This is a genomic window from Kangiella taiwanensis, from assembly GCF_020005165.1.
Taxonomy (GTDB): domain Bacteria; phylum Pseudomonadota; class Gammaproteobacteria; order Enterobacterales; family Kangiellaceae; genus Kangiella; species Kangiella taiwanensis.
This window is the reverse complement of the sequence record NZ_JAHCLT010000002.1, coordinates 346028-459790: the sequence shown is the minus strand read 5'-3', so window position 1 is coordinate 459790 and position 113763 is coordinate 346028. Positions and strand designations below refer to the sequence as shown.

Sequence of the window (113763 nt, the reverse complement as noted above, 5' to 3'; positions counted from 1 at the left end):
CAATCAAGTGGCGCAAATGCGCCTGCAGAGACTTGCCAAGTTCCATTCAAAACTTGGCAACAGCTCCTTTATACGAGGTATCCATTTTGCTTCTGGTTTTTTAGATACAGACCATGAGTTAGCAGCTTTGAAAGACGTAGAGTTACTACCAGACTTTGACTTTCAATATTTAGAGCAGTGGAAAGCGATCGCAACGTTCTGCTTAACTAAGTCTGGCACCTTTAAGAAACAGCTGAACAAGAAAGTTGGTTTATTAGCTGACGGTGATCTTGAAGGTGAAGATAAGAAAATCGGTAAAGCGATTAAAGCTGAGTTGAAAGAATTATTTGCAGATTGGTCGGAAGAAGAAGGTTTTGCTGAAGTTTTATCGGATATCGCTTCACTGCCAAAAGCTGTGTACAGCAGTGAGCAACAAGAGATATTGTATTCGCTCCTGCATTTACTGCGTTTGGTTTCTGTCGAGCTAACGGTTGACTTTCAGTCCAGCGCGGAAGCAGACTTTATCGAGATTGCTTTGGCTGCTGATAGGGCTTTGGGTTACTTTGATGAACCCTCTGAATTAGCGCTTAAATTAGATTATCAAATTTCGCACCTGTTGGTTGATGAGTTTCAGGACACCTCGTTTACGCAGTACCAGTTATTGAGTAAGCTGATTGCGGGTTGGCAAGCTGATGATGGCCGGACCCTGTTTTTGGTGGGTGACCCAATGCAGTCCATTTATCGCTTCCGCGAGGCTAACGTTGGATTGTTTATTAAAACTCAGCAAGAAGGTATTAATGGCTTTCCAGTGACGCCATTGCAATTAACAGCGAACTTCCGTTCCTCACCTTCGATCATCGACTGGGTAAACCGGCGGTTCAGCAAGATATTTCCTTCAGAGGATGACTCCTTACTCGGTGCTGTAAGTTATAGTCCTGCTCAGGCGATGAAGCCTGATTCCGACGATCATTTTGTTGACTTCAAAGTTAACTTTGACTTAGCTGAGAATAATGAAGCGGAAACCCTTGCCAAATCTCTCAAAGATATCGTTAGCAAGTATCCGGGTGAAACGGCTGCTGTGCTCGTCCGAGGCAGAAATCATGCCCAAGATCTTATGGCGCACTTGAGGCAGAGAGGGGTTAGCTATTATGCAAAAGACATGGAGTATCTGTCGCATAAACCTTGCGTGAGCGACCTAATGTTACTATGTCGGCTGTTGCTTCATCCTCAAGACTCAATAGCTTGGGTTGGGTTTCTAAAGTCGCCATTAGCAGGATTAACTCTGTCGGATCTGACTCAGTTGCATCATGCTTACGAGCACAACTTTTGGCAGTGGCTTGAAGAGCCTGAGGCGGTTTCAGCATTAACGTCTGAGGGCATCGCTCGATTAAAAACCTTGTCTTCAGTATTACAGCCTGTGATTGCAGAAGCTGGTCGTAAAAGCTTAAGTCAGTTAGTTGAGTCTGCATGGCTTGGGCTTGGTGGTCCTGATACGCTCCTTGACAGCTCAGAGCTTAAAGATGTTTATGCCGTTTTTAAGTTACTCATGGAGCTCGAAGTCAAAGAGTGGCCTTTATCTGCTGAAAGAATTAATACAGCTGTTGGCGAGCTTTTTGCTGATCAACAGGCAGACTCTGCGCAGGTTGAAATCATGACTATGCATAAGTCTAAGGGCTTGGAGTTTGATACGGTTGTGTTGCCGTCATTGCAACGAAAAAAGCGTGCAGATGGACATCAATTACTGCTATGGGAAGAGTTTACTGTTGAAGATAGAGCAGGGTATCTTTTGGCACCAATTCAGGCGGCTGAACAAAAAGAGCCTATCTATCAATTGGCGAGGGATATCCAAAGCAAGAAGGGAGCCTATGAGGATGCACGCCTACTGTATGTGGCTACAACTCGTGCAAAGAAACGGCTAATCTTGAGCTGTGAGCTTTGCCTTCGCTTTGATGAAGAAAAAAATGAGTGGTTGCATAGTACTATCGATAAAAATTCCTTACTGCACTATTTAATGCCTCATTATGAAAATGTCATTGAGCGCAAGTTTAATGAAGTCAGTAGCACGGTAGATGTATCGGATGACTCGGAAGATGCAACATCATTTGATAAAGGTTGGTACCGACTAAAAGCAGAGTATCAGAGACCACTCATAAGCAACCAACTTCAATTGAGTGAGAGAGTAGCGGTTGATCAAGAAGAGCTCGATTTTGATTGGGCGAGTGATGTGGCTCGGGTAGTGGGTTTAGTTGTACATAAGCAGTTAGAGTTGATTGCACAGAAAAAACAAACCTTCGAGTTGCTTAAGGCTTCTAATTTTGAACCATTAAAAGCACCCTTAAAAGAACTTTTGCATTCACCACCAGATGTCGCACAAGCATTTAGTAAGGCCAAAGATGCTTTACTCAATGTTAGCGATGATCCAAAAGGTCAATGGTTACTTGATCATCATTTGGAGGCTCGTTGTGAGTGGGAACTGACAGGAGCCGTCACTGACACCAGCGGCCAAAAGGTGATTCGTAACCTAATCATCGATAGAACCTTTGTCGATAAAGAGGGTATTCGTTGGATTATTGATTACAAAACAGGTGATCACAGAGGCTCTGATGTTGATGCTTTTATACACTCCGAAGTTGAACGCTATCGCCCACAGTTACTCCAGTATCGAGAAATTATTGAGAAAGTTGATAAACGTCCTAGTAAGATGGCGCTGTACTTCCCGCTGTTAAAGCGGTTTATTGAGATTAGAGACTGATTCTTGGCAAAGAAAAATAACTTATGAAAAACAGTGTTGAAACAAAACGGTTACTACTCAGGCCACTCAAAGAAAGCGATTTTGAGGATTACTGCGAATATGCGATGGATCCCAACGTGATGAAATACATCATGCCCGTGGCAAATAAAAAAGATTCGCACGAACTTTTTCTCCGTCATTTTGGTGATTGGACTGGTGAGGAGGGACGCTGGATGGGGGCTGCGGTTGTTCTCAAATCTGAGGGTAAGCTCATTGGAGATATCGGTTTCCGTTATCGAGATAAGTACCACGGACACATTGAAATTGGCTATAAATTTAACCGCCATTATCATGGCTATGGATATGGTACGGAAGCGGTTAAAGAACTCTTAAAAATTATTGCTCGAGATTGGCCATGTCACAAAATTATCGCCTATTGTGAACCTAGAAATATTGCTTCATGGAAGCTGATGGAGCACTTTGGAATGAGAAGAGAAGGGTATTTTAAAGAACACTTTAAGTACGAAGACCGTTGGCAGGATGAAGTGGCATACGGCTGTTTGCTTAAAGAGTTGAAGCTGGATTAAATATACACGCCGTAATATAAAATAGCGAATTGCAAAGAAAAGGAGCCAAACGGCTCCTTTATTTTGAAATGTTAGTTCCAAAAATCTTAACTATGTTGCTTTGACTTTATCCACTCGCGGACTTTAGTTTTCAAGACCGGGATTGGCATAGCTCCATCAATCAAAATTTGAGTGTGGAATTCGCGGATATCAAACTTGTCACCGAGCTTTTCTTCTGCCTCTGCTCTCAAGCGACTGATTTCACGCTGACCGACTTTATAAGAAACCGCTTGGCCAGGCCATGCAATGTAGCGCTCAACTTCTGAAATGACATCGGTATCCGCCATGGATGAGTTTTCCATCATATAGTCAATCGCTTTCTGACGTGACCAACCTTTTGCGTGCAAACCCGTATCAACAACGAGACGCATAGCGCGCAACATTTCGTCGCTTAGACGGCCGTAATATTGCATTGGATCAGTAAACATGCCCATTTCTTTGCCGATAGACTCTGCGTACAGCGCCCAACCCTCAGAGAACACGCTTAAGCCACCAAAGCGACGGAACATCGGCAAGCCTTCGACTTCTTGCTGCAGCGAGATTTGGAAGTGATGGCCTGGGGCAGCTTCATGGATGGAAAGCGTTTCCATGCCAAATTTAGGCTGGCCTTTTAGGTTAAAGGTATTGACGTAGAAAATACCTGGACGAGAGCCGTCAGGGCTACCCGGCATATAAGAAGCGCCCGCCGCCGACTCTGCACGGAAGGCTTCAACGGCGCGAACCTCGTAGTCACTTTTCGGCTGAATATTGAACATTGTAGGGAGAAGCTTATTCACCTTCTCTTGTAAATCACGATAACCTTGTAGCAGGTCTTCTTCGTTGTCGTAGTAGAACTCAGGATTTGACTGGACATAAGCGAACCATTCATCAAGCGTACCCTCGAAACCTTCTTGCTTCATGACCTCACGCATTTCTCCGTGAATACGAGCAACTTCATTAAGCCCAAACTGATGAATTTCGTCTGCGGTCAAGTCCGTTGTGGTGTAGGTTTTAAGCTGGTAGTTATACCAGTCTTCACCATTAGGCTGCTCGCTCAAGCCGAAACTATCGCGTGCATGTTCCATATAATCATCTTTGATGTAATCATGGAGACGTTGATAGCTCGGTACCAGCTTTTCAACAATGGCTTTGGTATAAGCTTCAGTCAGACGCTTTTTATCTTCTTCAGAAAAACTGTCTGGCATAGACTCGATAGGTTTGTAGAAGATACTTTTCGTTGGGTCCTCAACAACGTGCGCTTTTATTTGTGGGAGCACTTTTTTCATCAGTGCTTTCGGTTGTACCACGTTTTGCTCAATGCCTTGATTTAAGTTGATGATAATTTGATCGAGCAGGACCACACCATCATCAACGCGGCCAAGCCAATTGTCGTAATCTTCAACGGTTTCAAATGGTTGTACGCTTTGTCCAGAGCCGAGCTGAGCGAAAAAACCTGCTAAATTGTTCGATTGATTGAGAGGAATTAAGTGACCGGGATATTTTTCACCCTCCAACGCCATTTCAGACTGATAGATGAAGACGTCGTAACTGAGACGGTCTTGTCCTTTCAGCAAATCACGATCGATTTGTTTAATTTTATCCAGCCACTTCACCGTAAAATCATGACTTTTTTGACGGAATTCTTCCGATAAAAAATTAGGCAATTGATCGTTATAGCGTCTATCGCCGATCATGGTCGCTTGAATAGGATTGAACTTGAGGCTTTCCTGGAAGTTTTCGGCAAACAACTGATTAAGCTTTTCAGAAGCTTCTTCAGCAGTCATGGCGTTACTTGTTTCCGCAGGGGCTTCAACTTGCTGAGATTGTTGCTTAGCTTCTGCTTTAGATGCAGATTTATCATCGGAGCAGGCCGTTAATGCTAAAGCCACGCTCAGAGAAATTAAGGTTATTTTATTCATTGTGAGTCCTAATATTGTTGTGATGTAAAAACATTACCACAAAAATTTACCTTAATACTGCTTTGAAATATCTTTTTACACATAATTCGGTTTATGCCATGATTGTCTGGTCGAACCAGTTTTGTGGTTTAAATATTACTGATAAACACTGCCGAGGTCATGACATGAGTAAGGATAATCGCCTAGCCCGCTTAGTTAACAAAATTGAAAGTTATCCGACTTTTCTCAGAAAGCCATTGTTAAATTTTGCGTTGAGGAAAACTGTGAAGCTCGTGGGCACCGCGAAGGTAGAGGTAATCCAACTAACCAAAACACACTCAGAGTTCCGCCTCCAGAATCGAAAAAAAGTTCAAAACCATATCGGCACCATTCATGCAGCTGGCATGGCTTTAATCGCTGAAACAGCCACCGGTATGGTAGTTGGCATGAATGTTCCAGACGATAAAGTGCCAGTGATTAAGACGCTTAAGGTCGACTTTCTAAAGCGTGCTAAAGGCGATTTAGTGGCAAAGGCGCACCTTACTGAAGCACAGATACAGGACATACTCACCTTAGAGAAAGGAGAGGTTGAAGTGGCCGTGTCGGTAATTGATGAAGAGGGGAAGGAGCCTATAGGATGTCAAATGCTGTGGGCTTGGACCCCGAAGCGTCACTAAAATCCATATTCGTCGTTTAGCCGGTGTTAAATCAAAAAGTCTTTCTAGTCATTTACTAAAATAAACTCCTTTCAAGAATTTTTGATTTGCCTAGCCTAAGTCATAGTCTATGAATTTTAAGTACAGTTTACATTTATATCGCAAAAACTAGATTGCTGCCTAAGGACTGAGCTAATGAGCTGTTTGGTACGCTCTTTCGCTTATGGGACTATGTGTAAGGCAACGCACTCGCTAGCTTTGCTAACTTTTTACCTACCTCTAAAAAAGCCTACATCACACCGACAAATGGTCATTTCCTATAATTTTATCCATATGCAGTAGTTTATGGCTATGCAGCCGTCTTGCGATTGGTTAAAATATGCCCCTTTTGCGTAGAAAAGAGCGGGGAAATCCGCTGAAAATGCATTTTGGGGCAGCATGTTAGAAGTTAATCCAATAAGAGAACATTTGAAAGGTATGTCTGAGCGTGTGGAAACGCTTAGGGGGTATCTTTGACTTTGATGCCAAACAAGAGCGTCTAGAAGAAGTCACTAAAGAATTAGAGCAACCTGATGTGTGGAACGATCAGGAGCGAGCCCAAGCGTTGGGTCAAGAGCGCGCAAAATTAGAAGCCGTTGTAAATACCATTCTAGAATTGGAACAAGGTGTTACCGACCATTCTGATTTGTTAGAAATTGCGGTTGAAGAAAACGATGCCGATAGCGCAGAGATGATCGAAGCGGAAGTCCAAGGCTTGGAGAAAATGTTAGCCAAACTTGAGTTTAGGCGCATGTTCTCCGGCGAGATGGACGAAAATAATGCCTATCTTGATATTCAGGCAGGCTCTGGCGGTACGGAAGCGCAAGATTGGGCGAGTATGCTACTTCGTATGTATTTGCGCTGGGCTGAGAGTCGTGGATTTAAGGTTGAAGTCACCGAAGAGTCCGACGGCGATGTTGCAGGTATTAAAAGCGCAACCATCAAAGTGGATGGCGAATATGCTTACGGTTGGCTTCGAACCGAGACCGGTGTACACCGTTTAGTACGTAAATCGCCGTTTGACTCTGGCAATCGTCGCCATACGTCTTTCGCATCAGTGTTCGCTTATCCTGAGGTTGATGACGATTTAGATATTGAAGTAAACCCAGCTGACTTACGTGTGGACACGTATCGAGCGAGCGGTGCTGGAGGCCAGCACGTTAATAAAACTGACTCGGCGATACGATTGACGCATATTCCGACAGGTATTGTAGTTCAATGTCAAAACGATCGTTCACAGCATAAAAACCGTGCTGAAGCGATGAAGATGATGAAAGCCAAGCTGTATGAACTGGAAATGCAGAAGCAGCGTGAAGAGCAACAGGCGCTTGAAGACTCCAAGTCCGATATCGGTTGGGGCAGCCAAATTCGATCGTATGTCTTGGATCAGTCCAGAATTAAAGATTTAAGAACTGGGCATGAGTCGAGTAGTACGCAGGCTGTATTGGACGGGGATCTAGATAGCTTTATAGAAGCCTCCCTTAAAGCTGGCGTCTAACCTCAAAGGATTGTGCGTTGTCATTGCATTGTTAAATGATTTTGTAGCGATAGTCACTTACTGGAGTAAGCTCCTATAGACTAAAAAATCATTTGCCGCGCACTGACTTAGCAAATCCCTTGAGGAGAATGGTTTTTAGGTGTGCGTGTGTACTCTAAATAGAGTAAAAAGATTTATATATTCACAGAAAAATGATGTGTTGTTTTGTACCGTAATTCGGTACTTGTTTTAATGAAGAAAGTAATTAACTTGAGGTGAAGAGAAAAAATGAGCAATCAAGAAACCCCAGTCGTCGACGTCAACGAACAAATTACCTTGCGTAAAGAGAAGTTGGCTGAGAAACGAAAACAGGGGGTTGCCTTTCCGAACGACTTTCGTCGTGACTCCCTAGCAGCGAATATTGCCGAAGAATTCGGTGATAAGGAAAAACCTGAGCTAGAGGAAATCGGTAAGAAGGTAAAGGTTGCTGGTCGTATCATGTTGTTCCGCAATATGGGTAAAGCGAGCTTTATCACCATTCAAGACATGTCAGGCCGTATTCAATCATACGTGCGTAAAGACCAGGTTGGAGACGACGTTTATAACGACTTTAAAACCTGGGATATCGGGGATATCGTGGGTATTGAAGGTACTGTCTTTAAAACCAATAAAGGTGAGTTATCGGTCAAAGCCTCTGATATTAAATTGCTGACTAAGTCGCTACGCCCGTTGCCTGATAAATGGGGCGGATTATCAGATCAAGAGACTCGCTATCGTCAGCGATATGTCGATCTGATCGTCAACGAAGATTCTCGTGCGACGTTTATCGCGCGCTCAAAAGTGGTTAAAGCGATTCGTGACTTCTTAGAAGCTCGTGAGTTCTTGGAAGTTGAAACGCCAATGATGCACGTGATTCCTGGCGGCGCTACGGCAAAGCCATTTGAAACACACCACAATGCGCTAGACATGCCGTTATTCTTGCGTGTTGCGCCAGAGTTGTACTTGAAGCGTTTAGTGGTCGGAGGCTTGGAAAAAGTCTTCGAAATTAACCGTAATTTCCGTAATGAAGGCCTATCAACTCGCCATAATCCAGAGTTCACTATGTTGGAGTTCTACTGGGGCTATGCGGACTACAATGACCTAATGGACCTAACTGAAGAAATGCTGCGTTACACGGTTGAGTCTGTCTTAGGTAAAACAGTGTTTGAAAGTAGCGGTGAAACCTACGATTTCGGCAAGCCATTTGCTCGTATGACGGTATTAGAAGCTATTGTTAAATACCTACCAGAAGTGTCAATTGAGCAGTTGAATGATTTGGAATCGGCTAAAAAGATAGCTAAAGCCTGTAACGTCAAGATTGAAGACTCGTGGGGTTTAGGAAAAATTCAGATCGAAATCTTTGAAGAGGTTGCTGAGCATAAATTAATTCAGCCGACGTTTATTACTGCTTATCCAGCAGAGGTGTCACCACTCGCGCGTCGAAACGATGACAACCCATTTGTCACTGATCGCTTTGAGTTCTTCGCCGGTGGTCGTGAGCTAGCGAACGGCTTCTCGGAGCTGAATGATGCAGAAGACCAAGCGGAACGCTTTAAGGCACAAGTTGAAGCTAAAGATGCTGGTGATGATGAAGCAATGCATTATGATGCGGATTATATCCGTGCTCTAGAGTACGGCTTACCGCCAACAGCGGGTGAGGGTATAGGTATTGATAGATTGGTGATGTTGTTAACCGATAGTCCTTCGATTCGAGATGTGTTGTTATTCCCACATATGCGCCCTGAATAAAAATCTTAGTTTCTGGTCTTCTTTAGTAAAGAAAGTTTAAAGCCCGCGTTTCTGGCGGGCTTTTTTGTATCTATCGCTGTTACTTTTCGTTAGGATGATAAAAAATAATTTTTGGAGTTAATATGTCTTCTGAAATTGATATTCGTATGGCGTTGCGCGCCTACCAGAAAATTGTTGAGTTAGGCGAGAAGCGCGGTAATAAGCATTACTTCAAGGGTATTAGTGCTTACTCGGATCTGGATGGTTATAACGTTGATTTGACTGACGACAAGGTCACATTAAGTATTAACTTTCATAGCAAGTACAACTTGGAATATAAAAGTGTTTTGGATAAAGATGAGTTTGTAGAGAAGTTGAAAAAAATAGATAGTATTAAGACTAAATCATAAAAAAAAGCCCGCAGTGCGGGCTTTTTTATAGGTGTGGTTCTAATTGACTATTCTATACCTTCTCGAAAAGTAACGAACAGTTAGTTCCACCGAAACCAAAGCTGTTGGATAAGAAGCTTTTGATTTCGGTATTATCCATACGCTGCCTAACGATAGGTAAACCTTCTGCTTTTTCATCCAGCTCAGTGATATTAGCTGAAGCCGCAATAAAATTGCTTTCCATCATAATTAATGAGTAGATAGCTTCATGCACACCAGTAGCACCTAACGAGTGACCAGCTAAAGATTTGGTAGAGCCAATATGAGGCACTGACTCTGGGAACACCTGTTTAATCGCCTCTAATTCAGCAGTGTCTCCGACTGGCGTGCTGGTGCCGTGAGTATTGATATAGTTAACCGCATTTTTTGTGTTGGCAAGTGCTTGCTGCATGCAGCGTACAGCGCCTTCACCAGACGGCGCCACCATATCGTAACCATCAGAAGTTGCACCATAACCGGTAATTTCAGCGTAAATTTTGGCGCCACGAGCTTTAGCATGTTCATACTCTTCAAGCACTAAGCACCCTCCGCCTGAGGAAATAACAAAGCCATCACGACTCGCGTCATAAGGGCGTGATGCCGTTTCAGGCGAATCATTGTACTTGCTTGATAAGGCGCCCATAGCGTCAAACAGCACTGTTAAACGCCAGTCTTCTTCTTCACCACCGCCTGCAAACATAATGTCTTGTTTGCCTAGTGCGATTTGCTCATAAGCGTTACCAATACAGTGAGCGCTTGTGGCGCAGGCAGAGGTGATCGAATAATTGATGCCTTTAATTTTGAATGGCGTCGCTAAACAAGCAGAAGTGGTGCTACCCATGGTTTTAGGAACTGCGTAAGGTCCAATACGTTTAGCACCACGCTCTTTTGCTATATCAATCGACTCGACCTGAACACTTTGTGAGCCGCCACCTGACCCCATGATGATGCCGGTACGAATGTTAGACACCAAGTCTTCAGAAAGTCCTGCATCATCAATTGCTTGTTGCATCGAGATGTAGGAATAGGCTGCGCCATCGCCCATAAAACGTAATTTCTTACGGTCTATGTGCTCTGCTACATCAATATCTGGCTTTCCGGCTAAGTGGCTACGTAAGCCATGCTCCTCATAAGCATCGATCTTTTTGATCCCCGACTTACCATCAATCAGAGATTGCTTTACGTCTTCAACATTGTTTCCGAGGCACGATACGATGCCCATACCTGTTACTACGACTCTTTTCACAATAACACTCGCTTAAATTCTTTCTAATTGTCTAAGGCTATTCTATCGCGTTTTACTAGAAGTTGTCTGTGGATTCAAACAAACCAACGCGTAAATCTTTAGTTGTGTAGATTACTTTGTTATCGACTAACATTCTACCGTCAGCAATGACCATCTTTAACTTTCTGGTAATAACTCTTTTAATATCAATAATATAAGTTACTAGCTTGGCAGTAGGTAATACTTGGCCAGTAAATTTTATTTCACCAGATCCAAGCGCTCGACCTTTGCCTGGTAAGCCTTTCCAGGGTAGGAAAAAACCTGTGAGCTGCCAAAGAGCATCTACGCCGAGACAACCCGGCATAACTGGGTCGGATTCAAAGTGACAATCGAAAAACCACATATCAGGCTTGATATCGAGCTCTGCGATGATTTGTCCTTTATTAAACTCACCACCAGTCTCACTGATATGAGTGATTCGGTCCATCATTAACATGTTGGGTAGAGGTAAACGAGCGTTTCCTTCGCCGAATAATTTGCCATGACCACAATCCAGTAGGTCTTGCTTGGTGTAGGAAGATTTCTGCATGTAATGAAACTCGAAGTGTTAGAACTAACACGGACTTTAATTGAGTGGCTATTATGCCTTATTTGGCCTTGGCATCTGGTTTGGACAGTTGCCATATGGGCATTCAAGGCTATTGATTTTGGATATTGGCTTTCGTTGACTCTTCAAGTATTTGTATGGATTTAGTTAGGTTAATCACCCCATTGTCCTGGCTAGCTCCGGCTAATAGTGCTTGGATTATCTCAAGGTTTGTATTGTCCGGGAATGTATAAATCAATACGGCTAAGGCTGTGGCAACGTAAGCCACTGAAAAAGAGGTCCCAGAAACTTGTTGATAGCTGTTAGCTTGAAAGGGACTAGCAATTGTTAGATGGCTGCCCGGGGCTGAAACTGTCGGCACTTCAACACTATCATCGCATTGCTGGCTCGCATGTGAGGATTCCGGGAGGTGGCGGCCTTCGGTATCCGTTGCGCCGACGGTGATAAGCGGAATGCTCTTAAACAGCCTAAAGTTGGCAGGATCACGTGTGGTGATTGCTTCCTGCCCAAAGTTGCCCGCCGAGAAGATGGGAATACTATTGGCAAGCCAGAGTAAGCGAAGAGAATACAGTAACTCATCATTACAGGTCATGCTGGGCTGAAGCCAAGAGTTAACTACAATGTCGACATCGGGCTGTTGCAACAGCCAATCATAACAGCTTATTACCCAAAGATAGTTGTAGCTTCCTGAAGGTAAACCATTGCATGAAATATAGTTGGCTTGCGGCAACGCTCCAATACGTAAGTTATGCTGGTTAGAGCCAGCCATCAAACTGAGTACCCCAGTTCCATGGCCAAACCCAGTGTCCTTAACCTCAAAACTATTATCTTTTGGATTATATTGTAGAAGCTGATTTAAGTGGGATAACTCTTGGTGGTGAGTAGATACGCCAGAATCTATGAGAGCAATGGTAACTGATTTGGCATCTTTTTCTCTTTCTTGAAAAATTCCTATGCTATTGAGCGCCTTATCATTGTCGGCAGCGACTGATATCGCTTGGTTTTTGCTTTGGATTAAAGTGTCAGCAGAATCAGTATTTAGTTCGTGAGGTTTGTGGTAGGCAGAGTGTATTGTAGTTTGTGATTTGGGCTTACTTTGAGTAAAAAAATTGGCGATATCAACCTTTCGCTTCGGACGAAAATGAATGAGTAATCCGTTAGATATGGTTAAGGGCTGCTGAGACACTATTGCTCCAGATTTTTCCAGTTCAGTTAAGTGTTCAGCATGGTGTTGAATAGAGGTTTGGTTGAGGTTGTGTGTGAGTTTTTGGATCAGTTGTCTTTGATCTGACTTATTGAGGTTTGAAGCTTTGAGTTGAGTATTTAATTGATCCACATCCAGTCTTAAGCCAAATTCAAGTAAAGCGACATTATCTTCTATAAAACGAATTGATTTTTGGTGGGTTACTGAGAATGTTTCAAAATTAGTACACTTAATGATGGAAGTTTGGCAGTGGTTAACAATACCTTTCTGCATTAATTCTTGGGCAACTACTCTCGTATTTGCATTGACCAAAATCACAAAAAAAATCGTAAAGGTGAGAAGTCTCACAAACCTACATTGTAGTTGTATTTTAAATTGATCTATCCAATGGTTTGTGGCGAATATGGGCGTCGCATCCATAGTTTAAATTGCAGGAATAATTAAATCTAAAACATGGAGCATCATGACATAATTGTTTTAAAAAAAGCAATTATCAATCTCACTGGGTAATACTACATTAGTATAATATGGAGGTCAGGAATGACTAAGCTTTTCCCCACACTATTAGTGTCATCTATAGCTCTTGTCGGTGTTGGTTGTGGATATTCTGATTACACGGGACATCCCGCACACAAAACGCAAAAAGAAGCTCATCTCAATAATATCAGTACGGTCGTTACTGGATACGGTGCAGAATATGATGGCACTTACGTCTACACGGCTCGTTACAATAACCTAAAATGGCAAAAGCCAAACTTTGCATTCAAAAATGTGATCAAAAGTTATCGCAATATTGTGAATAACTCGTACCCAACTCGACCTGGCGTGTTTGTCGATGGCGATAAATTTAATAATGCACGCGGTTTTGCTGGCGGTACCTTTAAAAAGTACTGGGTAGCGACAGATACTGACCCAGATGTTGTGGGTGGTATCGATAACTTTGATCAGTCGCATCCACTTGACGACGATGGTAACTGGATTGAGCCGGGCCTGATTTTATCTATAGAAGGTGGTGAAACTGAAATTGATGCATTCAATGTTGATTTGCAATCGAACGTCAGAAACTCGTCAGACTTATTGTCGAAGTTAGTGGCTAATGGCGGTAGCTTGGATCAAATAAAGATGTCGATTACAAAGATTGAGTTTGATGGACGTCCTGTCACCGTTGAGCCATACAGTATTGATATGAATGTTGCAGGATTTAGTAATGTTGAACTGCACATTAAAAATCAGAAGAACTCGAAAGCCCTTCTGAAGACCATTATTAATAATACTGAACACCTCAAGCCTGTTGATATTTCATTGCAGTTTAGCAATGGCATGGAATTTGATTTGCCAAAAAAATTCCAGCTAATGTTTAACCATAATGTCCTGTCAAAGTTGGCTAAACAGTCGTAATTAATATTCAAGCAAAGAGGTGATTATTATGTATCAAGGATTTACTAAAAAATTAACTGCCAGCTTGATTGTTGCTGCACTAGGTGGCGTTGCATACAGTGCTCATGCTGAGCAAGAGTTTGATGTTATCGTTAAGATGAAAAATAAAAGCTCGCCATTCAGCATCAGTGCTGCTCAACAACAAAACATGAAAGCCAGCTTATCGAACCCAGTGGCATATCATAAAGCACAAGCAAGTATTCGTAAGAATCAAGTGAATAAGTTCGTCAACCAAGCAGGTATTCAACCTAAGTTTATTTACAGCAACACTTACTATGGGTTTGCTGCTAAGGTCGATCAATCGCAAATGGAAGCGTTGCAACGCAATCCTAACGTTGAAGCGGTCTACCGTGATAAAGAATACCAATTACTTGATTCACAAAAGACGGGCTTTAATAGCAATTATGGTGTTTATAAAAGAAACCGTAAATTAGTCGAGTGGCCACAGTCGATTCCACAAGGGCCAGCTGACTCGGGTTCGGTGAACTCAAGTTATAAAGGTGCCGGACAGCACGTCTACGTGCTCGATAGCGGTATTGATGCGAACCACAAAGACATCGCTGGTAATTTAGGCTTATCTTATGCGCCTGAGTTCTGTTTCCGTCCAGGGGATAGTGAATTATGCCCATATCCATTTTCTGATGATAACGGTCACGGTACGCACGTTGCCGGAACTATTGGTGCGATGGATAACGAGATAGATTCTTTGGGTGTTGCTCCTGAAGCAACCATCCATGCAGTCAAAGTCTGTTCAGCAGCGGGCTCTTGCCCAGGCTCAGCGATTCTTGCCGGTTTGAACTGGTCGGTATTCGATATGTTAGGTCATGGCCAGGCTGCCGTGGCTAACTTAAGTCTTGGCGGTGGTGATGATGAAGATGCTGGAACCTGTACAGAAACCGGTTACGAAGGCGATCACTTTGTCGCTGAAGCCTACTGTAACGCAGCTCACCAAGGTATGGTGATTGTGGTCGCTGCGGGTAATTCATCAGCTGATGCCGCGGATTTCAGTCCAGCAAAGTTCAACTCGACAATTGCCGTAAGCTCCTACGTCAGCTATGACGAAGTTACAGGTGAAGCTGCGTTCAATGACTTCAGTAACTGGGGCGAAGGTGCAAATGATTGGAGCTCACTTCCGTCTGGAGTGATTACCATCGCCGCGCCAGGTAATAACATTGAGTCATTGAACCGGACTCACGCCAATACACGATTAAGCGGTACATCAATGGCTTCTCCGGCTGTTGCTGGAGGCGCTGCGCTAGTATTGGAGAAGTTTCCTCAGTCGATGGACTTCACGGCGTTACAAAACGTGCGCCAAATACTGGTCGACAATGCGACCATTCCGTCGTCGGTCATTATTGATAATGGTACTGACACCGACGATGTTTATAACCAAGAATTCCCTCACGCAGAAGGGTTACTGAACCTAGAGTTCCTCGATGAGTAATCATCAGTAGTTATAGCCCCTTTCGAGGGGCTTTTTTTGGCCAACCAATCCGCAGTATATGCAATACTTTGTTACGACTTCCCTTTGTTTTGCATACTGCTAAGCAGTATAGTGAGTGACTTAGTATTGGCGATAATAATTCAATACAAGCCAACCTTTTGATATTAAACAAATTATTTGAATGAACATTAGTGAGGAATCCCCATGAAGTCATTGAAGTTTCAACTTTCAGCAGTCGCTTTAGCTGTGATGCTGACGGCTTGCAGTAATGATGAAGCTCAGGATACATCATCAGCTGCTGAGTCTACCAAGGTCGAGCAGGCCGCAACAGATGCCAACTCAAGCAAAGATGTTGCTGATGTTTCTGAGGCAGAAAAAGCCGATGAAATTTATAAAGAATACTGGGAAGAAAGCTTGAAAATGAACCCCATCTCGGCAACGTTTATGGGGGATGACCGTTACAATGATCAGCTTGGGGATTTCGGTAGTGAGAAGGGGCGAGCTGAAGCATTAGCATTTAGTAAAAAATACCTGAAAAAAATTAAGCAAATCGATGAATCGAAATTAGATGGTCAAGACTTATTGAGTTATCAAATCTTTAAAAACGAGCGGCAGGCAGAAATCGAGGGGAATGAATACCCAGATTACATGCAACCCATCCAGCAATTCTATAACCCGTTTAACTTTATCGCTATGCTAGGTTCCGGACAGAGCGCGCAACCTTTTAAGACGGTCAAAGATTATGAAAATTGGTTAAGCCGTTTAAACCAAGCGTATGACAGCGTGGATGTTGTTATTAATAACATGAAAACGGGTATTGAGAATGATGTTGTTCAACCGAAAGCCTTGATGGTCAAGGTTTTGCCACAATTGAAAGCGCATATGGTTGATGATGTTGAGCAAAGCCTTTTCTATAAGCCTATCGAGAACATGCCTGAGAGTTTTTCGCCTGATGAGAAACAGCGTCTAACAAAAGAGTATGTGAACACGATTAAGACAATGGTTGTACCGATGTATACCCGCATGCATGACTTCATTAAAGACGAGTATATTCCTGCTGCTCGCGATACCGCAGGTATGGTCGCTTTGCCAAATGGCAAAGAGTGGTATGCATTTAAAGTTAAGCAAACCACAAGTACTGATTTAACGCCTGATCAGATTCATCAGATTGGTCTTGACGAAGTCGCACGAATCCACAGTGAAATGCAAGGTGTTATGGATGAGGTTGGCTTCGAAGGAAGCTTACAAGAATTCTTTGAGTTCACTAAAAATGATCCTCAGTTCATTTTTGAGACTAAAGAAGACATGTTGCAAGCTTATGAAGATTTGCGTGAAACTTTGGACAAAACAGCACCGGATCTATTCAAAGTTATTCCTGAGGCTGAGTTTGAAATTCGTCCAGTGGAAGCCTTCCGCGAACAATCGTCATCATCAGCATCATACCAACGAGCTGCCCCAGATGGCTCTCGCCCCGGCATTTTCTATGTCAATACGTATGACTTAAGCGCTCGTCCGACATGGACAGTAGAGTCGTTGTATTTGCACGAAGCGGTTCCAGGCCATCACTTCCAAATCTCGACTCAACAAGAGTTGAAAGATATTCCAGCATTCCGTCGTTTTGGTGGTACTACAGCCTTTATCGAAGGTTGGGGCCTGTATTCTGAGTCACTTGGGAAAGAGATGGGCGTTTATACTGACCCGTATCAATATTATGGAGCTTTAAGTGCCGAGTTGTGGCGAGCTATCCGCTTGGTGGTCGATACTGGTTTGCATGCAAAAGGGTGGACACGAGAAGAAGTGCTGGAATACATGGAGAAGAATTCAGCAACGGCTGAAGCACGCCGTGTATCGGAAGCGGAACGCTTTATGGCGATACCAAGCCAAGCCTTAGCTTACAAAATTGGACAGTTAAAAATTCGTGAGCTTCGAACCTTAGCTGAAAATGAGCTGGGTGATGACTTCGATGTTCGTGAATTTCATTACCAAGTCTTAAAAGACGGAGCTCTGCCATTGAATATTTTGGAACGAAAAATCAAACGTTGGATCGAGTCTCAAAAGTCTTAATTGAGAACTCAATCAAAAAAGGCGACCTATGGGTCGCTTTTTTTGTGATTAACTGTAACAAAGTAGAGCGAACACTCTCTAATGAGTCATTACTAATGGCAATATTTAATAGAAGGTACTTATGAAACGACTGCTACAGCTGACTTTAATAGCGCTAATGATGACGGTGTCGGTTTCGGCACTGGCTTTAGACCGGACGAAAGTTGTTGATGACCCAAATAATGTGTCACCTTTAATGATTGGTCAGAGTGCACCAGACATTATTCTTTTCTCAAGTGACGGTACACCGTTTAACTTGCGCGAAAAAATCGCACAAAAGCCAACGGTGCTATTGTTTTATCGAGGTGGTTGGTGTCCTTTTTGTAATGCGCAGCTGAGCCAGATTCAAGAAATAGAAGATGAGTTGTCGGAGATGGGGTATCAATTGTTGGCGATTAGTCCTGACACTCCAAGCGCCTTGCAAAAAACCAGTAAAGACAAAGAGTTAAGTTATGAGCTAATCTCAGATTACCAACTCAAAGCAACAACTCAGTTTGGCTTGGCTTTCCACATTTCTGAAGACTACAACAGCAAAGTAAAGTCTATCGGTGGTAAGACGGCTCGCTTAGCGGGTGATGATAAAAGCACCTTGCCAGTTCCAGCGGTGTATATTTTTGATACTGATGGCATGATTCAGTTTCAATACGCTAACCCCAACTACAAGGTTCGCATTAAGCCTGAGTTATTGTTAACAGCTGCTCGCCTAGCGCTTGAAGAATAATCAAGGCTGGTAATAAAAAAGGCGCTCAATGGCGCCTTTTTTGTGAGTGATAGAAAGGACTAACCTCAGTTAAGTAGCTTTGTGTTGACTTTATCGTCACCAATCGATAGCTCTTCTTCGAGCGCGCTATCATTCAGGCTGATTAAGCAATAGGTTTTGTGATCAAAAATAGTGGTACGAACCAGCTCGCCGACCTTTTTATCGTCCTGATTATAGACCTTGTCCAGTTCATTTAGCTCAATTTCTGAGTCTACCACTGAAAGGACGGAGTGCGTTTTGAGCTTTCCTCGATAGTGCATTCGAGCCACAATTTCTTGTCCGGTATAGCAACCTTTATCAAAGCTGACGCCGCCTACTTGGTGAAGGCCAATGCTGTGAGGTAAGTGCTTTTCGATAGACGCTTCGCCAAACATCGGGATATGAGCCTGAAGCTCAATGTAGTCCCAAGCATTTTTATCAGCCAATGTTGTTCCAGCAAGCATATTGACCAGTTCACTGGCACGCTCTTTTCGGCTAATCAGAATCGAAGCATTAAACAAGCTGTTTAAATGCAAGTCATAAATGCCACCGTGGTCAGTCACTGAGAGTACTTCGAGTTCTGCCGAGTGGTTGCCTGGAGCTTTTTGCGTATGGCCCCAAAGTTCGTAATCTTTACTCGCGTCTTTTAGTTCGGTTTGGAAGAATGCCGCGTATTTCGACAAAGTCTCTTGAACATGATGTAAATTACCTTTAGGCATAAGCAAGAGGTAGTTTTGCTGAAACTGCATCACATAAAACACGCTATGGAGGCGTCCTTTTACGCTACACAGGCCACCAATGCTGGCTTGGTTATCCTTGACGTGCTCCATGTCGCAGGTCAGTTGGCCTTGCAGTAATTTAAGACTGTCATCGCCAGAAACTTCTAATACACCAAAGCTGCCGAGCTCGCAGGCGATGTTCTGTAATTGGGGGATGTGCTGAATCGCATCTTGATTGGTAAAGTTCATAATACCCTTATTGTCCAACGTTGTGCTCACTGGCACGGGGTCTGAATGTCTTTGTGCAATAATTTTACTCCTAATCAATAACTTTTGCAGTGCTATTTCCAAATTGATTGCCTAAAGCGTTATAATTAACAAAAATTCCACCGAGCTTAAAGGGTCAAGCCGTGACCGAACAAGAATTGAAAAAACTACAATGGGCCAGCCGACGTGGCATGCTAGAACTTGATGTTGTGTTATTGCCTTATTTAGAACAGCATGGCCACGAATTCTCTTCAGAAGATGTTCGTCGTTACGAGCAGTTTTTAGAAGAAACCGACCCCGACCTCTACGCTTGGATTATGGGCTTTGAAACTCCAAAAGACCAGTTTTCGGAGTTAGTGGGGCAGATTAAGCAGTTCGTCGATCAGCAAATCAAGTAACATGAATTTTCGTATTGAGCTTAAAACGCCCAAAACCAGCCGGCAGGTGTTTGCCTTGGTATGGCTAGCTTTTGTGGCGCTTTTTGTGGTTGCTGGCTGGATTCAGGAGCAGTGGACCTTCGCGCTTATTGGTATGCCCGTGACTTTATTACTGGGGGCTTGGCAAATAAAGCAGCTGAATCACCTGTACGATGACGTGACCGAAGTGATTTTTTTTGAAGGTCAGTGGTTTATTGTCGAGAAAGATCTTAAAGTCGCTATAGAAATCAAAAAAGACAGCGTGAATTGGCCTTTGTGGGTTACGTTGAAATTCCGCGAGCTGGACCCGTCTCAGCCCAAAGCAGTGCGTCAGCTGATACTGTTTCGCGATGCAATGAAAGATTCAGACTTTAGACATTTGTCGAGAACTCTCAAGTTTTACAAAGCAAACTAGCTTGGCTTCAGTACGGAGTCTTTTATCTCGGTAGAGAGCTCTGGATAGTCGAGTGTGAAGTGCAGACCGCGGCTTTCTTTACGCTGCATGGCGCATTTAACAATCAATTCAGCCACAAGCACTAAGTTTCTTAATTCAACCAAGTCATTGCTTACTTTAAAGTTCGAGTAATACTCGTGGATTTCCTGCTGTAGCAACTCGATACGACGCATGGCGCGTTGTAATCGTTTATCCGTTCGGACAATGCCGACATAGTCCCACATCAACTGACGCAGCTCATGCCAGTTATGGCTGAGCACAATCTCTTCATCTGAGTCTGTAACCTGGCTCTCGTCCCAGGCAGGTATGTCTGCAGGTTCGGCAATCGTCTCCCAAGCGGATTCGATGCTTTGAGCGGCCGATTGTGCGTAAACAAGGCACTCGAGTAGTGAGTTACTCGCCATACGATTCGCACCATGCAAACCAGTAAAAGCAACTTCCCCTACAGCATAGAGCCCCTCAATATCGGTTCGACTGTCTGTATCGACTCGCACACCGCCACAAGTATAGTGTGCAGCTGGGACCACAGGAATGGCATCGATGGTGATATCAATTCCATAGCCTAAACACTGCTTATAAATCGTCGGGAAGTGACTTTTTATAAACTCGGGGTCTTTATGCGAAATATCGAGATAGACACAATCAAAACCGTACTTCTTAACCTCATGGTCAATGGTTCGGGCGACAATATCCCGAGGTGCTAATTCTGCACGCTCATCATATTCTGGCATGAAGCGCTCACCATTCGGGCGACGTAATAAAGCACCCTCACCACGTAGTGCTTCGGTAATTAGGAAACTGCGTGCTTCAGGATGATACAGGCAAGTAGGGTGGAACTGATTAAACTCTAAATTGGCGACACTGCAGCCGGCACGCCATGCCATGGCAATACCGTCGCCGCTGGCAACATCAGGATTTGAGGTGTAGAGGTAAACTTTGCTCGCGCCCCCAGTGGCTAGAACCACAAACCGCGCACGGACTGTCTCAACACGATCCTCTTTGAGATTGAGGACATAGGCGCCTTGGCAGCGACTATGGTCTAATCCCAGTTTATCGCCTGTGATGAGATCCACGGCAATATAGTTTTCTAGGATCTCGATATTCTGCTCTGCTTGTACGGCCGCTACCAACGTCGTCGATACGGCACGCCCGGTTGCATCATCAGAGTGAATAATGCGTCTTTGGCTATGACCACCTTCCCGAGTTAAGTGGTAATGTTCATCTTCTTTGCTGAAGGCGACGCCACGCTCAATCAACCACTCAATGGCTTCACGCGAGTGCTCGACGGTAAACCGCACGGCGTCTTCATGGCACAAGCCTGCACCCGCTATCAATGTGTCTTCCACGTGTGAGTCGACGGTATCGTTTTCGTCTAACACTGCTGCGATGCCACCCTGAGCATAGAACGTCGATCCTTCGGTCACTTCAGCTTTGCTGAGCACGGTAATCTTGCCTTTGTGCGCTAAACGTAATGCCACGGAAAGCCCAGCAGCGCCGCTGCCGATGACTAAAACGTCGGTGGAATGGGTAAGGTTTTGCGGATCGTGAGCCATTGAAATTTTTACCGTGATGGAACTTTTCTTATGTTAACTGGGTCTGTGTTCTTTACGAACCAGTGGAAACGAAACGGTTTTCCTAGCAAAATAAGCAATAAAGTAATGGCGACTTTACCACAGTCACTTGTTTTCAGTTAGTTTTTTCTATAAAACGGCTGATAACGACAAGTCATTACACGATGATATAAATACGATGTTTGCCCTGCAAATAAAACAACAACAGGTGCAATTGATGAGAAGCGGACAATTAAGAAGAGGGCTGTATGTCTGAGGCCGATATAGATTCGGAATTAGTAAAGCGTGTCCAAGATGGTGACAAAAAAGCCTTCGATATGTTGGTGACTAAGTACCAACAGCGCATCATGAATTTAATTTCTCGATTTGTTCGTGACCAAGATGAGGTCATGGACATTTCACAAGAAGCATTTATCAAGGCCTATCGCGCTTTGCCTAATTTTCGTGGTGATAGTGCCTTTTATACATGGCTCTATCGAATTGCCATTAACACGGCGAAAAACTTTTTAGTGTCACAAGGGCGTAGACCGCCGGGCAGTGATATTGATTCCTCGGATGCCGAGCAATATGAGGGCGGGGATGCTTTGCGTGATTCAGGTAGCCCTGAGCGGTTGATGTTTCGCGATGAAATTAAAACACTCATCTTTAAGACGATTGATGAGTTGCCGGAAGACCTGCGTACAGCGATTATGCTGCGTGAGATCGATGGCTTGAGCTATGAAGAAATCGCTGAGTCGATGGATTGCCCCGTCGGCACAGTGCGATCACGAATATTTAGGGCGCGGGATGCGATTGACCAGAAAATTGCGCCTTTGCTAGAGCAAGGCTGGCGTTCTTAGTGGTGTTGTGAGAATTAGCGAGGCTGAAAGAAAACTGAATACACAAACTTTTTTACAAAAACTGTGAACTTTTTACAGTCAGCCCAGTCAATTGGTATAAGTAATGAAAAGCAAGTTTGTGGCATTGGTGTTTGAAAAGTAACTAAATACTTAATAATTCAATGGTTTGCGATGCTTTGAATAGTTAGTTTCGGTTTCTAAACCTTATGAAATCGCTAAAAGTTCGAAAGCAGAGATAAAGTTAAAGGTAAGGTAATGAGTAACAGAAAGCATTTTGATAAAGAGATTGTATCTGCCTGGGTTGACGGCAGGGCTGATCTTCAAGATCAAGAGCCAAGCTTGGAGCAAGGCAGTGAATCTATGGCTGTATGGGCTCGTTACCATATGATCGGGCAGGTCATGCGCGAAGAAGCGCAGCACCTGGATTTAGACATCTCGTCTAGCGTCAGCCGTGCTATTGCTAATGAAGAGACTCATAGCGTGTCTCCAAGAGAGGCTGCACCACAAGACAATGTGATTCCTTTCCCAAGTCGAGTTTGGAAACAGGCGGGTGGTTTTGCTATCGCAGCCTCGGTCGCGATTGTTGCTTTATTCAGTGTGTCTAATACCCAACTCGGTGACGTTAATGCTGTGCCAGCAAACTTTGCAGCAACGACTACTTCTGCTGAAAACGCTTCTGAAGCAGGCGTTGATTTAAGTCATCAAGTGGCTGCTTCAACTGCGGATCGTCAAGAGTTACAGACTATGCATAACATGTTTTTAAAACATGAAGCTTTGACTCGCCAAATTACGGGAACGAGCAGTTTACCTACCGTCAGAGTGGTGAGTAACCAGAAAGTGATTCCGGTACAAGTGCCTATGCGTGCTAAAGATGATGCACAACAGGACAAATCTGAGCAAGAGTAGCTCTGGAGGCACAGTTCGATAAGTGTTCTTGCTGTGGGAACAAGCTACTAAAAGATTTGCCCTCTCAAAAGTAGGTGTTTCTAAAGCATTAAGCTAAAATAAACCCATCTCCGGATGGGTTTTTTTATGATTACCCAATAATTTTGAAGAAATACGAGAAGCGATGTTTACAGAAGTAGGACAGGTCATTGCAGAAGAAGGTGACATGGTTTGGGTGCAAACGCAATCCAAGACAGGCTGTTCCAGCTGTAAGGTCAGTTCTACCTGCGGTAGTGGTATTGTTAATAAGGCTTTTTCACATAAAGTCTTTGTGACACCTTTAAAAAATACCATTAATGCCCATATTAATGATGAGGTTGAAGTGGGTATTCCCGAAGATTTGGTGCTAAAGGCGTCTTTGGTAGTGTATTTACTTCCGTTAATCTGCCTGATCCTCGCCTTAACTATATCTTCTTATGCACTGCCCAACCTGACAGAGCTCGGCTCGATAATGAGTGCCACAATAGGGCTTATCGTGGGTTTTCTCGGGGTTGCTTGGTTTTCCCGCCGTAAGTCTGCACGACAGGAGTTGCAGCCAGTTTTGTTGAAAATTGTAAAGAGACCTATTGCCGTGACACAGGTCGTAACATCTGCTGACTAGATGTTGTGGAAGCTGCTGGAACCGATTCGGTGCTACGGTCTCTAATTGTTATGGATTTTCAAAGGGTTTTCATTTAATTCTTTGAATTAACAGTTAAAAACAATAGTTGCGGAGAAGGCAAAACATGTTAAAGCGTTTATTATCAGTAACTGTAGTGGCATGGCTTATCGTCTTATCAGGCTGCGCCCAAGCAGATTCATTCCCTGATTTCACTAAGCTGGTTGATAAAGTTCAGCCGAGCGTTGTGAGCGTTAAAATTGAAGTAAAGCGTTGGGGGCGAGTTGTTGGTCGAGGCGGAGGCTCCGGTTTTATCGTTGACGAGAGCGGTTATATTCTCACTAACCACCATGTTATCGATGGTGCTGAAACTCCTGTGGTCAAGCTTTACAATGGTCGTGAATTTGATGCAAAAGTAGTTGGTAGCGATGCTAACACAGACGTCGCGTTACTCAAGATTGATGCCGGTGATTTAGAGTTAGAAGCACTTGAAATTGGTACCACCAAAGATTTAAAAGTCGGTCAGTGGGTACTTGCTTTTGGTGCGCCCTTTAATTTAGAGCATACGGTCACCGCTGGTATCGTCAGCGCCAAAGGGCGTGGCGAAGTTGGTTCTCAGTATGTTCCTTTTATTCAGACTGATGTCGCGATTAACCGAGGCAACTCGGGTGGCCCTCTGATTAATTTGGATGGAGAGGTCGTGGGTATTAACTCTATGATCTTCAATCCGATGATCAGTAGCGGTCTGTCTTTCTCTATTCCAATTGATCTAGCCGATAATGTCCGCCAACAGCTGTTAAAAGACGGTAAAGTGAATCGTGGCTTCTTGGGTGTTACCTTTGGTCCGATCGATCAAGATAAAGCCGATGCTTTTGGACTTGATGATGTTGGTGGCGCACTGGTTACACGCGTATTAGAGGATATGGCAGCTGACAAAGCTGGTATCAAAGTAGGTGATGTGGTGATTGCGGTAGATGGTAAACGGGTTCGTAAAGCACAGGATTTACCATTCTATATTGGACAAATGCCAGCTGGCGAAGAAGTAGAGCTGACCATTGTACGCAATGGTGACAAAGAAACCATCGAGGTGACGTTAAGTGACGCAAACGGTCAGTTTACTGCAAGCTCTGATACTGGTAAGGAAGAACTGGGTATTGCGGTTACAGCGTTAACGCCGGACTTAAAAGAAGCAACAGGTATTGAGCGTGGTGTCATTATCCGAGACGTCGAACGTGATAGCCCTGCAGCGAGAGCGGGTTTGCGTCAGGGGGATATTATCCAGAAGCTTCACCGTACAGTGATTACAACGCCCGAAGACTTTCAACAAGCAGTGGCCTCATTGCCTGAAAAAGGAAAGGTGGCGGTTCTTATCGTCAGACAGGGTGTGGGAAGTGACTTCTTAGTCATAGAGCTTAAATAAAGCACGATAAACAAGGCCAGCTGAGGCATCTTAGCTGGCCTTTTTCATGGATTTAGCTAAAATAGGCCGCTTAATCTTAAATTATTTTCAAAACAATCACTTATCAGAAAACTCGATACCGTCTTTTGCAACAAATACTGGCAATAAATCCCTTTAAATCAAAGCGTTAGGGTTAGAGCAAGAAGGCCTCAGAGTTAGTAGAGAGAAGAAGGTTTTAGCGGAACATATATGGCATACACCGATTATATTCGTAACTTTTCCATCATTGCGCACATTGATCATGGCAAATCGACCTTGTCCGATCGTCTGATTCAGCAATGTGGAGGCCTAACTGAGCGTGAAATGGCGGAACAGGTTCTGGATTCCATGGATCTGGAGCGTGAGCGTGGCATCACGATTAAAGCTCAGAGTGTGACGTTGAATTACAAGGCAAAAGACGGTCATACGTATCAATTAAACTTTATTGATACACCAGGCCACGTGGACTTTTCGTATGAAGTGTCACGTTCTTTAGCCGCATGTGAAGGCGCTTTATTGGTGGTGGACGCGGCGCAAGGCGTTGAAGCTCAAACTTTAGCAAACTGCTATACGGCGATTGAGCAAGACCTAGAAGTAGTCCCTGTGCTTAATAAAATTGATCTGCCAGCAGCAGATCCTTTGCGCGTGATGCAAGAGATTGAAGATATTGTAGGCATCGAAGCAATGGAAGCCGTGAAGTGCAGTGCAAAAACCGGTGTTGGTGTTGAAGAGTTGTTGGAAGCGATCGTGCGTGATATTCCAGCTGCTTCGGGTGATCCTGATGCTCCATTACAGGCGCTGATTGTTGATTCTTGGTTTGATAATTACCTCGGTGTTGTATCTTTGGTTCGCGTCAAGCAAGGCACCATTAATAAAGGCGACAAGATGCAGATCATGTCCACCGGTAAATCTCATGTGGTCGATCACGTCGGTATTTTTACACCAAAACGGCATGACACGGATGTGTTAAAAGCTGGTGAAGTAGGTTTTATTATTGCGGGCATTAAGGACATTCAAGGTGCACCTGTCGGTGATACTATCACCTTGGCAAAGTCTCCAGCAGAAGCTCCGTTGCCAGGTTTCCAAAAAGTAACACCACAGGTCTATGCTGGTTTATTCCCTGTCAGTTCAGATGACTATGAGTCGTTCCGTGACGCGCTATCAAAACTAAGTCTCAACGATGCTTCATTGTTTTTTGAACCTGAAAACTCGACAGCTCTAGGCTTTGGTTTCCGCTGTGGTTTCTTGGGTATGTTGCACATGGAGATTATTCAAGAACGTCTAGAGCGTGAATATAATCTTGACCTGATCACAACGGCGCCAACGGTAATTTATGAGGTGGTCAATACGGACGGTGAAGTACTGTACGTTGATAACCCATCTAAGCTGCCTGCAGTTTCTAACATTGATGAAATTCGCGAGCCAATTTGTGAAGCCAACATTCTTGTTCCGCAAGAGCATTTAGGTAACGTGATTACTTTGTGTGTGGAAAAGCGTGGTGTGCAAACCAAGATGCAATATGCAGGCAACCAGGTATCTTTGACCTACGAAATGCCGATGAATGAGGTAGTGTTAGATTTCTTTGATCGTCTGAAGTCGGTGAGTCGAGGTTATGCTTCATTGGATTATAACTTTAAACGTTATCAGGCAGATGAGTTGGTGCGTTTAGACATACTGATTAACGGTGATCGTGTCGATGCTTTGGCATTAATTGTTCATAAAGAACAAGCACAATACCGTGGTCGTGAGTTGGTTGAGGCGATGAAAGAGATTATTCCACGCCAAATGTTTGAGGTCGCGATTCAGGCTGCGATTGGTAATCACGTGATTGCTCGTTCAACGGTTAAAGCATTAAGAAAGAACGTGTTGGCGAAATGTTACGGTGGTGACGTGTCGCGTAAACGAAAATTATTAGAAAAACAAAAAGCGGGTAAGAAACGTATGAAGCAAGTGGGTAAAGTCGAGATTCCACAAGAAGCGTTCCTTGCTGTGTTGAATGTTGGTAAGGATAAATAATGCCAAGTATTTATTTTGATTTTGGGTTTTACTTGCTGCTGGCAGCTGTCATAACTGGAGTCGTGACATTACTCGACAAATTCTGGTGGCAGAAGAAGCGTATTGAAGCCGGCGCTGTAAAGTATGACGAGAAGGGTAAGGAAAAGTATCCTGCTTTTATTGATATTTGTCGCTCCTTTTTCCCAATCATCTTTATCGTTTTATTGCTACGTTCTTTTTTATACGAACCGTATCGTATTCCATCAGGAAGTATGAACCCAGGTTTATATGATGGTGACTTTATTTTGGTCAATAAATTTGCTTACGGTATTCGTTTGCCTGCGTTGAATACTAAGATTATTGATGTTAGCGATCCTGAACGAGGTGATGTGATTGTTTTCCATCCGCCACATGAGCCGCAGCAGGCTTACATCAAACGTTTAATTGGTGTACCGGGTGATCGCATTGAGTGGGACCGTGGTACTTTAACCATAATTCCGCAGTGTACCGATGGCAGCGATGTTAGTAATCAAGGATGTGACCCGATTACTGTTCAATCGGAATTTGTCTCTGATAAAGTGAATGACTTGGTGCCTCAAGGTGAGTATTTTGACACCTATGAAGAAGTGTTGGGCGATAAAAACTATAAGTTGGTTTACTTGAATGATAATGCCAATAATGGTCGAGTTCACAGTTTAGATGACCGCTGGACCGCAGTTATTCCTGAAGATAAATACTTTGCGATGGGTGACAACCGTGATGGCAGTCAAGATTCACGCGCTTGGGGCTTTATCCATGAAGAGGGTATCATCGGCAAAGCAGCTTATAAGTGGATATTCGTAACTTTTACCGATGAACCAGTTTTATTTGGCAAACATCTACCAAAAGGTATATCCTTTAGTAGAGCTGGGGCTATAAATTAGCTTCTAACTGCTTGAATAAAAAGTAAGTTTTTCTGTTGAGGAGAATGGGGAATATGTTCGGTCGACAACAAGCAAAAAATAAAATCATGAATAGACAGTATCAAGATGGTATGACAGCCGCTGGCTGGATGATTATCATGGCGATTGTTTTGTTTTTCATGTACTTAGCGATTAAATTAGTTCCAGCCTACATGGAGTACTTTAGTATCAAAAGCTCTATTCAGTCAGTAGCTGAAGAGGCCGACTCCAACAGTAGTAAGTCTGACATTGAGCGTTTAGTTGCTGGCCGCTTTAGTGTTAATAATATTGATATCATTAAGGCTAAAGACGTTGAGATTAAAGAAATTACAGGCGGTAAGGCACTATATGTTGAATATGAAAATCGTATTTCGTTGTTCGGCAACGTTAGCGCTCTTGTCGAGTTTAAACACGAAGAACCATTGAATTAACGTGAGTCTGTTTCTGCCAAGATGAGTCATCGCCAACAACAAATTGATCGGTTTTGCAGTCGTCTTGGCTATCAATTTTCAAACCCTAAGCTCATTCATAAAGCGCTTACGCACCGTAGCGCCTCTAACCATCATAACGAACGTCTCGAGTTTTTAGGTGATGCTGTACTCGGTATGGTTATTGCTAAAGCACTGTTTGCTCAGTTTCCTCAAGTTGATGAGGGGCAATTGAGCCGTATGCGCTCCAGCTTGGTGAAAGGAAAAACATTAGCCGTTATCGCCAAAGAAATTGATTTGGGTGATTACATTCAGCTTGGTGAAGGCGAGCTTAAGAGCGGGGGGTTCCGTCGAGCCTCTATTCTCGCAGACGCCTTTGAGGCAGTGATTGGAGCGGTTTATTTGGACTCTGGTTTTGAGCAGGCTAACCGATTGATTCTTGACCTTTATGGTAAGCGACTCACTGCCCTTGACCCCTCTGAAGTGAAGAAAGACCCAAAAACTCGCCTTCAAGAATTACTACAGTCTCGCCGGTTTTCACTTCCAGAGTATGAGTTATTAAGCGTGACCGGTGAAGCTCACCAGCAAACGTTCGAAGTGGTTTGTATCATTTCTGAAAAATCGATAAAGACTTTTGGCACAGGAAGTAGCCGGCGTAATGCAGAGCAGTTGGCGGCTGAAAAAGCTTTTTCCGAATTACAAAAGACCCTTGCGTCATAAGTTGAGTCATCATGTCTGATAAACCTGAACACCAAGATAATTTCCGTTGTGGCTACGTTGCTGTATTAGGTCGTCCAAATGTCGGCAAATCCACTTTAATGAATCATATTCTTGGTCAGAAAGTTAGTATAACCTCAAGAAAGCCTCAGACGACTCGCCACCGAGTGCTGGGGATCTATACGGATGATGAAGCGCAGATTCTATTTGTTGACACGCCAGGAATCCATCGGCAAGAAGCTCGAAGTATTAATCGTTATATGAATCGTGCAGCAGCAAGTTCCATGACCGATGTTGATGTGTTGTTGCTAGTCGTCGATGGAACTCAATGGACTGACGATGACGAACTTGTTTTAGAAAAACTGTCACAAGCAAAAGGTAAGAAAATCCTGTTCGTTAATAAGGTGGATAAGATAGCTGACAAAGAGGCGCTGTTACCGCATATTGCTCACATTACCGAACAGTGCCATTTTGACGCTGTATTCCCTGGTTCAGCGCTTCGCGGACATAATCTTGAAGAACTGACCAAGACTCTAAAGCAGTGGCTACCCGAAGGTGGTTTGTTTTATCCAGAAGATTATATTACGGATCGCAGTGAACGCTTTATGGCGGCAGAGCTGATTCGCGAGAAACTGATGCGCTCGTTAGGCGAGGAAATTCCGTATTCGTCAACTGTAGAAATTGAGCAGTTTAAGTTTAAAGATAACGGGGTGCTTCATATCAATGGTCTTATCCTAGTAGAGCGGTCTGGTCAAAAAGCGATTATCATTGGTAAAAGCGGGCAACGTCTGAAGCAAATTGGGCGTGATGCGCGTATCGAAATGGAAGAGCTGTTTGACTGTAAGGTGTTTCTTGAGCTTTGGGTCAAAGTCAAAGATGGCTGGGCCGATGACGAGAGAGCATTAAAATCATTAGGCTATGATGAGCATCAATGAACAGTGTTGAGCTGACACCATCATTTGTCCTCCACTCTCGCCCCTTTAAAGAGTCTAGCCTCATCCTCGAATTGTATACCCTTGAGTATGGCCGGTGTAATGTTTTGGCACGAGGTGTTAGGGGGAATAAAAAAAGTCAAAAAAGAGCACTGTTGCAGCCCTTCCAGCCACTTGCCATTAGCTGGGTGGGGCGTAGTGATCTCAAAACACTTAAGCAGTTTGAAGCCAGCAGCCCAAGCTTTTCACTGGTCGGCATTCCAAGCCTGTCTGGTTTGTATATGAATGAATTAATGATGAAGTTATTAATTCAGTGGGATCCGCATCCCGATATTTTTGAAGCTTACCATCATTCCCTGTCTCGATTGAGTCAAAAAGCAAATCCTGCGGTGGTGTTACGTGAATTCGAGCTCTCACTTATGGATGAGTTAGGCTACGGTATTGATTGGTCACACGATATACATGGTGATTCAATAGAAAAAGAGCTCGATTATGGTTTTTTACCGCAGCAAGGTTTTGTTTTATTGGCGCACGCACCAAAGGACTCCCTCAAAGCCCAAGGCAAGCATATTAGAGCTATCGGTGAGCGTGATTGGCAAGAAACGGGCAGTTTAGCTTTAGCTAGGAAGGTCTGCCGGGCTGTCATCGACCCATTAGTTGGTTACAAAGAATTGAATAGCCGTAAACTTTTGCAGCAAACGCTTGCTATTCTTTAGAGTTATGGAAGCTTTTGTCTGTCATCTCTGTTGCTGTTAAAATCAGATTCAATTGCAGTGTGAGTGGTATTGGTTGGTTTGAACCAGTGATAACCAAACACTTTCACAACTCAGGCTTGCATACCCTTTCACTATAGATTTTTAATGGATAATGGCATGAAAAATCCAATTTTATTGGGCGTTAATATTGACCACATAGCGACAGTACGAAATGCACGCGGTACCGATTACCCAGATCCGGTACAAGCAGCGTTTGTTGCTGAGCAGCATGGTGCGGATGGGATCACAGTACATTTGCGTGAAGATCGACGTCATATTACCGATCGTGACGTCGAGATTTTAGCAAGCACTATTCAGACTCGAATGAATTTAGAGATGGCGGTTACTGATGAGATGCTTGCGATAGCTGAAAAGACCAAACCGACTTACGTGTGCCTTGTGCCAGAAAAGCGTGAGGAGCTTACGACCGAGGGTGGCCTTGATGTTGTAGGGCAAGAAAGCAAAATAAAAGAAGCTTGCCAGCGCATGGCTGATGCAGGAATTCAAGTATCGCTGTTTATTGATGCTGACGAAAAACAAATTGATGCGGCGGCTAGAGTTGGCGCCCCTCTTATTGAACTGCATACGGGGCACTATGCCGATGCAGAGAGTGAGCACCTGCAAGAGCTAGAGCTTGTGAAAATTCAACGTTCTGTAGCTCATGCTGTGAGCCAAGGGCTGCAAGTGAATGCCGGTCATGGCTTACAGTATCACAACGTACAACCAATCGCCGCCATTAAGGAGATTGTTGAGTTGAATATCGGACATGCCATTATTGGACGTGCTTTATTTAGCGGCTTAGACAGCGCTGTAGCAGAGATGAAAAAATTAATGGTGGAAGCGCGTCAATGGCCATATTTGGCGTAGGTACTGACATTGTTAAGTTTGATCGCCTAGAGCGCTCATTGGAGCGCCATGGTGATAAGTTCGCTGAGCGGATCTTGTGTGCTACGGAACTTGAGCTCTATAGCGCTAAGAACAATAAGGTCGCTTTTCTGGCGAAACGTTTTGCTGCGAAAGAAGCTATCAGTAAAGCTTTAGGCACAGGCATGCGAAAGGGCATCGATTTTAAGCATTTAGAAATAAGCAATGATGAGCTCGGTAAGCCCCAAGTAACGCTACACTCTCATGCAAAAGTATGGGCGAGGGAGCAGGGTGTTGCAGCTGTCCACTTGAGTATCAGTGATGAAAAAGATTCGGCGGTTGCTTTCGTTATAGCTGAAAAGGAAGCCTTATCCACGAAGTCCTAACATTAAAGGAGTAAAGCTCAAAGGTTATTATGGTTAGTCAGAATTACCTATCTTTGGTCGGCGAGAGAGCCGACAGCCCGGAAGTTAAGCAGTTTTTTCATAAGCATCAAACCAGCTGGAGTGCTGTTGATATCTACAATGGGCGTGCCACGACCTCCGCAAGTTTAGAGCTGTATGATTCAGCTTTAGAGCTTGAGTTTGTAAAATGTTTATCACCAAAGTCAGAAGTCACCCAGCAAGCCAAAGACTTTATTCTAAGCAGCATTTCCATTGCGAATCATAACGCCAGTGACGACCAAGTGATTGGCAATATTGTAGGCCCTATTCGTTTAGCGAGCCGCTTTGATGATATTGCCAAGGTCTTGGGGAAGGATTATGAGGAAAATCGTTATCAGGGGACTTATTGCTGGCGTTATGACGGTGTAACCGTCGAGATCGACTACGAAACCACTCAAGAGCGTATTAACTACATTCTATTATCCTCAAACTCCCCAGAAATAGTGGCGATTAAGGAAGTCGAGGAAAACCTATCTGATGGTGTTTTATCACGAGACGAGTCAGAAGACTTGGGCATCGAGCCACCTGACTTACCTTATGAGGATGAGCCGGTGACGCTGGACTACGATAATGTTCCTGTTGTGGAGCGTCAGCCAAGCGGCAGAGTAGGGATCATTGCCATTATCTTCGCTCTAATAGCAGCCTTAATTTTTTATGATGATGTTGCTAACCAAATAAGCCAAGTACTTTGATTAGTCAAGAAACAAGTCTTTTTGGATCTTGTCTTCATACTCTGGATTATAAGCGTATTGGCTAAAGTCGCTGACTTTAGCGGCTTTCAGCACTTCCTCATCAATCAACCACAGCCCAGTGTAGTTTCGACTTGGATGAGTCAATATTACATGAGCCGCATCAGCCATAATTTCAGGCTTTCTGGCGTAGTTCAAAGTATCTTTGTCACCTACCGCGAACTCAATTGCGGCGGTAGCAATGTAAGTTTGTGGCCATAGCGTGTTCACAGCAACACCATATTCTTTAAACTCTTCTGCCATACCTTTACTGAGAATACTCATGCCGCATTTAGATAAGGTGTAAGGGCTAAAATCTTTCACCCACTTAGGAGATAAATTGACTGGTGGGGACAGGCTAAGGATATGTGGGTTGTCTGATTGTTTTAAATAGGGCAGTGCATAGTGACCAAAACAGTAGACCGCACGCGAGTTGATTTGCTGCATTAAGTCGTATCGCTTTGGTGAGGTGTTTTCAACCGTGGTTAGGCTGATGGCTCCTGCGTTATTGATGACTGCATCGATACGACCGAATTTTTCGCCTATTTGGTCGCACAGTTTTTTGATTTGCAGCTCTTTGCGGACATCTAGCGCCACGGGGATAGCCTCTCCGCCAGCGTCTTCGACTTCTTTGGCAACCGTGTGAATCGTACCTGGTAATTTCGGATGGGGCTTATCCGATTTCGCGGCGATAACGATGGTTGCACCTTCTTGGGCGAAGCGTAATGCCATCGAACGACCAATGCCACGGCTGGCGCCAGTGATGATGATGACTTTGTTTTTTAAGCTCGGCATTAGAGTAGTTTCCTGATATTGTTTTTTAAAGCTTCTGGCTTCGACACAGAGCCGAACCTATCGACCACTTTGCCGTTTTTGTCGACAAGAAACTTAGTGAAGTTCCATTTTATTTTTTGAGAGCCTAAGAAACCTGTCGCTTCTTTTTTCAGGTGTTGGTAAAGCGGGTGAGCTGAATCTCCATTGACATCAACCTTTTGAAACAAAGGAAAAGAGATATTAAAGTTAAGGTCACAAAAATCTTTGATGTCCTCATTGGTGCCCGACTCTTGTTTGCCAAACTGGTTGCATGGGAAGGCTAAGATTTCCAAGCCTTGCCCCTGGAACTCTTGATACAGTTTTTCTAGGCCTTCATATTGTGGTGTGAAGCCGCATGCGCTGGCAGTGTTTACAATCAGTAACACTTTTCCTTGGTAGTCCTTCAGCGAAACTTCTTGCCCGTTATTTAAAACTGCTGAGTAATCGTATATGGTAGACATGATTTTTCCTCGAGAGTGCCTTTTAGTTACTCTAGCTTTGGTGGTTGGGCCTGTCAATCTAGAGTGAATATCATTGTCGAGTGAAGCATAAATAACGAATCAACAACTTCAAAGAGATTGCTATGACATTGAAATATCTCCCTTTGGCGCTAGTGGCGTCATGCCTATTAAGTGTTAGCGCGATGGCCAAACAAGCTCCAAGCTTCGATGAAGCTGACCTTAAGGTTGCCGCAGAATTGCGCGACCAAGCGTTAAATAGCTCATTAGATTATGAAATCGTTGAGTCACTCACAACAGAGGTTGGCCCGCGCATGGCTGGCACGCCAGGTGATGCGGCCGCGGTCAAGTGGGGAGTGGCTAAGTTAAAAGAGCTTGGATTTGACAAAGTATGGACTGAGCCTGTGACCTTCACGACTTGGAAGCGCGGAGTTGAAATGGCGGAAGTCATCGCACCTTATCCGCAGCCACTAGTCATCACAGCGCTTGGCTTTAGTGTGGCTACACCTGAAGACGGTTTGTCAGCGGAAATTATTCAGTTTGATGATCTGGATGCTTTGAAAAATGCCCCCGAGGGTATTGCTGAAGGCAAGATCGTTTTTATTAAGAACCGAATGGAGCGCGCTCGTGACGGATCTGGCTATGGCCCAGCGGTGGCTGCACGAGGTCAGGGTGCTTCACAGGCCGCTGCAAAAGGTGCGGTTGGTATATTGATTCGCTCGATTGGTACTGACAGTGACCGAATGGCGCATACTGGCATGATGCGTTATGACGAAGGCATCAAGAAAATTCCAGCCGCAGCGCTATCAGCACCAGATGCGGACTTGCTGGAGAATATGATCCGTCGTGGTAAGCCCGTAACCGTGAAAATGACTATCGGTGCGAAGCAAGGTGGAGAATATACGAGTCATAATGTCATTGGAGAGGTTACAGGGAGCGAAAAGCCAGAAGAGTACGTCATCATAGGCGCTCACCTCGACTCTTGGGATTTGGGTACTGGCGCGCTTGATGATGGTGCTGGTATTGGCATTACTACAGCGGCAGCGAAGTTGATCTTAGGCTTACCCGAGCGCCCGAAACGTTCTATTCGTGTGATTATGTTTGCCAACGAAGAGCAAGGTCTTGTAGGTGGTAAAGCTTACGCTGAGGCCCATAAAGATCATATCAAAAATATCATCACGGCGGCTGAATCTGACTTTGGAGCGGGGAAAATTTGGCGGATTGACTCGAAGGTGAAGCCTGAAGCTATACCTGCAGTTAAGCAGATGGCTGAGGTAATGGAACCTCTTGGTATCAGCTACGGCAATAACCAAGCAGGGGGAGGACCAGACTTAATTCCTCTGCGTGGTAAAGGTATTTCGGTGTTTTCCTTACGTCAAGATGGTACTGACTACTTTGATTACCACCACACGCCGAATGATACCCTGGATAAAATTGATCCAGAGGCGCTACGTCAGAATACAGCGGCTTATGTGATCTTTGCCTATTTATCTGCTCAGATGAATGGTGATTTTGGTACTGGGTTTCACCAAAAATAGATGAATCTATCTGCTCGGATGTGTTATCTTTTGGTTTTCGTTCATAGACAAAAGCAGAGGTCAGCATGTCCGAGTTAGTAACTTCCCAAGTTATTAATCACGTCTTACACATTGAGTTTCATCGCGCAGATAAGAAAAATGCGCTGACATCGGATATGTATCGTGCCATGTCGTCTATATTGGCTCAGGCCAAGAAAGATGATGATGTTAATGTGGTGCTATTTAAAGGAAGCGAAGGTTGCTTTTGCGCAGGCAATGACATCGCGGACTTTTTAGCAGAGCCGGTATTAGAAGAAGGCACACCTGTCATGAAGTTCTTACATGAAGTGTCGAATTTTGATAAGCCGATGGTTGCCGCTGTTTCTGGTCCTGCTGTGGGTATCGGGACGACACTCCTATTACACTGCGATCTAGTTTACGCGACCGATCAAACTTACTTCAGTTTGCCTTTTGTTGATTTAGGACTGTGTCCTGAAGCTGGCTCAAGCTATTTACTACCGCGCCAACTGGGTTATGTCAGAGCTGCTGAGCTCTTGTTATTGGCAGAGCCTTTTGATGCGCAAAAGGCTGAAAAGCTGGGGATTATTAACGATATTGTTGGTGTTGATAATTATATTGAAATAGCGCAACAAAAAGCAGAAAAACTGGCCTCTAAACCAGCCCACGCTTTAAGGGTTAGTCGTCAGCTCATTCGCTCTAATTCGGGCCTCGTCAGTAAGGCAATCGAGCGTGAAGCCCGGAGCTTTTCTGAGTTACTTGGTAGCGCAGAAGCTAAAGCAATCTTCAAAAGTTTTCTAGAGAAATAGGCGATTAGTAATCGTCTTCGTCGTCTTTGTAAGGCTGAGGTTTAACGCCTTTAGGAACTTTAAATTTATTGTTTCTTTTCAAGACGAATAAAGTCGCGCCAATAATCGCGAAAATCAGTAACGTGATCAGTATGGCTTCCCACATATAAACTCCTTTATTCAGAACAAATGGTATAAACGTACTTTCTAGCTAAGCTTTCTAAGCGAGAGGTAATATGGTCTTTCCCACCAATATCTTTTTGTCTCAAAATATCTTTTAAGAACTCAACAGGGAACTCTTCTAGTGCTTTATCAGCAATGGGCTTATAGCTGATATGCCAAGGCTCGCAAGCAACGCCTCCTTTATCTTCTCGATAAGGTTTAAAAAAACCGAACTTTTCTAAGTTATAATCTAGCCACTCGTCAAGATTAGAACAAGGGCCACCTTCGTCAAACTCTTCTTGAGTCAGCTTAACCTCATAACCTTGATCAATAGACGCTGCGTCAAACACATCAAAATCTGTTCCCCAGTGGTGACGACTGGTTCCTGGGATCGCTGAGTAATGCAAAATAGCGTTAACGCGCTCTTGTGGCGTAAGCTCAAAGGACTGAACTGTAGTGCCATCTCGTAAATTCAATTCCACGTCATTGTTAAACTTGTTGTTCCAGATTTCAGCTTGTCTCTCAAAGCTTCTGTAACTGCTGACAATACGTAGCGGTACGCCATCCATCTCTGACTGACGAATTAACTTTGCGATGGGAATTAAAACTTCATGGTGACACTGAAAAGTTTGTCCAAGCAGTTCACTATTGTTTTCGATGTTGATTAGATGATCTTGGTTAAGGCCAATCAGCTGTTCTGGTGTCATCATAGAATTATCAGGCATCATAATTTACTGTTCGTTAGCAAGTAGGTGTTTAAGTACACCATAGTAAATATCAACCAACTTTCTTAAGTCATTGATGTTCACACACTCATTTATTTGGTGAATGGTTTTATTCACAGGACCAATCTCGACCACTTCCGCACCGGTTTTTGCGATAAAGCGACCATCAGAGGTGCCTCCACTGGTCAATGCTTGAGTCTCTATATTACAAGTCTCTTTAATCACATTCTTTGCAGCAGTCAGCAAATTTCCTTCTGGTGTTAAAAAGGGTTCGCCATTAAGTTTCCAGTTAAGCTCGTAGTCTAATTGGTGGCTGTCTAGAATATCAATAACGCGTTGTTTTAGGCCTTCAGCGCTAGACTCTGTGGAATACCGAAAATTGAACTCAACATATTTTTCCCCGGGAATAACATTGGTCGCGGTTCCTGCGTTCTCAATAGCAATCTGGAAGCTCGTCGGTGGGAAGAACTCATTGCCATCATCCCAGTGTTCTTCGGCTAGAGCATGAAGCGCTTGATACGATTTATGAATGGCATTATCTGCAAGGTGCGGGTAGGCGACGTGACCTTGTGTGCCTAACACTTTTAAGAATCCGGTTAATGAACCGCGACGTCCATTTTTAATGACGTCACCAAGCTGAGCTGTACTTGACGGTTCACCCACAACACAATAATCAATTGCTTGGCCCCGTTTCATCAATTCTTCTACCACACGTACGGTACCATTAATAAATGGACCTTCTTCATCGCTAGTGATGAGGTATGCGATGGAGCCTTTGTGTGCTGGATGGTCAGTTACAAAGCGCTGTGTTGCGGCTAACATAGCGGCAAGACTGCCTTTCATATCGGCTGCACCGCGACCGAATAAGTAACCGTCTTTTTCCGTCGCCTCAAAGGGTGGTGTATGCCAGTCTTCGAGATTGCCAGCTGGAACTACATCGGTGTGGCCAGCAAATACAAACACAGGTCCTTGAGTTTTTCCTTGGCGCATAGACCAAAAATTTTGCGTGTCTTCAAAGTCCATAATTTCGTGATTGAACCCTTGCTGGCTTAATAGCTCCATCATGTATTTTTGGCAGCCAGCATCTTCTGGGGTGACAGATTCACGATTAATTAGGTTTTTGCTTAACTCAAGAACATCAGTGCTCATAAAAGGCCTTAACTAAAAATGGATTGGTACTGCTCGGGTTTAAAGCTTAAGTGAACCTCACTGTCTGTGACTAAGACAGGACGTTTAATTAAGGTTACTTTGTCTTTCATCAGGTCAATCGCAGACTCACGATCAATATTGTCTTTTACATGCTGATCAAGAGGACGCCACGCAGTACTTCTTTTATTCAAAAGTTTTTCCCAGCCAATCGCTTGATCCCAAGCTTCTAGCGTTGAGCGATCGAGTGGGTTTTTGCGGTAGTCAATGAATTCATGCTCAATGCCTTCTGCCTCAAGCCACTTAACTGCTTTTCTGACAGTGTCACAATTTGGAATGCCGTAAATTTTTACCATATTAACACCTAGCCTTAACCTTGCTCTTTGCCTAAACGTAGCAGTTCATTGACGCTTGTCTTAGCGCGAGTTTTGGCATCTACCTGCTTAACGATAACCGCACAGCTCAAACTGTATTTGCCACACTTTGATGGCAAGCTTCCTGGAACGACTACTGAGCCGGCTGGGACGCGACCATAAGTCACTTCGTCAGTAAGACGGTTATAGATTTTAGTGCTTTGTCCAATGAAAACGCCCATAGACAAAACAGCACCTTCTTCTACGATAACGCCTTCGACCACTTCAGAGCGTGCGCCGATGAAACAGTTATCTTCAATAATTGTTGGGCCTGCCTGTAATGGCTCTAATACGCCACCAATACCAGCACCGCCAGATAGGTGTACATTTTTACCGATTTGAGCACACGATCCTACGGTTGCCCAAGTATCGACCATAGCACCTTCGTCAATGTAAGCCCCGATGTTTGTGTAACTTGGCATAAGCACGACGTTCTTGGCAATATATGAGCCGTGACGCGCAATGGCGTGTGGAACTACTCGAGTGCCGTCGGACTTAAACTCGTCTTCTGACATGCCTTGGTATTTCATTGGTACTTTATCGTAAAACTGAGCTAAATCAGTGTTGATGACTTTATTGTCATTTAAGCGGAACGAAAGTAACACCGCTTTTTTTAGCCACTGATTAACAACCCAGTCACCATCTTTTTTCTCAGCAACACGGGCCTGACCTGAGTCAAGAAGGTTAAGAGCTTCTGTGACAGCTTCTTTAACTTCTGCTGGTGCTGAACTTACCGATAAGGTATCTCTGTTTTCAAATGCTTCTTCAATGATTGTTTGTAACGACATAGTTGGTCCTATAATTTGATTTGAGTTAAGCGTTAATCGCTTGTTCAAGATGTTGTGTAATTTCTTTAATCTTAGCTTTATCAGTAATCGGGCGATTATCGCGATCACTGATTGTAAAGGTATCTTCGACGCGTTCACCCAGCGTCACAATTTTTGCGGAGTGAACTTCAATATCACAGTCACGGAATGCTTGCCCAATATTGGCTAAGAGGGCCGGGCGGTCAAGCGCAGTGATTTCAAGAGTTGTAAATGGACTGGTGTGATTATTAACAAACTCGATGCGCGTTTTAACTGTAAAATATTTCAAGCGTGTTGGGACCGCTCGGCTAACAGAAACACCGCGGCTTTCTATATCTGTTAGACCATCGATCAAGTTATCCTGAATTTCTTGAATACGCTGTTCATACGACAAAGGGTGACCCTGTTCATCCAACACGATAAACGTATCCAAGCACAATCCTTTGGGTGACGTAAAAAGAGTCGCAGCTTGGATGTTCAAGTGGTTCTGGCTAAGTAAAGCTGTAATTGCAGCGAATAAGTCAGGCTGATCTTCCACAGCAATGAAAACTTCGGTGCCAGCTTGAGAGCGGTGGTTTTTGATCGCCACATAAGGTAGCTCTGGTTGTGACAATAACTGCTCGGTTTGCCAGATGATTTGCTCAGGGTGGTAGCGCAGTAGGTAATCATTGCCCAGTTCGGTTAGTAATTCGCGAACTGGTTCAATCGAGTCACCTGTTTTAGTGAACTGTTCTAATACCTGTTGGCGAGTGTCTTCCATCATTTCGGTTTGATTCGCGCGAGGTGTAGACTGCGTTAAGTAGTGCTTGGTTGCTAAGAACAGTTCCTTTAACAATGACTCTTTCCATGAATTCCACAAAGTTGGATTCGTGGCTCGAATGTCGGATACCGTTAAAACGTACAGAAGCTCTAAGTGTAAAATTGAAGGGATCCGATCGGCAAAGCTTTCGATAACATCAGGGTCGCTAATGTCTTTGCGCTGTGCGACTAAAGACATGATCAAATGATTTTTTACCAGCCAGGATATGAGCTCCGCAATATGCTTTTCTAGACCAATGGATGTCGCATACTCAAGCGCATCGACAGCACCAAGCTCTGAGTGATCACCGCCACGACCTTTGCCAATATCGTGAAAAATAGCGGCTAAGTATAGTGGTGTCGGATCAACCAAAGTTTTCATGATTTTTCGACACAATGGAAATTCATGTTGAAACTCAGGTTTGTTATAGCGAATGATGTAGCGCAATAAAAATAAGGTATGTTCATCCACGGTATATGCATGAAACAAGTCGAACTGCATCTGACCTTCAATTTGTGCAAACTTTGGAATCATGGCGCCGAGAATATTGGTTCGCTTCATTAAAGCGAAGCCGCGACTCGTGAGTTGCTTTGTCGCTAAGAATTCTTTGAAGTAACTGACATTAATGGGGTCGCGTCGGTATTTGCGGTTAACCATTTGCTGGCTGGAACGGATTTTACGCATGGTTTTTGCTTCAATTTGGATAATGTCCGGATTGATAGCAATGTGCCTAAATATTTTGATTAAGGCGTGAGGCTTGCGTAAAAACAAGTCGGGTTGTTTAATACCAATACGCTGATTGTGAAGATAAAAGTCATCATCAAGATCAATTCGCTCGACCTCTTGGTTGCTCTGCAAGTATTCCTGTTCAAAGATTTGCAGGAATAATTCATTGAGGTTACGAATTATCATCACAGCGCGGTAATATCGCTGCATTAGATGCTCTACCGCCAGTTTGTTATCGTGATCTTCAAACCCCATCCATTCGGCAACTTTTTTCTGATGTTCGAAAAGTAATCGGTCTTCGCGTTTCCCACTGAGGACATGTAACGCGAAGCGAACTCGGTGAAGAAATTGCTGGCCATTGAGCAAGCTACGGTATTCGCGTCGAGTGAAAATTCCATATTTGATTAAGTCATGGAGGCTGCTACTTTTAAAATGTTTTAAAGTTATCCATTGGATGACTTGGAGGTCTCTTAGTCCACCAGGGTTCGACTTGATATTGGGCTCAAGGTTAAATGACGTTTCTTTAAATTTGATGTGTCGTGCTGTTTGCTCATCCAGTTTTGCACGAAAAAACTTTCTGGAAGGCCAAAAGTCTGGTTGTTTAATTCTAGAATTTAAATCTTTGAGTAACCCTAAATCGCCACACAAGAAACGTGACTCAATTAAATTGGTGGCGACAGATATGTCTTCTAGTGCTAAAGATTCGCATTGATCAATCGTTCGTACGCTATGGCCAACCTCTAAGCCAATGTCCCATAGGAAGGCTAGCCAAGACTCCAGCTCTAAATTACGTTCAGGAGCTTCCTCTCCACCATTTTCCTCATTAAGTAGCACCAGGATATCAATATCAGAATAGGGCTGAAGCTCTTCACGCCCATAACCGCCAACTGCGATTAGAGTGGAACCAGTGTTTACCGAAAACTGTGACCAGCTAGTTACTAGAATGTGATCCATAAGAGCACTGCGTGCACGCAACAGCTGAATGATGCTGGTGCCTTTTTGAAACTGTTTAGTCAGTGCGTCTAAGCCTGCTTGGAGATAGTTCTTATAGACTTTAAGGCGATCAGGGCCTTCAGCCGACTGGCTCTTTTTGAGCAAATCGGCTGCTTTTGGAAGGTAATTAAACTTATCAGGACTTGCCACTCACGGTTCCTGTTTAGAAGGGTTCTTCTTCTCGACGAGTCAAAACTTCGACGCCAGTGGCCGTAACGAGTAAGGTATGTTCCCACTGGGCAGATAATGATTTATCTTTTGTCAAAACTGTCCAGCCGTCTTTTTTGTTGTGCTTAACGTGGCGTTTGCCAAAGTTAACCATTGGCTCGATAGTAAAAGTCATGCCTTCTTGTAGCTCGACACCAGTACCGGGACGACCATAGTGAGTCACCTGTGGCTCTTCATGAAACTTTCCGCCAATCCCATGCCCACAATATTCTTTGACAATTGAATAACCTTTACCTTCAGCGTATTTTTGAATGGCGTAGCCAATATCGCCTAGCTTAGCGCCTGGTTTTACCATATCAATCGCCAAGTAAAGACTTTCTTGAGTGATATCAATCAGTTTCTTGGCTTGTGGTGTTGGCTCACCGACCACGAACATTTTGCTGGTGTCACCGTGGTAACCATCTTTAATTACGGTAACGTCTAGATTAAAAATATCACCATTTCGTAGAGGCTTCTTGTTTGGGATGCCGTGACACACAACATCATTCACCGAAGTACAGATGGATTTTGGGAAACCACCATCTGTGGCTATGGGTTGTGTTGGGTTACCTTCTTCATCCAAGGTCACTGGGTAGACTGAACCACCATAATTCAAAGTGGCTGGGTAGCCACCTTGCTTGTGTACGATATGGTCGTGACAGATGCGATCGAGCTCTTCAGTGGTCACGCCTTTTGTAACGTGTTGACCAATCATTTCAAGAACTTCTGCTGCCAAACGGCCAGCGACTCGCATCTTTTCAATTTCTTCAGGGGTCTTAATCTGAATGCCCATACAATAACCGATGATACCTTATTTGTTTGATATGACTTGCGCAGAGCTAAGCCAATAAAATAGGCGTCTATTCTAACGAATTGTATGCGACAAGGGAAACGCGATAGAGCGACTTGTTAGAACTTAATAGAATGGTTAAATGGATCGCTTCAGCGACTTTATGAGTCGTTCTTTGTTGACTTACGCTTTTTGATTTCCGTGCCAATTCCCATGATAAGGCCAATGGCGACACCAATGCCCATTCCTAACATCATATTGCTCATAGCAACGCCTAATGCCGCTCCAACCCCTACACCAATGGCGATATAGGCTCCGACATAGGTAGTACCATGGTTACCTTCTGGTTGCTTGTTTTGCATAGGTTTTATCAAATCAAGAAGTTATAGTCATTATGATAGACTTCTTGACTGTAAAATTAAACCATAAAAAAGCGGCCGCTGAGGACCGCTTTTCAATAAGGATCGTTTTTGCACTGTTACATCGCGTCTCTTAGGGTCGATGCGAGCTGTTTTGCATCATAGTACTGGCCATCGGAGCTAGGTTTTTCTCCACTACCAATGACTATTTCTAGTGAGCTACTGTATTTATTACGTTCAGTACCAGAATCTACTGAAACTGTCGTTGTGTAGGCGGGACGACGACGGGTTTCGCAGCCGAGTAGGCCACAGTCACGCTCAATGACGTCGGTTCTGGTGACTTCAGTGTGTCCTGGCGTGTGGCGGGTTTGTTTGTCAGAGGTTCTATCGACAACTTGGAACCATGAACCGCCTTCTTGTAAAGTCAGTTCTGCTGCTCTCAGCAGAGCATAGTCCTTAACCGTATTTTGGCTTGTAGACGTATTGCCATTAAAGCCTATTCGATAACGGTTGTCGCTAATCTTGGTGCTGTAATAACCGTAATCTTCTGCAGTTTCCGCAGGCGCATACGCTGTTTTGCTGGAACACCCTGCGAGAATGAAGCAGATAGAAATACATACTAACTGTAATGCTTTCATCATATTGCCTCTCGGATTAAAGGTTCTTAACCAATATAACGTCTAGCAATAATTACTGCAACTTATTGAAAAATAAGAAATAAGGGTTTTCCCCTAGCTTATTTATAGTTGTATATGAACAAGCTACTCACTTCTTAAAGAGATCGTCCATATTATTAAAACCCTTAAACTCTAGCGCATTGCCTGATGGGTCATTAAAAAACATTGTCGCTTGTTCGCCTGGTTTTCCCTCGAATCGGATGTAGGGTTCGATAACAAACGGCACGTCACTTTGATTGAGATGTTCTGCGAGCTTTCTCCACTGCTGCATGTCCAAAACCACGCCAAAGTGTGGAATTGGAACGCCATGACCGTCAACGCGGGAAGTGTTCGACGCTTCTGGCTTCATGGATTCATCTAAGTGCACGACCAGTTGATGACCATAGCAGTCGTAGTCGATCCAATGGTCGCTCGAACGGCCTTCATTAAAACCAAGTAGCTCGCCATAAAATTGACGTGCTTTATCCAAATCGTGAACTGGGATGGCTAGGTGGAAAGGTTGCGGCATTGCAAATGGCCCTTAGTTTTAGTGTTATTTAAATGCTTATAGCGGCTTTTTGACTTCTACTTTAGCTCCGTCATTTAAGATAGAGTCATCCTCTTGGCGCTTGTCTCGATCGAGAGTCGGCTCGCAATAGCGCGCTGCATTAGGTTTTCGCTCGCCTGATGTGGCGGGATCGTGATACATACGACACCATTGTAGGCTGCCCTTTATAGGCTCTGCGTCTTCTTTTGCTGTTCTGTTGGAGTCACTAGAGCAACCTAACACTCCAAAAGCCAAGGCCATTGAAAGGATTAGAGAATAATACTTCATATTGACACACTCCTATTTTATTGAAGGACACTTTTATCCTATCAGAAAGGCAGGGAGGACTAAAAGTTAATCATAAGCGATGAATTTTAATTTTATGTAAGAAACTTGGTTTTGATTTCGTCTATAGTAGTGAGGCCACTTAAATGGGGAAAACCGTTGAAAAAGCAACAGAAGCAGCACATTGCTGAATTAGCAAATCAATATGGGCGACAGGTGTTCGCGACAGCTTACCGTATCGTCGGTGATAGTTATCATGCCGAAGATATCACGCAAGAGGTTTACATGAAGCTGTTTAAGAAAACACCTAAGGCGTTCGACAACGTTAAAAACTGGGCTGCTTATCTGACGACTATGGCAACCTCTGCCAGCCTTGATTTATTACGAAAGCATCATCGTTTATCGGAACAGAGTTTTTCTGATGAGGAGTTTACAGGAAATGTTATGCCACTATCTTCGAGCTCTGAACCTACACCAGAAAAGCAGTTTGCTCTGACACAAGACATCCAGCAGCTTAGAGATGCCTTAACAAAGCTTTCTGAGCAAGAAGCAAAAGTGTTCGTTTTACGGTTTGTCGAGGAACTTTCTTACGATGATATTGCCGAGCAGTTATCTCTTACCTCAGGCAATGTTGGCATCATTCTCAATAGAACAAGGCAAAAGTTGGCCCGCTTACTTAGTCACAGTCAGAATACAGGAGAGAAGCATGAAACATACAGCTGATCAACATTTAGATAAAGCGGTTGAAAACCTTAAATCTCAAAAAGCGCTCAGTGAAGAAGCTGATAGAGCACAAGATAGTTTGTTACGAGCTGTTGCGATTGAAGCGGAAGCCGATAACTCAGAACCTAGTCTTGTTCAGAAGTTATCCGCATGGTGGCGAGAAACCTTGAGTTTTTCAGGGCTCAAGCTGGCAGGTTCTATGGGTGCAGCCGCTAGTTTTGCACTAGCTATTTTTATCTTTAGTGCCTCACCGCAGACCTCATTTGCAAGCATGGTGGCCGAATTCAAGAAAGTGAGTAACTTCTTTTACAGCGCGACTATGACAAACTCTGGTCAACACTTAATGGATATAAAAGTCTATTATCGTGATAGCGGGCAGATGCGCATGGAGAGTTATGCTCTAGGTCATAACGGAGAGCCTACTTTCGTGAACATTATGGACATCAACCAAGGCAAAGGTGTTATGAAGTTGTCGGGTGATAATCAAACGGTTCCGTTTGATTTTGAAACAGGAAACACCCAGCAGGGCGTTCAAGACGATCCGCTATACTGGCGCAAGCTAATATTAGACGTTGATCCTGATAAAGCGCAGTCTCTAGGCACGCAAACATTTTATGGCGCTGAATTGAGCGGTTACTTGATTGAGGAAAGTAATATTGAAACCAGAGTCTGGGTTGACCCTAAAAGCCATTTACCGGTAAAAATTAATGTTATCCAAACGCTAGAAGATGGCTCTGCGGGTTTTCAAATGGAGGCTGATGTTACTTACAATCAACGCTTTGAAGATAGTCTGTTCCATTTGAATTAAGCACTGATTGCTTAAGAAAACAGTCCTTAACTGAGTAGCGGTGTCAAAGCCGCTACTTTTATGTTCCTATACTTTCTTAACAAACTGGGACTTGAGTTTCATCGCACCGATTCCTGGAATTTTACAGTCAATGTCATGATCGCCATCGACCAAGCGAATGTTCTTAACTTTTGTGCCGACTTTAACTACCTGGGACGAGCCTTTGATTTTTAGATCTTTAATGACCGTCACTGTGTCGCCGTCCGCAAGCGGGTTACCATTTGAATCTTTAACTGAAGCTTCATCTTGGTCAGAAGCGTCTTGAGACCATTCGTGTCCACACTCTGGGCATACCAGCATGGCCTGATCTTGATATGTATAGGTTGAATCGCATTGCGGACAGTTGGGTAATTGGCTCATTCTGGCTGGGCTTTATTAGGTATGAATGGGGAACATTATAAAGAATTACGATGGTTTGGGTAGGGTTTGACTTAGACAGAATCTTTAGGCGCACCGTCATCACACTTAACACAGTTGAGTTCCTCGCCCAGCATAGAGTCTCGACCCGCGGGTGACACTACCCAAGGCCGGCTAAAGAATGGCGGTTTGTGGCGAACATGTTGACAGTGCCCACAAGCTAACTCTGCGACCCAGTCGTTGTGTTCATCTTTATGGTAACCACGAATTGGCTGTTTCATCTCTGAGTCTCATCAAGATTCAACTTCAAAATATGCTGAGGGCCAAAGTCGCCACCGTGATACAGCTCCTGAGTATCAACAAAGCCACCTTGTTCATAACAATGTTTAGCGGCTGGGTTTTTGCAGTTTACGGTTAAATAAACACTATGGTTATTGGGGTAGTTTGGCGCAAGGTAGTCACGCAGCAGCTGAGTTACTTGCTTGCCAAAGCCATGGCCTTGGTAACGATGATCTATAAAAAATGAACGCAAGCCGATACTGCCAGTCTCGCAAAATTCATAGTTGCTAGAATAGGAAGTGTCGATCAAAAAGAACCCAATGATATTCTTGTCCAATTGTATGACATGACCATGAACAGCCGGACTCAGGTTTTTCAATATGTCAGCAATGGGCTCGACAAATCCAATCTGATTATCCGAAACACGCAACTGAGAAACCTTATCATTTTCTCCGTTTCCCTTAAGCATTGGTTGCAAGCTAAGTGTTGTAGTTGCTCTATTCATGAGGTTCGTGTTCAAGCTCTAATATAGGTTGGTGTGTACTGTTTCTCGACCTAAACCGTGCACAGAAGTGTAGTCAACGCGGTAATTGTAAAGAACAAAGTACTAAGCCTAAAGCACTAGAACCATTGGGTTTTACCGACCTGCTTACCACCTTTATAAACTCTCTTAGCAACAAGCTTTCCTTTGTCACTGTAATGATAAGACTCTCCCTCGCGGTTGCCTTCAACGTAAGTAGATTCAAACTGAGGCTGTCCGTTTGAATGGTATGTGATCTGTTTACCGTGTTTTTTGCCGGCAAGATAGACACATTCCTCAAAAAGCTTCCCTTCATCGGTAAACTGTTGCCAAGGTCCTTCAAGCGCTCCATCTTTATAGAGCTTTTTAAATTTGACCTGTCCTTTACTGTTATAGGATTCGCTTGGTCCCTCTTTAACGCCATAGTGATAGGTTACAAATCCCGTGGTTTTGCCTGAGCTGGAAGATATTGAATAAAAACGGCCATGCTTTTTCCACTTTTGACGTCCATTTACCGTGATCTGTATGTAAAGTCCTTTACTATACTTCGTATTATGAATTTTGTAGGTATCGCCCTGTTTGTCCGTAAACTGAGATTTGTGCTCTAAATTTGCATAATGTTCGGGCTTAACTTGTGTGTAATCAAACGCTTCATCGGCTGCATTGACGCTAATGGAAGCGCTGAGAACAATTGCTATAACTAAATTTAAAGATATAAACGCTAGTTTCATAATATTCCCCTTGTCCTTGTTTTTTATCATATTAGCCTTCTATTAAATATATTGCTATGAGTTCTTAATCGCTGGTACTGTTAAGAATTACCAGCATGATAAGAATATGGAGTGATTATGCCGCTGACTGAATCTGATAACTGTCATATGATTTTTTACACCAACCCTCAATCCAGAGGTCAAATTGCCCGCTGGATGCTTGAGGAAGTCGGTGCTGAATACCGTCAAGAAATCCTTGAGTACGGCCCAGCAATGAAGTCCGAGGAATACTTGAAACTCAATCCGATGGGGAAGGTACCGACAATTGTTCATAATGGGCAAGTTGTGACCGAGTGTTCAGCGATTTGTGCTTATTTGGCTGACGCTTTTCCAGATGCAGGTTTGGCGCCAGAGCTGAGCAAGCGCGCTGACTATTATCGCTGGCTATTTTTCAGCGCAGGGCCCCTGGAAGCCGCTATCGTTAACCGTTCGCTTGAAGTCGCGGTAAAAAAAGAGCAAGAAACCATGGTTGGTTACGGTAATTACGAGCGTGTGTTGGACGTGTTATCGCAACGGTTACTTGAGTCTCCTTACGTTGCTGGCGATGAGTTTACCGCGGCGGACGTCTATGTTGGCTCTCATGTTCTGTGGGGATTGCACTTTGGCACCATGGATGTTCGGGATGGTTTTAAAGAGTATGCTGCTCGAGTTTCAGATAGAGAAGCCTTTAAAGCCGCAAAAAGGCTTGATGAGCAGTTAATCGCTGAGAAAGAGTAAATTACCGGTGTGGGCAGCCAGGCCAACAACATGGCCTGCGCTTGCCTGCTTTGAGATCAAAACTAACACGCTCAATTCTCCGTTGTCGAGTTTCGATTTTCTTGGCGTCTTCTACCCAGCAGATCCATTCATTACGTGCTAACGGAGTAATATCTTCCCAGCGTTCCAACACGTCTTTTTCTGACAAGATGGAGCCACGTAAGTCATCTGGTAGAGAGTGAACTACGCCCTCGGAAATCCTGGAATTAGGCATCGCTAGTCTCTTGATTCGAACTAATGTGTGTATTTATTGTAGATTCACCCCTAGTGAGAGCGGTGACGTAGATTAAGTACAGTATCGATAGTCCGACAGGCATTGCGTGCCACCAGTTGGATAGATACGGTGAACCACTGTTGTAGAAAACAATCAACAGTACGATGGTTATCAGGCTCGACAGCGGCAGAATAATGATCGATGAGTTGAGCAGCGCGAGCTTAAATCCTTTGATGGTGTGAGTGTTCACCGCGCCTGATGCGCTGAAGATGACAAACATCATTTGGAAGCCTGCAAACATGAACTGCAAGAAACAACCAATGATCAAAACGGTGAGTGACATAAAACATTCCCTTGGTAATCTTTTACATCAAGTTTAATATGGCGATTCAGAAAACTGAAGTAGATACTTCAAAGTTTACGAGCTTTACTTGTAGGTGCTTTACAGATGGTAGTGAGTTCCTAGGAAATAAAAAAGGGCAGACCTCGAAAGATCTGCCCTTTGAAATAGAGTGCTAGTAATTAAACCGCAACAATATTTTCAGCCTGAGGGCCTTTCTGACCGTCAGTAACCGTAAACTCAACTTGCTGACCTTCGGCTAAAGTTTTAAAACCTGAGCTACTGATGGCACTGTAGTGTGCGAACACGTCTGGACCATTTTGCTGCTCGATAAAACCAAAACCTTTAGATTCGTTGAACCATTTAACGGTTCCTTTAATTGTATTAGACATAATAATATCCTGTAATTTAAATATAAGGGTGCCTTCAAGAGGCTTGAATAGCTGTAAATGTAGACTGATATTTAGAAACTGCAGGACAAAGAATTAAAAATAAAACAATGAAATGTAGGATGAAAATAGAGACTTCTTTCTAGCTGCCGAGCAGAGTATAGGCTTGTTTACTCCCTGTCTACTTATATTTTGCTTTATTGAGCCAAAAAACGCCTTGCCCAGTTACCCTTATGTTCTCTCTCGCACGCTTCTTCCGTATCAAAACTGATCTGTTTAGCGCTATTGGTTAATGGCACCTCGATCGACTTTAGCTTGTCAGTAATCACTGAAGCTATAAAACTCCCTTGATGTTCCTGCAAGGCTGTTGATAAGGAATCTTCCGTATCGAAAATACACACAACCTCTAAAGACTCTGGAAACGCCTTATAATCCACAAAGTGGGTCAGCCACTCAAAACCCTCAACCGAATCCGTCAGCACATGGCAAGCATCGGTTAGTGTTTTTACGATTAACTTTTCGGTCTTCTTATCACTTTTCTTCATGGGGAGTAGCCTAACACAGCTATGACCGAACAAGGTATTGATATTGCTATAAATCACCCTTGTCCTAAAAACGTTTAACGATTAATCTAATTTGCCAAGGGAGGTCGCTATCAGCTGGAAGCAGTGATTGGCGGTTAACTATGAATAAAGAGGAGTAACCATGAGGTGTATATCGCTTTTACTAACGATATGTATAGTGTTTGGGTGTAGCGTTAAGAATGAGCAGTTAGCGGAAAGACATGTCCCTAATAAAATACAGGTTCTCAACTTTGGCACGTTTCACTTTGGTTATACACCCGATGCACACAAAACCGAGTTTGATGAAGCGTCTGACGATTCCAAACAACAGGCGAGGGAAGTCGCGAGATTATTGGCTCAATTTAAACCGACGATTATCGTGGTTGAAAAGCTCCCAAAGTACGATGAACAGTTGAATCAAGCCTATCAAGAATATTTAAACGATCCCGCAGAGCTTAGCCACAAAGACGGTGAAATCAGCATGATTGCCTTTGAAGTGGGCAGACTAAGTAATGTTAAAAGGCTATACGGTATTGATAACCACATGGGCTATAACTACAGCGTCGGCGACTATATCGAGGGAACTCCTGAACTAACCAACTCTATCGACCCCAAAACTTACCTACAGATTACTAATGAGCCTTATAGAGACCAATCAGAGATTGCAGAGCGTGAGAAACGGTTTGATCAGATGTCGCTACTTGAGAAGTTAAAGCTATTTAATGAGCCAGCTCAAATGGATTACTCGATTAACACTAACGCCGATAAACTGTTGTATGTCGGAATTGATGACGGCTTCGAAGGTGCCGATAACGCTGCCATCTTCTACCAACGCAACATGCGCATCTACTCCAACCTCAACCGCATCCCCATGACCAAAGACGACCGAGTCTTCATTCTCATGGGGCGAGCACACACTGCATTTTTAAGAGAATTTATAAAAAGAAGCCCTAAATTCGAAATGGTGGATACATTAAAGTATTTAGAGGAACATTAACTTTTAGTAGAAGCATCTGTAGGCTAGGTTGCTCTCCAGATAACTAAAGAGTTACCGTTGGGGTTTCACCCCAACCTACGCTTGCTCTTTTAAAATTTCTGAAAAATCGCACTCATTACCAGTCGCTTTAAAATATTTCAGAAGCTCTAGGTTGTAGTTTTTAGCAAAGGTTTTGTCTTTAGGGTACTTCCTATTAGGGTACGTTTCTTCAAAAAAACGTGTATGAGTATCATAAGTAGTATAGAAGAGGATTTCTTTATCTCCGCACTTTACAGACGGGGAAGTCGTAAACCCTATCCCCCAGATCGTTAAGCCACCCCACCCGTCGTACCAGACGAGAAAGTTTAGCTCGTTATTTTTAATATCGTTCCCAATAATCTCTTTTGGGGGTGAGCCGATACATCCAGCAAGAGTAAAGGTTATAATATATAAAAAGAATATCGTATTTTTCATGTTCCCAACTTTTTTGAATTGTGTTGCTGAACAAGAGGAGAGTCAAATCCACCGACGAACTTGTGATTTGTATTTTTGGTACGACTCACCAAACTTGTTATGCATCCAGCGTTCTTCTGGAATGATTTGAAAACGATTCATATAAAGAGCGAACAAGGGTAGGAACAATAAACCAAGTGCGCTACCCAACTTCAAACTCCAAGAGCACAATAGCAGAAGAAAAACCAAATACATCGGGTTACGGCTGAAACGATAGATCCCGCTCACAACCAACTTTTCAGACTTATCAGGAGCTCGCGGATCAACCGTCGTACCTGCTTTCCCAAATCCCCACACCCCAAGAAAAACAATACAACAGCCGATAAACGTAATGCTACCTACCAACCAAACCGCGCCAGGGAAAACAATAAGCGGAGTAGGGAATAAGCGAGCCACAGCCCACATAGCCAAAGCAGCTATAACAAGTACCACCACTGGCGGGATTTTAAGTTCGAGTGATTTCATTATTTATGATCAAGTCGTATTTATTGCTGGTTCTGAACAGACACTTTAACCTAAATTTGAGGCAAGGTGCGTCAAGACGGCCCCTACGTTTACATAACGCCAACTGGAGCTCATTTAGCACCATATAATGTAATTATGAATCCAAGTAGCGCGAGTACTGCGGTTATCCACCAGCGCCTTTCTTGTGCGTGTCGTATTTCACGTTCATGAAGGCTAACGGCAATATCAATGAGTTTAGAGACTTCAGATGAGTCGAGTGGGGGACGAGAAAGTCGCATTGCATTGTCTTCACTCTCTTGTTGCGAAAGCTCTTTAGCTCTTTCGCGAGGAAGAAGCTGCCTATTATAAGTATCGTAATTTCGTTCTCTGCTACGTCGCCATACAAGTGAAATTAAATCTCCTTGAGTTGTGAAAAACTCAGGGTGCTGACTAAACACTGTACTCCAATCCGGAGCTGATACCGGAGTTCGGCCTAAGCGTTTTTCCCACTTTTGCATCCTTCGACTAGCAAAACGGTAAGTACCTAGAACTTGGATTGCAGCGATAAGGTCTGCAAGTCTTTTGGGGTTTGCAATGTAAGGTGATGTTTTTCGCCACATATCCATATGCTCTAAAAGTTTAATTAATGAGTTTGTCGGTAAGACTTTATTATCATTGGGCATTTATTACAAGTTTCTAAGCTCTGAGCTGGTCGTAAGTTGAGGTTTTGTTCCTTAAAGTGCAGGCTTGCTCCAGTGAACCCTTACATTGAGCTGAGGATTAAGAAAATCATAGCAATTTGAATCTTGGATGATTCAAATAGTGAAATTCAGGCCATGGAAGGACTGTATTTCACGGTGCGTTAAGTGATTTTAGTATCCGAAGGTAGTTATGCAGAGCATAACCTCAATGTAGGGTGGACTTCTTTTGGTTACTTTTCTTGTCCACGCAAGAAAAGTAACTCGCTGAAAGGCGAAATAGTTGAGCTACAAGGGATAAGCGTCGCTGGATTCCATGGTGAGCGACCGAAGGAAGTGCCTTTGGTACCACGGAGTGACAGCGATTGTTCAAAGGTTAAGAGTAATAGGCCGGCATGACAAGCAAAATAAGCCGAGATTCCCGACTTCTCGGGAATGACGAGCAAAGGATGAGATTGCTTCGGCTAAAGCCTCGCAATGACGGAAAATGATTGCCTCAACCCCTGAAAAATGGTATAAAGCGCGCCGTGGCTCGAAAGTGCGTTTAAACCCGCACAATTATTGAGCTACAAATACGATTATTTACTTAAAATCCACACACAAATCGGCACATTTGCCGGGGTGCTCCGCCAGTAAGACTCTTTTGAAGAGACTGTCGGGGTCGGGAAATGGGATTTGTGGAGGCTTAACCCGAAATTCGGAGAATTTTATTATGTCTAAAGTTAGTATGCGTGACATGCTACAGGCGGGCGTGCACTTCGGTCACAAAACTCGCTTCTGGAACCCTCAAATGCGTCCATATATCTTTGGTGCGCGTAACAAGATCCATATCATCAACCTTGAAGAAACAGTACCTATGTTCAACGATGCGTTGAATTACTTAGGTAAAATCGCTTCTAACAAAGGTAAAATCCTTTTTGTTGGTACGAAGCGTGCTGCTGCTGAAATCGTTAAAGAAGAAGCGACTCGTTGTAGTCAGTTCTTCGTTGATAAGCGTTGGTTAGGCGGTATGTTGACTAACTACAAAACGATTCGTGGTTCTATTAACCGTTTGAAAGACTTAGAAAAACAGTCTGAAGACGGCACTTTCGAGCGTTTGACTAAGAAAGAAGCGTTGATGCGTACTCGTGAGATGGACAAGCTTGAAGCGTCTATCGGCGGTATCAAGGACATGGGTGGTCTTCCAGACGTATTGTTCGTGATTGACGCAGAGCACGAAAGCATTGCAATCGCAGAAGCAAACAAAATGGGTATTCCTGTTGTTGCTGTGGTTGATACAAACTCTAACCCTAAAGGCGTTGATTACATCATCCCAGGTAACGATGATGCGATCCGTGCGATTCGTTTATACTGCGCGGCAGTAGCGGACGCAGTACTTGACGGTAAGCAAAGCAACACAGTTGCTGATAAAGGCGACGAGTTTGTTGAAGAGGAAGGCGAAGAGTAATCGCTGACTTTTCTACGTGTTGAAGAAGGGGGCGCGGCCCCCTTTTTTTGAAGAGCCTTGTGAAAGACTTTTAGTTTCAAAGTCTTAACAAGATTCACAAAGGTTTCAACACGACACTCTATACTATTCTAGTTTATGTATTCTGCTGGTCTGAATAGCAGAGGAATCTATCGGAGATACTATCATGGCAATTACTGCTGCATTAGTTAAAGAATTACGTGAGCGCACTGGCGCTGGCATGATGGAATGTAAAAAAGCGTTGGTTGAGGCTGACGGTAGCATCGAAACAGCAATCGACAACATGCGTAAATCTGGTCAAGCGAAAGCTGCCAAGAAAGCGGGTCGTGTAGCTGCTGAAGGTGTGATTTTAGCGAAATCTGGTGACAAAACAGGCGTTCTAGTTGAAGTTAACTCTGAAACTGACTTCGTTGCTCGTGACGAAAACTTCAAGAAGTTCTCAACTGAAGTTGTTGATGTTGCTCTAGAAAACGGTACTAGCGACATCGAAGCGTTAAACGCTGCGTCTATGCCTTCTGGTGAGTCTGTTGAAGAAGCACGTGCTAACCTAGTTGCTAAAATCGGCGAAAACATCACAGTACGTCGTGTAGCTAAAGTTGACGGCGATACGCTTGGTGCTTACGTTCACGGTGGTCGTATCGGTGTTATCGTTTCTTTAGACGGTGGTGACGAAGACTTGGCTCGTGATATCGCGATGCACGTTGCTGCAAGCAACCCTCAGTTCAACACAGCTGATGACGTTGACCCTGCAGTAATCGAGAAAGAAAAAGAAATCATCAAAGCTCAACCTGATATGGAAGGCAAGCCTGCTGATATCGTTGAGAAAATGATGGTTGGTCGTATTAAGAAGTTCGTTGGCGAAATCACTTTGGAAGGTCAAAGCTTCGTTAAAGATCCTTCAACGACTGTTGGTCAGCTTCTTAAAGAAAAAAGCGCAAAAGTTATCTCTTACACTCGCTTCGAAGTAGGCGAAGGTATTGAGAAGAAAGACGAAGACTTCGCGTCTGAAGTTGCTGCTCAAATGAAAAAGTAATTGTTGATTTAAGCATTACTGATTAACAAGAAGGAAACACTATGGCCGACTTAGCTTACAAGCGTATTTTATTGAAATTGAGTGGTGAGGCTTTAATGGGGCGTGAGGCGTTCGGTATCGACCCTCAGGTTCTGGAAAGAATCGCTAATGAAATCAAATCGTTATGTGAGCAAGGTGTACAAGTCGGCGTAGTGATTGGTGGCGGTAATATCTACCGTGGCCAGAAATTATCAGAAGCTGGCATGAACCGTGTGACCGGTGATCACATGGGCATGCTGGCGACTGTAATGAATTCTCTCGCTTTGCAAGATGCTTTCGAGCGTATTGACCAGCCAGCTAAAGTGCTGTCTGCTATGCCTATCGATGGTGTTTGCCAAGGCTTTTCTCGTCGCGGTGCAATTAACGCCCTAGATAAAGGTCGTGTTGTCATTTTCTGCGCAGGGACGGGGAATCCATTCTTTACCACTGATACGGCAGCATGCTTACGTGGTATCGAAATCGATGCTGAGCTGATACTTAAAGCGACTAAAGTTGATGGCGTTTATTCTGCGGATCCTTCGAAGGATAAAGATGCTGTGAAATATGATCGCTTAAGCTACAAAGAAGCTTTAGATAAAGAGCTTGCTGTGATGGACCTTACAGCGTTTTGCTTGGCTCGTGACCACAAAAAGAACATTCGTGTATTTAATATGACTCAGGCAGGCTCTCTAGAGAAAGCTGTACTGGGCAAAGATGAAGGCACGCTAATTCATCCATAGTCCTATTCTTAGCGTTGAATCAAACGCTTATTTTAGGAATAATAGCTTGGCATAATAGCCAGACTAAGAATATAACAAGCAATTGTAGGAGATATCTCTGTGATTAATGACATTCAAAAAGATGCCGACCAGCGTATGGATAAGACCATTGAGTCATTCAGGCACGATCTTGCAAAAGTTCGCACAGGCCGCGCACATCCTAGCTTGCTTGAGCATATTACGGTTCCTTACTATGGCGCTGACACACCGATTAATCAGGTGGCGAGCATCAGCGTACAAGAAGGCCGTACTTTAGTACTGCAAATTTTTGATAAAGGCGCGATTGAAGATACCGAGAAAGCGATTTTGAAGTCTGATTTAGGTTTAACGCCGAACGTGGCTGGGCAAGTGATTCGCATCACCATGCCACCGTTAAACGAAGAGCGTCGTAAAGAACTGATCAAAGTGGTTCGTGGTGAAGCTGAAAACGCTAAAGTTGCTATTCGTAATATTCGCCGTGATGCCAATAACTCATTGAAAGAGTTGGAAAAAGAGAAAGAAATCACTGAAGACGATTTGCGTCGTTCGGAAGAGCAAATTCAAAAGCTGACGGATACTAAAGTAGCCAAAGTTGATGCTTTATTGGAAGAGAAAGAGCAGGAACTGCTTGAAATTTAATGCAGTCGCATGAGTCTCTAAGACTGGTAACGCCGTGAAACTTTTCACGGCGTTTTCGTATATAATGAGTGATTAATTCAGTACAGGATTGAGTCGTGTCAGACAAGACCATTACACAGCAAAGTTATGAGGTGCAAAATACTCCTCAACATATCGCTATCATCATGGATGGAAACGGCCGCTGGGCTCAAGCGCGTGGCAAAAAGCGTGTGTTCGGTCATAAAGCGGGTATGGAGCGCGCGCGCGAAATGGCGGAAGTCTGTGGTGACCTTGGTGTTAAGTATTTGACTTTATTCGCTTTTAGTAGCGAGAATTGGAACCGTCCTAAAGAAGAAGTCAGTTTCTTAATGGATTTATTTGCTACCAGTTTAAAAAATGAGTCCAAAAAACTGCATAAGAATAATGTTAATTTGACGATTATTGGTGACAAGGAAGGTTTTGACGATAGGCTTCGCAAAGCGATCGATAAAGCGGAAATGTTGACTCAGGATAATGATGGCCTTTACTTACAGATAGCGGCGAATTACGGTGGTCGCTGGGATATGGTGCAGGCTGCGCAATCGTTAGCCGAACAAGGTGAAAAAATTACTGAGTCTTCTCTTCAGCAGCATCTAGTCACAGGTACAGGCCCTGACCCTGACTTATTGATTCGCACCGGCGGTGAGCAGCGTATTAGTAACTTTTTATTGTGGCAAGCGGCATATTCGGAGCTGTACTTTAGTAACGCCTTATGGCCTGACTTTGATGGTGATGCATTAAAAGGTGCCATTGAAAATTTTAATCAACGCCAACGTCGTTTTGGCAAAACTGGCGACCAGGTCGCTACAGCGGATCATTAAGGGGAAGTATTCGTGTTAAAACAAAGAGTGATTACAGCTGTATTGCTATTACCATTAGTTGCTTGTTTATTATTTTTACCTGACTTACTAACGTTTTCAGCTATTTTAGTACCTATTTTTGGGATTCTAGCTTGGGAGTGGTCGCGTTTATTACAGACCAATGCAGCGATTCAAAGTGCCTTTATTGTTCTAGTACTAGCAGCGATTGGTGGTCTTTTTTATCAGTTAAACCTTCAAAATTTCTTCAGTGATACGAGCTTGCCACTGCTGTGGTATGACGTGTATCCCTTCAAATTATTAGCCGTGGCGTTGCTAGTATGGATTGTTGCTTCAATCCTAGTCTTGTTGTATCCAAAGCTTTCCAACGTGTTATTCCGTGGCCCTTGGCTAAGAGCTGTATTTGGTATTGTTATTTTGGCCGCAGCTTGGTTAGCGATCGTTGTTATTCGGAGTTTACTGATTCAAGTTGACCACAATCTTGGTGCTTGGATGTTGCTATTGATGTTGCTCATTATTTGGGGAGCCGACGTTGGTGCTTATTTTGCGGGTAAATCATTAGGTAAAACGAAACTAGCCCCAGTAGTAAGCCCGAACAAAACGTGGGAAGGTGCGATTGGCGGTTTAGTATTGGCCGTTATTGTTGGGGTGACTGTTGCGTCGCTGTTATCGTTAAACCTTGATTGGCTTAAATTTAGCGTGTTTGTAGTGATCATGGTTATACTGTCTGTGTTTGGTGATTTGTTTGAGAGTATGCTCAAGCGTCAAGCAGACATTAAAGACAGTAGCAATATTTTGCCTGGTCATGGCGGCTTGCTTGACCGTCTCGACAGCACATTATCGGTTGCACCGTTTTTTGTGGCCGGCGTACTCTGGTTGGAATTGTTGGGTTAACGCTTTAGGCTGCTTGAATGAGTAATGTAATAGAAAATATCTGTATTCTTGGTGCCACCGGCTCGATTGGCACTAATACGCTAGATGTGATTAAGCGCCACCCGGATAAATACCAAGTATTTGCGCTAACGGCCCACCGTAATCTTGAGCAGTTAAAACTCCAATGTATTGAGTTTCAACCTCGATATGCGGTTTTACCGGATGCTGAGTTGGCCCAAGAACTGGAGTCTTTTATTCAGTATAAAGGGCTGCAGGTTGAGGTTCTACACGGTGTCCACAGCTTAGACTTCGTAGCAAGTCATGATGAGGTCGATACTGTGATGGCAGCAATTGTTGGTGCCGCTGGTTTACTGCCAACATTGGCGGCTGCACAAGCAGGTAAAAGAGTCTTGCTAGCCAATAAAGAAGCTCTGGTGATGTCTGGAGCGATTTTTATGGATGCTGTGAATAAACACGGGGCGACATTATTGCCGATTGACAGTGAACATAATGCGATTTTTCAGTGTCTGCCGGAACATTTTGTCGAGCAAGGTATAGAAAACTGCGGTATTCACAATATTGTGCTAACTGGTTCTGGCGGCCCTTTTTTGAAGAAAGACTTGGCAGATTTCGCGGCGATTACACCAGACGAAGCTTGCGCACACCCCAACTGGGATATGGGGCGCAAAATCTCGGTCGACTCAGCCACGATGATGAATAAAGGCTTGGAGCTCATCGAAGCTTGTTGGTTGTTTGACGTTAAACCTGAACAAATTGAAGTTGTCCTGCATCCGCAAAGTATTATTCATTCCATGGTGCGTTATAACGATGGTTCGGTGTTAGCGCAGATGGGCAATCCTGATATGCGTACGCCTATTGCTCATGCGTTAGCCTTTCCTGAGCGCATCAGTGCTGGAGTCGCACCACTGGATTTTATGGAAATTTCTAAACTGACCTTTGATCGTCCTAGTAAAGAACGTTACCCTTGCCTCGCTCTGGCTAGCGAAGCAATGAAACAGGGTGGTAATTCACCGGCAAGGCTGAATGCAGCTAATGAAGTTGCTGTTCAGTCATTTCTTGACGAAAAGATAGGGTTTACGCAGATTGCTGAAGTAATTCAGCATACGTTAACCTCGACAGAGTATGCTGAAGCATTGACTTTGGACTCTGTACTGTCTGCTGATAAAGAGGCCAGACGCTCAGCACAAGACTTTGTTGCTCAACTTACAAATCATTCCTCGTAGGAGACCGTTTTAGTGATCACAGCTCTTTGGAGTATTTTTGGCCTATTGATATTGCTCGGTGTCTTAGTCACGTTTCATGAGTGGGGCCATTATTGGGTAGCGAAAAAACTTGGCGTTAAAGCTCAGCGATTTTCAGTGGGTTTTGGTAAACCGATTTGGAGCCGCTTTAATAAGCATGGCACTGAGTTTTGTGTGGCGCCTATTCCTCTGGGTGGCTATGTGAAGTTTGTTGATGAACGCGAGGGTGCGGTAGATGAAGAAGACTTACCCTATGCATTTAATCGACAGCCAGTCTGGAAGCGTATTTTGATTGTGCTCGCTGGGCCTATGGCGAATTTCCTTCTAGCAATTTTAATTTATGCCTTTGTGTATATGCTGGGGATTGCGGTAAGCAAGCCATTTGTGACTGAGGTATATCCGAATACACCTGCTGCAAGTGCTAACTTCCCAGTGAAAAGTGAAGTGCTGGAAGTGGGTGGAGAGCCTGTTAAAAGCACCCAGGATACACTCTTTGCATTCCTAGAGCATATCGGTGATGACACTAGGTTGGATGTTTTGGTAAAGCCTGTAGGGCAAGAGCCACAAACCGTCACGTTAGATATTACCCAATGGCAAGAGCCAGAAGAGCAAAAAGATTTATTTAAAGCACTGGGCGTTGATTTTGGTGCTTTTGATGGGCCTGCAGAGGTTGGCTTTGTGGCTGAGGGAATGCCTGCCGCTGAAGCAGGTATTCAGCCGGGTGACCGAATAGTAAAGATAAATGACCAAGATATTCCTTACTGGAGCACGATGGGCGAGATTATTGAGCAAAGTGCGAATCAACCCCTAAACGTGACGGTCATGCGCGATGGTCGAACGATGAGCTTGACCGTGACTCCCGAGCTTCGTGAAGGTAGCGATAGCCTAGGTGTTATCGGTATCAGTGCCGGATATCAGGGGTTTAACACCATTCATTATGGTTTCTTCGAGGCAATTGGAAAAGGCTCCCAGGAAACATGGCAAATGGTTGAGAGGATCACCAGTTTCCTCGGTAAGCTGGTCACTGGTAAGCTTTCAGTCAAAAACATTGGCGGGCCCGTAGGAATCGCACAAGGGGCGGGGCAGACAGCGCAAGCAGGGATGGTTGCATTCTTGCTTTATCTCGCTATGATAAGCGTCAACTTAGGCTTTGTTAACCTATTGCCAATCCCGATGCTGGATGGCGGTCACTTAATGTACTATTTGGCCGAATTAGTTCGAGGGAAACCAGTTTCTGAAAGAATTATGGAACTTGGGATGCGTGTTGGCATCATATTATTGCTTACGTTAATGGCTGTAGCGCTATTTTTTGATATAGACCGATTAAACCAATAGAGACAAGATTAGATGCAATTGATAAGAAAAACGGTAACTGCATTAGTTTTAGCGGGGATGTTTGCCAAAGCTCAGGCAATAGAGCCTTTTGAAGTAAAGGATATTCAAGTTGAAGGTTTGCAGCGTGTTTCCCTCGGTACTTTCTTTACTGACTTACCGATTCGTGTTGGTGAGACAATTGATGATGCGCGTGCGCCTGCAGTAATCCGCTCTGTGTACAGTACAGGTAACTTTGATTTTGTGAAGCTTGAAAAAGATGGCAACACACTAAAAGTTATCGTTGTTGAGCGCCCAATTATTTCTGACATCATTATTGAAGGTAATAAAGTTCTAAAAACTGATCAGCTTCAAGAAGGTATGAAAAGCGCTGGCATCGCTAAGGGTGAAGTTCTAGATAGTTTTGTGCTCGATAAAATTGAGCAAGAAATATCCAATCAGTACTTCTCGAATGGCCATTACCACCTTGACGTTGAAAAGAAGCTGGTTGAGCTTTCGAGAAACCGAGTACAGTTAAGAATTACGATTAAAGAAGGTGGTTCTGCTCGGATTAAAGAGTTCAACCTGATCGGAAATAATGTGTACTCTGATCAAGAATTAATTTCTCAGTTTGAATTAAGTACTCGTGGTTTCTTCAACTTTATTACCGATGATGATAAATATTCCAGTACTGCTTTAGAAAAAGATTTAGAAACTCTAACGTCGTATTACAAGGACAGAGGCTATTTGAAGTTTTCTGTCGACTCAACAAATATTTCGTTGTCCGAAAATGCTGAAGATATTTATATCACCATCGGAATGACGGAAGGTGAAATCTATAACATTTCAGAAATTGATATTTTAGGCGATTTCACGGTTAATGAAGAGACTATTAGAAGCTTAATCCCCTTAAAAGCTGGCGATGTTTACTCTGCAGCAGCGATGACTTTTGCCGAGGAACAGATTAAGCAACTTCTTGGTTTGTACGGTTATGCTTACGCAGAAGTAAGAACGATTCCTGAGGTTGATGAAGAAACTGCTGAAGCGAAGCTTTCGGTCATGGTTGACCCAGGTGAGCGTTACTATGTTGATAAAGTTACTTTCAAAGGTAACGTCAGCACGGATGAAAATGTTCTTCGTAGAGAAACTCGTGTGCAAGAAGGGGGAGCCCTTTCATCAGCACAAGTTGAGCGCTCGAAATTACGATTACAGCGTCTACCCTTTATCGAAGAAGTTAAAGTGGATACGGCTAAAAAAGAAGGTACTACGGATAGAGCAGACGTTAACTTTGAAGTTAAAGAGCGTAATGCGGCACAAATTAGCGGTGGCTTGGGATATAACGACTTCTACGGTCTAAGTTTAAATGGTGAATTATCACACCAAAACTTTATGGGCACTGGTAACTCTGCTTCGATCGGCATCAGCACCAATAAAGCGGTAAAAAGTGCCAATATCAGTTATACAGATAACTACTTCACTCAAAGCGGCATAGGCTTAAATACTACTCTTAACTATAGTGAAACAGACTATGGTAAGTTGAACTTGATTGCTCAAAGTCTGGACACTTTGGCACTGGGTTCAACCTTGTATTTCCCAACAGGAGAGTTTTCGAGCTTTAGTACTGGTGCGAGAGTATCTAAGAATACTCTGACCTCACCGGTAACCAGTTCGCAGCGTGTTATTGATTTCTTTAGGCTTCTTGGCTCGGACTCTAGAACAGAGTCAGAAATTGATTTTGATATTGTTGCTTTGAACTTTGGCTTCCGATACAACGACCTAAATAGAGCCATTTTCCCAAGCAAAGGTGTTGATCACAGTTGGAGATTAGAAGTGGGTACAGAGATAGGTGATCTTGAGTACTACAAGGCAACCTATGACTTCAGCTATTATTTCCCACTGAACAATGCTAATGACTGGATTTTCTCTTGGCGTGGTAATCTTGGTTACGGGGACGGCTTAGGTGATACACCAGCGCTTCCTTATTTTACAAACTTCTATGCGGGCGGTAGTGGCTCACTTAGAGGCTTTGAGGGTAATACCGTGGGACCTAGAGATATTCGACGCTTTAGGACTCCTGTTTCCGTACCTGGCACCATTCCAGGATCGGGCTCGACAACTGTTTACCTACCAGAAGAGTTTGACTCTATTGCGGTAAGCCGTTATTCCATCGGTGGTAATGCGAAGGCACTGACATCGTTTGAGTTAATTTTCCCGACACCTTTCATTGAAGATAACTCGAGTGTTAGAACTAGTTTCTTTGTGGATGTCGGTAATGTATGGGATACTGAGTTTGATGCAAGCAGGTTTGAAGGACTCCAAATTGAGCCAACCAGTGAGCTAAGAACTGTTCCAGATTTTGGTAGCCCGAGCAATTATCGAGCTTCTTATGGTATTTCGTTGCAATGGTACTCACCATTTGCTCCCTTACAATTTAGTTTGTCTCGTCCTCTCAGAAATGAGCCTTATGACGATACTGAAACATTTACCTTCAATATTGGTAAGACATTTTAATTAACTGGAGATATATTTTGAAAAAGTTAGTATTTACTATTTTAGTCAGTTTGATGATGTTACCTGCTCTAGCAAGCGCAGAGATGAACGTCGCTGTAATTGACACAAATTACATTATGGCCAAGAGTCCTGAAAGAGACTCAGTGAAACAAACTTTAAGTAAAGAATTTGAAGGTCGTAAAAGCCAACTTGAAAGAGAGTTCAAAAAGCTTGAAGAAGATCGTACGGCGTATGTCAACAACATGAAAACGATGTCTGAAAGTCAGCGCACTTCAACTGAGCGTGAATTGAAAAAGCGTGCATCAGACTTCAAGTTGAAAGAAGAAGCTTACAAAGAAGACTTCCAGCGTCGCTCACAAGAAGAAATGAAAAAAGTTGGTCAGAAGCTACAGCAAGCGGTAGAAGCTGTTGCAAAAAGCGGTGGCTACGATATGTTATTGGACCGTAGAGTAGTTCCATACATGGGACCAAAAGTGACTGACGTTTCTGAGCAAGTTATTCAAGAAATGTCTAAATAGTTATTTAAGGAGTTGTTTTGAAAAAAACGCTTCAAGAGCTAGCTGAGTTATTAGACGCTGAGCTTAAAGGGGAACCGCAGTTAACCATTACTGCGGTTTTGCCGTTAGATAAGGCTGAAAAAAATCACCTGAGCTTTATAAACGATCCAAAGTATGCCGCGAGAATGCATGAGTGCAAAGCGGGGGCTTTAATTGTGACGCCAGAGTTGGCTGAAAAAGCAGAAGGCAATTTGTTGGTGATGGCAAACCCTTATCTCGGATTTGCCAAAGCAGCACAGATATTTGATACGACTCCATGTCCGGCGGCTTTGATTCACCCAACTGCACAGATTGATGATAGTGCTCAAATTGCTGACAATGTCTACATCGGGCCCAATGTCGTACTAGAAGCGGGCGTTAAAATTGAAGAGTATTCGGTTATTGAGTCAGGCGCATACATCGGGCAAAACTGTAAAGTTGGAGCGTACACTCGAATTTACCCAAATACCGTGCTTTATCATGACGTGACATTAGGTCAGCGCTGTATTATCCATGCAAATGCCGTGATCGGCTCCGATGGTTTTGGCTATGCCAACGACCGCGGAGAATGGGTCAAAATCCCACAAGTTGGCGGTGTGTCGATTGGTGATGATGTTGAAATCGGGTCACATACTGCGATTGACCGAGGCGCCTTGGATAATACAGAGATAGGGCAGGGCGTCAAACTGGATAATCATATCCATGTAGCCCATAATGTGAAAATTGGTGACTACACGGCAATTGCAGGTTGCACTGCGATTGCGGGTAGTGCAGTAATTGGTAAATATTGTACAATTGCAGGTCGAGTGAGTATTTTGGGACACTTGACTATTTGTGACAAAGCGCATATTACAGCGACAACTTTCGTAAATAAATCAATTACTAAGCCGGGTGCGTACTCATCAGGTACCACTCACCAAGATAATAAAGAATGGCAAAAAAGCGCGATTAGATTCCGACAGTTGGACTCGATGTGGCGTAAAATGAAACAACTTGAAAAAGAGTTGCTTCAGTTAAAAAATAACAGAGATATTGAAGATGAGTAATGACAAACAGCCAAACGAAATGAATAGCATGGACATTTACGATGTGATGAAGCACTTGCCGCATCGCTACCCTTTCTTGCTGATTGATCGTGTTTTGGACTACACGCCGGGTGAAAAATTAACGGCGATCAAAAACGTAACGGTGAATGAACCATTTTTCCCTGGACACTTCCCACATCGCCCAGTGTTTCCTGGAGTGTTGATGCTGGAAGCTTTAGCACAAGCGACAGGAATTTTGGCGTTTAAGACGACTGAAGATTTGCCAAGTGAAGACTCGCTATATTATTTCGTGGGTATTGATAACGCCCGCTTCAAAAAGCCTGTTGAGCCAGGTGATCAACTGTTGATGGAAGTTGAAGTTATTAAGCGTAAACGGGATATGTGGAAATTTAGCGCCAAAGCGAGTGTTGACGGAAAGGTTGTATGCTCAGCAGAATTAATGTGTGCTCGTAAAGATATCGTGTAAGGATTTTGTGTGATTCATCAAACCGCTATTATTGACCCAACCGCAACTATTGCGGATAACGTTGAAATCGGCCCTTATTCAATCATTGGTGCCAACACCTCTATCGGTGAAGGCACTGTCGTTGGACCGCATGTGGTCATTGGTTCGCACACAGAAATCGGCAAGAACAATCGCTTTTATCAGTTTTCTTCAATCGGCGAGGAAAACCAAGATAAAAAGTATTCAGGAGAGCCGACCAAAACGATTATTGGTGATGGCAATGTATTTCGCGAATGTTGTACAGTTCATCGTGGCACAATACAAGACCGAGGTGAGACCCGCATAGGTGATAATGGCTGGTTTATGGCCTATACCCATATCGCTCACGATTGCTCGCTTGGCGACAATATCATCATGTCGAATAATGCGACTTTAGCAGGACACGTTAAAGTCGGTGATTTCGTGATTCTTTCTGGTTTCGCTAAAATCCACCAGTTCTGTAAAATTGGTGCGCATGCTTTTGTTGGTATGGACTGTGCGATCAGCAAAGATATCCCACCATTTGTGCTGGTGGCAGAAAATGCCCCATATGGTTTAAATGCCGAAGGTCTGAAACGCCGAGGCTTTACTCCAGAAACCATCAGTGCACTAAAGAAAGCTTACCGACTCCTATACCGCAAATCACTCAAAATTGATGAAGCTATCGCGGAAATGTCACAGCTAGAAGATGAAAGCGTTGATTATCTTATCGAGTTCTTAGAGTCTGTAGAGCGTGGCATTTTGAGATAGAGGTACTCTATGCTACCTGTAAAATCAATCCAACGAATTGCTATTGTCGCCGGGGAAGCCTCCGGCGATATTTTAGGAGCTGGATTAATTTCTGAATTAAGAAAAAAATATCCCAATGCAGTCTTCGAGGGCATTGCTGGCCCATTAATGCAAAAAGAAGGTTGTGCTAGCTTGTACCCCATGGAGTCTTTATCGGTCATGGGGATATTGCCAATCTTAAAGAAACTTCCAGAGCTATTAAAAATGCGTGCTGATTTAGCGCGATACTGGATAGATACTCAGCCCGATCTTTTTATCGGCATTGATGCGCCGGAATTTAATATTGGTTTGGAAAAAAAGCTTAAAGACAAGGGCATTAAAACGGTTCATTATGTTAGCCCTTCAGTTTGGGCATGGCGCCCAAAACGTATCCATAAAATCAAACAAGCTGTCGATTTGATGTTATGCCTGTTTCCATTTGAGCAGGATATCTATCAGCATCATGCGATTGACAACTTTTGCGTTGGCCACCCACTGGCAGATGAAGTCCCTGTTGAGTCAAATAAAAACGAAGCTCGTGATGTCTTTGGCTTAGAGCATAATAAGCAGTTGGTTTGCTTAATGCCGGGAAGTCGGGGCTCTGAAATGAAGCTGCTAGGTGCAGACTTCATCGATATGGCAGTGCTATTACGTCAGTTTTACCCTGACATTCGTTTTGTTGCGCCTATGGCCAATTCAAAACGTCGAGCTCAGTTTACCCAGCAATTGGAAGAGGCAAAAGCCAAGCATCAGTTAGTACCTGAGATTACCCTAATTGATGGGCAGTCACGAAAGGTAATGGCTGCATCAGATTATATCGTTATGGCTTCGGGGACAGCGACTTTAGAAGCGATGTTGGTTAAACGCCCTACGGTTGTCGCTTATAAAGTCGGTGCTATGAGCTATCGTATCTTTAAAAAACTACTAACCATAGATACTTTCGCTATTCCCAATTTGTTATCAAAGAAACCGCTTCTGCCTGAGCTGATTCAAGATGATTGCACGCCAGATAACTTGTTTGCAGAAGTCCGAGCTTGGATTGGCGATGATGAAAATAATCAAGGACAACGTTGGCAGAGTGTCCATGATGAGTTTGTCGAGATGCATCAGATGTTAAAGAAGGACGCTAACGTTTATGCCGCAAATTCGATAGAGCACTGGTGGCGTGAGAATGGTGTGCGTCAACAAGAGGTACTAAACCATGGTTGATACCCTTAAACAGCGTCCTTTATTAGTTGCGGGTGTCGATGAAGTGGGCCGCGGCCCGTTAGCCGGCCCTGTTGTTGCAGCAGCAGTTATCCTTGATCCTGAAAAGCCTATTGAGGGTTTGGCGGATTCAAAGAAGTTAACTGAGAAACGTCGAGAGGCGCTAGCCGAAGAAATTAAAGCAAAAGCATTGGCCTGGTCAATCTGTCGTGCAGAGGTTGAGGAGATTGATACAATTAATATCTTGCAGGCGAGCTTGCTAGCGATGAAGCGCAGTGTTGAAAGTTTATCTCACCAACCTGAGTTAGCGTTAATCGACGGAAATCATTGCCCAAAGCTTGATTGTGCCATGGAAGCTATCATCAAGGGAGATAGCAAAGAGCCTGCGATTAGCGCTGCATCTATCTTAGCTAAAGTCGCCCGTGATACAGAAATGGTTGAAATGGAACAGAAGTACCCTGGGTATGGATTTGCCAAGCACAAGGGCTACCCAACTAAGCAGCATCGAGAAGCGATTATCAAATTAGGTATTACGGATATTCATCGCAAGTCTTATGCGCCTGTGCAACAGCAATTAAACTTGTAATAACAGTTTGAGACTTAGCGCAGAATAAAATACTGCAATGCAGCAGTGTCCTCCCTATAATGGGAGAAACTCAATAATAACGAAACCACAATAAAACGGCGTTTGTAACATGGCACCTCGATTTGTTCATCTGAAAGTTCATACAGAATACTCCATGGTTGATAGCCTAGTGAGGGTTAAGGGACTGCTAGGCGAGTGCTCTGAGCGTAAAGTTCCTGCTATCGCAATGACTGATCAGATGAACATGTGTGGTTTGGTTAAGTTCTATTCCACCGCCGTCAAATCTGGTATCAAGCCTATATCGGGCGCTGATCTACTGGTTCAAGACCCAGAAGATGAAGATAATCATTTTCGGGTGACAGCTCTGTGCATGACCACAGGCGGCTACCTCAATCTTAAGTACATCATTTCTCGTGCTTATTTGAAAAACCAACACCGCGGTTTACCCCTAGTCAAAAAGGAATGGCTCGCCGAGCTTAACGACGGCCTGATTATTCTCTCCGGTGGCAGGCAAGGTGATGTTGGGCAGGCCATTTTAGCTGGCAAAATGGACAAAGCTGCGGACTGCTTAGGGTTCTGGAATCATCATTTCTCTAATCGATTTTATCTTGAGTTACAGCGAACAGGCCGCCCTTATGAGAACGAGTATATCCACCAAGTAATTGGACTCGCACAAGGCTCTAATACGCCTGTAGTAGCGACCAATGATGTACGCTTTTTAACAAAAGACGACTTTGACGCGCATGAAGCTCGTGTGTGTATCAACCAAGGTCGTGTACTGGCCGACCCTAGACGTCCACGTGATTACTCCGAGCAGCAGTACTTGCGATCTGAAGAAGAGATGATTGAGCTGTTCGACGATATTCCAGAAGCGATTGAAAACACTGTTGAAATCGCTAAACGCTGTAATATGGATTTACGCTTGGGTGAATACTTTCTACCTGAGTTCCCGATTCCAGAGGGAATGACGATCGAACAGTATTTTGAGCAAGTATCGAAAGAAGGGTTAGAAGAGCGGCTCGACCACCTGTACGATCGCAATGCTGAGAACTTTGCAGAAATCCGCAAGCCGTATGATGAACGTTTACAGATTGAGTTAGACGTTATTAACTCGATGGGCTTTCCTGGCTACTTCTTGATCGTTGGTGACTTTATCCAGTGGTCAAAGGATAACGGTGTACCAGTAGGGCCAGGTCGTGGTTCTGGTGCGGGCTCGTTAGTGGCTTATGCCATGAAAATTACCGATCTGGATCCGCTAGAGTTTGACCTGCTGTTTGAGAGATTTTTGAATCCTGAGCGTGTTTCGATGCCTGACTTTGACGTTGACTTCTGTATGGAAGGCCGTGATCGGGTCATTGATTACGTTGCGGAGCGTTACGGCCGAAACAGTGTGTCGCAGATTATTACTTTCGGTACCATGGCCGCCAAAGCGGTAATACGTGATGTTGGCCGTGTTTTAAGTCACCCCTATGGTTTTGTCGATAAAATTGCCAAGCTGATTCCATTTGAAGTCGGCATGACGCTCGAAAAAGCGTATGAGCAAGAGCCTGAACTTCCTCGTCTGTACGAAGAAGATGAAGACTTCCGCGAAGTCTGGGATTTAGCGCGTAAGCTAGAAGGTGTGACGCGTAATGCGGGTAAACACGCGGGTGGTGTTGTAATTGCACCAGGCGACCTAGAAGAGTTCGCACCGCTTTACTGCGACGAAACTGGCGCTAACGTGGTCACACAGTTTGATAAAGATGACGTAGAAAGTGCGGGTCTTGTAAAGTTTGACTTCTTGGGTTTGCGAACGCTTACCATCATCGACTGGGCGTTAGAAACCACTAATAGTATTTTAAAGAAAAGAGGCGAAGAGCCTGTCGATATCACTAAAATCGACACAGAAGATCCGGAGGTATTCAAGCTCCTTCAAGTGGCTAATACCACTGCCGTATTCCAGCTTGAGTCGCGGGGCATGAAAGATCTGATCAAGCGCCTCAAACCTAACCGTTTTGAAGACATTATCGCCTTGGTGGCGCTATTCCGCCCGGGGCCGTTGCAGTCAGGCATGGTTGATGACTTTATTCGCCGTAAGCATGGCCTAGATAAGGTGTCTTACCCGCACCCAGACTATCAACACGAATGGCTCAAAGACATTCTTGATCCAACCTACGGTATTATTTTGTACCAAGAGCAGGTCATGCAGATTGCACAGGTTCTTGCCGGCTACTCGCTGGGTGGTGCGGATATTTTGCGTCGTGCAATGGGTAAGAAAAAAGCCGAGGAGATGGAAAAGCAGCGTAGCATCTTTAAAGAAGGTGCTGAGAAGAATGGCGTTGATGGCGACTTAGCCATGAAAATCTTCGACTTGGTAGAAAAGTTCGCGGGTTATGGTTTTAACAAATCGCACTCTGCCGCTTATGCCTTAGTTGCTTACCAAACTGCGTGGCTAAAAACGCATCATCCTGCATCGTTCATGGCAGCGGTTATGTCGTCGGACATGGATAACACCGATAAGGTCGTGACATACGTTGAAGATGCCGAAATGCAAGGCATTACCATCACGCCTCCAGATGTAAATAAAGGTCAGTACCGTTTCTCCGTGGATGATGACGGTCGGATTGTTTATGGTATCGGCGCGATTAAAGGTGTCGGTGAAGGGGCCATTGAAAGCATCGTTACTGAACGCGAAGCTAATGGCCCTTATGAAGATCTATTCGACTTCTGTAGTCGCGTGGATCTGAAAAAAGCCAACCGTCGTGTTTTAGAATCACTCATTCGTGCTGGAGCCTTGGATCAGCTTGGCCCGAACCGTGCGACTCTTATGGCGTCGCTTGATGAAGCGATTAAAGCTGCCGAGCAGTTTAATAAAAGCCAAGAAGTCGGTCAGGATGATTTATTTGGTAGTGTTGTTGCCACTACAGCCAGTGAGCAACATCAGTATGTCCGAGTAAAACCGTGGACTGATGAACAGGTTTTACAAGGTGAAAAAGATACGCTTGGCTTATACTTAACGGGCCATCCGATTGACCGTTATGTGCCCGAAATTCAACAGATGAGCGTGACCCGTCTTCGTGATCTGCAACCAACAGGCCGAGGTCGAACGGCAAGAGTTTCGGGATTGATTATTGGTATGCGTGTCATGACCACGAAACGTGGCGATAAGATGGGCATTTTAACCATCGACGATAAGTCAGGACGTTGTGATGTCACGGTTTATGCCGAAACCTTCGAACGCTATCGTGACGTATTAACTAAAGACAGCGTTGTGGTGATTGATGGCGAAGCGCGCCACGATGATTACTCTGGCGGTACTAGCGTTAGTGCAAATAGCGTCCTATCCTTTGAGCAGGCGCGTGAGCAATACTGCAAAAAAATCGTGATTACAGTCTCCGATACCATTATTGGTCCAGACACCATGACTGAGCTGCATGAAAAGCTTAATCAACATAAAGACGGCAGTTGTCCAGTGGTGGTTAATCTGCAATATCAACAAGCTAAGCTATCTGCAGACTATAAACTTGCGCCAGAGTGGGCAGTGCAGCCTGCGGATGCCCTCGTGTTTGCTTTGAAGCATATACCGGGGTGTGTTGAGGCGAGAGTGGAGTATTAGTTTCTCTTCTGTCATACCGCGGCTAGACCGCGGTATCCAGTGTCTTTGTCACTCTTGTTATCCTGAACTAGATTCAGGAGCTAACTTCTAGCGAAGTTTTAGCTATGTGGGTTGTTATGTTGATTTAGATTATATCTTTCTTATAATCAGGCGGGTTGTATCTTATTAGAATATTATAAATATAGGGATTTAGGCTTGAAGACTAGTATTAAAGACTGTTTTTTAGCATGTGTTGCTTCTTTTGTTTTGTTCTACCTTATTGTCGCTTTGGTTGGAATTGCTGCAGCGGTAGCTGTTCCTGAGGGATATTTTGAGTGGTTTAGGAAGAAAGAGCTTCTTAAGTTTGGTTTTTATCTGTGGGATGTTTTGACGATTATCCCCGCACAGGCGATTCCTACTATTATCATCACATACTTTTTCGCTAGGTATTTGGCAAATAATGTTAAGGTCTTCTGCGCTGCATTGATATTAATATATATTGTTTATTATGTGGTTGAATATAATAGCTTTGGTTCATTTGGGGTGGCTTTGATATACCCGCTATCTATTGTACTAGCTGGTTATTTGGCGTTAAAAGTAAAAGCTAAAAAAAGTGCCTCTGATTAATTACGATTTCTAAACTGCCAACTAAAGTGACTTCGTTTCCACATCATCGCTGTTAACCCAAAGTAGAGCGACATGTATAGGGCGAAGTGCCATTCGATAATGTTTTCGGCTTGATCTGCCCAGCTGACGCCGGTGGCTTTGATGATGACGTTGGCGATGCCAAGGCACCAGTAGAGAATCATTAGGATAAATTGTGCTTTAAGGAATTGTCTGGTTCGTCTATGTAGCGAGTTTTTGACTTTTTCAAGGCTTCGTATGCTGAGCATCTGCGCTAGTACGGTGAGGGCGAAGTAGAAAGTGATACCGTAGCGGCGCATAAATTGGTAAAAATCACCTTCGGTCCCGAGGAAATTGACGTAGAGGATTAAAAACAATACGCCGATACTTCCTAGGATAAATATAGACCGATGTCTTTTTTCTGTTATTTGTTTTAACCAGATACTTTGTAGATACCAGAAAAGCACGAGTAAAGCGGCGGTGGGCATAATCAGGCCGCGAAATATAAAGATGGCATTACCTTCGCGAGCAGCTCGACTTATTGAGGTGCAACCTTGAAAGTAGGGTACGCATTCTCTAGCCACACCTTCCCATAAGCCAAGGAAAAACGCCCCATGCGCTGCAATAATAGGGATTAAGCAAACACTCCAGGCGATGTGGTGTGGGCGCAAGTTACCTCCACTGTACATTTTGGGGGAATGAAATTTGCTGTTAAAAGATATGGGCGACTGAGTCGCCCACTCTTTAAATAAATAGGATTACCAAGGGAGATAAGGACTTTAAAATTGACGCTATATCCATAGTTAATTCTATTTTTTGGGTCTTAAAGGTGAACATGATTTGTTCTCCGTGTAATACCCAAGCCAGCTCAGGTGTAATAACCTAAATTTTACGTCGCTGACCAACGACGCGAAGAGTAGGTTTTGCAATTCCTACTCTTCGGTTTAGATAACAGTAAGATTGTTACCATCGAAGCATCTTACCAATCAGGGAACATAGGTATTCGAGTTCAACACGGTTGAGTATTCGAGCCATTGCTTTAATTGTACTTCTAGACTTACTCGGGGTATCCGCTCCTGCGGGCTCGAGAAAGCTTATATATTGTTATAGTATAGATTTGTTAGGGTGTCAACTCATCCGATGAGTTGGTGGTTATAGTATAATTTTTGCTAGAAACAAGCTTAGGCTGGGCTGTTAAGCCCAACCAATACTAGGGTTAATTAAAACTAAAGCTTTTTCTTCAAGCGCTTTTCGACCATTTTCTTTTCCCAGTTGATGTTGAAGATGTTGATGACTTCGTAGGCTTGGAGGCCGTGGATAATGACGCCAAGTGTCCAAGCACCCCATGGGATAAGCATCTCTGAAATTTTTCCTGTAAAAATAAATATTACAGTGAAGATGATGTAAAACACGATATGTCCATAGAAGTCTTTGATGCCTTTGACGTACTCCATGGCATCTGCCTCCTCATCAGTCACTTCTTCGACTGGGCGTTTTTCTAATTCAGTAGATTCGTTAGTGTTAGTTGTGTTCATAACAGGCTCCTTGGTTTGCTGTTCCTGAGGTTGAGTGTGTTTTAACTCAGGAGGTTGAAACGTGGCGATATCCACTTCAAATACAGCAGCGAGAGCTTTCTGACTTTCTAGGCTGGCGGGTTGGCCGCGTTCAATACGCTGAATGGTGCGGACGCTGAGTCCGGTCATTTCGGCGAGTTGTTCTTGTGACCATCCGTTACGTAATCGTAGTTTTCTTACAATCATGTTTCCAATCCTAATATCAGTATTGAGTTAAGCTTCAAGCCGTTGTTGTGTAGTGGCTATCGAGTGAGCCTGTATTATCAAAATACACCGATGAGTATACCACGTCATAAAGGGGACAGTAGCGCTGATGTCACCTGACATTAAGGTGACACTTTATATGAATCAAGTAGTTACAGAAGTGCTAGACGAGACTGTAAATGATGAAAATACCCAAGAAGAGACACAAAATACCGTAAAGTTGGATGAATTTAATGACGGTAGGAATCACTTTTTGGGCAAAAGTACGGTGCCAGCGCCAGGGCAAACCGACTAGCATGAGCGAGGTGATAATAATAACCCAACCGAAGACGCCAAAGAATTCGCTAAACGCCATGTTTGGTGCCTGTACTACGATTGCGGCCCGACAATCAGTCTCAAGGTTTGCTCTAGAAAGTGATGCCATGGGGTTTTGACAAAAGCGTTAAGGAAGCTGATAGCTTGAGGTTTAGCTGTGAGGACTAAGATCTCAAATAGAATAAGTCCAAAGGCGAATAGCCATACGGTAGCTTCAACGATAAGTGCCATGGATAACCTTGTAGTTGTTGGATTCTTATTTATAACACGCCTTCATGTTTGAGTAACCACTCTTTAGCTTTTAGCCCGCCAGCATAACCTGTGAGTGTTCCATTCGCACCGATGACGCGATGACAGGGCACGATGATGGATATCGGGTTTTTTCCGTTGGCAGCACCAACAGCTCGGCTAGCGTTTTTGTTGCCGATGGCTGTTGCGAGCTGACCGTAATTCCAGGTTTCACCAAACGGTATGGTCATCAACGTTTTCCAGACCTTTTGTTGGAATTCAGTGCCATCAGACTCAGTGGGTAAGTCAAACGTCGTTCGTTGTCCTTCAAAGTATTCCTCTAATTGCTGTTTTGTCGCTTCGAGTATTTGGTTACTTGTGTTATGCAGCTGGTCTTTGGCGACAGCCTGCCACGGTTCGAATAGCAAGGCCTTAAGGTGATGCTCCGTGGCATAAAGATGGACGGTGCCAAAAGGGCATATCATTTGTTGATAAAAGATAGTCATAACTCAAAAGATCCTTATAAACTGTTCCACAAGTGAAGCGTGGCGTAACTGCGCCATGGGCTCCACTTGCTGGTATCTGTAATTTGGTGAGCTTCTAACGCTTTGATCACGCCCAGATCTTTCTCAGGGAAGGCATCCGGGTCTTCGCCACTTCGCAGTTTTATGTACTCGTAGCTCCAAGGGCCTATGCCATTTATGGATAGAATGTCGCTCAGTTCGAAATCTTGCTCTTTGTGCTCTTTTTGTTGAAACCAAGCGGCAAAATCTTTTAGGGTTTGTTTGCGTCGCCCAGGCATTCTAAGAAAACTTAAGTCGGCATCGGCAATCTGTTGTGGCGTTGGAAATAGTTTTAGACCTTGCGCTGTGTCACTACCCAGTTCTTCGATAAGTTTGTGAGTATGGCCGTAAGCCGCTTTGACTGAAACCTGCTGGCCTAAGATTGCTTTAATACCTGCTTCAAACGTATTCCAACAGGCTGGCAGGCGCAGCCCCTTGGTCAGAACAGGTTTGAGCTTCTTATCTTGAGCGAGGTGCTTCTCAATGGTTTCGATGTCGCTATCGAGATCCAAGACTTTCTTGATTTGCGCAACCGCCGCCATGAGGTCTGCATAGTCGCTGATAGAAATTTCAACGTCAAAGCTGTGCTTTTTCGGCTGGTGGGTGGCTTTAAACCAGCCAGAGGACTGATTGATGCTGAACGTTCGGCTATAACTGTTACTTGAAACTTTCTCGATTAACGGCAACTCACGCAACTGCAGAAACTCTTGAATTTGAGCCCAGTTATAGGGCGGACGATAGAAAAGTCTCAACTTGATATCCACCATCGTTTTGTCGATGTTTTGAGTTTTCTTGCGTAGTTCACTAGGAGAAAGTTTCATTGTACTTTTAAAGCTGTCGTTAAACCGTCGGACGCTATTAAAACCCGCGCTCAGCGCGATATCGGTAACGGCAAGCTGAGTTTGTTGCAATAATTGCTTGGCTAACATGAGGCGATGGTGGTTCGCGTAATGTTGTGGCGACATGCCTAAGTGTTGCTGAAAGATTTTTCGCAAATAACGATCGCTGATCCCGAGAGACTCACTAAACTGCTCGACCGTTTGCTGGTTTAGGGCGCCTGACTGTATCCTTTGAATGGCTTTGGTCAGTATCGCTTCATTGCCAAGCCATGCCGCCGAAAAAGGTGCTGATTCTGGACGACAGCGAAGGCAAGGGCGAAAGCCTGCGTCTTGAGCTTGCACAGCGCTTTGATAGTAAACCACATTTTCTTCTTTGGGCGGGCTCGCAGGGCATATCGGACGACAGTAGATTTTCGTGGTTTTTACCGCGACAAAGAACTTACCGTCATAGCGGGAGTCTCTGGCCAGTCTTGCTTTTTGATAGGTTTGCATAGGGCGTGCCACGGTAGTGAATATACAACCCATGCTATCACTTTTTGCCAATAAGACTAGCCATATTCGGAACTGAATGATCGTGGAGAAGTGGAACCACTGGGCGTCGACAAGGTCGAATACTGAGTTACTGTATGGATAGTTAGGTTTCATTGAATGATTAGAGCAATCAAAAAGCATGTTTGGAGCATTAGTTTCATGGTTGGGCTTGCGCTGACGAGTGACTCGTTGCTAGCGGACAATCAAGAACAAGCGAGCTTTAGTGAACGATTGGTTGAGTCGGCCTTGGAAAGAACCCAACACTTGGTGGTCTATGAAGGCTCTTATCGCAACATTGATTACCCTATGGGTGATGTACCAGAGAATATTGGTGTTTGCACTGATGTCATTGTGAGGAGTTATCGTGCCTTGGGCTTGGATTTGCAGCAATTAGTCCATGAGGATATGACGGCGCACTTTGATGAATATCCTGATATTTGGGGATTGACGAGACCCGATACGAATATTGATCATCGCCGGGTGCCGAATCTGGAGCGCTTTTTTGAGCGTCATGGCGAGGTATTAGCAATTAGCCATAACCCCGAAGACTATCAGCCTGGCGATATTGTTAGCTGGCGTTTAGAAGGCGGTTTCCCACATATTGGTATTGTCACTAATAAAAAATCAGCGGATGGTGAGCGTTATAAAATTGTTCATAATATTGGTTTAGGCCCAAAACTTGAGGATGTGTTATTCAGTTATCCTATCGTTGGACATTACCGTTATTTGCCAGCTTCCAGCGAAGTCATTGCTCCATAAATAAAGACGTATCACAAACAAGCGTTTGAACAAAATTAATACAGAGTGCCGACCAGTTAGGTTGACTGGTAAAGTTACCTTTTATACGGCCATGATTTTGGGTTAGAATAGAGAAATTACGCCATAAATAAACCAGTTGAATAGGCATGAGTTTAAACTTTTTGGATTTTGAGCGTCCGATTGCAGAGCTTGAGGCGCAAATTGATGAATTACGCTTAACGGGTGAAGACTCGGATATTAATATCAGCGAAGAAATTGAGCGCTTACAAAAGAAGTCTAAAGACTTAACCAAGAAAATTTTCTCGGATTTGTCTGCATGGCAAGTAGCGCAGCTAGCTCGTCACCCACAACGTCCCTATACACGTGACTACATCGAGCACGTTTTTGACGATTTTGACGAATTGGCTGGTGATCGCGCTTTTGCTGATGACGCTTCGATTGTAGGTGGATTAGCACGATTAGAAGGTAAGCCTTGTGTGGTGATCGGTCATCAAAAAGGTCGTGATACTAAAGCGAAGATTAAGCATAACTTTGGTATGTCTCGCCCAGAAGGTTACCGTAAAGCGAAACGTTTAATGGAGATGGCGGAGCGATTCAAGCTTCCTGTCTTCACGTTTATCGACACTCCGGGAGCTTTCCCTGGTGTTGGTGCAGAAGAGCGTGGCCAAAGTGAAGCGATCGCTCGTAACTTGAAAGTGATGGCGACCCTTAAATCACCAATCATCGCGACGGTTATTGGCGAAGGCGGTTCTGGTGGTGCTTTGGCGATTGGCGTCGGTGATAAAGTGAATATGCTTCAATACTCTACTTACTCCGTGATTTCTCCAGAAGGCTGTGCTTCAATTCTTTGGAAAAGTGCTGAAAAAGCAGAAGAAGCGGCTGATGCGATGGGTATTACTGCTGAGCGTATTAAAGAGCTTGGTTTAATTGATAATATTGTTCAAGAGCCATTGGGCGGTGCACATCGTAACTATGTTGATATGGCTAAAAATTTAAAGTCTCAGCTAATTAAAGACTTGGATAGCCTTGAAAACATGGAAACAGAAAAACTGCTTAATCGTCGCTACGATAAGTTGATGGCATTTGGTGAAGTCACCGAAGGCTAATAGTTCTCCATGAATCACTCTGAGCCAGTTGCTGCAGCAATCCGTCAGTTTCTGGCTCAACATTCTTCAACCAATCCTTCTTTCCTGATTGCACTAAGCGGTGGTGCTGACTCGGTAGCATTGTTGCACGCTTTATGCGAACAAGTTCCTAAAGACAAAACACAAGCGGTTTATATCGATCATCAGCTACAGGATGTTTCTGTCGAGTGGGCTGACTTTAACCAACAGCTTTGTAACGCTCTTGGCGTTAAGTTTCAAACCATACCAGTTAATGTGGGCAAGTCATCAAGTCTAGAAGCAGAAGCCCGTGAGGCTCGTTATCAAGCTTTGGCAGGCCTGTTGAAGCCTCAACAATGTTTAGTCACAGGCCACCATCAAGACGATCAGGCTGAAACCTTATTACTCCAACTGTTCCGTGGTGCTGGGCCTAAGGGGTTGTCAGCGATGCCTTCCATGTCGCACTTTGCAGAAGGTTGTCATGTGCGGCCTTTATTAAACGTGTCTAAAGATGACATTTTGCATTACTGCCAGCAGCATGACCTAGATTATGTTGAGGACCCATCGAATCAAGACATTAAGCATCGTCGAAACTTTATTCGCCATCAAGTCATGCCCTTGCTGGAGCAAGAGTGGCCACAGGTTAAACAAACTTTAGCTCGTGCCAGCCAGCTCCAGTCGGACGCACAAAACATTATCTATAGTATGGCATCCTCGGATTTTAATAGGTGTTATACCGGCGAAGGTCTTTCCATAATCGAACTCAATAAGCTCTCTAATGCAAGACAACGTGAGGTTGTACGCTACTGGTTCGAGGATTTGCATCAAGAAATGCCGAGCCAAAAAGTGCTAGAAGAATTATTGGCTCAGATGTTGAGGTCCGAGAGTGATGCTCAGCCGAGTCTTGAGTTTTCTGGAGGTTCAATAAAGCGCTTTCAAGGTGTCTTGAGCTGGGTTCCAGAGACAAGTTTTTGTGATGAAAGCATTGATGGTAAAGAGTGGTATGGGCGTGATGATTTGTTATTGTCGGAATCTGTGACAGTTAAACAACAATGGTTACAGCAGCAACACCCTGAGTTAGTAGGAAAGCCACTCGTCGTGCGTACAAGGCAAGGCGGTGAACGCGTACGAAAGAAAAATTCAGAAAACACCACGTCGCTTAAGAATTACTTTCAAGACATGGGTATTCCGAGCTGGCAGCGGGATAAAGTGTTATTGATTGTGCATAATGACGAGGTACGTGCAGTTTATCATCACCACTTAAGCGAGAAGCCTTAAAAGATAGCGTTTAACTGCTCTACCGTCCAGCCATGATATTCAGCCCACGTCTCAACAATGCTTATGTCATCTGCTTTATTTAGCGGACGAAAGCCTGAGGTTGTGTCATTGAGCGCATCTTCAATCGCCAAATTATGAGCATAAAAAATAGGATCCAGAAAAGGCATCAACGTTGGCTCTTGAAGCACAAAGTTAACGGGCTTTTTCGCAGCTAAAACGTCAGTGTCTGAAAACTTAAAGCCAAATTCGTCCTCTGCACCTGCGTTAGCCAGTATTTTTCCTCTGAACCAATCATGTTCATAACTATGGCTCAATAAATCTTTAATGCCTGTAGCGGTAACTATGATGTCAGCATTTTTGATCGCAGATTTAACCTGTTGAGGCAACTCCGCAGATACCGCTTGATAGCCTCTGGATTCAATAAGAGACAAACGTTCAGGCAGCATATCGACGACGGTAATGTTCGATGTTTTTTGAGAAAAGTAGTAGGCGATGCCTGTGCCAACTTTGCCAAACCCAAAGATGAGTATGTTCTTTTGATCTACAGGTTGTTGACTGAGTTCGCAAATAGCTCGATAAACACCTTCACCGGTGCCGAGACACGTTTCGAGAGATTTTAAGCGAGTGTCATCGACTGAAACAACGGGGACCTTGCTGTCCTGCCATTGCTCATAGCGTAAAGCCCCGGTTCGTGTAAGCTCGACAATGCCTTGGGTGGCATGGCAGCTATCAATCAGCTCGGCACCACAGTCTAGTAAAAAATCAAATGTTCCATTGAGATTGTGCAAAGGACGGTACTGGATACCTTCACTTGCTAACACCTCGAGGGCTACGGGCGACTCCTTAATAAAGCTTGGGTTCGTCACTGTAACCTCTGCCCCAGAGGCTTTGAGACATGCTATTTTAAGCAAGGTAGTTTGTGTTAGCGGCACGTTATGAGCGATTGTCATTCCTGAAAAAGGTTTTGCACTGCCATACTCTTCCAGCATCCGATGCATAAAGGGTGCGGAGGACTCGGTGTAGCGCTCGAAAAACGACTGGAAGGACGGCATGGTAATAACTCGCTAGTCCGCTTGGAAAAAAGCTTTAATATTACTGTCTTGTTGCATCGCGTCGTCATAACCTAACTTGATGAGGTGACGTGTAAACTCTTTATCAAACAACAAGTAGCTTAAAATTCCATTACCATCTTCGCCATCAACACCGATTCGTTTAAAAAAGAAACGTAGACCGCGAGGAAGGTTTTTAAAATACTGACCTGCGAGCTCGGCTGGCTCGATGCTGGGTGAAATGATGAAAGCGTCCACGGTTTTCAAAGGAAGTTGCTCACGCACTAAGTCAGATTCAGGAATATGAGCCAGTAGTGAGTTCACTCGCATTAGACGCTCGATATCGCTTTCTAAGCTGTCGATAAAAATACTATCGAATAGGTGGCCACCAATATCACCAACCGTTGGAATGGTTGGCTTATGCTCAGGCTCGCCGCGTAAAGGCTTTACCGTCACCACAAAAAGTTTATCAGCGCCTAAGTGCAATGCTGGGCTGAGTGGCGTTAGAAAGCGCAAGGAACCATCACCAAAGTGCGCGTTTTTGATTTGCTGCGAGGGAAATACCATCGGGATAGCTGATGATGCTAATAGGTGCTCGACAGTGATGGTGTCTTTTCGACCATAGCGACGGAAGCGCTTCCACTCGACTAAGTCAGGATGTCCCTGAAAGAAACTGACTGAGTTTCCTGTGTTGTAGTTGTAGCAGGTTGTACAAAGAGCTTTAAGTAACCCTGCTTGATGGTTTTTTTCGATATCATCAAATCGTATGACGTTTTCGAGCAGTGTTCGTAGCGGTGAATTATCAAGTAAGGAGAGCGGTTGCTTTAGGTTTTGGGTTGAACGAAAAATATTCCATACCCAGCGCAGCGCGTTCTTACTTAAAGTTCCTAATCCAGTTTTATAGACTTGATCTGGGCTGAAATTGCTCCAGATTTCCTCAAGGCGTTGCGCACCATAGTCGAACTGATGATTGTTGCTAGCAACTGCAGCCGCGTTAATTGCTCCCGCAGAGGTGCCTGTCACAATACTGAAAGGTGAGCGCTTGGGCTGACCTAAGATATCATTAACCGCTTTAATAACACCGGCCTGGTAAGCTGCACGAGCACCACCACCTGAAAGAATGAGACCTGCTGAGTTATCATCAGGGCTATCATTCAGTATTTTACTGTCTGTGGTCATTCGAGATTATAGCGCCCAACGTTTGCGCAGTGCAGCGTAAACTTTATTCGGGTATTTAGCACGGCCTCGTGAGCCGTTATAGCGGCCGAGCGCATAGGTAAGGTTGTTTTTTTCTCGGTCAATATACAGCTTTAAGATATAGCAGCCGTAACGAATGTTGGTTTCGATGTCGAAGAGAGAATCATTAGGGTGACCAATTTCTTTTTTCCAAAAGGGCATGATTTGCATCAGGCCACGTGCATTAGCGACTGATAGGGCGTAACGGTCAAAGTTACTTTCTACTTCCATAATCGCCAAGACTAATTGTGGATCCACCCCAGCTTCGTTGGCATGCTTATGAACCAAACCTAATATTTTGAGGCGCTCATCGGGTGGGATATGAGGAGCACGCCGCTTGAGGCGTCCTTCCATGTCTTTCATCCAGACGGTCGCATCATACTTATCAACAAAATGATTCTCTTGCTCCATAAGCCTTTTCAGCTGGCTAGCGAAAGCCTGATCGGGGCGTTCTTGCCCGTTGGCAATCAAACCCCAAATTAGCAGCACTAGTGTGATAAGTGACTTATGTAACATCTTGAAATTATTGTTTAATTCTTAGTTAATTAGAGCTTAGTGTTTCTTGAATATAATCCACAACATTTTCAACTTCAAGATCTGCTTTCGCAGTGTTATCTCGGTTTTTATATTCAATGGTATTATTTTTTAAGCCACGGTCACTAACTACCAGTCGGTGCGGAATGCCCACGAGTTCAGTATTAGCAAACATAACGCCCGGACTTTCTTTTTGATCCAAGAATAATGTTTCGATACCTAAGGACTCTAAGCGTTGGTATAAAGCTTCAGCGACTTGCTGGACGCTTTCTGATTTGTGCATATTCATTGGGATAATAGCGACTTTAAATGGCGCGATTGCTTCTGGCCAAATAATACCGTTATCATCATGGTTCTGCTCGATGGCTGCTGCGACAATGCGAGAGACGCCGATACCATAACAACCCATAGTAAGGTGCTTTGCTTTACCGTTTTGGTCCAATACAGTGCAGTTCATGGCTTTCGAGTATTTGTCGCCCAATTGGAAAATATGGCCAACTTCAATACCACGTTTGATTTCTAATAGTCCTTTACCGTCTGGACTTTTGTCACCTGCGACGATATTTCGAAGATCGCAAACATCGCTATACTCAGCGTCACGTTTCCAGTTAACACCGTTTAAGTGGAAGCCTTCTTCGTTAGCACCGCAAGCAAAGTCACTCATTACTGCAGCGTCACGATCCGCAATCACTGGAATGCTCAAGCCCTGTGGCCCACAAGAACCAGGTGCGCAACCTGCAGTTTGTTTAACGGTTTCATCACTAACTAGGACTAATGGATCGGCGATTAGCGTATGCTTCGCAGCTTTAATTTCGTTGAGCTCATGGTCGCCACGTAAGCACAGCGCAACCACAGGCGATTCTTCCGTCGAACCTTCTACAAATAGCGTTTTTAACACTTGCTGTGTATCAATGCCCATAACACTGGCAGCTTCTTTGACGGTACGACAGTTCGGAGTCGCTACTTTTTCAACGTCTTTAGTTGGAGCCGCTGCTTTGCCTTCTGGCGCTAAACTTTCTGCTTTTTCAATATTCGCGGCATAGTCACTTTCTGTACTGAAGGCGATGGCGTCTTCGCCAGATTCGGCTAGTACATGAAACTCATGGGAGCCACTACCGCCAATGGCGCCCGTGTCAGCTAGAACTGGGCGATAGTCTAAACCAATACGATCAAACACATTGCAATATGCTTGGTGCATCTTTTGATAGGTCTCTTCAAGAGACTCTTCATCAATGTGGAAGGAGTAAGCATCCTTCATGATGAATTCACGAGAACGCATGACGCCAAATCGTGGGCGCACTTCGTCACGGAATTTTGTTTGAACCTGGTAGAAGTTTGCTGGCAGCTGCTTGTAACTGCTGAGCTCATCGCGAATCACTGCGGTGATAATTTCTTCGTGTGTGGGACCTAAGCAGAAATCACGATCATGACGATCGGTAAAACGTAATAGCTCTGGGCCGAACTGATCCCAGCGGCCTGACTCTTCCCACAAGTCAGAGGGTTGAACAGAGGGCATCAACATTTCCACGGAGCCAGCCTTGTTCATTTCTTCTCGAACGATATTTTCGACTTTACGAAGAACGCGCAGGCCTGTTGGCAGCCAAGTGTATAAACCTGAAGCTACTTTACGAATCATGCCAGCACGCAGCATGAGCTTGTGGCTGATTAATTCAGCATCGCTAGGATCTTCTTTGAGGGTAGAAAGTAAGTATTGGCTACTACGCATTGGTGTCCCTAGTTATTGGTCTCATCGATCAAAATAGTCGGTTATTGTAGCAAGGTTTAATTTAGCCACAAAGCTAGATGACTCGATTAATTGATAGATTTTGAGGATTTTTCTGTTTAAATTTTGTACAATTGAGGTGTCTTTATGACAAAGCGTAGTTGAACAAGTTTGGAGTTCTTAATTCTTGTCGGTTAGAGCACAACCGAGGGGAGGTAGTTATGACTCGCTTTAACGTTACGTATGCTGTTGCAATTTCAGCCATTCTTGTCGTTGGCTGCAGTTCTAAATCTGATAGAGATTATCTTGTGCAAAGTTCTGATGACGAGTATGTCTATATAGTGGACTATGAAAAAATGGCCTATATTGATGAGGCTAGCAGAACGTCACATTCCAATGTGGATACATACTGGGTGAACCCACCAGTAAAACGCATTAAACGGAGTGAGTTAGAAGCAATGCGCAAAAAACAATAAGCCAACTAAGGCTGGCTTATTGTTTGAGCTGTAGTGACAAGCTAGTCACTACGGATTATCACTTTAAGGAATCACTCAGTTGAGTGAATTCGCTTTCCATTAATCCAGGTTTCTAGAACTTGGACATCATCAATTTTGTCCTCAGAAATTTTAAAAATATCCTTATCAATGAGGATGAAGTCGGCTTTTTTCCCTTCCTCTAGCGAGCCAATGGCGTTTTCCCAAAAACCAGCAAACGCAGCATCAATGGTGAAGCTTTTCAATGCTTCGGCAACAGTCAGTTTTTGTGATGGAAGCCAGCCCTCTTTAGGTAAGTTGTCAGAATCTTGGCGGGTCACTGCCGCATGCAGTCCCAAGAAAGGGTTTGCCTTTTCGACGGGGAAGTCTGAACCTGAAGCGATAACCACGTCATTATCAAGGAAGGTGCGCCATGCATAGGCGCCTTTTAGGCGCTCTTCGCCCAAGCGATCGCCTGCCATATTCATATCGCTCGTGGCGTGAGTGGGTTGCATTGAAGCGATGACGCCAAGTTTAGCAAACATCGGGATTTCTTCTGGCACAACGACTTGCGCGTGCTCAATTCTATGGCGCAATACTTTAGAGGAGCTTTCTTTCTTTAGTTTCGACAATTCCTCAAGCACCATATGATTGGCCGCATCGCCAATTGCATGGATGTTGGTTTGGAAGCCGTATTTAGTGATCAGTGTTAAGTATCTCCCTAGCTTGTCGGAAGAAGTCAGCAATAGTCCCTTATTGTCTGGCTCGTCAGAGTATGGTTCAAGAAGTGCGGCACCACGGCTACCTAAGGCACCGTCTGTGTAGAGCTTGACCGACTGTATTTTTAAGAAAGGATGTTCAACTTTTCCGTACTTAAGCATGGTTTCTAAGCGAGGGTCTGCACCGCTCAGCATAGCGTAAACTCGAAGCGGGATACGGTTCTTACCCGAAAGCTCCAGCATTAATTTATAAGTCTCAAAGTCAACACCAGCATCATGAACCGAGGTAATACCAAGACTGATCAGGTGGTCAAAAGCTAGCTTGAGTGCAGTTTTGCGTTCTTTCTTGTTCAGTGGCGGGATCTTATTTTCGACTAAGCTCATTGCGGCATCAATCAAGACGCCAGTTGCTTGGCCCTGTTCATCTCGGATAATTTTGCCGCCCTCAGGATCCGGAGTGTTTTTGTCGATGCCAGCGAGTTGCAGTGCTTTGCTATTAGCCCAACCGGCGTGACCGTCAATACGGCTTAACCACACAGGGCGATCAGCGATCACTTTATCCAGTGACGATTTCGTCGGGAACTCTTTATTTAGCCATAACACCTGGTTCCAACCTCGACCCAAAACCCAACGAGTATCAGGATTGTTGTTTGCGTATTCGGAAACCTGTTTGACTGTTTCAGCTTCAGACTCAATCCCACGAAGGTTAACGCGCATTAAGTTCAGCCCTAAGCCGAGTATGTGGCCATGAGCATCAATTAAGCCGGGTAACAGCGTTTTGCCTTTACCATCAATGGAGATACTAAAACTGTGCAAGTCAGCCAGTTCCTCTTGGCTGCCTGTGGCTAAAATGACGCTATCTTCGAAGAGAATGCTATTAAATTGCTTTAACTCGCCATCTTCAAAAGTATAGCCTTTGACGTTATGTAGCAGTGTTGGTAACGCTTGTGCAGTGCCTGTCCCCATAAAATTACAGGCTAAAGCGGCTATCAAAGTAAGAATCATTTTTTTCATAATAAACGCAATCTAGTGATGGATTCACATACTCTAATACAAGTTATGGGCAATATAAAGGAAGTCCTCTCTGATATAACTTATTGATTTTCAAAAGTAACATCAAACTGTCATCAAGTTGTACTCTGGCTGTCATGCAAATCGCTTATAAAGAGCAAAACCTAAGAGGATTTGTATGTTTAAATCATTTAAAGGCTTACCCGACTTACCTTACGCCGTCGCACCTATTGAGCAGGCACAGTATCAAAGCGCTATTGTAGAGTTAGTCCAAGAGCTGATACGCAGACCATCCGTGACGCCTGTGGACGCTGGCTGTAGTGAGCTTCTTGCTGAGCGCTTAGAGGCGGTGGGGTTTGCGACGGAGTATTTCAACAAGGCTGAGGTGACGAACTTGTGGGCGAAACGCGGTGAGTCTCTCGAACAGCCATCAGTAGTGTTCTCTGGCCATACTGATGTGGTGCCGCCGGGACAAAATGCTCGCTGGGACACGGAGCCTTTTGTTCCGACGATAAAGGATGGCATGATTTTCGGTCGCGGTGCTTCAGATATGAAAGGCAGTTTGGCGGCGATGATTGTGGCTGTGGAAGCTTTTGTCAAAAGACACCCTAAGCACAAAGGCAGTATTGGCTTTATGCTGACAAGCGACGAAGAAGGTGATGCTGTCGATGGCACTAAACATATTGTATCGAGCTTGCAGCAGCGTGGTGAAGTTATTGACTACGCCATTGTCGGCGAGCCGACCACAGAGAAACGGCTGGGTGATTCGATTAGAATCGGACGTCGTGGTTCGATTAACGGTAAAATCACCATACGAGGGAAGCAGGGCCATGTAGGTTATCCTGAGCAGCTTAGTAATCCTATTCATAATTCTTCAAAGTTGATTCATAAGTTGGCGACGAAACGCTGGGATATGCCTAGCCGCTACTTTCCGTCAACCAGCTTCCAGTTGGTGAAAGTACACTCGGGAAGTGGCGCCATGAATGTCACGCCTGCGAGTTTAGAAATGCTGTTTAATTTTCGCTATTCACCACGGAACTCTTTCGAAAAAATCACTGGTTACGTTGAAAAGAAAGCAAAAAAATACGGTTTGGACGCAGAGTTCTCATGGGAACATGAAGCGGAGCCTTATATCACACGCCGCGGTAAGCTCAGAAAAACCGTGCAAAAAGTGATCCAACAAGAAAGCCAGATCAAAACCAAGTTGACGACAGGTGGTGGTATCTCTGATGGTCGCTATATCAAGCAGCTGGCGACTCAAGTCATAGAACTGGGGCCTTGCAATAAAACCATTCACCAAGCAAACGAATGCGTTTCGATTAGTGAACTCAATCGTTTGTGTCACATGTATTATCGACTTCTTGAAGAGTTGCTTGTAAAAGTTGTCGATAAAAACTAACTCAGCTGTCTTTATTAATACCAATCGAGCTCTGCTGGTGTTCATCGAACATCAGCAGTAAACTGACGTCACAACAAATGATCTAGATTCACTATGTTCGAGATCGCCGGAATTGATCACATTGTCTTACGAACCAGCAAGTTAGCAGCAATGCTAGAGTTTTACTGTGGTGTCCTAAACTGCACTCTAGAGCGCGAAACCTCTGAAGAACTGGGGTTGACTCAGTTGCGTGCAGGGAGTGCTTTAATCGATCTCGTAACAGTCGATGGCAAGCTAGGGCGCACGGGAGGCGAAGCCCCTTCAACAAGCGGCAATAACCTTGACCACTTCTGTCTTCAGCTAAAAGCTATTTCTGAATCTGATATTAAGCAACACCTAGAAAGCCATGGCGTTGACGTCGGAGAGTTTGATGAGCGCTATGGTGCCCAGGGCTTTGGACAGTCGATTTATATCCAAGACCCTGAAGGCAACACTGTCGAGTTACGCTCACGGTTCTAATTTAAGACTGTCAATGCCAAAAACAAGTTAGTAAGTAACAGCAAAATAGCTATGAGCTGATAATGTTTTAGTAAAAAATTGATTTTGCTCATGTTGTCTGTAGATACAGACAAATACTCTTTAATTTGTTGCTTTTGCTTAGATGGTAGTAACTCGGGGCTTGAATTTTCTAATGTAGGTAAAACTATTCTTAAATAGAGAACATTCATTACTATTATAAATAGCACGAATATGGTGGCCGTAAAGACTAATAGGTAAAACATTATTTATCCGACCAAATCGCCAGTTCATTACCGCTTGGTTCGGTAAAGTGAAACCGGCGACCGCCAGGGAATGAAAAGATAGGCTTGATGACTGTGCCGCCTAAATCTTCCACCACTTTTTGAGTGTCTTCTAACGACTCAGAGTAGAGCACGATGAGGGCGCTGCCGTTTTCCGTGCTGGCCTTGAGGTTTGACTGAAAAAAGCCACCTTCTAATCCCGACTCGCTGAATGCGCTGTATTCAGGGCCATAGTCGACAAACTTCCAGCCAAACGCTTTTTGGAAGAAATCCTTTGTGGATTCTAAATTATTCGCGGGGAATTCAACGTAGTTGATCAATGTTTTACTCATCACAGATCCTTGTTGTGTATTTTTTAAGGTAAAGAAAGTTATAGCGCTGATCTAATAAAAAGAAAAGCCTGCAATGCTGATAGGGGCACATCGCAGGCTTAAAGTGTTGTACTAGAGAAGTTTATTATTATGAATTTTGTGAGTTAATCGATGTAGCGTTTACGCTTTTTTTCTTTAAGTTTCAGCATATCAACCCAGACAACGCTATCCACGCAGTCGCCAAAATCAGGGTCAACACCAAAGTCGTAGAAGGTGACGCCGTCTTCTTCACACAGGTCGCTGTACTGTTTAAATAGAGTAGGAACACTGACACCCATAGAGCCAAGCTCTCTCTTAAGGACTTTAAAGGCTTCTGGCTGCTCAAGGTGATTAAATAACTGTTCCAATTTAGCTTTCTGAACTGGCTTAATTCGATAAGGATTAAACGAGCGGACCAAGTTTAGCTCTGAACCATAGTAGGTGCTGAAATAATACACCAGCATGTCTTTGGCGTAGCTGGGGTAATCATTGCTTAAGCTGACAGAACCAAACAAATAACGAATATGTGGGTTTTGTCGGATATAAGCGCCAATACCGAACCATAGGTAATCTAGGCTACGTTTTCCCCAGTATTTCGGCTGAATGAAACTTCTTCCCAGTTCCATCGCCGTGGGAAACTTCTTCTGTAAGCTTTCCTCGTAGCTAAACAAGGTTTCTGAGTAAAGGGTTTGGTCCTCGCTAAAGGTATGAATATCGGCGATGCGGTAGCTGCCGACAATTTCCATATCGCTTTGATCCCACAAAACAATGTGTTTGTAATAGTAGTCGAATTTATCCATGTCTCGGCGATTACCTGTGCCTTCGCCTACAGCGCGAAAAGCAATTTCACGTAACCGCCCGATTTCACGCAACAGCGCCGAGTCTGCAGTATTTTCGAGCAAATAAATGGTTTTACCATCTGCGGTTTCACCAATTTGAGCACATTGATTCAGCTCTTCGATTAAGACTTTTCGGCTTTCAGGGTGAGCGATGGCTCGTTCGGTCTCAAACAGCTCTTGACGATCACGTTTTAGACCGTAGACATGTTGCTTGAAGCGAGTGATACTTTCTTTACTGCTGGGCAACATACCGCTGAAAGAAGAAAAAGGGATAAGTTTGCCAATTTTAATAGGCAAGGTTAATGAGACATTCTTAAACATTTCACGCACCAGGAATAAAGCACTTAATGGCTTAGCGATTAATGAGAAGCCATAGAAAAAACGTGAGTTTTTGCCGCCAACATGTACCGGAAGGATCGGCGACTTGGTTTGCTTGGCCATTTTTAAAAATCCTGAGCGCCACTTGCCATCACGAATACCCTTGAAGGATAAGCGCGACACCTCGCCAGCAGGGAAGAAAATAACGGCTTCTTCTGCTTCTAAGGACTGTTGGATGTTGAGGAGTTTTTCCTTGGGGTTGCCGCTTTTGCTCATGTTGTTAATGGGCAAAAAGAAAGGACGTAGCGGTGACATTGACCACAACAGCTCGTTGACCACTATTTTGACGTCTTTTCTAACCGAATGTATTAGGGCAAGCAGAGCAAGGCCATCGAGCGAACCTAGGGGGTGGTTTGCGATAATGACCACTCTGCCTGACACGGGGATATTCTCTAAACTGGAATTTGAGACTGTGTAGCTTAGCCCTAATCGTTGATTCACCGTTTCAAGGAAGTCCACATGCGACATGTGTTTGTTTTGTTCAATAAAATCGTTAACTTCTTCTTGGTGAAACAGTCGAGCCAGCAGTCGAGTTGCGCCAGACTGAAGCTTAGGCGATTTCTCTAGTTGGGGTAGAAATTGTTCAACAACCTCTTTACTGTCTATCATGGGTTCACCTTCCTGTTGTCACGATAAATTACAGGTTTATGACATGCTTTGTTCATAGCTCGCATTATCTAAGAGGTTTGTGACAGTCGAATTTCAGGCATAAGACGCTTTTGTGACAAATTTTGTACAGTTGCTTGGGACAGGTAACTTGCGACAAACCCTTGTCTCACGTACTATATGGCGTCTTTTCTAACGCTGGCAGGGTAGACTCCAGCGTTAACCGATTAATAAGCAACAAAGCTTCAGGCAGAAAGAATACTTATGGCAACTGAAATGCGTAGTCACTATTGTGGCGACTTATCAAAAAATGAAGAAAATCAAACGGTTACTTTGTCAGGCTGGGTCCACCGTCGTCGTGATTTAGGTGGCTTAATCTTTTTACAGCTGAGAGACCGTACTGGGATTATCCAAGTCGTCGTCGATCCAGACTTCAAAGAGCTTTTCAGTTTAGCTGAACAGCTGCGCAGTGAGTTCGTCATTCAGGTCAAAGGTCAGGTGCGTGCGCGCCCTGATGACATGGTGAATAAAAACATGGCATCGGGCGAGATTGAAGTGCTAGCGCAAGAGATAGAAATCTTAAACCGTGCTAAACCACCTGCAATTCCAATTGATGAGAACCTTGAAGCGTCAGAAGAGCAGCGCCTCAAGTATCGCTATTTGGACCTGCGTCGTCCTGAAATGGCTCAGAAATTGATTTTCCGTCACAAAGTGACGAGTGCCATGCGTCGTTACATGGATGATCACGGTTTTATTGACGTGGAAACGCCGATTTTGACAAAAGCAACTCCAGAGGGTGCGCGTGATTATTTAGTGCCAAGCCGCGTTCACAAAGGATCATTTTATGCGTTGCCACAATCTCCTCAGTTGTTTAAACAGCTGTTGATGATGTCTGGTTTCGATCGTTATTACCAGATCGTGAAGTGTTTTCGCGATGAAGATTTACGTGCAGATCGTCAGCCAGAGTTTACTCAGCTGGATATTGAAACGTCTTTCTTAAACCAAGAAGAGATTATGCAGTTGATGGAAGGATTGATTCGTCATCTGTTTAAAGAACTTAAAGATATTGACCTTCCTGAGTTCCCGCGCATGCCATACGCGGAAGCGATGGAGCGTTATGGTTCGGATAAGCCTGATCTGCGCATGGACACTGAGTTGGTCACAGTTGATGAGCTGGTTAAAGACGTTGAGTTTAAAGTTTTTGCAGGACCAGCGAATGATGACAAGAGTCGTGTAGCGGCGTTACGTGTACCAGGTGGTGCACAATTTAGCCGTAAACAAATCGACGAATACACAAAGTTTGTTGGTGTTTATGGTGCCAAAGGCCTCGCTTGGATGAAGATTAATGGCGCTGGTGCTGAAGGTATCCAAAGTCCAGTCTTAAAGTTCTTAGGTGAAGAGGTCGCGCTCAACATCATTGAAAAAGTCGGTGCTGAAGAGGGCGACATCATCTTCTTTGGCTCTGATACCAAGATGACGGTTGCTGACGCTATGGGCGCGTTGCGCTTAAAGACGGCGCAGGACCTTGGCCTAGTCAAAGACGAGTGGAAGCCGCTTTGGGTTGTTGATTTCCCAATGTTTGAAGAAATTGATGGTCAAGTCCATGCGCTACACCATCCGTTCACCGCGCCAAAAGAAGATGATGTGGATGCTGTGAAAAACGATCCAACAGGAACTTTATCTAAAGCGTATGACATGGTGCTTAACGGCAGCGAAGTCGGCGGTGGCTCGGTTCGTATTCACAACGAAGCGATGCAAGAAGCGGTATTTGGTATTCTTGGTATTGATGAAACTGAGCAGCGCGAGAAGTTTGGCTTCTTATTAGACGCGTTGAAATTCGGCTGCCCTCCACACGGTGGACTAGCATTCGGTCTTGATCGCTTAGTCATGTTAATGGTCGGCGCAGATTCGATTCGTGATGTTATCGCGTTCCCGAAAACGACCACAGCCAGCTGCCCATTAACACAAGCACCGAGCAATATTGAAGACAAATTGCTTGATGAGCTGGGTATCGAAATTAAGAAGAAAGGCTAAGTTAGAAAAGCGTTAAAGAAAATAAGGTTGGGCCTAAAGAAGTAGAACGCTTTGGGCTAAACAGTTTAGAAGCATTTAAAAGTATAAAGAAAGATTAAGTTAGAAAGTTTTAAAGAAAAGAAGGTCGACAGAGACAGATTCACTGGTCAGGGCCCAAAGTAGAGAACGCTTTGGACTAAACAATTTCGAGGCATGAAGTTTGAGAGAGTGCGGATTTTACAGCTTGTAAATGACAATCTCGAACAAACTTTATAACAAAGAAATTGTGACGACCAAAAGTTCGAGAGGAGTATAAAATGGCGGGTCACAGTAAATGGGCAAACATCAAGCACCGCAAAGCAGCCCAAGACGCAAAGCGTGGAAAAATCTTTACTAAAATCATTCGTGAGTTAGTGGTTGCTGCTCGCGAAGGTGGCGGTGATCCAAACGATAACCCTCGTTTACGTGCCGCCATGGATAAAGCGCTTGGCGCTAACATGAAGAAAGACACCATCGAAAAGGCAGTAGACCGTGGCACTGGTAATGCCGAAGGTGATAACTACGAAGAGTTAAACTACGAAGGTTATGGTCCAGGTGGTGTTGCGATTCTTGTAGAGTGCATGACAGACAACAAAAACCGTACGGTTGGCGAAGTTCGACACGCATTCACCAAACATGGCGGTAACTTAGGGACTAGCGGTTCCGTTGCTTATTTATTTGATAAGCGTGGCCAGTTCGTTTTTGGTGACAACTATAATGAAGACGAATTAATGGAAGCTGCCTTAGAAGCTGGGGCTGAAGACTTTATTGCTCACGATGATGGTTCATTTGAAGTGTTAACCACACCAGAAGATTACTTAGACGTCAAAGACGCACTAAAAGAAGCAGGTTTTGAAGCTGAAAATGCCGAAGTGACTATGTTGCCATCGACCCAGGCAGAGCTTGACGTTTCAGAGGGTGCCAAAGTGATTCGGCTGATTGATCGTTTGGAAGAGTTGGATGATACTCAAAACGTATATACTAATGCGGATATTCCTGCAGAGTCCTACGACAACCTATAGAAATGTTTATATTTGCTGAGGCTTTGTTAAAAGCTTTATAAAAGTGCTCATTTACATTTTGTAAACTCCGCTTTTTATAAAACTTTTGCCGCGCCTCAGCTGCATCTAATTCATTTCTAATCGACAGTAATCCGTAGGGTGGGCCTTGGCCCACCTTTTTGTATAAAATAATAACCGATGCTAACAGTCATACGGCTCGCCCACGGGATCTAGTGCCTTTCGACTTCTAATAGGTTGCGGTAGGCTAACCCATCCTATTTCGCTGCAAACATTTGATAAACACTCTTTGCTGAACATAAAATCCCACAGCAATAATTTTTAGTCATGGTATGATAATTTCAATTCATGTATTAACTTACCAGACCATGTTTTTTTGGAACTCTAAATGGCGATAATTCTAGGAATAGACCCCGGCTCGCGCATTACCGGCTTTGGTATTATTGAAGTTGGTGGCGATATTCCTGCAAACAAACCAAGATACATCACCAGTGGCTGTATCCGTATTAAAGACGAGTCACTGGATCTGAAATTGAAGCAGATCTTTGATAGTGTGTGTGAGCTCATTCTTGAGTTTAAGCCTGACGAGTTCGCTATTGAATCCGTGTTTATGTCTAAGAATGCGGATTCAGCACTAAAGCTTGGCCAGGCTCGTGGCGCCGCTATTGTCGGCGCTTCACATTACGCGCTTCCAGTGTTTGAGTATCCAGCCAGAAAAGTGAAACAGTCGGTTGTGGGAACTGGTGGGGCAGACAAGACTCAAGTACAACACATGGTAAAAATGCTTCTTAAACTTCCTTCAAGCCCGCAAGCTGACGCGGCAGATGCGTTGGCAATCGCACTATGTCACGCCAATACCAGCCAAGGTTTAGCGCAGCTGAAAGGGGCAAAAACAATAGCAAGAGGACGATTACGTTGATAGGTCGAATTCGAGGAACACTTATAGAAAAAACACCGCCATTTATTATTATCGAGACTAGTGCAGGAGTCGGCTACGAAATTCAAGTTCCGATGACGACTTTTTATCAGTTACCTGACGAAGGGGCTGAGGCGATAGTTGCAACACACTTGTCTATTTCAGAAAACTTACATGCGCTGTATGGCTTTATTAGCAACAAAGATAAAACATTATTCCGTGAATTGATCAAAGTGAATGGTGTTGGTCCAAAATTAGCACTGGCGATTTTATCGGGCATGGAAGCGGATGAATTTGTGATGACGGTTCATGACGGCAATGTTGATCGTTTAGTGAAACTTCCTGGCGTTGGTAAAAAAACTGCTGAGCGTTTGCTGGTAGAAATGTCCGATCGCTTAAAAGATTGGTCGGTATCAGGCTTGCCAAGCTCTGGCGACACCGAAGCGCCTACTACTAACGTGCCTCGAGCCGGTGACGTTACCCAAGAAGCGGTTAGCGCTCTAGTTGCTTTAGGTTACAAGCCCCAGCAAGCCAGCAAAGCTGTTGCACAAGTTGATGGTGATGGGCTTAAGAGTGAAGAGTTGATTCGTTTGGCTTTGCGCCAGCTAGCAGGTTAGCAAGGCAAAAAAAAAAGCTGCTTGATGTAGCAGCTTTAAAGGCTTAATGATTACTTCATGGCTTCTTGACGAAGTTTTTTTAAGTCTTGCAGTGGAACTCTGTAGAAAAAAGCCCTGCCATAAGCGTTACCGTTGATTTTCCATGTGCCGTCCATGATGGCACCATTATGGCTAATGGTTAAGTTATACTGAATCTTTGTGTCGTTATGGCCATAGTGTTTGGTGAATTCAATATATTTACCCTGGCGCTTTGCGCTGGAGTTTGCTCCCCACTGAACATACTTATCTTGGTGGTTGCTAGGCTCCAAGAATGTAATCAAAAACTGATCTCCTAAGTCTTTAATGACAGCGTTAAACATGCCCGGCGGCTGGCTGCTTGGTTTGTCATACTCATAATAACCAACCCAGTTTCCAGAAATATCCGGTTGGGTCTTTTGCTGTGTGGTCGCTTTATTACCGTCCGCAAATGCTTGGTTCCATAAGACTTCTTCCCTCGGAGTCAGCTTATTGCTATTAGCTGCATCGGCCGAGTTGAGTAATGTTACCGCTACTATCGTTAGTCCTAACATTATGCTGCTGAGTTTACTCATGACTTCCTATCTCATTGTTTTGTATGAATAATATACACTCAGTCTAGTTCTTTTAAGCGACAAGAGCAATCGCCCATCGACTGACCGTTGAAAGCCTTGTATTAAGGTCTGGCAATCTACTACACTAGCATTAACTGAAACTCTGTACTCTAAAATATGGCTACAAAACATTATACCTTCCAAGAAAATCAAGCAATGATGCCCACTAAAATAATCGTGGTGATTGTCACTTTGCTCGTTTTGTTGATGGGCTTATTTGGTTACATGTACATTGCTCAAGAGTTTCTCGGAAAGCCAGTCGGGGAGAATGCTCTGCCGGCTCCTTGGGCATTAGCGATCTTTATCGTTACTGGCTTATTAACCTTTTACGTATCTCGCCTAAAAATCATCACACGAGTGACTGACGACGTTTTGACCATGAGCTTGGGTGTGATTGGTAAGCGAAAGTTTCCGCTTGAGACGATTGAAGCGGTCAAAGACTATGAGGGTAACCCTGCCGCTGACTTTTTAGGCTACGGTTATCGAATCGCGATTAAACAAACGGGGTATATCGGTAGAGCAGAACAAGCGGTAACACTTAAGATTAACGGTCAGAAACGTGAATTAGTGATTACAACGGAGAAACCAGAGGAGTTAAAGCAAGCGTTACAGCCAAAAGGGTAAGCCTGCTTTGAGAATAAAGAGGGAGTTACTTACTTATCTTCTGCCTTCTTAACGCGAATTTTATTGCCATCAAGGTTTCGAGCGTTTAGGTTCTTAACCGCGGCCTTGGCTTCGCCTGGCTTTGGCATTTCAACAAAACCAAAACCTTTTGAGCCACCTGTATTCTTATCCATGACTAATTTGCACCATTGAACGGTACCGTATTCTTCGAATAGCTCAGTAACAGCTTCTTCCGTCGTAGTTCGAGCGAGGTTTCTTACCAATAATTTCATATCAAAGTTTAACTTCTAAAGTGTAAGACAATCATACCACTTTAGAATAGAGCTCGCGCTGATTAAATCGACTGCTTTACAATGGCCCTTACCCAAAAACAGACGTAATAGCCTGAAATATTCCGAATAGAGCCTCCATAACCCCTTCGACCAAGGCCTCAAAGAATCCTATAACTGCATCAAGAATGCCTTCAGCAGAGATGGCGCTCGGTATCGCAAGGCCCATTGCACCTGTGACTAATACTGAAGTAATGTATAGATTAAATCCTGCAATGAGGACAAAAATGAAGGAGCCAATGAGCATCAGAGATGCTATTGACGTAAGGGCGCGCGCCCAAATCGGTCTATCTTCTTTGCTTCCCATCGGTGTTACCTCCTGATAAAGCTTTGTCTTCCTATTCCATGCCCTTGTGATGTTAGTCGTCGTTATTGACGACACTGGCCTTATTGCTTTGAGCTTCTAACTCCAGCTTTTTCATCTCTTTTTTGTGATCGAGATACGCTGCATACATTACGAAAATGACGCCTGCAATGACGCATACGCTTAAAAATCCCCAAAGACCCATAATCTAACTCCTTTGTTCCATGTCTAAAAAATAATAGCACAAGCGATATTACTGAGGCATTAAATTTTGCATCCTAATCCTCAGAATTTGTCTTCCAGCCTCCCCAAGGATCGCCACCTTTCTTAGCTGAGCCTTTGCTAGATAGGCGTGTTCTCGACTGTCCGAAGCTTTTCTTATGCTTATGACCACCACTTTTCTGGTACTCTGCCGCTTTCTTGGCACGCTTCTCACGCTGCTGCTCCGCGTCTTCTAGGCTCAACTTTGCAGGCTCGCCAGTATTTTCATCATCCGACACGATGCGGTCGCGCGGTGGAATATGGAACTGTTCCGATGATACAGGCGGCAGGCTTTTGTATTGATACATATAAAAAGCCTCAACTTTTTCACGCGCCCAGTCGGTTTTCTTAAGGAACTTAACGCTGGATTCAACGCTAGGATTCGTCTTAAAGCAGTTTAGGTTTAAGTAAGCATGAAGAATCTCAAAACCATAATGTTCAACTAATTCAGTGACTAAAGCCTTTAAGCCAACACCATTTAACGGATTATTCTTATAATTGATTTCTTCAGACATACAGGTTCCCAGCAGAGGAGGAGCGATAAAGCACCATTATAGCTGTGATAGCAGGGATAAGCACGGAAAGGTAAGAATTACGTAGCCTCGATTAGCGATAGCGTAATCGAGGGAAGGGGTTAAAGTTTGGATTAAACCTCGAAGTCACTTCGTTCCTTCGAGGCTACGCTTGCTCACTATGGTAATACATCCTTAAAGTAATATCCTGATAGGTATCCAATAATGGCAATGATTAAAACTAGGTTTAAGGCCCCAACAAAATAACCAAACACCTTGGCGCTTTTTTCCTTCATAAAAGACTGAAAAAAGCCGAACGTATAACCTAAAAAAACAACAGGCATAAATAAAATAATCAGGTAAATTGAGACAGTGCCCGAGTGGTCCCAGCCTGTGGAGTACTGTATAAATCTGAAAGTTTTACTGTATTTCTTTTCAAGCTCTCCAGACTCCACTGCCTGTGGTAATAAGCTGATGTAACCAAGGAAAAAGAGTAGAGGCCAAAGAGTAAGTATAGTGCCTAAATATATAGATTCCATGTTATTACTTATTAATTGAGTAGCCTCCATTAACCCCCCAATTAGTGCGATGAGCACAAAGTGATCGCTTCGTTATCAATTATCCACTCACCATTTTCTTTGATAAAGACTATATATGATGAACTACAACTCTTTGCAAATGGGCTTGAGGGAGGCTTTTGTGTATATCTACAAAGCCCAAGCTTATGATTCTGACTCCTAAACCATGCCTCTTTTCTATTAGGGCTTCTGGATTCATAGGTTTTGCTTAATTTCTTTAACATTGATGATCGTTCAGTAATTAATGACCAATCAGACTCATTAAAGTAATCACAATTTTGCTTGATGTTTCTAGTAGAACAGCCAGAAGCTATAGCAATTATTATAAAAAGTGAAATGTATTTATTCACAAGTAATGTACTCTGACTCCATTTATTCGAGATCAAACCTCGAAGTCACTTTGTTCCTTCGAGGCTACGCTTGCTGCCCCCATTAATTTTATTTCACTACTCTCAAATAAGGAGGAAGCCTCTTCCCGCCGACTTTTTGGGTCTCCTCTCCCAAGAAGGCTTTGCGAGCCTCATCTATGACCTCCTCAAGTTCTTTCAGGTAGTATTCGCAGAGCTCCTCAATAGACTTCTTTTTCAAATCGTCATCATCTGGAACCGGCAATTCACTGAAGTGCTGCTGAACTTTGGCCATACTCTCGGGCAGTTCAACGTAATACTTTTCCTTTGTCCCATCTGGTAATTCGATTTCCCATCCACTACCGCCAGTTTGATCTGCAATAAAAAAACCACTAGCCCCTGGAGGAGGTGTTCCTAATTTTGCCATGTCAGAAGATGAGAAGTTGATTAAGGCGGATGTGCTTACTGGAAGCTTTCCCTGCTTGAGTATTTCGTTTCTCAGCTTGACGAAATAATTCATCAGAACATCAGATTTCATTTTTTCCTGTATCGGTTGGTACCAAGCATCAAAACGATTAGAACCAACTGGCGTCTTAAGGTTCTGAATTACAAAAGTTACCGACCGTCCAAAAACAACCAAGTTCCGGATGCCCGAATACCTCCGGTAGCGATTTCCGGAAGTAAGGTCCTCGTAACCAAACCGAGCAGTTTGGAGCGTTTCTTCAGCTTTTTGAATTATCGCCCGAATTTCATTGCTCACTTAAAACCTCGATGATTCATAACATTATATTGCCGGACATCATCGATAAACTTTTTTATTAAATTACTTATAATTGATGTCCTGTTTGTTATTGAGGATACTAGCAAGATCAGTGAGTTATGGAAAGTGATTGCTGGGATACCAAGATCTCGGTATCTCTCACCAATTCCAATTGTACTCGCACGACTTCCCTTTATAATGTCTGCAACTTTTATCAATCCGTAATTCCATGCTGTTTTTCGAGAACATGGCGCTTCGCCGTGGCAAAAAAGTGTTATTTGAAGACGCGAGTTTTATCATCAATCCGAAGGATAAGGTTGGTGTGACTGGTGCTAACGGTACCGGTAAGTCGTCGTTGTTCGCGTTGATCCGTGGGGAGCTTGAGGAGGATTCGGGCAATTTCTCGATGGCGGGGAATGTGACGATTTCGAGCGTGCGTCAGGAGACGCCTGCGGTAGAGACGTCGGCGCTGGAGTATGTGATTGAGGGTGATGTTGAGCTTGTTGAAATCGAGGCAGCTTTGGCGAAGGCGGAAGCTGAGGAAGACGGCAATGCCATCGGTAAACTTCACCAACAGCTAGACACGATTCAGGGGTATTCGGCGCGGGCGCGAGCAGGCGCTTTGATGCATGGTTTGGGTTTTACCGCGGAGCAGGAACAGTTGCCAGTATCCAGCTTTTCGGGCGGTTGGCGCATGCGCTTGAACTTGGCGCAGGCGTTGATGTGCCGTTCGGATTTGCTATTGCTCGATGAGCCAACCAACCACTTGGATTTCGAGGCGGTGGTGTGGCTAGAGAAATGGCTAGAATCTTATCAAGGCGCGGTACTGCTGATTTCGCATGATAGGGATTTTCTCGACCGCGTGATTGATCGTGTGGCGCACATCGAACAACAGCACATCAAGTTATACAGCGGTAACTATTCGAGTTTTGAGCTCCAGCGCGCGGAGCAGTTGGCGCAGCAACAAGCGAATTACGAGCGCCAACAGAAAGAAATTGCGCACATGCAATCCTATATCACGCGCTTTAAAGCAAAGGCGAGCAAGGCCAAGCAGGCGCAAAGCCGCGTCAAGGCTCTGGAGCGTATGGAAAAGATTTCCGCGGCTCATGTCGATTCGCCGTTTAACTTTAGTTTTCCAGAACTGGGTCATGTACCGAGCCCTTTATTGCAGCTGAAAGAAGCTAACGCTGGCTACGATACCGACACTGGCCCCGTAACGATTCTGAATAAAGTGGGCTTTACCTTACTACCGAACGATCGGATTGGCCTTTTGGGTAAGAACGGTGCTGGTAAATCGACCTTGATTAAGGTCTTAGCGGGCGAGCTAGAGGTTCAGACTGGTGAACGCGTCGAGGCCAAACACTTAAATATTGGTTATTTTGCGCAGCATCAGCTCGAACAGCTGCATCCGCAAATGTCACCGATTCAGCACTTGCAGCGTGAATATCCCGACGCGACTGAGCAGGAATTACGCAATTTCTTGGGTGGCTTTGATTTTAATGGCGACAAAGCGCTGGAGCCTGTGGCACCGTTTTCGGGTGGTGAAAAAGCGCGTTTGGTCCTGGCATTACTGGTCTATTCCAAGCCGAATGTACTGTTGCTTGATGAACCGACCAACCACTTGGACTTGGAAATGCGCCATGCCATGAACGTGGCGTTGCAGGGTTTCGAAGGCGCGGTGGTGCTGGTGTCGCACGATAAGCACATGCTACGCACCGTGACGGATGATTTGTATTTAGTGGCTGATGGAGGCGTTAAACCGTTCCAAGGTGATTTGGACGATTATGCCAAGTGGGCGCTTGAGCAATCGACCATGGAGCGCCGTGCGAATAGAGAGAAAGCTGATGAAGCACCGTCTGGTGCGCAGCCTGACATGTCTGGTAAAGAAATTTCGCGCAAAGAGCAACGTCGAATTGACGCTGAGAAGCGTAAAGCCTTGCAGCCATTGAAAAACAAGCTGCGAAAAGTTGAGCAGGAAATGGATAAGGTGCAAAAACGCAAAGCTGAACTTGATGAGCTGATGGCTGAGCCATCCCTATACGACGATGCTAACAAAGGTAAGTTGGCGGAGCTTAGCTCGGAGTATGGGGAAGTGACTCAACGCCTCGAAACGCTGGAAGAAGATTGGCTGATGCTGAATGAGGAGTTGGAAGGGGCTGGCTAGAATGTATTAGGTTTAGAGATCCCCGCCTTCGCGGGGGTGACGTTTCAAACTTGGAAGGGATAGCCGTCATTCCCGCGAAGGCGGGAATCTAGTGAACTTAGCTCGCTTAACTCCTTAAATTAACAAGAAAAAGGCGGATTCTGGCCAAATGTGGAAAAGCAACGGTTTAGGTTCCATATAAATCAAACCCTTGGTAGACTTAACCGCATTAGAGCTTTTGGTGCTACGAGCACAAAAAATCCATGATTGAGCATGACAGAATAATAAATCCGACCGAAACCACTGACGAAGAGCAGTTTGACCGCGCTATTCGCCCGACGACCTTGCAGGATTACGTGGGGCAGGAAAAAGTCCGTGAGCAGATGGAGATTTTCCTTAAAGCGGCTCAAATGCGCAAAGAAGCGTTGGATCATGTTCTCATCTTTGGCCCTCCTGGCCTTGGTAAAACCACGCTATCGAACATTATCGCTAACGAAATGAACGTGGGTATTAAACATACCTCGGGGCCTGTGTTGGAAAAAGCGGGCGACTTGGCGGCGATGTTGACCAACCTTGAGCCAAACGACGTTTTGTTTATCGACGAAATTCATCGCCTAAGCCCCCATGTTGAAGAGGTGCTTTATCCCGCGATGGAGGATTACCAGCTCGATATCATGATCGGTGAAGGCCCAGCGGCACGTTCCATCAAAGTTGAGTTACCGCCGTTCACCTTAGTCGGCGCGACCACTCGTGCGGGATTATTAACATCACCTTTACGCGATCGCTTCGGTATCGTCCAACGCCTTGAATTTTATAACATCAAAGACTTAACTGGGATTGTCATGCGCTCAGCTAAGATCTTGGATTTGCAAATTGAAGAGTCTGGCGCGCTGGAAATCGCACGCCGTTCTCGCGGTACGCCACGTATCGCTAACCGCTTATTACGCCGTGTGCGTGATTTTGCGGAAATTAAGTCTGATGGTTTGATCACCGACAAAGTTGCTGACCGCGCTTTGGACATGCTTGATGTCGATGCTAAGGGCTTCGATACCATGGATCGTAAGTTATTGCTGACTATTATCGAGAAGTTTGGTGGCGGTCCTGTGGGTTTGGATACCTTAGCCGCGGCGATTGGTGAAGAGCGCGATACGATTGATGATGTGTTAGAGCCGTATTTAATTCAGCAGGGCTTTATTCAGCGGACGCCAAGAGGCCGTATAGCGACCAAACATGCCTATGAGCACTTTGGAGTCATCCCTTCTTCGGATGATTTGTTTAATAATTAAGACACAAAGTTGAATAAGTAAATTTTCGTTAAGTAACTGTTTTCGGGATTGCTTTAACACTTTTAGCAAACTGAAACGTTATAATACGCATCATTGGTGATTTAATGACAAAACAGCGTGAATTTAGTTGGCCTGTCAGGGTCTACTATGAAGATACTGATGTGGCTGGCGTGGTTTTTTATGCCAATTATTTAAAGTTTTATGAGCGTGGTCGTACGGAATGGTTGCGTTCATTGGGCTGGGAGCAAGATGTTTTGATCGACAAGGGCTTGGCCTTTGCTGTGGCGCATGTTGATGCAAAATACCTTCGACCTGCTCGTTTTAACGATAAGTTAGTCGTTAAAACACGAATTAGCTCAGTCAGAAAGGCGAGCGTTATTTTTGAGCAAGAGATTTATCGTGTTGATGAAAACAGTGATGAATCGGACGACAATAAACAACAACTAGTGAATAAGGCAACAATTCGGGTGGCTTGCGTTGATATGGACACCATGACGCCTGCTCCTATGCCTAATTATTTACAAGAGGAGATTGCACGTGAGTGGTGCTAATGACATGTCCATTGCTGGTTTGATTTTAGAAGCCAGTATTCCAGTACAGTTAATTATGCTGTTACTTTTGATCATTTCTGTAATGTCTTGGGCGTTGATTTTTCAACGATCTGGTGTCCTAAATACTGCCTCAAAAAAGAGTAAACAGTTTGAGGATAAGTTTTGGTCAGGTATCGATCTGAGCAAGCTATCGACCGAGCTGTCGCAAAGTAACCAAAAGAAACAAGGCTTAGAGTCATTGTTTTTAGCGGGTTACAAAGAGTTTATGCGTCTTCGCCAACAAAGTGGCGTCAGCCCTGAAGCGGTGATGGATGGTACGCATCGTGCGATGCGTGTGGCGCACAGCCGTGAAGTGGAAAAGCTTGAGCAGAACTTATCGTTCTTAGCGACAGTGGGCTCGGTAACGCCATACATTGGTCTATTCGGCACGGTATGGGGCATCATGACCTCATTTATCGCATTGGGCAGCGTTAAGCAGGCGACCTTGGCCATGGTTGCGCCAGGTATCGCAGAAGCTTTGATTGCAACGGCGATGGGTCTCTTCGCAGCGATTCCTGCTGTTATTGCATACAACCGTTTTACAAACCGTTTGCAGCGAATCGAAATCCGCTATGAAAACTTCCTTGAAGAGTTTTCAGGAATATTGCACCGTAAGGCGCACAGCTAAGGTTATTGATTATGCCGCAACTTGTTCGCAGACAAAGACGCCGACTGAACGCTGAAATCAATGTGGTTCCTTACATTGACGTAATGCTGGTTTTGTTGGTGATCTTTATGATTACCGCGCCATTAATTACCGCGGGTATTCAGGTCGATTTACCGACTGCTGAGGCTGAGCCGATGTCGCCTGACGAAAGTACGCCGTTTATTGTGACGGTTAATTCTGATGGACAGTACTATTTAGAAATTGGTAGCTCTGCGGGGCGCCCAGAACCCATGAGCCGTGAAGAACTGCTCGATACGGTGCTGACTGAGCTTGAAACTTCGCCTGAGTCACCAATTTTAATTAACGGTGATAAGTCGGTACCTTATGGTGATGTGGTGGAATTGATGGATCAATTAAGACAGGTCGCAGGGATAGAAAACGTTGGTTTGATGACACAACAGCCTAATTAGGTGGCGGAACTTGGTGACTGATGTCTGATAAGAAAAAGACTTTACCTATTATTTTGTCGGTAGTGCTTCACTTAGCGCTGATTGGCGCTATTGTGTGGAAGTTTATCTGGGAGCCTAATATCCCAGAGCATAAGTATGTTGATGCTCCTATTCAAGCTCGAATTGCACAAGCCCCTAAAACGAACCCGCCACCGCCAAGCGCCGATGAAGAAAAGAAGCGCGAAGAGAAAAAGCGTGAAGAAGAGCGTTTGAAAAAACAGCAGCAAGAAAAGGAACGTTTGGAAAAGCTCAAACGTGAGAAAGAACTTGCTGAGCAAAAAGCTAAAGAAAAAGCAGCTGCAGAACAGCGTGCTAAAGAGCAGGCGGAACTTGAGCGTAAAAAGAAATTAGCGCTTGAGAAAAAGCTTGAGGAAGAGAAGCGTAAGAAGGAAGAGGCCGAAAAGAAACGTTTGGCTGAGGAAAAGCGTAAAAAGGAAGAAGCGGAACGTAAACGCAAAGAAGAGGCTGAGAAAAAACGCTTGGCTGAGGAAAAGCGTAAGAAAGAAGAAGCCGAACGTAAGAAGCGTGAAGAGGCTGAGCGTAAGCGCCAAGAAGAGATTGAGCGCTTACAAAAAGAGCTTGCCGCTGAAGACGGTGAGTTTTTCGACGCGATGGAAGGTGATGTTAAGAAAGCGCAAGCTTTGACGGAGCTTGAAAAGTTGAAGGCTCAAATTAGAAGTAAGTTAGTAAGATTATGGAATAAACCATCCGTGCCAGGCTCGTGTACTATCACGATTAAAACAGCGCCAGGTGGTGTGGTGTTAGATACGATCATTGTTGGTGGTGACGATGTGTATTGCCAGACGGGTATCGCGGCAATTAACCGCGCCTCGCCACTACCTTACTCAGATAACCCCGATGTTATCGAGGAATTGAGAACCATTACATTTACTTTTGATCCAAGTTTAAAAGATTAAACAAACCGAGAGTAGAGACTCTATGAAACATATTTGTAAAAAACTGGTGGTACTGTGGTTAGGCATGATGGCCTATGCGGCCAATGCTGAGGTGCAAATTTACATTACAGAAGGGCGTGATGACGCGCGTCCTGTTGCCGTTGTGCCGTTCACATTTGAAAGTGAATCTGAGGTGACGGTACAGCCACCGCATGATTTCGCGCAAATTATCGCGAATGATTTGGAGCGTAGTGGTAAGTTTAAGCCGGTGGAGCTTTCGGAGTTGCCGCAGCGACCAAGTCAAATTACCGACGTCGACATTGATGCTTGGAAAGAGTTGGGAGTCGATGGTGTGGTTTATGGCATCGTCAAAGAAACCGCGCCGGGTAAGTACATGGTGTCTTATGACTTAATCGATCCCTATAACGATAAGGCTGTGATGGAATCAAGCATCCCATCAGGAAGCTACCCTTTAGTTGATCAGTCTTTTCACTTGATGGTGCTAAAGACTAAACTGGTCAATAACGATAATTTCCGCTGGGCGGCACATATTGCAGCGGATGAAATTTATGAAGCTCTAACTGGTGAGCGAGGTGCTTTTGCGACCCAAATTGCTTACGTTCAGGTTGATCGTCTCGCAGCTAAACCTTACCAGCTTAATGTGGCGGATAGCGATGGTTTTAACCAGACTCAAGTATTCACCTCAAAAAAACCGATCATGTCACCGAGCTGGTCTCCGGACGCTGAAAAGTTAGCTTATGTGAGCTTCGAGAACGGGCGTTCAGAGATTTATGTGCAAACCATTACGACTGGACAGCGCGAACTTATTGCTAGCTATAAAGGCTTTAACAGTGCTCCTGCATGGTCTCCAGATGGCACAAAAATGGCGATGGTGTTATCGAAAGATGGTAATCCAGAGCTTTATGTGATGGATCTAGCAACGAAAAAGCTGACGCGACTCACGCGTCATTACTCGATTGACACCGAGCCATCGTGGCATCCAGATGGCAAAAGTTTGATATTCACCTCAGATCGAGGAGGAAAACCGCAAATTTATAGGGTTTCGCTTGCAGGAGGTGATGCAGAAAGGGTAACCTTTGAGGGGAGGTACAATGCTGGTGCTGAGTTTGCACCAGACGGGAAATCTATTGTGATGGTTCACCAAAGCAATGGTAATTTCCATGTAGCCGCGCAAGACATCGACACGGGGAACCTGACTGTCTTAACAAAGACCAGTCTGGATGAGTCGTTGTCAGTTGCTCCAAACAGTAGCATGATTATTTTCTCTACGGTTGACGGGCAACAAAAAGTTTTAAGTGCGGTATCAATGGATGGACGCTTTAAAGCAAGACTACCGGCCAACGTTGGTGAAGTTAAAGCACCGGCGTGGTCTCCGTTTATTTTGTAATTAGTAATAAGTTAAATAACAATCCTGGAGGATGACAATGAAACGTTCGGTACAATTACTATTGGCTTTGTTAGCAGCATTCGCTTTAGCTGCATGTAGCACAACTGAGCCAGCAGACGATACTACTGACACAACTGTACAACAAGACGATGGTTCGGACGCTGAAGCTGAAGCATTAGCACGTCAACGTGCTGCTGAAGAAGCTGAAAGACAACGTATCGCGGCATTGTTGGAAAACACGACTATCTACTTCGACTTCGACAGCGACGCTATTCGTAGCGGCGACATGGAGTTGTTAGAAGTTCACGCTAAGCACATCCAAGCGACTGGCAAGAAAGTCATTCTTGAAGGTCATGCGGACGAGCGTGGTACGCCAGAATACAACTTGGCTCTAGGTGAGCGTCGTGCAAAGTCAGTAGCTCAGTTAATGAGAACTTATGGTGTTTCTGGTAGTCAAATCGAAGTGATCAGCTTTGGTGAAGAGTCTCCAGCTAACCCTGGTCACACTGAGCAAGCATGGCAAGAAAACCGTCGTGTAGAAATCAAATATCAGTAATCTTCACAACGAAGCTTTATTGAAAAAAGATTGAAAAGAGTATTATTTTATAAAAATGAATAATCGTTTTACTAAAATAATCGCACTATCATTGCTCACAGCGTCTGCTGTGGGCAATGCTGCTGCCCCAGTGGTTGATGGGAAGGCAGTAGAGGCGATTCAGCAATACCAAGAGAATGACCAAAATCAGTTAGTCGGCGAGTTAATGCGTCAGGTAATGCAACTTCAACAAGAAGTGAGTTACTTACGTGGCCAAGCTGAAGAACAAGGTTATCAAATCCAAAAGTTGCAACGTCAGCAAAAAGAATTGTATGCCGATCTTGACCGCCGCTTAACTGACGCGACTCAAGGTGGCTTAGTTGGCTCAGAACTATCTGGTGAAGCAGGCGCAACCGATTCAGGTTCTAGCGATGCGAACAACCAAAATCTGAGTGATGCGCAAAAAGCTTATAACAAAGCCTTTTCGCAGTTTAGTAACAAAGAATATGCATTTGCTAAGAGCTCTTTTAAAAGTTTTGTCAAAGACTATCCTAAGCACTCTTTAGCGGCTAACGCCCATTATATCCTTGGTCAGCTTCATGCAAACGACAAGGAATATAAAGAAGCGGCCTTTGAGTTTGAAGCGGTTTATACTCAGTTTCCAGATACTGAGATTAAAGATAAAGCCATGCTGAAGTTAGCTCAAACTCATGAGCTGAGCGGTAATAAAGCCGAAGCAAAAAAGACGTACCAAGCGCTGGCGAAAGCATTTCCTAACACGACAGCAGGCAAGTTAGCCAAGGTAAAACTGAGCTCGCTATAAGTGATAAATTGCTCTAAGCCTCATGAAAAGCTGTCTTATTAGACAGCTTTTTTGTTACAATCCGCACAATTTCTAGCCATTTCCCTGTTTTTAGGTCCATTTTGAGCAAATTAAGAATCACCGAAATTTTTCACTCGCTACAGGGCGAAAGTCTAACCGTAGGTCTACCAACAGTCTTTGTACGACTCACCGGTTGCCCGTTACGTTGCACCTATTGCGATACCGATTATGCTTTTGGTGGTGGGGAGTGGATGACCTTTGAAGATATTCTGGCTGAGATAGAGCAGTACAACTGCCAGCACATCTGTATGACTGGCGGTGAACCCCTAGCACAAAAACGTGCTTATGAGTTCTATGAACTGCTATGTGAAAAAGGCTATAAAGTCTCTACAGAGACTGGTGGTGCCCATGATATCTCTGTGCTCGATAAGCGAGTTATGGTGGTGATGGACCTCAAAACCCCTGATTCAGGGGAAATGTCACGTAACCTCTATGAGAATATTGACCACTTAAAACCAACGGATCAGGTTAAGTTCGTTATTTGCAGTCGAAAGGACTATGACTGGTGCAAAATGACTATTGATAAGTACAGCCTGACAGATAAGTGTGAAGTATTATTTTCCCCAAGTTATGGGCAGGTTGAATACGCCGACTTAGCCGAGTGGATTTTGAAAGATAGGTTGAAGGTTCGGATGCAGGTTCAACTTCATAAGATCATCTGGGGTGAGAAGCAAGGCGTCTGATAGGAATTGTTAAAATACTCATCTGCTTTGTTATTCCAATCAATTCAAAATACTCACTTACCTAAGTAAGCTCTGTGTTTGAATTGATTGAATGCCGCGCAGACTGAGCATTTTTCCTGCTTCCAATTTAGCGTTAATATCAATGGTTCTATTTGAGCCTAAATTCAGAGCAAAGGTCGTGAAGCAGCGTTTGGTTCCTTTTCTTGGCCATACAAGAAAAGGAACTCGCTATAAAGCGAAAAAGTCAGAATGGGTTAATGCACAACTTGCTATTATCTTGCTAAAACAATAGGCAAAACAAAATGACAAAACGAGCAGTAATATTACTTTCTGGTGGTTTAGACTCAACAACGGCTTTGGCTATGGCTAAAGATCGCGGTTTTGAGTGTTACACCATGAGCTTTAACTATGGTCAGCGCACGGTGGCTGAGCTTAAGGCTGCGAAGAAGGTGTCTGCTCAGTTTGGTGCGAAAAAGCACATTGAAGTTAATTTGGACATGTCAGAAATTGGTGGTTCTGCTTTAACGGATCATTCGATTGATGTGCCTACCGGAGAAGCTATTTCGAAAGAAGCTGGGATTCCTGTGACCTATGTTCCTGCTCGAAACACTGTCTTTTTGTCCATTGCCTTGGGCTGGGCTGAGGTGCTACAAGCGCACCATATTTTCGTCGGTGTCAATGCCGTTGACTATTCGGGCTACCCAGACTGCCGCCCAGAGTTTATTCAAGCTTTTGAGACTATGGCCAACTTAGCCACCAAAGCGGGCGTAGAGGGCCAGAGGACGACCATCGAGGCGCCGCTGATCGATATGACCAAAGCTCAGATTATTGCCGAGGGCATGAGGTTAGGCGTTGATTACGCTCTAACGGTATCTTGCTATAAGGCGGATGATGCTGGTAGGGCATGCGGTGAGTGTGATTCCTGTCTCTTGCGTCAACAGGGTTTTGAAGCCCAGGGCTTTGCCGATCCAACTCTTTATCAGTAGCTTTCGCTCACTTTTTGTTCTGTCACTAAACCTTCATAAGTTACTGAGTTTTAATAGTATTCTCTAAACTATTGTTTTATCTGGGATTTATTCGCGGATAAACAATAGTGTTATAATTGTCAGAATTTGTTCACTGGTTTCTGCGTTTGTTTTGAAAATAATTGGTTTCGCATCAAGCAAAACACCATATTATTTTTAGGAGATACCATGAATACTTTTAGTAAACTGACATTTGCTTTATCAACATTGTTCGCTGGGGTTGCTGCTTCTGCAGATAGCTACCTAATGACCTCACCCGCGGACTATCGAAGCTTCAAAAGTTCTCAAAATCAATCGTTAAGCATGAGCCTCATTGATACCAAGGGTGGAAACTGGAAGCAGTACTCCAGTTATTTTGGTAAGAAAAATCAATGGTTATGGTTATCGAATGATGGTCAGGAAATCTATTGGTTTAATGAGTCGCAAAATGCCGAATTATTACTCAATGCTAGTGACCCTGTGGGGACTGAGTATCGGGTAAAGATCGATGGCTGCACTGATCGTGCTACGTTAGCCAGTAAAAGTGACAAGGTTCGAGTCGCAGCTGGTGACTTTGATCGCAGTGTCCGCCTCGATTTTTCTGGCTATTGTTTTGATGAAGGCTTAGAAAGTGCTTGGTTTGTGCCGGGAATAGGGTTGGTTAAGTGGTCAAAAGACTCAATGATTGGGCCGGTTGTTTTTGAACTAGAGCATGCTAAGGTGGGTAACATGACATTACCAAACCAAGAAGGCATTGAGCTTTCTGCGCAGTTTCCAGCAGAAACCGTGATGCTAAATAATCAAAATACTATCGAAGCCTCAATTACTCTTATCAACCATAGCGATGAGACGATTACTCTCGATTTTACCTCGGGACAAACTTTCGAGATATACCTCTATGACGATAACGAGCAGTTGGTTAGCCTGTGGTCATCAGACATGATGTTCACCCAAGCATTACACTCAATGAAGATCAAACCTGGTGAAGCAGAAAGGTTTGGTGGAGCGTTGGATCTCAAAGATCTTAACAGTCAGCCTTTAGATATAGGCACTTATAAAATCAAAATTGAGATTAAGGGCAGTTTTTCCCCAGAAGCTAGTAGTTTCAGCCATATCCCACTCAGCTCAGAGTCAGTGTTGCATTTGGACAATATGATGACTCATTACTAAATAGCGGGTGGTGAGCATTGCCCAAATAATACACATTCAGTATAATACGCGCGATTTTAAAGGGGTTAGCCAAGGCTATCCCCTTTTTTAACACGGGTTATTCTGTTTTACTGGGCCTGTGACGAATTTAAGCTTGGTAGTCAGTCGCTGACTTAAGGCTGGCTTACGAAGAAGGTAGTCTTGGTAAGTCTTTGAATTTATTGATTTTAACTATTATTGGAGTCTAAAATGGCTGTTGAACGTACTTTTTCAATCGTAAAACCTGACGCAGTAGCGAAAAACGTTATTGGCGAAATCTACTCACGTTTCGAGCGTGCAGGTCTTCGTATCGTTGCTTCTAAAATGATCCACCTTTCTCGCGAAAAAGCAGAAGGTTTCTACGCAGAGCACAAAGAGCGTCCTTTCTTCGGCGCATTAGTAGACTTCATGACATCTGGCCCAGTAATGGTTCAAGTACTTGAAGGCGAGAACGCTATCAAAGCAAACCGTGAAATCATGGGCGCTACAAACCCAGCGGAAGCTCTACGTGGTACGATTCGTGCGGATTACGCTGTATCAGTAGACGAAAATGCTGCGCACGGTTCTGATAGCCCAGAATCAGCTGAGCGTGAGATCAGTTATTTCTTTTCTTCAGATGAGATTTGCCCTCGCACAAGATAATTTAGTTTTTATTTCGCTTCTCAGCGAGCTACTTTCTCTTGCGTGGCCAAGAGAAAGTAGCCAAAGAGAAGGCCACCCCAATATTAAGGTCATGCAAGCATGACTTCCCTCATAACAATTCATCCATTTTACGCACCGTGAAATACAGTCCTTCCTTGGCCTGAATTTCACTAATCAAATCATCCCTGATTTGATTTGCTATGGCTTCATTGTTTCTCGGCTTAATATTACGGGGTAGAAGGGCTCTTTCCTCAAGTTAGGTAGTAGCTTAGAGATATGGGGCTTTGTTGTTTTGCTATTAACGCTGTAAAAGCCTAGAATAGCGTAAAATTTGTACAAATGACTTTTTTGACTTTAATTGTCATGAAGTCTTAAAAGCGCCTGGTGATGCTAGAACAAGGCAAAAATTGTGAAAAGACGGAGGTTACCTTTATT

At 44.1% G+C, this 113763-nt stretch carries 123 protein-coding genes (1 of these 123 running past the window's edge); 73 read left to right on the top strand and 50 right to left on the bottom strand.

All coding sequences use genetic code 11. From position 1 onward, the window contains the following. Nucleotides 1–2731, top strand: the 3' portion of a protein-coding gene (locus KFK88_RS07715) for a UvrD-helicase domain-containing protein (protein ID WP_223578328.1). The gene continues 674 nt to the left of window position 1, outside the view; the window shows 2731 of its 3405 coding nt (coding positions 675–3405); its start codon lies beyond the left edge, outside the window; it ends in the stop codon at nt 2729–2731. Nucleotides 2732–2754: 23 nt separating this feature from the next. Beyond that, a complete protein-coding gene (locus KFK88_RS07710; RefSeq protein WP_223578326.1) occupies nt 2755–3297 on the top strand; it encodes a GNAT family N-acetyltransferase in 543 nt (180 codons plus the stop codon). A gap of 86 nt (nt 3298–3383) precedes the next feature. Here KFK88_RS07710 and KFK88_RS07705 read toward each other — a convergent pair whose 3' ends face one another. Then, complete coding sequence (locus tag KFK88_RS07705) at nt 3384–5234, bottom strand: DUF885 domain-containing protein (RefSeq protein WP_223578324.1); 1851 nt, start codon at nt 5232–5234, stop codon at nt 3384–3386. A 98-nt stretch (nt 5235–5332) separates the two neighbouring features. Between KFK88_RS07705 and KFK88_RS07700 the strand changes: the two genes are divergently transcribed. The 4 genes from KFK88_RS07700 (at nt 5333) to KFK88_RS07685 (ending at nt 9562) form a co-directional block, all read left to right on the top strand. Next, nucleotides 5333–5890 carry a DUF4442 domain-containing protein gene (locus KFK88_RS07700; RefSeq protein ID WP_223578322.1) on the top strand — a complete coding sequence of 186 codons (558 nt, stop codon included), beginning with the start codon at nt 5333–5335 and terminating at the stop codon, nt 5888–5890. Nucleotides 5891–6307: 417 nt separating this feature from the next. Then, a protein-coding gene (gene prfB, locus KFK88_RS07695) for a peptide chain release factor 2 (RefSeq protein WP_223578320.1) occupies nt 6308–7406 on the top strand; the annotation gives its coding sequence in 2 pieces (ribosomal slippage) (nt 6308–6382 and nt 6384–7406; 1098 coding nt in all). 267 nt (nt 7407–7673) lie between these two features. After that, nucleotides 7674–9173: a lysine--tRNA ligase gene (gene lysS, locus KFK88_RS07690; RefSeq protein ID WP_223578318.1), complete on the top strand. Its 1500-nt coding sequence runs from the start codon at nt 7674–7676 to the stop codon at nt 9171–9173. Nucleotides 9174–9295: 122 nt separating this feature from the next. Next, nucleotides 9296–9562, top strand: coding sequence for a DUF3081 family protein (locus tag KFK88_RS07685; protein WP_223578317.1), 267 nt, complete (start codon nt 9296–9298; stop codon nt 9560–9562). Nucleotides 9563–9614: 52 nt separating this feature from the next. On the opposite strand, the gene fabB is transcribed toward KFK88_RS07685, so the two are convergent. The 3 genes from fabB to KFK88_RS07670 all read right to left on the bottom strand — a co-directional run bounded on the left by fabB (nt 9615) and on the right by KFK88_RS07670 (nt 12964). Beyond that, nucleotides 9615–10826 (bottom strand): beta-ketoacyl-ACP synthase I, encoded by a 1212-nt coding sequence (gene fabB / locus KFK88_RS07680; protein ID WP_223578315.1) that lies wholly within the window; start codon nt 10824–10826, stop codon nt 9615–9617. A gap of 55 nt (nt 10827–10881) precedes the next feature. Next, nucleotides 10882–11394: a bifunctional 3-hydroxydecanoyl-ACP dehydratase/trans-2-decenoyl-ACP isomerase gene (gene fabA / locus KFK88_RS07675; protein WP_223578313.1), complete on the bottom strand. Its 513-nt coding sequence runs from the start codon at nt 11392–11394 to the stop codon at nt 10882–10884. A 109-nt stretch (nt 11395–11503) separates the two neighbouring features. After that, nucleotides 11504–12964, bottom strand: coding sequence for a S8 family peptidase (locus KFK88_RS07670; protein WP_223578311.1), 1461 nt, complete (start codon nt 12962–12964; stop codon nt 11504–11506). A gap of 192 nt (nt 12965–13156) precedes the next feature. Here KFK88_RS07670 and KFK88_RS07665 point away from each other — a divergent pair, with 192 nt between their 5' ends. The 4 genes from KFK88_RS07665 to KFK88_RS07650 all read left to right on the top strand — a co-directional run bounded on the left by KFK88_RS07665 (nt 13157) and on the right by KFK88_RS07650 (nt 18321). Continuing rightward, nucleotides 13157–14014 (top strand): hypothetical protein, encoded by an 858-nt coding sequence (locus KFK88_RS07665; RefSeq protein ID WP_223578309.1) that lies wholly within the window; start codon nt 13157–13159, stop codon nt 14012–14014. A gap of 28 nt (nt 14015–14042) precedes the next feature. Beyond that, on the top strand, nt 14043–15497 hold the full coding sequence (locus KFK88_RS07660) for a S8 family serine peptidase (RefSeq protein WP_223578307.1): 1455 nt from the start codon (nt 14043–14045) through the stop codon (nt 15495–15497). Nucleotides 15498–15746: 249 nt separating this feature from the next. Continuing rightward, nucleotides 15747–17561, top strand: coding sequence for a DUF885 domain-containing protein (locus tag KFK88_RS07655; protein ID WP_396326651.1), 1815 nt, complete (start codon nt 15747–15749; stop codon nt 17559–17561). Between the two features lie 121 nt (nt 17562–17682). Then, a complete protein-coding gene (locus tag KFK88_RS07650; protein WP_223578303.1) occupies nt 17683–18321 on the top strand; it encodes a peroxiredoxin-like family protein in 639 nt (212 codons plus the stop codon). Nucleotides 18322–18386: 65 nt separating this feature from the next. On the opposite strand, the gene ygfZ is transcribed toward KFK88_RS07650, so the two are convergent. Next, nucleotides 18387–19307: a CAF17-like 4Fe-4S cluster assembly/insertion protein YgfZ gene (ygfZ, locus tag KFK88_RS07645; protein WP_223578301.1), complete on the bottom strand. Its 921-nt coding sequence runs from the start codon at nt 19305–19307 to the stop codon at nt 18387–18389. A 161-nt stretch (nt 19308–19468) separates the two neighbouring features. On the opposite strand from ygfZ, the gene KFK88_RS07640 reads away from it, so the two are divergent. Next, nucleotides 19469–19723, top strand: coding sequence for an FAD assembly factor SdhE (locus KFK88_RS07640; RefSeq protein ID WP_223578299.1), 255 nt, complete (start codon nt 19469–19471; stop codon nt 19721–19723). A 1-nt stretch (nt 19724) separates the two neighbouring features. Further along, nucleotides 19725–20156 (top strand): protein YgfX, encoded by a 432-nt coding sequence (locus tag KFK88_RS07635; protein ID WP_223578296.1) that lies wholly within the window; start codon nt 19725–19727, stop codon nt 20154–20156. Here the strand turns inward: KFK88_RS07635 and nadB are convergent. Beyond that, complete coding sequence (gene nadB, locus KFK88_RS07630) at nt 20153–21748, bottom strand: L-aspartate oxidase (protein ID WP_223578294.1); 1596 nt, start codon at nt 21746–21748, stop codon at nt 20153–20155. The two genes, KFK88_RS07635 and nadB, sit on opposite strands and share 4 nt — an antisense overlap. Nucleotides 21749–22014: 266 nt before the next feature. On the opposite strand from nadB, the gene rpoE reads away from it, so the two are divergent. From rpoE to KFK88_RS07565, 13 genes are all read left to right on the top strand, one after another. Continuing rightward, nucleotides 22015–22605 (top strand): RNA polymerase sigma factor RpoE, encoded by a 591-nt coding sequence (rpoE, locus tag KFK88_RS07625; RefSeq protein ID WP_223578292.1) that lies wholly within the window; start codon nt 22015–22017, stop codon nt 22603–22605. Between the two features lie 255 nt (nt 22606–22860). Beyond that, the gene (locus KFK88_RS07620; protein ID WP_223578290.1) at nt 22861–23511 is read left to right on the top strand and encodes a sigma-E factor negative regulatory protein; all 651 of its coding nucleotides are present in this window, start codon (nt 22861–22863) and stop codon (nt 23509–23511) included. A gap of 163 nt (nt 23512–23674) precedes the next feature. After that, on the top strand, nt 23675–24151 hold the full coding sequence (locus tag KFK88_RS07615) for a SoxR reducing system RseC family protein (protein WP_223578289.1): 477 nt from the start codon (nt 23675–23677) through the stop codon (nt 24149–24151). A 124-nt stretch (nt 24152–24275) separates the two neighbouring features. After that, nucleotides 24276–25568, top strand: a complete 1293-nt coding sequence (locus KFK88_RS07610; RefSeq protein ID WP_223578287.1) for a Do family serine endopeptidase — start codon at nt 24276–24278, stop codon at nt 25566–25568. Nucleotides 25569–25796: 228 nt separating this feature from the next. Continuing rightward, nucleotides 25797–27602 carry a translation elongation factor 4 gene (gene lepA, locus KFK88_RS07605; RefSeq protein ID WP_223578285.1) on the top strand — a complete coding sequence of 602 codons (1806 nt, stop codon included), beginning with the start codon at nt 25797–25799 and terminating at the stop codon, nt 27600–27602. Next, nucleotides 27602–28504, top strand: coding sequence for a signal peptidase I (lepB, locus tag KFK88_RS07600; protein ID WP_223578283.1), 903 nt, complete (start codon nt 27602–27604; stop codon nt 28502–28504). Before lepA ends, lepB begins: the two co-directional genes overlap by 1 nt. Nucleotides 28505–28557: 53 nt before the next feature. Next, nucleotides 28558–28953 carry a DUF4845 domain-containing protein gene (locus tag KFK88_RS07595; protein ID WP_223578281.1) on the top strand — a complete coding sequence of 132 codons (396 nt, stop codon included), beginning with the start codon at nt 28558–28560 and terminating at the stop codon, nt 28951–28953. A gap of 21 nt (nt 28954–28974) precedes the next feature. After that, complete coding sequence (gene rnc, locus KFK88_RS07590; protein WP_223578279.1) at nt 28975–29670, top strand: ribonuclease III; 696 nt, start codon at nt 28975–28977, stop codon at nt 29668–29670. Nucleotides 29671–29681: 11 nt separating this feature from the next. Then, on the top strand, nt 29682–30602 hold the full coding sequence (gene era / locus KFK88_RS07585) for a GTPase Era (protein ID WP_223578276.1): 921 nt from the start codon (nt 29682–29684) through the stop codon (nt 30600–30602). Continuing rightward, the gene (gene recO, locus KFK88_RS07580) at nt 30599–31315 is read left to right on the top strand and encodes a DNA repair protein RecO (protein WP_223578274.1); all 717 of its coding nucleotides are present in this window, start codon (nt 30599–30601) and stop codon (nt 31313–31315) included. Before era ends, recO begins: the two co-directional genes overlap by 4 nt. Before the next feature lie 156 nt (nt 31316–31471). Beyond that, entirely contained in the window at nt 31472–32221 is a 750-nt protein-coding gene (gene pdxJ, locus KFK88_RS07575) for a pyridoxine 5'-phosphate synthase (protein WP_223578272.1), read from the top strand. Then, entirely contained in the window at nt 32203–32604 is a 402-nt protein-coding gene (gene acpS / locus KFK88_RS07570; protein WP_223578270.1) for a holo-ACP synthase, read from the top strand. Before pdxJ ends, acpS begins: the two co-directional genes overlap by 19 nt. Before the next feature lie 29 nt (nt 32605–32633). Further along, a complete protein-coding gene (locus KFK88_RS07565; protein ID WP_223578268.1) occupies nt 32634–33353 on the top strand; it encodes a hypothetical protein in 720 nt (239 codons plus the stop codon). Here KFK88_RS07565 and KFK88_RS07560 read toward each other — a convergent pair whose 3' ends face one another. Continuing rightward, nucleotides 33354–34184, bottom strand: coding sequence for an SDR family oxidoreductase (locus KFK88_RS07560; RefSeq protein ID WP_223578266.1), 831 nt, complete (start codon nt 34182–34184; stop codon nt 33354–33356). Beyond that, a complete protein-coding gene (locus KFK88_RS07555) occupies nt 34184–34663 on the bottom strand; it encodes a glutathione peroxidase (protein ID WP_223578264.1) in 480 nt (159 codons plus the stop codon). Before KFK88_RS07555 ends, KFK88_RS07560 begins: the two co-directional genes overlap by 1 nt. Nucleotides 34664–34785: 122 nt before the next feature. Here KFK88_RS07555 and KFK88_RS07550 point away from each other — a divergent pair, with 122 nt between their 5' ends. Both KFK88_RS07550 and KFK88_RS07545 read left to right on the top strand, forming a co-directional pair. Continuing rightward, nucleotides 34786–36198 carry a M28 family peptidase gene (locus KFK88_RS07550; protein ID WP_223578262.1) on the top strand — a complete coding sequence of 471 codons (1413 nt, stop codon included), beginning with the start codon at nt 34786–34788 and terminating at the stop codon, nt 36196–36198. Between the two features lie 65 nt (nt 36199–36263). Next, nucleotides 36264–37004, top strand: coding sequence for an enoyl-CoA hydratase (locus KFK88_RS07545; RefSeq protein ID WP_223578260.1), 741 nt, complete (start codon nt 36264–36266; stop codon nt 37002–37004). Between the two features lie 4 nt (nt 37005–37008). Here KFK88_RS07545 and KFK88_RS07540 read toward each other — a convergent pair whose 3' ends face one another. The 11 genes from KFK88_RS07540 to KFK88_RS07490 all read right to left on the bottom strand — a co-directional run bounded on the left by KFK88_RS07540 (nt 37009) and on the right by KFK88_RS07490 (nt 45600). Beyond that, nucleotides 37009–37149, bottom strand: coding sequence for a DUF2897 family protein (locus KFK88_RS07540; RefSeq protein WP_223578258.1), 141 nt, complete (start codon nt 37147–37149; stop codon nt 37009–37011). A 10-nt stretch (nt 37150–37159) separates the two neighbouring features. Beyond that, entirely contained in the window at nt 37160–37873 is a 714-nt protein-coding gene (locus KFK88_RS07535; RefSeq protein WP_223578256.1) for a M15 family metallopeptidase, read from the bottom strand. A gap of 3 nt (nt 37874–37876) precedes the next feature. Then, complete coding sequence (gene dapE / locus KFK88_RS07530; protein WP_223578254.1) at nt 37877–39019, bottom strand: succinyl-diaminopimelate desuccinylase; 1143 nt, start codon at nt 39017–39019, stop codon at nt 37877–37879. A gap of 8 nt (nt 39020–39027) precedes the next feature. Beyond that, a complete protein-coding gene (locus KFK88_RS07525; RefSeq protein ID WP_223578251.1) occupies nt 39028–39372 on the bottom strand; it encodes an arsenate reductase in 345 nt (114 codons plus the stop codon). A 14-nt stretch (nt 39373–39386) separates the two neighbouring features. Further along, nucleotides 39387–40217 (bottom strand): 2,3,4,5-tetrahydropyridine-2,6-dicarboxylate N-succinyltransferase, encoded by an 831-nt coding sequence (dapD, locus tag KFK88_RS07520; RefSeq protein ID WP_223578250.1) that lies wholly within the window; start codon nt 40215–40217, stop codon nt 39387–39389. Between the two features lie 25 nt (nt 40218–40242). Then, on the bottom strand, nt 40243–42903 hold the full coding sequence (gene glnD / locus KFK88_RS07515; protein ID WP_223578248.1) for a [protein-PII] uridylyltransferase: 2661 nt from the start codon (nt 42901–42903) through the stop codon (nt 40243–40245). Between the two features lie 13 nt (nt 42904–42916). Beyond that, complete coding sequence (map, locus tag KFK88_RS07510) at nt 42917–43753, bottom strand: type I methionyl aminopeptidase (RefSeq protein WP_223578245.1); 837 nt, start codon at nt 43751–43753, stop codon at nt 42917–42919. Nucleotides 43754–43911: 158 nt separating this feature from the next. Beyond that, the gene (locus KFK88_RS07505) at nt 43912–44112 is read right to left on the bottom strand and encodes a hypothetical protein (protein ID WP_223578243.1); all 201 of its coding nucleotides are present in this window, start codon (nt 44110–44112) and stop codon (nt 43912–43914) included. Nucleotides 44113–44228: 116 nt separating this feature from the next. Next, nucleotides 44229–44750 carry a CC0125/CC1285 family lipoprotein gene (locus KFK88_RS07500; protein WP_223578241.1) on the bottom strand — a complete coding sequence of 174 codons (522 nt, stop codon included), beginning with the start codon at nt 44748–44750 and terminating at the stop codon, nt 44229–44231. A gap of 124 nt (nt 44751–44874) precedes the next feature. Then, nucleotides 44875–45294: a VOC family protein gene (locus KFK88_RS07495; RefSeq protein WP_223578239.1), complete on the bottom strand. Its 420-nt coding sequence runs from the start codon at nt 45292–45294 to the stop codon at nt 44875–44877. 36 nt (nt 45295–45330) lie between these two features. After that, nucleotides 45331–45600: a hypothetical protein gene (locus tag KFK88_RS07490; protein ID WP_223578237.1), complete on the bottom strand. Its 270-nt coding sequence runs from the start codon at nt 45598–45600 to the stop codon at nt 45331–45333. A 156-nt stretch (nt 45601–45756) separates the two neighbouring features. Between KFK88_RS07490 and KFK88_RS07485 the strand changes: the two genes are divergently transcribed. Together KFK88_RS07485 and KFK88_RS07480 are read left to right on the top strand one after the other, a co-directional pair. Continuing rightward, entirely contained in the window at nt 45757–46320 is a 564-nt protein-coding gene (locus KFK88_RS07485) for an RNA polymerase sigma factor (RefSeq protein WP_223578235.1), read from the top strand. Beyond that, on the top strand, nt 46304–47128 hold the full coding sequence (locus KFK88_RS07480) for a hypothetical protein (protein ID WP_223578233.1): 825 nt from the start codon (nt 46304–46306) through the stop codon (nt 47126–47128). Before KFK88_RS07485 ends, KFK88_RS07480 begins: the two co-directional genes overlap by 17 nt. Nucleotides 47129–47194: 66 nt before the next feature. On the opposite strand, the gene KFK88_RS07475 is transcribed toward KFK88_RS07480, so the two are convergent. The 4 genes from KFK88_RS07475 to KFK88_RS07460 form a co-directional block, all read right to left on the bottom strand. Continuing rightward, a complete protein-coding gene (locus KFK88_RS07475; protein ID WP_223578232.1) occupies nt 47195–47527 on the bottom strand; it encodes a zinc ribbon domain-containing protein YjdM in 333 nt (110 codons plus the stop codon). A gap of 71 nt (nt 47528–47598) precedes the next feature. Further along, nucleotides 47599–47805, bottom strand: a complete 207-nt coding sequence (locus KFK88_RS07470) for a DUF3565 domain-containing protein (RefSeq protein ID WP_223578231.1) — start codon at nt 47803–47805, stop codon at nt 47599–47601. Then, a complete protein-coding gene (locus KFK88_RS07465; RefSeq protein ID WP_223578230.1) occupies nt 47802–48308 on the bottom strand; it encodes a GNAT family N-acetyltransferase in 507 nt (168 codons plus the stop codon). The genes KFK88_RS07470 and KFK88_RS07465 overlap by 4 nt, the downstream gene beginning before the upstream one ends. Nucleotides 48309–48424: 116 nt before the next feature. Further along, nucleotides 48425–49084: a toxin-antitoxin system YwqK family antitoxin gene (locus tag KFK88_RS07460; protein ID WP_223578229.1), complete on the bottom strand. Its 660-nt coding sequence runs from the start codon at nt 49082–49084 to the stop codon at nt 48425–48427. A gap of 87 nt (nt 49085–49171) precedes the next feature. Between KFK88_RS07460 and KFK88_RS07455 the strand changes: the two genes are divergently transcribed. After that, on the top strand, nt 49172–49810 hold the full coding sequence (locus KFK88_RS07455; RefSeq protein WP_223578228.1) for a glutathione S-transferase family protein: 639 nt from the start codon (nt 49172–49174) through the stop codon (nt 49808–49810). Between the two features lies 1 nt (nt 49811). Here KFK88_RS07455 and KFK88_RS07450 read toward each other — a convergent pair whose 3' ends face one another. From KFK88_RS07450 to KFK88_RS07435, 4 genes are all read right to left on the bottom strand, one after another. Continuing rightward, entirely contained in the window at nt 49812–50063 is a 252-nt protein-coding gene (locus KFK88_RS07450) for a YdeI/OmpD-associated family protein (RefSeq protein ID WP_223578227.1), read from the bottom strand. Continuing rightward, nucleotides 50056–50406: a hypothetical protein gene (locus KFK88_RS07445; protein WP_223578226.1), complete on the bottom strand. Its 351-nt coding sequence runs from the start codon at nt 50404–50406 to the stop codon at nt 50056–50058. Before KFK88_RS07445 ends, KFK88_RS07450 begins: the two co-directional genes overlap by 8 nt. A 179-nt stretch (nt 50407–50585) precedes the next feature. Further along, nucleotides 50586–50795: a cold-shock protein gene (locus KFK88_RS07440; protein ID WP_223578224.1), complete on the bottom strand. Its 210-nt coding sequence runs from the start codon at nt 50793–50795 to the stop codon at nt 50586–50588. A 194-nt stretch (nt 50796–50989) separates the two neighbouring features. Next, the gene (locus KFK88_RS07435; protein WP_223578223.1) at nt 50990–51337 is read right to left on the bottom strand and encodes a Fis family transcriptional regulator; all 348 of its coding nucleotides are present in this window, start codon (nt 51335–51337) and stop codon (nt 50990–50992) included. Between the two features lie 160 nt (nt 51338–51497). Between KFK88_RS07435 and KFK88_RS07430 the strand changes: the two genes are divergently transcribed. Next, nucleotides 51498–52352, top strand: coding sequence for a DUF5694 domain-containing protein (locus KFK88_RS07430; RefSeq protein WP_223578222.1), 855 nt, complete (start codon nt 51498–51500; stop codon nt 52350–52352). A 75-nt stretch (nt 52353–52427) separates the two neighbouring features. Here KFK88_RS07430 and KFK88_RS07425 read toward each other — a convergent pair whose 3' ends face one another. The 4 genes from KFK88_RS07425 to KFK88_RS07410 all read right to left on the bottom strand — a co-directional run bounded on the left by KFK88_RS07425 (nt 52428) and on the right by KFK88_RS07410 (nt 54432). After that, nucleotides 52428–52805 (bottom strand): hypothetical protein, encoded by a 378-nt coding sequence (locus tag KFK88_RS07425; protein ID WP_223578221.1) that lies wholly within the window; start codon nt 52803–52805, stop codon nt 52428–52430. A gap of 42 nt (nt 52806–52847) precedes the next feature. Then, nucleotides 52848–53309: a methyltransferase family protein gene (locus KFK88_RS07420; RefSeq protein WP_223578220.1), complete on the bottom strand. Its 462-nt coding sequence runs from the start codon at nt 53307–53309 to the stop codon at nt 52848–52850. 110 nt (nt 53310–53419) lie between these two features. Beyond that, a complete protein-coding gene (locus tag KFK88_RS07415) occupies nt 53420–53971 on the bottom strand; it encodes a hypothetical protein (protein ID WP_223578219.1) in 552 nt (183 codons plus the stop codon). 248 nt (nt 53972–54219) lie between these two features. Continuing rightward, nucleotides 54220–54432, bottom strand: a complete 213-nt coding sequence (locus KFK88_RS07410) for a hypothetical protein (RefSeq protein ID WP_223578218.1) — start codon at nt 54430–54432, stop codon at nt 54220–54222. Between the two features lie 266 nt (nt 54433–54698). On the opposite strand from KFK88_RS07410, the gene rpsB reads away from it, so the two are divergent. From rpsB to KFK88_RS07325, 17 genes are all read left to right on the top strand, one after another. Next, a complete protein-coding gene (rpsB, locus tag KFK88_RS07405) occupies nt 54699–55433 on the top strand; it encodes a 30S ribosomal protein S2 (RefSeq protein WP_223578216.1) in 735 nt (244 codons plus the stop codon). Nucleotides 55434–55617: 184 nt separating this feature from the next. Next, the gene (tsf, locus tag KFK88_RS07400) at nt 55618–56484 is read left to right on the top strand and encodes a translation elongation factor Ts (protein WP_263296388.1); all 867 of its coding nucleotides are present in this window, start codon (nt 55618–55620) and stop codon (nt 56482–56484) included. A gap of 41 nt (nt 56485–56525) precedes the next feature. Beyond that, on the top strand, nt 56526–57242 hold the full coding sequence (pyrH, locus tag KFK88_RS07395; protein WP_223578214.1) for a UMP kinase: 717 nt from the start codon (nt 56526–56528) through the stop codon (nt 57240–57242). A 99-nt stretch (nt 57243–57341) separates the two neighbouring features. Continuing rightward, nucleotides 57342–57899 (top strand): ribosome recycling factor, encoded by a 558-nt coding sequence (gene frr, locus KFK88_RS07390; protein ID WP_223578212.1) that lies wholly within the window; start codon nt 57342–57344, stop codon nt 57897–57899. A 95-nt stretch (nt 57900–57994) separates the two neighbouring features. Further along, a complete protein-coding gene (locus tag KFK88_RS07385; protein WP_223578210.1) occupies nt 57995–58738 on the top strand; it encodes an isoprenyl transferase in 744 nt (247 codons plus the stop codon). A gap of 12 nt (nt 58739–58750) precedes the next feature. After that, nucleotides 58751–59629 carry a phosphatidate cytidylyltransferase gene (locus KFK88_RS07380; protein ID WP_223578208.1) on the top strand — a complete coding sequence of 293 codons (879 nt, stop codon included), beginning with the start codon at nt 58751–58753 and terminating at the stop codon, nt 59627–59629. Between the two features lie 17 nt (nt 59630–59646). Beyond that, nucleotides 59647–60852 carry a 1-deoxy-D-xylulose-5-phosphate reductoisomerase gene (gene ispC, locus KFK88_RS07375; protein WP_223578206.1) on the top strand — a complete coding sequence of 402 codons (1206 nt, stop codon included), beginning with the start codon at nt 59647–59649 and terminating at the stop codon, nt 60850–60852. A gap of 12 nt (nt 60853–60864) precedes the next feature. Beyond that, the gene (gene rseP, locus KFK88_RS07370; RefSeq protein ID WP_223578205.1) at nt 60865–62205 is read left to right on the top strand and encodes an RIP metalloprotease RseP; all 1341 of its coding nucleotides are present in this window, start codon (nt 60865–60867) and stop codon (nt 62203–62205) included. A 12-nt stretch (nt 62206–62217) separates the two neighbouring features. Beyond that, a complete protein-coding gene (gene bamA / locus KFK88_RS07365; protein WP_223578204.1) occupies nt 62218–64692 on the top strand; it encodes an outer membrane protein assembly factor BamA in 2475 nt (824 codons plus the stop codon). Between the two features lie 17 nt (nt 64693–64709). Continuing rightward, the gene (locus KFK88_RS07360; RefSeq protein WP_223578203.1) at nt 64710–65210 is read left to right on the top strand and encodes an OmpH family outer membrane protein; all 501 of its coding nucleotides are present in this window, start codon (nt 64710–64712) and stop codon (nt 65208–65210) included. 17 nt (nt 65211–65227) lie between these two features. Continuing rightward, the gene (gene lpxD / locus KFK88_RS07355; RefSeq protein WP_223578202.1) at nt 65228–66274 is read left to right on the top strand and encodes a UDP-3-O-(3-hydroxymyristoyl)glucosamine N-acyltransferase; all 1047 of its coding nucleotides are present in this window, start codon (nt 65228–65230) and stop codon (nt 66272–66274) included. Further along, a complete protein-coding gene (fabZ, locus tag KFK88_RS07350) occupies nt 66267–66740 on the top strand; it encodes a 3-hydroxyacyl-ACP dehydratase FabZ (RefSeq protein ID WP_223578201.1) in 474 nt (157 codons plus the stop codon). The genes lpxD and fabZ overlap by 8 nt, the downstream gene beginning before the upstream one ends. A gap of 9 nt (nt 66741–66749) precedes the next feature. After that, nucleotides 66750–67508: an acyl-ACP--UDP-N-acetylglucosamine O-acyltransferase gene (gene lpxA / locus KFK88_RS07345; protein WP_223578200.1), complete on the top strand. Its 759-nt coding sequence runs from the start codon at nt 66750–66752 to the stop codon at nt 67506–67508. A gap of 9 nt (nt 67509–67517) precedes the next feature. Continuing rightward, a complete protein-coding gene (gene lpxB / locus KFK88_RS07340; protein WP_223578199.1) occupies nt 67518–68735 on the top strand; it encodes a lipid-A-disaccharide synthase in 1218 nt (405 codons plus the stop codon). Beyond that, nucleotides 68728–69318 carry a ribonuclease HII gene (rnhB, locus tag KFK88_RS07335; RefSeq protein ID WP_223578198.1) on the top strand — a complete coding sequence of 197 codons (591 nt, stop codon included), beginning with the start codon at nt 68728–68730 and terminating at the stop codon, nt 69316–69318. The genes lpxB and rnhB overlap by 8 nt, the downstream gene beginning before the upstream one ends. 109 nt (nt 69319–69427) lie before the next feature. Further along, a complete protein-coding gene (gene dnaE / locus KFK88_RS07330) occupies nt 69428–72913 on the top strand; it encodes a DNA polymerase III subunit alpha (protein WP_223578196.1) in 3486 nt (1161 codons plus the stop codon). 195 nt (nt 72914–73108) lie between these two features. Continuing rightward, nucleotides 73109–73519: a hypothetical protein gene (locus KFK88_RS07325; protein WP_223578194.1), complete on the top strand. Its 411-nt coding sequence runs from the start codon at nt 73109–73111 to the stop codon at nt 73517–73519. On the opposite strand, the gene KFK88_RS07320 is transcribed toward KFK88_RS07325, so the two are convergent. Both KFK88_RS07320 and KFK88_RS07315 read right to left on the bottom strand, forming a co-directional pair. Beyond that, a complete protein-coding gene (locus KFK88_RS07320; RefSeq protein ID WP_223578192.1) occupies nt 73516–74187 on the bottom strand; it encodes a hypothetical protein in 672 nt (223 codons plus the stop codon). The genes KFK88_RS07325 and KFK88_RS07320 overlap by 4 nt on opposite strands. Before the next feature lie 555 nt (nt 74188–74742). Then, nucleotides 74743–75276, bottom strand: coding sequence for a helix-turn-helix domain-containing protein (locus KFK88_RS07315; RefSeq protein ID WP_223578189.1), 534 nt, complete (start codon nt 75274–75276; stop codon nt 74743–74745). 157 nt (nt 75277–75433) lie between these two features. Between KFK88_RS07315 and KFK88_RS07310 the strand changes: the two genes are divergently transcribed. Continuing rightward, on the top strand, nt 75434–75589 hold the full coding sequence (locus tag KFK88_RS07310) for a hypothetical protein (protein WP_223578187.1): 156 nt from the start codon (nt 75434–75436) through the stop codon (nt 75587–75589). A 74-nt stretch (nt 75590–75663) separates the two neighbouring features. Here the strand turns inward: KFK88_RS07310 and KFK88_RS07305 are convergent, their stop codons facing one another. Genes KFK88_RS07305 through KFK88_RS07295 form a run of 3 tightly spaced genes read right to left on the bottom strand, consistent with a single transcriptional unit; the run spans nt 75664 to nt 77884 of the window. Beyond that, complete coding sequence (locus tag KFK88_RS07305; RefSeq protein ID WP_223578185.1) at nt 75664–75840, bottom strand: hypothetical protein; 177 nt, start codon at nt 75838–75840, stop codon at nt 75664–75666. Between the two features lie 29 nt (nt 75841–75869). Beyond that, nucleotides 75870–76343 carry a methylated-DNA--[protein]-cysteine S-methyltransferase gene (locus KFK88_RS07300; protein WP_223578183.1) on the bottom strand — a complete coding sequence of 158 codons (474 nt, stop codon included), beginning with the start codon at nt 76341–76343 and terminating at the stop codon, nt 75870–75872. A 14-nt stretch (nt 76344–76357) separates the two neighbouring features. Further along, complete coding sequence (locus KFK88_RS07295) at nt 76358–77884, bottom strand: DNA-3-methyladenine glycosylase 2 family protein (RefSeq protein ID WP_223578181.1); 1527 nt, start codon at nt 77882–77884, stop codon at nt 76358–76360. Nucleotides 77885–77887: 3 nt separating this feature from the next. Here KFK88_RS07295 and KFK88_RS07290 point away from each other — a divergent pair, with 3 nt between their 5' ends. The 3 genes from KFK88_RS07290 to tilS all read left to right on the top strand — a co-directional run bounded on the left by KFK88_RS07290 (nt 77888) and on the right by tilS (nt 80910). After that, nucleotides 77888–78529: a DUF1287 domain-containing protein gene (locus tag KFK88_RS07290; RefSeq protein ID WP_223578179.1), complete on the top strand. Its 642-nt coding sequence runs from the start codon at nt 77888–77890 to the stop codon at nt 78527–78529. A 146-nt stretch (nt 78530–78675) separates the two neighbouring features. Beyond that, nucleotides 78676–79635, top strand: a complete 960-nt coding sequence (gene accA / locus KFK88_RS07285; protein WP_223578177.1) for an acetyl-CoA carboxylase carboxyl transferase subunit alpha — start codon at nt 78676–78678, stop codon at nt 79633–79635. A gap of 9 nt (nt 79636–79644) precedes the next feature. Then, nucleotides 79645–80910: a tRNA lysidine(34) synthetase TilS gene (tilS, locus tag KFK88_RS07280; protein WP_223578175.1), complete on the top strand. Its 1266-nt coding sequence runs from the start codon at nt 79645–79647 to the stop codon at nt 80908–80910. On the opposite strand, the gene KFK88_RS07275 is transcribed toward tilS, so the two are convergent. From KFK88_RS07275 to KFK88_RS07260, 4 genes are read right to left on the bottom strand one after another with little or no spacing between them, the layout of a single operon-like run. After that, entirely contained in the window at nt 80907–81962 is a 1056-nt protein-coding gene (locus KFK88_RS07275; protein ID WP_223578173.1) for an NAD(P)-dependent oxidoreductase, read from the bottom strand. The two genes, tilS and KFK88_RS07275, sit on opposite strands and share 4 nt — an antisense overlap. 12 nt (nt 81963–81974) lie before the next feature. After that, nucleotides 81975–83138 carry a patatin-like phospholipase family protein gene (locus KFK88_RS07270; RefSeq protein WP_223578172.1) on the bottom strand — a complete coding sequence of 388 codons (1164 nt, stop codon included), beginning with the start codon at nt 83136–83138 and terminating at the stop codon, nt 81975–81977. Between the two features lie 6 nt (nt 83139–83144). Beyond that, a complete protein-coding gene (locus tag KFK88_RS07265) occupies nt 83145–83711 on the bottom strand; it encodes a transglycosylase SLT domain-containing protein (protein ID WP_223578171.1) in 567 nt (188 codons plus the stop codon). Between the two features lie 25 nt (nt 83712–83736). Then, complete coding sequence (locus KFK88_RS07260) at nt 83737–85455, bottom strand: proline--tRNA ligase (protein ID WP_223578170.1); 1719 nt, start codon at nt 85453–85455, stop codon at nt 83737–83739. A 218-nt stretch (nt 85456–85673) separates the two neighbouring features. On the opposite strand from KFK88_RS07260, the gene KFK88_RS07255 reads away from it, so the two are divergent. Further along, nucleotides 85674–85928, top strand: a complete 255-nt coding sequence (locus KFK88_RS07255; protein ID WP_223578169.1) for a hypothetical protein — start codon at nt 85674–85676, stop codon at nt 85926–85928. A gap of 71 nt (nt 85929–85999) precedes the next feature. On the opposite strand, the gene KFK88_RS07250 is transcribed toward KFK88_RS07255, so the two are convergent. After that, on the bottom strand, nt 86000–87658 hold the full coding sequence (locus tag KFK88_RS07250) for an amidohydrolase (RefSeq protein ID WP_223578168.1): 1659 nt from the start codon (nt 87656–87658) through the stop codon (nt 86000–86002). A 175-nt stretch (nt 87659–87833) separates the two neighbouring features. Here KFK88_RS07250 and dapE (KFK88_RS07245) point away from each other — a divergent pair, with 175 nt between their 5' ends. Next, nucleotides 87834–89054: a succinyl-diaminopimelate desuccinylase gene (gene dapE / locus KFK88_RS07245; protein ID WP_223578167.1), complete on the top strand. Its 1221-nt coding sequence runs from the start codon at nt 87834–87836 to the stop codon at nt 89052–89054. Nucleotides 89055–89147: 93 nt separating this feature from the next. Further along, a complete protein-coding gene (locus tag KFK88_RS07240) occupies nt 89148–89552 on the top strand; it encodes a VOC family protein (protein ID WP_223578164.1) in 405 nt (134 codons plus the stop codon). A gap of 262 nt (nt 89553–89814) precedes the next feature. Here KFK88_RS07240 and KFK88_RS07235 read toward each other — a convergent pair whose 3' ends face one another. Together KFK88_RS07235 and KFK88_RS07230 are read right to left on the bottom strand one after the other, a co-directional pair. After that, the gene (locus tag KFK88_RS07235) at nt 89815–90165 is read right to left on the bottom strand and encodes a VOC family protein (RefSeq protein ID WP_223578162.1); all 351 of its coding nucleotides are present in this window, start codon (nt 90163–90165) and stop codon (nt 89815–89817) included. A gap of 143 nt (nt 90166–90308) precedes the next feature. Next, the gene (locus KFK88_RS07230; protein WP_223578160.1) at nt 90309–92009 is read right to left on the bottom strand and encodes a lysophospholipid acyltransferase family protein; all 1701 of its coding nucleotides are present in this window, start codon (nt 92007–92009) and stop codon (nt 90309–90311) included. Between the two features lie 273 nt (nt 92010–92282). Between KFK88_RS07230 and aspS the strand changes: the two genes are divergently transcribed. The 4 genes from aspS (at nt 92283) to ruvA (ending at nt 96610) form a co-directional block, all read left to right on the top strand. Then, nucleotides 92283–94040 (top strand): aspartate--tRNA ligase, encoded by a 1758-nt coding sequence (gene aspS / locus KFK88_RS07225; protein ID WP_223578813.1) that lies wholly within the window; start codon nt 92283–92285, stop codon nt 94038–94040. Between the two features lie 296 nt (nt 94041–94336). Continuing rightward, nucleotides 94337–95080 (top strand): YebC/PmpR family DNA-binding transcriptional regulator, encoded by a 744-nt coding sequence (locus KFK88_RS07220; protein ID WP_223578158.1) that lies wholly within the window; start codon nt 94337–94339, stop codon nt 95078–95080. A gap of 385 nt (nt 95081–95465) precedes the next feature. Then, complete coding sequence (gene ruvC / locus KFK88_RS07215) at nt 95466–95996, top strand: crossover junction endodeoxyribonuclease RuvC (protein ID WP_223578156.1); 531 nt, start codon at nt 95466–95468, stop codon at nt 95994–95996. Further along, on the top strand, nt 95993–96610 hold the full coding sequence (gene ruvA / locus KFK88_RS07210) for a Holliday junction branch migration protein RuvA (protein ID WP_223578154.1): 618 nt from the start codon (nt 95993–95995) through the stop codon (nt 96608–96610). The genes ruvC and ruvA overlap by 4 nt, the downstream gene beginning before the upstream one ends. Before the next feature lie 50 nt (nt 96611–96660). On the opposite strand, the gene KFK88_RS07205 is transcribed toward ruvA, so the two are convergent. Next, nucleotides 96661–97200: a hypothetical protein gene (locus KFK88_RS07205; protein WP_223578152.1), complete on the bottom strand. Its 540-nt coding sequence runs from the start codon at nt 97198–97200 to the stop codon at nt 96661–96663. Nucleotides 97201–97356: 156 nt separating this feature from the next. Between KFK88_RS07205 and KFK88_RS07200 the strand changes: the two genes are divergently transcribed. Further along, a complete protein-coding gene (locus KFK88_RS07200) occupies nt 97357–97863 on the top strand; it encodes a DUF6141 family protein (RefSeq protein WP_223578151.1) in 507 nt (168 codons plus the stop codon). A 29-nt stretch (nt 97864–97892) separates the two neighbouring features. On the opposite strand, the gene KFK88_RS07195 is transcribed toward KFK88_RS07200, so the two are convergent. The 6 genes from KFK88_RS07195 to KFK88_RS07170 all read right to left on the bottom strand — a co-directional run bounded on the left by KFK88_RS07195 (nt 97893) and on the right by KFK88_RS07170 (nt 100954). Next, a complete protein-coding gene (locus tag KFK88_RS07195; protein WP_223578150.1) occupies nt 97893–98135 on the bottom strand; it encodes an RNA recognition motif domain-containing protein in 243 nt (80 codons plus the stop codon). A gap of 88 nt (nt 98136–98223) precedes the next feature. After that, nucleotides 98224–98499: a hypothetical protein gene (locus KFK88_RS07190; RefSeq protein WP_223578149.1), complete on the bottom strand. Its 276-nt coding sequence runs from the start codon at nt 98497–98499 to the stop codon at nt 98224–98226. A 52-nt stretch (nt 98500–98551) separates the two neighbouring features. Then, nucleotides 98552–98701: a hypothetical protein gene (locus tag KFK88_RS07185; protein ID WP_223578148.1), complete on the bottom strand. Its 150-nt coding sequence runs from the start codon at nt 98699–98701 to the stop codon at nt 98552–98554. 73 nt (nt 98702–98774) lie between these two features. After that, nucleotides 98775–99272, bottom strand: coding sequence for a VF530 family protein (locus KFK88_RS07180; protein WP_223578147.1), 498 nt, complete (start codon nt 99270–99272; stop codon nt 98775–98777). A 176-nt stretch (nt 99273–99448) separates the two neighbouring features. Then, the gene (locus KFK88_RS07175; RefSeq protein WP_223578146.1) at nt 99449–99865 is read right to left on the bottom strand and encodes a hypothetical protein; all 417 of its coding nucleotides are present in this window, start codon (nt 99863–99865) and stop codon (nt 99449–99451) included. 420 nt (nt 99866–100285) lie between these two features. After that, on the bottom strand, nt 100286–100954 hold the full coding sequence (locus KFK88_RS07170) for a hypothetical protein (RefSeq protein ID WP_223578144.1): 669 nt from the start codon (nt 100952–100954) through the stop codon (nt 100286–100288). Nucleotides 100955–101183: 229 nt separating this feature from the next. On the opposite strand from KFK88_RS07170, the gene KFK88_RS07165 reads away from it, so the two are divergent. The 13 genes from KFK88_RS07165 to ndk all read left to right on the top strand — a co-directional run bounded on the left by KFK88_RS07165 (nt 101184) and on the right by ndk (nt 113328). Beyond that, nucleotides 101184–103118: an ATP-binding cassette domain-containing protein gene (locus KFK88_RS07165; protein WP_223578142.1), complete on the top strand. Its 1935-nt coding sequence runs from the start codon at nt 101184–101186 to the stop codon at nt 103116–103118. Between the two features lie 242 nt (nt 103119–103360). After that, complete coding sequence (gene ruvB, locus KFK88_RS07160) at nt 103361–104383, top strand: Holliday junction branch migration DNA helicase RuvB (protein ID WP_223578140.1); 1023 nt, start codon at nt 103361–103363, stop codon at nt 104381–104383. Nucleotides 104384–104487: 104 nt separating this feature from the next. Next, nucleotides 104488–104934 (top strand): tol-pal system-associated acyl-CoA thioesterase, encoded by a 447-nt coding sequence (gene ybgC, locus KFK88_RS07155; protein WP_223578138.1) that lies wholly within the window; start codon nt 104488–104490, stop codon nt 104932–104934. Nucleotides 104935–104938: 4 nt separating this feature from the next. Further along, nucleotides 104939–105601: a protein TolQ gene (tolQ, locus tag KFK88_RS07150; protein WP_223578811.1), complete on the top strand. Its 663-nt coding sequence runs from the start codon at nt 104939–104941 to the stop codon at nt 105599–105601. Nucleotides 105602–105612: 11 nt separating this feature from the next. After that, nucleotides 105613–106050: a protein TolR gene (tolR, locus tag KFK88_RS07145; RefSeq protein WP_223578137.1), complete on the top strand. Its 438-nt coding sequence runs from the start codon at nt 105613–105615 to the stop codon at nt 106048–106050. 20 nt (nt 106051–106070) lie between these two features. Then, the gene (gene tolA, locus KFK88_RS07140) at nt 106071–107006 is read left to right on the top strand and encodes a cell envelope integrity protein TolA (RefSeq protein WP_223578136.1); all 936 of its coding nucleotides are present in this window, start codon (nt 106071–106073) and stop codon (nt 107004–107006) included. A gap of 22 nt (nt 107007–107028) precedes the next feature. Beyond that, nucleotides 107029–108393: a Tol-Pal system beta propeller repeat protein TolB gene (gene tolB, locus KFK88_RS07135; protein WP_223578135.1), complete on the top strand. Its 1365-nt coding sequence runs from the start codon at nt 107029–107031 to the stop codon at nt 108391–108393. Nucleotides 108394–108430: 37 nt separating this feature from the next. After that, entirely contained in the window at nt 108431–108949 is a 519-nt protein-coding gene (pal, locus tag KFK88_RS07130) for a peptidoglycan-associated lipoprotein Pal (protein WP_223578134.1), read from the top strand. Nucleotides 108950–109004: 55 nt separating this feature from the next. Then, nucleotides 109005–109751 (top strand): tol-pal system protein YbgF, encoded by a 747-nt coding sequence (gene ybgF / locus KFK88_RS07125; RefSeq protein WP_223578133.1) that lies wholly within the window; start codon nt 109005–109007, stop codon nt 109749–109751. Nucleotides 109752–109852: 101 nt separating this feature from the next. After that, nucleotides 109853–110494 carry a 7-carboxy-7-deazaguanine synthase QueE gene (gene queE / locus KFK88_RS07120; RefSeq protein WP_223578132.1) on the top strand — a complete coding sequence of 214 codons (642 nt, stop codon included), beginning with the start codon at nt 109853–109855 and terminating at the stop codon, nt 110492–110494. Nucleotides 110495–110796: 302 nt separating this feature from the next. Next, complete coding sequence (gene queC, locus KFK88_RS07115) at nt 110797–111480, top strand: 7-cyano-7-deazaguanine synthase QueC (RefSeq protein WP_223578131.1); 684 nt, start codon at nt 110797–110799, stop codon at nt 111478–111480. Nucleotides 111481–111687: 207 nt separating this feature from the next. Continuing rightward, nucleotides 111688–112668 carry a BsuPI-related putative proteinase inhibitor gene (locus KFK88_RS07110; protein WP_223578129.1) on the top strand — a complete coding sequence of 327 codons (981 nt, stop codon included), beginning with the start codon at nt 111688–111690 and terminating at the stop codon, nt 112666–112668. A 228-nt stretch (nt 112669–112896) separates the two neighbouring features. Beyond that, a complete protein-coding gene (ndk, locus tag KFK88_RS07105; protein ID WP_110200957.1) occupies nt 112897–113328 on the top strand; it encodes a nucleoside-diphosphate kinase in 432 nt (143 codons plus the stop codon). The last annotated feature ends 435 nt before the right edge of the window (nt 113329–113763 follow it).

Bases quoted from the DNA above. Each gene is read 5' to 3' on its own strand.
- KFK88_RS07710 (WP_223578326.1), top strand. From the start codon at position 2,755: ATGAAAAACAGTGTTGAAACAAAACGGTTACTACTCAGGCCACTCAAA.
- KFK88_RS07705 (WP_223578324.1), bottom strand. From the start codon at position 5,234: ATGAATAAAATAACCTTAATTTCTCTGAGCGTGGCTTTAGCATTAACG.
- KFK88_RS07700 (WP_223578322.1), top strand. From the start codon at position 5,333: ATGATTGTCTGGTCGAACCAGTTTTGTGGTTTAAATATTACTGATAAA.
- lysS (WP_223578318.1), top strand. From the start codon at position 7,674: ATGAGCAATCAAGAAACCCCAGTCGTCGACGTCAACGAACAAATTACC.
- KFK88_RS07685 (WP_223578317.1), top strand. From the start codon at position 9,296: ATGTCTTCTGAAATTGATATTCGTATGGCGTTGCGCGCCTACCAGAAA.
- fabA (WP_223578313.1), bottom strand. From the start codon at position 11,394: ATGCAGAAATCTTCCTACACCAAGCAAGACCTACTGGATTGTGGTCAT.
- KFK88_RS07665 (WP_223578309.1), top strand. From the start codon at position 13,157: ATGACTAAGCTTTTCCCCACACTATTAGTGTCATCTATAGCTCTTGTC.
- KFK88_RS07660 (WP_223578307.1), top strand. From the start codon at position 14,043: ATGTATCAAGGATTTACTAAAAAATTAACTGCCAGCTTGATTGTTGCT.
- KFK88_RS07655 (WP_396326651.1), top strand. From the start codon at position 15,747: ATGCTGACGGCTTGCAGTAATGATGAAGCTCAGGATACATCATCAGCT.
- KFK88_RS07650 (WP_223578303.1), top strand. From the start codon at position 17,683: ATGAAACGACTGCTACAGCTGACTTTAATAGCGCTAATGATGACGGTG.
- ygfZ (WP_223578301.1), bottom strand. From the start codon at position 19,307: ATGAACTTTACCAATCAAGATGCGATTCAGCACATCCCCCAATTACAG.
- KFK88_RS07635 (WP_223578296.1), top strand. From the start codon at position 19,725: ATGAATTTTCGTATTGAGCTTAAAACGCCCAAAACCAGCCGGCAGGTG.
- nadB (WP_223578294.1), bottom strand. From the start codon at position 21,748: ATGGCTCACGATCCGCAAAACCTTACCCATTCCACCGACGTTTTAGTC.
- rpoE (WP_223578292.1), top strand. From the start codon at position 22,015: ATGTCTGAGGCCGATATAGATTCGGAATTAGTAAAGCGTGTCCAAGAT.
- KFK88_RS07620 (WP_223578290.1), top strand. From the start codon at position 22,861: ATGAGTAACAGAAAGCATTTTGATAAAGAGATTGTATCTGCCTGGGTT.
- KFK88_RS07615 (WP_223578289.1), top strand. From the start codon at position 23,675: ATGTTTACAGAAGTAGGACAGGTCATTGCAGAAGAAGGTGACATGGTT.
- KFK88_RS07610 (WP_223578287.1), top strand. From the start codon at position 24,276: ATGTTAAAGCGTTTATTATCAGTAACTGTAGTGGCATGGCTTATCGTC.
- lepA (WP_223578285.1), top strand. From the start codon at position 25,797: ATGGCATACACCGATTATATTCGTAACTTTTCCATCATTGCGCACATT.
- lepB (WP_223578283.1), top strand. From the start codon at position 27,602: ATGCCAAGTATTTATTTTGATTTTGGGTTTTACTTGCTGCTGGCAGCT.
- KFK88_RS07595 (WP_223578281.1), top strand. From the start codon at position 28,558: ATGTTCGGTCGACAACAAGCAAAAAATAAAATCATGAATAGACAGTAT.
- rnc (WP_223578279.1), top strand. From the start codon at position 28,975: ATGAGTCATCGCCAACAACAAATTGATCGGTTTTGCAGTCGTCTTGGC.
- era (WP_223578276.1), top strand. From the start codon at position 29,682: ATGTCTGATAAACCTGAACACCAAGATAATTTCCGTTGTGGCTACGTT.
- recO (WP_223578274.1), top strand. From the start codon at position 30,599: ATGAACAGTGTTGAGCTGACACCATCATTTGTCCTCCACTCTCGCCCC.
- pdxJ (WP_223578272.1), top strand. From the start codon at position 31,472: ATGAAAAATCCAATTTTATTGGGCGTTAATATTGACCACATAGCGACA.
- acpS (WP_223578270.1), top strand. From the start codon at position 32,203: ATGGCCATATTTGGCGTAGGTACTGACATTGTTAAGTTTGATCGCCTA.
- KFK88_RS07565 (WP_223578268.1), top strand. From the start codon at position 32,634: ATGGTTAGTCAGAATTACCTATCTTTGGTCGGCGAGAGAGCCGACAGC.
- KFK88_RS07560 (WP_223578266.1), bottom strand. From the start codon at position 34,184: ATGCCGAGCTTAAAAAACAAAGTCATCATCATCACTGGCGCCAGCCGT.
- KFK88_RS07555 (WP_223578264.1), bottom strand. From the start codon at position 34,663: ATGTCTACCATATACGATTACTCAGCAGTTTTAAATAACGGGCAAGAA.
- KFK88_RS07550 (WP_223578262.1), top strand. From the start codon at position 34,786: ATGACATTGAAATATCTCCCTTTGGCGCTAGTGGCGTCATGCCTATTA.
- KFK88_RS07545 (WP_223578260.1), top strand. From the start codon at position 36,264: ATGTCCGAGTTAGTAACTTCCCAAGTTATTAATCACGTCTTACACATT.
- KFK88_RS07540 (WP_223578258.1), bottom strand. From the start codon at position 37,149: ATGTGGGAAGCCATACTGATCACGTTACTGATTTTCGCGATTATTGGC.
- KFK88_RS07535 (WP_223578256.1), bottom strand. From the start codon at position 37,873: ATGATGCCTGATAATTCTATGATGACACCAGAACAGCTGATTGGCCTT.
- dapE (WP_223578254.1), bottom strand. From the start codon at position 39,019: ATGAGCACTGATGTTCTTGAGTTAAGCAAAAACCTAATTAATCGTGAA.
- KFK88_RS07525 (WP_223578251.1), bottom strand. From the start codon at position 39,372: ATGGTAAAAATTTACGGCATTCCAAATTGTGACACTGTCAGAAAAGCA.
- dapD (WP_223578250.1), bottom strand. From the start codon at position 40,217: ATGTCGTTACAAACAATCATTGAAGAAGCATTTGAAAACAGAGATACC.
- map (WP_223578245.1), bottom strand. From the start codon at position 43,753: ATGGGCATTCAGATTAAGACCCCTGAAGAAATTGAAAAGATGCGAGTC.
- KFK88_RS07505 (WP_223578243.1), bottom strand. From the start codon at position 44,112: ATGCAAAACAAGCAACCAGAAGGTAACCATGGTACTACCTATGTCGGA.
- KFK88_RS07500 (WP_223578241.1), bottom strand. From the start codon at position 44,750: ATGATGAAAGCATTACAGTTAGTATGTATTTCTATCTGCTTCATTCTC.
- KFK88_RS07495 (WP_223578239.1), bottom strand. From the start codon at position 45,294: ATGCCGCAACCTTTCCACCTAGCCATCCCAGTTCACGATTTGGATAAA.
- KFK88_RS07490 (WP_223578237.1), bottom strand. From the start codon at position 45,600: ATGAAGTATTATTCTCTAATCCTTTCAATGGCCTTGGCTTTTGGAGTG.
- KFK88_RS07480 (WP_223578233.1), top strand. From the start codon at position 46,304: ATGAAACATACAGCTGATCAACATTTAGATAAAGCGGTTGAAAACCTT.
- KFK88_RS07475 (WP_223578232.1), bottom strand. From the start codon at position 47,527: ATGAGCCAATTACCCAACTGTCCGCAATGCGATTCAACCTATACATAT.
- KFK88_RS07470 (WP_223578231.1), bottom strand. From the start codon at position 47,805: ATGAAACAGCCAATTCGTGGTTACCATAAAGATGAACACAACGACTGG.
- KFK88_RS07465 (WP_223578230.1), bottom strand. From the start codon at position 48,308: ATGAATAGAGCAACTACAACACTTAGCTTGCAACCAATGCTTAAGGGA.
- KFK88_RS07460 (WP_223578229.1), bottom strand. From the start codon at position 49,084: ATGATAAAAAACAAGGACAAGGGGAATATTATGAAACTAGCGTTTATA.
- KFK88_RS07455 (WP_223578228.1), top strand. From the start codon at position 49,172: ATGCCGCTGACTGAATCTGATAACTGTCATATGATTTTTTACACCAAC.
- KFK88_RS07450 (WP_223578227.1), bottom strand. From the start codon at position 50,063: ATGCCTAATTCCAGGATTTCCGAGGGCGTAGTTCACTCTCTACCAGAT.
- KFK88_RS07445 (WP_223578226.1), bottom strand. From the start codon at position 50,406: ATGTCACTCACCGTTTTGATCATTGGTTGTTTCTTGCAGTTCATGTTT.
- KFK88_RS07440 (WP_223578224.1), bottom strand. From the start codon at position 50,795: ATGTCTAATACAATTAAAGGAACCGTTAAATGGTTCAACGAATCTAAA.
- KFK88_RS07435 (WP_223578223.1), bottom strand. From the start codon at position 51,337: ATGAAGAAAAGTGATAAGAAGACCGAAAAGTTAATCGTAAAAACACTA.
- KFK88_RS07430 (WP_223578222.1), top strand. From the start codon at position 51,498: ATGAGGTGTATATCGCTTTTACTAACGATATGTATAGTGTTTGGGTGT.
- KFK88_RS07425 (WP_223578221.1), bottom strand. From the start codon at position 52,805: ATGAAAAATACGATATTCTTTTTATATATTATAACCTTTACTCTTGCT.
- KFK88_RS07420 (WP_223578220.1), bottom strand. From the start codon at position 53,309: ATGAAATCACTCGAACTTAAAATCCCGCCAGTGGTGGTACTTGTTATA.
- KFK88_RS07415 (WP_223578219.1), bottom strand. From the start codon at position 53,971: ATGCCCAATGATAATAAAGTCTTACCGACAAACTCATTAATTAAACTT.
- rpsB (WP_223578216.1), top strand. From the start codon at position 54,699: ATGTCTAAAGTTAGTATGCGTGACATGCTACAGGCGGGCGTGCACTTC.
- tsf (WP_263296388.1), top strand. From the start codon at position 55,618: ATGGCAATTACTGCTGCATTAGTTAAAGAATTACGTGAGCGCACTGGC.
- pyrH (WP_223578214.1), top strand. From the start codon at position 56,526: ATGGCCGACTTAGCTTACAAGCGTATTTTATTGAAATTGAGTGGTGAG.
- ispC (WP_223578206.1), top strand. From the start codon at position 59,647: ATGAGTAATGTAATAGAAAATATCTGTATTCTTGGTGCCACCGGCTCG.
- bamA (WP_223578204.1), top strand. From the start codon at position 62,218: ATGCAATTGATAAGAAAAACGGTAACTGCATTAGTTTTAGCGGGGATG.
- fabZ (WP_223578201.1), top strand. From the start codon at position 66,267: ATGAGTAATGACAAACAGCCAAACGAAATGAATAGCATGGACATTTAC.
- lpxB (WP_223578199.1), top strand. From the start codon at position 67,518: ATGCTACCTGTAAAATCAATCCAACGAATTGCTATTGTCGCCGGGGAA.
- rnhB (WP_223578198.1), top strand. From the start codon at position 68,728: ATGGTTGATACCCTTAAACAGCGTCCTTTATTAGTTGCGGGTGTCGAT.
- dnaE (WP_223578196.1), top strand. From the start codon at position 69,428: ATGGCACCTCGATTTGTTCATCTGAAAGTTCATACAGAATACTCCATG.
- KFK88_RS07315 (WP_223578189.1), bottom strand. From the start codon at position 75,276: ATGATTGTAAGAAAACTACGATTACGTAACGGATGGTCACAAGAACAA.
- KFK88_RS07310 (WP_223578187.1), top strand. From the start codon at position 75,434: ATGAATCAAGTAGTTACAGAAGTGCTAGACGAGACTGTAAATGATGAA.
- KFK88_RS07305 (WP_223578185.1), bottom strand. From the start codon at position 75,840: ATGGCACTTATCGTTGAAGCTACCGTATGGCTATTCGCCTTTGGACTT.
- KFK88_RS07300 (WP_223578183.1), bottom strand. From the start codon at position 76,343: ATGACTATCTTTTATCAACAAATGATATGCCCTTTTGGCACCGTCCAT.
- KFK88_RS07295 (WP_223578181.1), bottom strand. From the start codon at position 77,884: ATGAAACCTAACTATCCATACAGTAACTCAGTATTCGACCTTGTCGAC.
- KFK88_RS07290 (WP_223578179.1), top strand. From the start codon at position 77,888: ATGATTAGAGCAATCAAAAAGCATGTTTGGAGCATTAGTTTCATGGTT.
- accA (WP_223578177.1), top strand. From the start codon at position 78,676: ATGAGTTTAAACTTTTTGGATTTTGAGCGTCCGATTGCAGAGCTTGAG.
- tilS (WP_223578175.1), top strand. From the start codon at position 79,645: ATGAATCACTCTGAGCCAGTTGCTGCAGCAATCCGTCAGTTTCTGGCT.
- KFK88_RS07275 (WP_223578173.1), bottom strand. From the start codon at position 81,962: ATGCCGTCCTTCCAGTCGTTTTTCGAGCGCTACACCGAGTCCTCCGCA.
- KFK88_RS07270 (WP_223578172.1), bottom strand. From the start codon at position 83,138: ATGACCACAGACAGTAAAATACTGAATGATAGCCCTGATGATAACTCA.
- KFK88_RS07265 (WP_223578171.1), bottom strand. From the start codon at position 83,711: ATGTTACATAAGTCACTTATCACACTAGTGCTGCTAATTTGGGGTTTG.
- KFK88_RS07260 (WP_223578170.1), bottom strand. From the start codon at position 85,455: ATGCGTAGTAGCCAATACTTACTTTCTACCCTCAAAGAAGATCCTAGC.
- KFK88_RS07255 (WP_223578169.1), top strand. From the start codon at position 85,674: ATGACTCGCTTTAACGTTACGTATGCTGTTGCAATTTCAGCCATTCTT.
- KFK88_RS07250 (WP_223578168.1), bottom strand. From the start codon at position 87,658: ATGAAAAAAATGATTCTTACTTTGATAGCCGCTTTAGCCTGTAATTTT.
- dapE (WP_223578167.1), top strand. From the start codon at position 87,834: ATGTTTAAATCATTTAAAGGCTTACCCGACTTACCTTACGCCGTCGCA.
- KFK88_RS07240 (WP_223578164.1), top strand. From the start codon at position 89,148: ATGTTCGAGATCGCCGGAATTGATCACATTGTCTTACGAACCAGCAAG.
- KFK88_RS07235 (WP_223578162.1), bottom strand. From the start codon at position 90,165: ATGAGTAAAACATTGATCAACTACGTTGAATTCCCCGCGAATAATTTA.
- KFK88_RS07230 (WP_223578160.1), bottom strand. From the start codon at position 92,009: ATGATAGACAGTAAAGAGGTTGTTGAACAATTTCTACCCCAACTAGAG.
- aspS (WP_223578813.1), top strand. From the start codon at position 92,283: ATGCGTAGTCACTATTGTGGCGACTTATCAAAAAATGAAGAAAATCAA.
- KFK88_RS07220 (WP_223578158.1), top strand. From the start codon at position 94,337: ATGGCGGGTCACAGTAAATGGGCAAACATCAAGCACCGCAAAGCAGCC.
- ruvC (WP_223578156.1), top strand. From the start codon at position 95,466: ATGGCGATAATTCTAGGAATAGACCCCGGCTCGCGCATTACCGGCTTT.
- KFK88_RS07205 (WP_223578152.1), bottom strand. From the start codon at position 97,200: ATGAGTAAACTCAGCAGCATAATGTTAGGACTAACGATAGTAGCGGTA.
- KFK88_RS07200 (WP_223578151.1), top strand. From the start codon at position 97,357: ATGGCTACAAAACATTATACCTTCCAAGAAAATCAAGCAATGATGCCC.
- KFK88_RS07195 (WP_223578150.1), bottom strand. From the start codon at position 98,135: ATGAAATTATTGGTAAGAAACCTCGCTCGAACTACGACGGAAGAAGCT.
- KFK88_RS07190 (WP_223578149.1), bottom strand. From the start codon at position 98,499: ATGGGAAGCAAAGAAGATAGACCGATTTGGGCGCGCGCCCTTACGTCA.
- KFK88_RS07185 (WP_223578148.1), bottom strand. From the start codon at position 98,701: ATGGGTCTTTGGGGATTTTTAAGCGTATGCGTCATTGCAGGCGTCATT.
- KFK88_RS07180 (WP_223578147.1), bottom strand. From the start codon at position 99,272: ATGTCTGAAGAAATCAATTATAAGAATAATCCGTTAAATGGTGTTGGC.
- KFK88_RS07165 (WP_223578142.1), top strand. From the start codon at position 101,184: ATGCTGTTTTTCGAGAACATGGCGCTTCGCCGTGGCAAAAAAGTGTTA.
- ruvB (WP_223578140.1), top strand. From the start codon at position 103,361: ATGATTGAGCATGACAGAATAATAAATCCGACCGAAACCACTGACGAA.
- ybgC (WP_223578138.1), top strand. From the start codon at position 104,488: ATGACAAAACAGCGTGAATTTAGTTGGCCTGTCAGGGTCTACTATGAA.
- tolQ (WP_223578811.1), top strand. From the start codon at position 104,939: ATGTCCATTGCTGGTTTGATTTTAGAAGCCAGTATTCCAGTACAGTTA.
- tolR (WP_223578137.1), top strand. From the start codon at position 105,613: ATGCCGCAACTTGTTCGCAGACAAAGACGCCGACTGAACGCTGAAATC.
- tolA (WP_223578136.1), top strand. From the start codon at position 106,071: ATGTCTGATAAGAAAAAGACTTTACCTATTATTTTGTCGGTAGTGCTT.
- tolB (WP_223578135.1), top strand. From the start codon at position 107,029: ATGAAACATATTTGTAAAAAACTGGTGGTACTGTGGTTAGGCATGATG.
- pal (WP_223578134.1), top strand. From the start codon at position 108,431: ATGAAACGTTCGGTACAATTACTATTGGCTTTGTTAGCAGCATTCGCT.
- ybgF (WP_223578133.1), top strand. From the start codon at position 109,005: ATGAATAATCGTTTTACTAAAATAATCGCACTATCATTGCTCACAGCG.
- queC (WP_223578131.1), top strand. From the start codon at position 110,797: ATGACAAAACGAGCAGTAATATTACTTTCTGGTGGTTTAGACTCAACA.
- KFK88_RS07110 (WP_223578129.1), top strand. From the start codon at position 111,688: ATGAATACTTTTAGTAAACTGACATTTGCTTTATCAACATTGTTCGCT.
- ndk (WP_110200957.1), top strand. From the start codon at position 112,897: ATGGCTGTTGAACGTACTTTTTCAATCGTAAAACCTGACGCAGTAGCG.